At 35.1% G+C, this 115,343-nt stretch carries 96 protein-coding genes and 1 pseudogene (2 of these 97 running past the window's edge); 26 read left to right on the top strand and 71 right to left on the bottom strand.

The window, feature by feature from the left end; genetic code table 11:
- The 13 genes in view from AO058_RS10860 to AO058_RS10800 are tightly spaced (at most 57 nt apart) and all read right to left on the bottom strand, a layout consistent with a single transcriptional unit that may run on beyond the window.
- Window positions 1-406: the beginning of a GumC family protein gene (locus AO058_RS10860; RefSeq protein WP_075326578.1), read on the bottom strand. 1,997 nt of this gene lie to the left of the window's left edge; 406 of the gene's 2,403 nt are visible here — the first part of the coding sequence; the start codon lies at window positions 404-406; the stop codon falls past the left edge of the window.
- Entirely contained in the window at window positions 407-1,192 is a 786-nt protein-coding gene (locus tag AO058_RS10855) for a polysaccharide biosynthesis/export family protein (protein ID WP_075326577.1), read from the bottom strand. It abuts the gene before it with no gap.
- A 10-nt stretch (window positions 1,193-1,202) separates the two neighbouring features.
- Entirely contained in the window at window positions 1,203-3,179 is a 1,977-nt protein-coding gene (locus tag AO058_RS10850; RefSeq protein ID WP_075326576.1) for a polysaccharide biosynthesis protein, read from the bottom strand.
- Between the two features lie 7 nt (window positions 3,180-3,186).
- A complete protein-coding gene (locus AO058_RS10845; RefSeq protein WP_075326575.1) occupies window positions 3,187-4,347 on the bottom strand; it encodes a DegT/DnrJ/EryC1/StrS family aminotransferase in 1,161 nt (386 codons plus the stop codon).
- A complete protein-coding gene (locus AO058_RS10840) occupies window positions 4,340-4,942 on the bottom strand; it encodes an acetyltransferase (protein WP_075327950.1) in 603 nt (200 codons plus the stop codon). Before AO058_RS10840 ends, AO058_RS10845 begins: the two co-directional genes overlap by 8 nt.
- A gap of 1 nt (window position 4,943) precedes the next feature.
- Window positions 4,944-5,549, bottom strand: a complete 606-nt coding sequence (locus AO058_RS10835; RefSeq protein ID WP_075326574.1) for a sugar transferase — start codon at window positions 5,547-5,549, stop codon at window positions 4,944-4,946.
- Window positions 5,550-5,595: 46 nt separating this feature from the next.
- Window positions 5,596-6,762 (bottom strand): glycosyltransferase family 4 protein, encoded by a 1,167-nt coding sequence (locus AO058_RS10830; RefSeq protein WP_075326573.1) that lies wholly within the window; start codon window positions 6,760-6,762, stop codon window positions 5,596-5,598.
- Window positions 6,763-6,819: 57 nt separating this feature from the next.
- Entirely contained in the window at window positions 6,820-7,986 is a 1,167-nt protein-coding gene (locus AO058_RS10825) for a glycosyltransferase family 4 protein (RefSeq protein ID WP_075326572.1), read from the bottom strand.
- A gap of 2 nt (window positions 7,987-7,988) precedes the next feature.
- The gene (locus AO058_RS10820; protein ID WP_156858141.1) at window positions 7,989-8,711 is read right to left on the bottom strand and encodes a glycosyltransferase family 29 protein; all 723 of its coding nucleotides are present in this window, start codon (window positions 8,709-8,711) and stop codon (window positions 7,989-7,991) included.
- A complete protein-coding gene (locus AO058_RS10815; RefSeq protein WP_075326570.1) occupies window positions 8,708-9,331 on the bottom strand; it encodes an HAD family hydrolase in 624 nt (207 codons plus the stop codon). Before AO058_RS10815 ends, AO058_RS10820 begins: the two co-directional genes overlap by 4 nt.
- Window positions 9,312-9,998, bottom strand: coding sequence for an acylneuraminate cytidylyltransferase family protein (locus AO058_RS10810; protein WP_075326569.1), 687 nt, complete (start codon window positions 9,996-9,998; stop codon window positions 9,312-9,314). Before AO058_RS10810 ends, AO058_RS10815 begins: the two co-directional genes overlap by 20 nt.
- The gene (locus AO058_RS10805) at window positions 9,995-11,533 is read right to left on the bottom strand and encodes an aldolase catalytic domain-containing protein (protein WP_075326568.1); all 1,539 of its coding nucleotides are present in this window, start codon (window positions 11,531-11,533) and stop codon (window positions 9,995-9,997) included. Before AO058_RS10805 ends, AO058_RS10810 begins: the two co-directional genes overlap by 4 nt.
- Before the next feature lies 1 nt (window position 11,534).
- Window positions 11,535-13,358, bottom strand: a complete 1,824-nt coding sequence (locus AO058_RS10800) for an ABC transporter ATP-binding protein (RefSeq protein WP_156858140.1) — start codon at window positions 13,356-13,358, stop codon at window positions 11,535-11,537.
- Between the two features lie 63 nt (window positions 13,359-13,421).
- On the opposite strand from AO058_RS10800, the gene AO058_RS10795 reads away from it, so the two are divergent.
- Entirely contained in the window at window positions 13,422-14,381 is a 960-nt protein-coding gene (locus AO058_RS10795; protein ID WP_075326566.1) for a glycosyltransferase, read from the top strand.
- Here AO058_RS10795 and AO058_RS10790 read toward each other — a convergent pair.
- From AO058_RS10790 to AO058_RS10645, 30 genes are all read right to left on the bottom strand, one after another.
- On the bottom strand, window positions 14,361-15,323 hold the full coding sequence (locus AO058_RS10790) for a polysaccharide deacetylase family protein (RefSeq protein ID WP_075326565.1): 963 nt from the start codon (window positions 15,321-15,323) through the stop codon (window positions 14,361-14,363). The genes AO058_RS10795 and AO058_RS10790 overlap by 21 nt on opposite strands.
- Window positions 15,324-15,411: 88 nt before the next feature.
- Window positions 15,412-16,530 (bottom strand): hypothetical protein, encoded by a 1,119-nt coding sequence (locus AO058_RS10785; RefSeq protein WP_232228827.1) that lies wholly within the window; start codon window positions 16,528-16,530, stop codon window positions 15,412-15,414.
- 99 nt (window positions 16,531-16,629) lie between these two features.
- Window positions 16,630-17,565: a GNAT family N-acetyltransferase gene (locus tag AO058_RS10780; RefSeq protein ID WP_075326563.1), complete on the bottom strand. Its 936-nt coding sequence runs from the start codon at window positions 17,563-17,565 to the stop codon at window positions 16,630-16,632.
- A gap of 175 nt (window positions 17,566-17,740) precedes the next feature.
- On the bottom strand, window positions 17,741-18,580 hold the full coding sequence (locus tag AO058_RS10775) for a glycosyltransferase family 2 protein (RefSeq protein ID WP_075326562.1): 840 nt from the start codon (window positions 18,578-18,580) through the stop codon (window positions 17,741-17,743).
- A gap of 171 nt (window positions 18,581-18,751) precedes the next feature.
- Window positions 18,752-19,861 (bottom strand): glycosyltransferase, encoded by a 1,110-nt coding sequence (locus AO058_RS10770; RefSeq protein ID WP_075326561.1) that lies wholly within the window; start codon window positions 19,859-19,861, stop codon window positions 18,752-18,754.
- A gap of 2 nt (window positions 19,862-19,863) precedes the next feature.
- A complete protein-coding gene (locus AO058_RS10765) occupies window positions 19,864-20,619 on the bottom strand; it encodes a Stf0 family sulfotransferase (protein ID WP_075326560.1) in 756 nt (251 codons plus the stop codon).
- A gap of 84 nt (window positions 20,620-20,703) precedes the next feature.
- Window positions 20,704-22,755 (bottom strand): glycosyltransferase family 4 protein, encoded by a 2,052-nt coding sequence (locus AO058_RS18545; RefSeq protein ID WP_198036107.1) that lies wholly within the window; start codon window positions 22,753-22,755, stop codon window positions 20,704-20,706.
- Window positions 22,752-23,909 carry a glycosyltransferase family 4 protein gene (locus AO058_RS10755; RefSeq protein WP_075326558.1) on the bottom strand — a complete coding sequence of 386 codons (1,158 nt, stop codon included), beginning with the start codon at window positions 23,907-23,909 and terminating at the stop codon, window positions 22,752-22,754. The genes AO058_RS18545 and AO058_RS10755 overlap by 4 nt, the downstream gene beginning before the upstream one ends.
- 1 nt (window position 23,910) lies before the next feature.
- Window positions 23,911-24,795: a glycosyltransferase family 2 protein gene (locus tag AO058_RS10750; RefSeq protein ID WP_075326557.1), complete on the bottom strand. Its 885-nt coding sequence runs from the start codon at window positions 24,793-24,795 to the stop codon at window positions 23,911-23,913.
- A 16-nt stretch (window positions 24,796-24,811) separates the two neighbouring features.
- Window positions 24,812-25,651: a glycosyltransferase family 2 protein gene (locus AO058_RS10745; RefSeq protein WP_075326556.1), complete on the bottom strand. Its 840-nt coding sequence runs from the start codon at window positions 25,649-25,651 to the stop codon at window positions 24,812-24,814.
- Complete coding sequence (locus AO058_RS10740) at window positions 25,648-26,472, bottom strand: polysaccharide pyruvyl transferase family protein (RefSeq protein WP_075326555.1); 825 nt, start codon at window positions 26,470-26,472, stop codon at window positions 25,648-25,650. The genes AO058_RS10745 and AO058_RS10740 overlap by 4 nt, the downstream gene beginning before the upstream one ends.
- Window positions 26,462-27,913, bottom strand: coding sequence for a lipopolysaccharide biosynthesis protein (locus AO058_RS10735; protein WP_075326554.1), 1,452 nt, complete (start codon window positions 27,911-27,913; stop codon window positions 26,462-26,464). Before AO058_RS10735 ends, AO058_RS10740 begins: the two co-directional genes overlap by 11 nt.
- The gene (locus tag AO058_RS10730) at window positions 27,910-28,821 is read right to left on the bottom strand and encodes a glycosyltransferase (RefSeq protein WP_075326553.1); all 912 of its coding nucleotides are present in this window, start codon (window positions 28,819-28,821) and stop codon (window positions 27,910-27,912) included. The genes AO058_RS10735 and AO058_RS10730 overlap by 4 nt, the downstream gene beginning before the upstream one ends.
- Complete coding sequence (locus AO058_RS10725) at window positions 28,808-29,554, bottom strand: dTDP-4-amino-4,6-dideoxyglucose formyltransferase (protein ID WP_075326552.1); 747 nt, start codon at window positions 29,552-29,554, stop codon at window positions 28,808-28,810. Before AO058_RS10725 ends, AO058_RS10730 begins: the two co-directional genes overlap by 14 nt.
- On the bottom strand, window positions 29,547-30,620 hold the full coding sequence (locus tag AO058_RS10720) for a DegT/DnrJ/EryC1/StrS family aminotransferase (RefSeq protein WP_075326551.1): 1,074 nt from the start codon (window positions 30,618-30,620) through the stop codon (window positions 29,547-29,549). The genes AO058_RS10725 and AO058_RS10720 overlap by 8 nt, the downstream gene beginning before the upstream one ends.
- Before the next feature lie 10 nt (window positions 30,621-30,630).
- The gene (rfbA, locus tag AO058_RS10715) at window positions 30,631-31,497 is read right to left on the bottom strand and encodes a glucose-1-phosphate thymidylyltransferase RfbA (protein ID WP_075326550.1); all 867 of its coding nucleotides are present in this window, start codon (window positions 31,495-31,497) and stop codon (window positions 30,631-30,633) included.
- A 30-nt stretch (window positions 31,498-31,527) separates the two neighbouring features.
- Window positions 31,528-32,574 carry a dTDP-glucose 4,6-dehydratase gene (gene rfbB, locus AO058_RS10710; protein ID WP_075326549.1) on the bottom strand — a complete coding sequence of 349 codons (1,047 nt, stop codon included), beginning with the start codon at window positions 32,572-32,574 and terminating at the stop codon, window positions 31,528-31,530.
- 10 nt (window positions 32,575-32,584) lie between these two features.
- On the bottom strand, window positions 32,585-33,589 hold the full coding sequence (locus tag AO058_RS10705) for an NAD-dependent epimerase (protein WP_075326548.1): 1,005 nt from the start codon (window positions 33,587-33,589) through the stop codon (window positions 32,585-32,587).
- Between the two features lie 9 nt (window positions 33,590-33,598).
- The gene (locus AO058_RS10700; RefSeq protein ID WP_075326546.1) at window positions 33,599-34,993 is read right to left on the bottom strand and encodes a UDP-glucose 6-dehydrogenase; all 1,395 of its coding nucleotides are present in this window, start codon (window positions 34,991-34,993) and stop codon (window positions 33,599-33,601) included.
- A gap of 100 nt (window positions 34,994-35,093) precedes the next feature.
- Window positions 35,094-36,380, bottom strand: a complete 1,287-nt coding sequence (locus AO058_RS10695; RefSeq protein ID WP_075326544.1) for a nucleotide sugar dehydrogenase — start codon at window positions 36,378-36,380, stop codon at window positions 35,094-35,096.
- 28 nt (window positions 36,381-36,408) lie between these two features.
- On the bottom strand, window positions 36,409-37,569 hold the full coding sequence (gene rffA, locus AO058_RS10690; protein WP_075326542.1) for a dTDP-4-amino-4,6-dideoxygalactose transaminase: 1,161 nt from the start codon (window positions 37,567-37,569) through the stop codon (window positions 36,409-36,411).
- Window positions 37,566-38,288, bottom strand: coding sequence for a GNAT family N-acetyltransferase (locus tag AO058_RS10685; protein WP_075326540.1), 723 nt, complete (start codon window positions 38,286-38,288; stop codon window positions 37,566-37,568). Before AO058_RS10685 ends, rffA begins: the two co-directional genes overlap by 4 nt.
- Window positions 38,289-38,312: 24 nt before the next feature.
- Window positions 38,313-39,305, bottom strand: a complete 993-nt coding sequence (locus tag AO058_RS10680) for an SDR family oxidoreductase (protein ID WP_075326538.1) — start codon at window positions 39,303-39,305, stop codon at window positions 38,313-38,315.
- A gap of 342 nt (window positions 39,306-39,647) precedes the next feature.
- Window positions 39,648-40,904 carry a sulfate adenylyltransferase subunit 1 gene (locus tag AO058_RS10675; protein WP_075326536.1) on the bottom strand — a complete coding sequence of 419 codons (1,257 nt, stop codon included), beginning with the start codon at window positions 40,902-40,904 and terminating at the stop codon, window positions 39,648-39,650.
- A 66-nt stretch (window positions 40,905-40,970) separates the two neighbouring features.
- Entirely contained in the window at window positions 40,971-41,876 is a 906-nt protein-coding gene (gene cysD, locus AO058_RS10670) for a sulfate adenylyltransferase subunit CysD (protein WP_075326534.1), read from the bottom strand.
- A 1-nt stretch (window position 41,877) separates the two neighbouring features.
- Entirely contained in the window at window positions 41,878-42,471 is a 594-nt protein-coding gene (cysC, locus tag AO058_RS10665; RefSeq protein WP_075327949.1) for an adenylyl-sulfate kinase, read from the bottom strand.
- Between the two features lie 135 nt (window positions 42,472-42,606).
- Window positions 42,607-43,431 (bottom strand): 3'(2'),5'-bisphosphate nucleotidase CysQ, encoded by an 825-nt coding sequence (gene cysQ, locus AO058_RS10660; protein ID WP_075326532.1) that lies wholly within the window; start codon window positions 43,429-43,431, stop codon window positions 42,607-42,609.
- A 284-nt stretch (window positions 43,432-43,715) separates the two neighbouring features.
- Window positions 43,716-44,588, bottom strand: coding sequence for a glucose-1-phosphate thymidylyltransferase RfbA (gene rfbA, locus AO058_RS10655; protein WP_075326530.1), 873 nt, complete (start codon window positions 44,586-44,588; stop codon window positions 43,716-43,718).
- Window positions 44,585-45,643, bottom strand: coding sequence for a dTDP-glucose 4,6-dehydratase (gene rfbB, locus AO058_RS10650; protein ID WP_075326528.1), 1,059 nt, complete (start codon window positions 45,641-45,643; stop codon window positions 44,585-44,587). Before rfbB (AO058_RS10650) ends, rfbA (AO058_RS10655) begins: the two co-directional genes overlap by 4 nt.
- A 118-nt stretch (window positions 45,644-45,761) precedes the next feature.
- A complete protein-coding gene (locus AO058_RS10645; RefSeq protein ID WP_075326526.1) occupies window positions 45,762-46,769 on the bottom strand; it encodes a LacI family DNA-binding transcriptional regulator in 1,008 nt (335 codons plus the stop codon).
- A 229-nt stretch (window positions 46,770-46,998) separates the two neighbouring features.
- Between AO058_RS10645 and AO058_RS18540 the strand changes: the two genes are divergently transcribed.
- The 4 genes from AO058_RS18540 (at window position 46,999) to AO058_RS10630 (ending at window position 49,110) form a co-directional block, all read left to right on the top strand.
- A complete protein-coding gene (locus AO058_RS18540; protein WP_198036106.1) occupies window positions 46,999-47,148 on the top strand; it encodes a hypothetical protein in 150 nt (49 codons plus the stop codon).
- Window positions 47,149-47,307: 159 nt separating this feature from the next.
- Window positions 47,308-47,628 carry a phosphoribosylpyrophosphate synthetase gene (locus AO058_RS10640; RefSeq protein ID WP_075326524.1) on the top strand — a complete coding sequence of 107 codons (321 nt, stop codon included), beginning with the start codon at window positions 47,308-47,310 and terminating at the stop codon, window positions 47,626-47,628.
- Window positions 47,629-47,726: 98 nt separating this feature from the next.
- Window positions 47,727-48,221 (top strand): Dps family protein, encoded by a 495-nt coding sequence (locus AO058_RS10635; RefSeq protein ID WP_075326522.1) that lies wholly within the window; start codon window positions 47,727-47,729, stop codon window positions 48,219-48,221.
- A gap of 7 nt (window positions 48,222-48,228) precedes the next feature.
- Window positions 48,229-49,110 carry a mechanosensitive ion channel family protein gene (locus AO058_RS10630; protein WP_075326520.1) on the top strand — a complete coding sequence of 294 codons (882 nt, stop codon included), beginning with the start codon at window positions 48,229-48,231 and terminating at the stop codon, window positions 49,108-49,110.
- A gap of 97 nt (window positions 49,111-49,207) precedes the next feature.
- Here the strand turns inward: AO058_RS10630 and AO058_RS10625 are convergent, their stop codons facing one another.
- On the bottom strand, window positions 49,208-49,888 hold the full coding sequence (locus AO058_RS10625) for a sulfotransferase (RefSeq protein ID WP_075326518.1): 681 nt from the start codon (window positions 49,886-49,888) through the stop codon (window positions 49,208-49,210).
- Window positions 49,889-49,928: 40 nt separating this feature from the next.
- The gene (locus AO058_RS10620) at window positions 49,929-53,648 is read right to left on the bottom strand and encodes a metallophosphoesterase (RefSeq protein WP_075326516.1); all 3,720 of its coding nucleotides are present in this window, start codon (window positions 53,646-53,648) and stop codon (window positions 49,929-49,931) included.
- Window positions 53,649-53,702: 54 nt separating this feature from the next.
- Between AO058_RS10620 and AO058_RS10615 the strand changes: the two genes are divergently transcribed.
- Window positions 53,703-54,887 carry a Pycsar system effector family protein gene (locus tag AO058_RS10615; protein ID WP_075326514.1) on the top strand — a complete coding sequence of 395 codons (1,185 nt, stop codon included), beginning with the start codon at window positions 53,703-53,705 and terminating at the stop codon, window positions 54,885-54,887.
- Here AO058_RS10615 and AO058_RS10610 read toward each other — a convergent pair.
- Window positions 54,879-57,248, bottom strand: coding sequence for a GAF domain-containing protein (locus tag AO058_RS10610; RefSeq protein ID WP_075326512.1), 2,370 nt, complete (start codon window positions 57,246-57,248; stop codon window positions 54,879-54,881). The genes AO058_RS10615 and AO058_RS10610 overlap by 9 nt on opposite strands.
- Before the next feature lie 138 nt (window positions 57,249-57,386).
- Between AO058_RS10610 and AO058_RS10605 the strand changes: the two genes are divergently transcribed.
- Window positions 57,387-58,508: a TlpA disulfide reductase family protein gene (locus AO058_RS10605; RefSeq protein ID WP_075326510.1), complete on the top strand. Its 1,122-nt coding sequence runs from the start codon at window positions 57,387-57,389 to the stop codon at window positions 58,506-58,508.
- Window positions 58,509-58,578: 70 nt separating this feature from the next.
- Here AO058_RS10605 and AO058_RS10600 read toward each other — a convergent pair whose 3' ends face one another.
- Together AO058_RS10600 and AO058_RS10595 are read right to left on the bottom strand one after the other, a co-directional pair.
- On the bottom strand, window positions 58,579-59,268 hold the full coding sequence (locus AO058_RS10600) for an SIMPL domain-containing protein (protein ID WP_075326508.1): 690 nt from the start codon (window positions 59,266-59,268) through the stop codon (window positions 58,579-58,581).
- 46 nt (window positions 59,269-59,314) lie between these two features.
- Complete coding sequence (locus tag AO058_RS10595) at window positions 59,315-59,962, bottom strand: rhomboid family intramembrane serine protease (RefSeq protein ID WP_075326506.1); 648 nt, start codon at window positions 59,960-59,962, stop codon at window positions 59,315-59,317.
- Between the two features lie 52 nt (window positions 59,963-60,014).
- Between AO058_RS10595 and AO058_RS10590 the strand changes: the two genes are divergently transcribed.
- Complete coding sequence (locus AO058_RS10590; RefSeq protein WP_075326504.1) at window positions 60,015-60,917, top strand: lysophospholipid acyltransferase family protein; 903 nt, start codon at window positions 60,015-60,017, stop codon at window positions 60,915-60,917.
- Here AO058_RS10590 and glmM read toward each other — a convergent pair.
- Entirely contained in the window at window positions 60,914-62,299 is a 1,386-nt protein-coding gene (gene glmM, locus AO058_RS10585) for a phosphoglucosamine mutase (protein WP_075326502.1), read from the bottom strand. The two genes, AO058_RS10590 and glmM, sit on opposite strands and share 4 nt — an antisense overlap.
- A gap of 188 nt (window positions 62,300-62,487) precedes the next feature.
- Here glmM and AO058_RS10580 point away from each other — a divergent pair, with 188 nt between their 5' ends.
- On the top strand, window positions 62,488-63,069 hold the full coding sequence (locus tag AO058_RS10580) for an acyl carrier protein phosphodiesterase (protein WP_075326500.1): 582 nt from the start codon (window positions 62,488-62,490) through the stop codon (window positions 63,067-63,069).
- Window positions 63,070-63,122: 53 nt separating this feature from the next.
- Here AO058_RS10580 and AO058_RS10575 read toward each other — a convergent pair whose 3' ends face one another.
- The 8 genes from AO058_RS10575 to AO058_RS10535 all read right to left on the bottom strand — a co-directional run bounded on the left by AO058_RS10575 (window position 63,123) and on the right by AO058_RS10535 (window position 76,585).
- The gene (locus AO058_RS10575) at window positions 63,123-64,793 is read right to left on the bottom strand and encodes a hypothetical protein (protein ID WP_075326498.1); all 1,671 of its coding nucleotides are present in this window, start codon (window positions 64,791-64,793) and stop codon (window positions 63,123-63,125) included.
- Between the two features lie 93 nt (window positions 64,794-64,886).
- On the bottom strand, window positions 64,887-66,341 hold the full coding sequence (locus AO058_RS10570) for a hypothetical protein (protein WP_075326496.1): 1,455 nt from the start codon (window positions 66,339-66,341) through the stop codon (window positions 64,887-64,889).
- 593 nt (window positions 66,342-66,934) lie between these two features.
- Window positions 66,935-67,963 carry a M12 family metallopeptidase gene (locus AO058_RS10565; protein WP_075326494.1) on the bottom strand — a complete coding sequence of 343 codons (1,029 nt, stop codon included), beginning with the start codon at window positions 67,961-67,963 and terminating at the stop codon, window positions 66,935-66,937.
- Window positions 67,964-68,367: 404 nt separating this feature from the next.
- On the bottom strand, window positions 68,368-69,660 hold the full coding sequence (gene ltrA / locus AO058_RS10560) for a group II intron reverse transcriptase/maturase (protein ID WP_075326492.1): 1,293 nt from the start codon (window positions 69,658-69,660) through the stop codon (window positions 68,368-68,370).
- A gap of 866 nt (window positions 69,661-70,526) precedes the next feature.
- A complete protein-coding gene (locus tag AO058_RS10550; protein WP_075326490.1) occupies window positions 70,527-72,161 on the bottom strand; it encodes a thrombospondin type 3 repeat-containing protein in 1,635 nt (544 codons plus the stop codon).
- An 84-nt stretch (window positions 72,162-72,245) separates the two neighbouring features.
- Entirely contained in the window at window positions 72,246-73,919 is a 1,674-nt protein-coding gene (locus tag AO058_RS10545) for a hypothetical protein (RefSeq protein WP_075326488.1), read from the bottom strand.
- 63 nt (window positions 73,920-73,982) lie between these two features.
- The gene (locus AO058_RS10540) at window positions 73,983-75,332 is read right to left on the bottom strand and encodes a hypothetical protein (RefSeq protein WP_143083607.1); all 1,350 of its coding nucleotides are present in this window, start codon (window positions 75,330-75,332) and stop codon (window positions 73,983-73,985) included.
- A 236-nt stretch (window positions 75,333-75,568) separates the two neighbouring features.
- Window positions 75,569-76,585, bottom strand: coding sequence for a helix-turn-helix transcriptional regulator (locus AO058_RS10535; RefSeq protein ID WP_075326485.1), 1,017 nt, complete (start codon window positions 76,583-76,585; stop codon window positions 75,569-75,571).
- Window positions 76,586-77,084: 499 nt separating this feature from the next.
- On the opposite strand from AO058_RS10535, the gene uvrA reads away from it, so the two are divergent.
- The 4 genes from uvrA (at window position 77,085) to AO058_RS10515 (ending at window position 86,116) form a co-directional block, all read left to right on the top strand.
- Window positions 77,085-79,916: an excinuclease ABC subunit UvrA gene (uvrA, locus tag AO058_RS10530; RefSeq protein ID WP_075326483.1), complete on the top strand. Its 2,832-nt coding sequence runs from the start codon at window positions 77,085-77,087 to the stop codon at window positions 79,914-79,916.
- 16 nt (window positions 79,917-79,932) lie between these two features.
- Window positions 79,933-80,622 carry a TIGR00730 family Rossman fold protein gene (locus AO058_RS10525; protein WP_075326482.1) on the top strand — a complete coding sequence of 230 codons (690 nt, stop codon included), beginning with the start codon at window positions 79,933-79,935 and terminating at the stop codon, window positions 80,620-80,622.
- A 73-nt stretch (window positions 80,623-80,695) separates the two neighbouring features.
- Window positions 80,696-83,509, top strand: a complete 2,814-nt coding sequence (locus tag AO058_RS10520; protein ID WP_075326480.1) for a metalloprotease — start codon at window positions 80,696-80,698, stop codon at window positions 83,507-83,509.
- 204 nt (window positions 83,510-83,713) lie between these two features.
- Window positions 83,714-86,116, top strand: a complete 2,403-nt coding sequence (locus tag AO058_RS10515) for an alpha-ketoacid dehydrogenase subunit alpha/beta (RefSeq protein ID WP_075326478.1) — start codon at window positions 83,714-83,716, stop codon at window positions 86,114-86,116.
- Window positions 86,117-86,210: 94 nt separating this feature from the next.
- On the opposite strand, the gene AO058_RS10510 is transcribed toward AO058_RS10515, so the two are convergent.
- The 4 genes from AO058_RS10510 to AO058_RS10495 form a co-directional block, all read right to left on the bottom strand.
- Entirely contained in the window at window positions 86,211-86,750 is a 540-nt protein-coding gene (locus AO058_RS10510) for a hypothetical protein (RefSeq protein ID WP_075326477.1), read from the bottom strand.
- Window positions 86,751-86,847: 97 nt separating this feature from the next.
- Window positions 86,848-88,392 (bottom strand): PH domain-containing protein, encoded by a 1,545-nt coding sequence (locus AO058_RS10505; RefSeq protein WP_156858139.1) that lies wholly within the window; start codon window positions 88,390-88,392, stop codon window positions 86,848-86,850.
- Window positions 88,361-88,888, bottom strand: a complete 528-nt coding sequence (locus tag AO058_RS10500) for a PH domain-containing protein (RefSeq protein WP_075326473.1) — start codon at window positions 88,886-88,888, stop codon at window positions 88,361-88,363. Before AO058_RS10500 ends, AO058_RS10505 begins: the two co-directional genes overlap by 32 nt.
- A complete protein-coding gene (locus tag AO058_RS10495; protein WP_075326471.1) occupies window positions 88,876-89,715 on the bottom strand; it encodes a 1,4-dihydroxy-2-naphthoyl-CoA synthase in 840 nt (279 codons plus the stop codon). Before AO058_RS10495 ends, AO058_RS10500 begins: the two co-directional genes overlap by 13 nt.
- A 106-nt stretch (window positions 89,716-89,821) precedes the next feature.
- Between AO058_RS10495 and AO058_RS10490 the strand changes: the two genes are divergently transcribed.
- Entirely contained in the window at window positions 89,822-90,313 is a 492-nt protein-coding gene (locus AO058_RS10490) for a hypothetical protein (protein ID WP_075326470.1), read from the top strand.
- Here the strand turns inward: AO058_RS10490 and AO058_RS10485 are convergent.
- From AO058_RS10485 to AO058_RS18940, 7 genes and pseudogenes are all read right to left on the bottom strand, one after another.
- Window positions 90,310-91,146 (bottom strand): CvfB family protein, encoded by an 837-nt coding sequence (locus tag AO058_RS10485; protein WP_075326468.1) that lies wholly within the window; start codon window positions 91,144-91,146, stop codon window positions 90,310-90,312. The genes AO058_RS10490 and AO058_RS10485 overlap by 4 nt on opposite strands.
- 113 nt (window positions 91,147-91,259) lie before the next feature.
- Window positions 91,260-91,604, bottom strand: a complete 345-nt coding sequence (locus tag AO058_RS10480) for a DUF2853 family protein (protein ID WP_075326466.1) — start codon at window positions 91,602-91,604, stop codon at window positions 91,260-91,262.
- Between the two features lie 67 nt (window positions 91,605-91,671).
- Window positions 91,672-93,405 (bottom strand): 2-succinyl-5-enolpyruvyl-6-hydroxy-3-cyclohexene-1-carboxylic-acid synthase, encoded by a 1,734-nt coding sequence (menD, locus tag AO058_RS10475; RefSeq protein ID WP_075327948.1) that lies wholly within the window; start codon window positions 93,403-93,405, stop codon window positions 91,672-91,674.
- A gap of 208 nt (window positions 93,406-93,613) precedes the next feature.
- A complete protein-coding gene (locus AO058_RS10470) occupies window positions 93,614-94,759 on the bottom strand; it encodes a chorismate-binding protein (RefSeq protein WP_075326464.1) in 1,146 nt (381 codons plus the stop codon).
- Between the two features lie 3 nt (window positions 94,760-94,762).
- Window positions 94,763-95,182: a PaaI family thioesterase gene (locus tag AO058_RS10465; RefSeq protein ID WP_075326462.1), complete on the bottom strand. Its 420-nt coding sequence runs from the start codon at window positions 95,180-95,182 to the stop codon at window positions 94,763-94,765.
- Window positions 95,183-95,407: 225 nt separating this feature from the next.
- Window positions 95,408-96,939: pseudogene (locus AO058_RS10460) on the bottom strand (IS1182 family transposase).
- Between the two features lie 89 nt (window positions 96,940-97,028).
- Window positions 97,029-98,939: a thrombospondin type 3 repeat-containing protein gene (locus AO058_RS18940; protein ID WP_075326460.1), complete on the bottom strand. Its 1,911-nt coding sequence runs from the start codon at window positions 98,937-98,939 to the stop codon at window positions 97,029-97,031.
- Between the two features lie 189 nt (window positions 98,940-99,128).
- On the opposite strand from AO058_RS18940, the gene AO058_RS10450 reads away from it, so the two are divergent.
- Together AO058_RS10450 and AO058_RS10445 are read left to right on the top strand one after the other, a co-directional pair.
- Window positions 99,129-99,764, top strand: coding sequence for an alpha/beta hydrolase (locus tag AO058_RS10450; protein ID WP_075326458.1), 636 nt, complete (start codon window positions 99,129-99,131; stop codon window positions 99,762-99,764).
- Window positions 99,765-99,848: 84 nt separating this feature from the next.
- Window positions 99,849-101,120 (top strand): NRAMP family divalent metal transporter, encoded by a 1,272-nt coding sequence (locus AO058_RS10445; protein ID WP_075326457.1) that lies wholly within the window; start codon window positions 99,849-99,851, stop codon window positions 101,118-101,120.
- A 148-nt stretch (window positions 101,121-101,268) separates the two neighbouring features.
- On the opposite strand, the gene dnaK is transcribed toward AO058_RS10445, so the two are convergent.
- Window positions 101,269-103,197 (bottom strand): molecular chaperone DnaK, encoded by a 1,929-nt coding sequence (gene dnaK / locus AO058_RS10440; RefSeq protein ID WP_075326455.1) that lies wholly within the window; start codon window positions 103,195-103,197, stop codon window positions 101,269-101,271.
- 219 nt (window positions 103,198-103,416) lie between these two features.
- Between dnaK and AO058_RS10435 the strand changes: the two genes are divergently transcribed.
- From AO058_RS10435 to AO058_RS10425, 3 genes are all read left to right on the top strand, one after another.
- On the top strand, window positions 103,417-104,850 hold the full coding sequence (locus tag AO058_RS10435) for an L-serine ammonia-lyase (RefSeq protein ID WP_075326453.1): 1,434 nt from the start codon (window positions 103,417-103,419) through the stop codon (window positions 104,848-104,850).
- A 204-nt stretch (window positions 104,851-105,054) separates the two neighbouring features.
- Entirely contained in the window at window positions 105,055-105,678 is a 624-nt protein-coding gene (locus tag AO058_RS10430; RefSeq protein WP_075326451.1) for a CPBP family glutamic-type intramembrane protease, read from the top strand.
- A 76-nt stretch (window positions 105,679-105,754) separates the two neighbouring features.
- Window positions 105,755-106,786, top strand: a complete 1,032-nt coding sequence (locus AO058_RS10425; RefSeq protein WP_075326449.1) for a formylglycine-generating enzyme family protein — start codon at window positions 105,755-105,757, stop codon at window positions 106,784-106,786.
- Here the strand turns inward: AO058_RS10425 and AO058_RS10420 are convergent, their stop codons facing one another.
- Window positions 106,787-107,242: a nuclear transport factor 2 family protein gene (locus AO058_RS10420; RefSeq protein ID WP_075327947.1), complete on the bottom strand. Its 456-nt coding sequence runs from the start codon at window positions 107,240-107,242 to the stop codon at window positions 106,787-106,789.
- Window positions 107,243-107,304: 62 nt separating this feature from the next.
- On the opposite strand from AO058_RS10420, the gene AO058_RS10415 reads away from it, so the two are divergent.
- The 4 genes from AO058_RS10415 to AO058_RS10400 are packed head-to-tail and all read left to right on the top strand — an operon-like array spanning window position 107,305 to window position 110,805.
- The gene (locus AO058_RS10415; protein ID WP_075326447.1) at window positions 107,305-108,435 is read left to right on the top strand and encodes a glycoside hydrolase family 18 protein; all 1,131 of its coding nucleotides are present in this window, start codon (window positions 107,305-107,307) and stop codon (window positions 108,433-108,435) included.
- A 60-nt stretch (window positions 108,436-108,495) separates the two neighbouring features.
- Entirely contained in the window at window positions 108,496-109,314 is an 819-nt protein-coding gene (panB, locus tag AO058_RS10410) for a 3-methyl-2-oxobutanoate hydroxymethyltransferase (RefSeq protein WP_075326445.1), read from the top strand.
- A 51-nt stretch (window positions 109,315-109,365) separates the two neighbouring features.
- On the top strand, window positions 109,366-110,064 hold the full coding sequence (locus AO058_RS10405) for an RluA family pseudouridine synthase (RefSeq protein ID WP_075326443.1): 699 nt from the start codon (window positions 109,366-109,368) through the stop codon (window positions 110,062-110,064).
- An 18-nt stretch (window positions 110,065-110,082) separates the two neighbouring features.
- On the top strand, window positions 110,083-110,805 hold the full coding sequence (locus AO058_RS10400) for an energy transducer TonB (RefSeq protein ID WP_075326441.1): 723 nt from the start codon (window positions 110,083-110,085) through the stop codon (window positions 110,803-110,805).
- Here AO058_RS10400 and AO058_RS10395 read toward each other — a convergent pair whose 3' ends face one another.
- The gene (locus AO058_RS10395) at window positions 110,806-112,350 is read right to left on the bottom strand and encodes a hypothetical protein (protein ID WP_075326439.1); all 1,545 of its coding nucleotides are present in this window, start codon (window positions 112,348-112,350) and stop codon (window positions 110,806-110,808) included.
- A gap of 147 nt (window positions 112,351-112,497) precedes the next feature.
- On the opposite strand from AO058_RS10395, the gene AO058_RS10390 reads away from it, so the two are divergent.
- The 3 genes in view from AO058_RS10390 to leuD are tightly spaced (at most 46 nt apart) and all read left to right on the top strand, a layout consistent with a single transcriptional unit that may run on beyond the window.
- Window positions 112,498-113,670 carry a 2-isopropylmalate synthase gene (locus tag AO058_RS10390; protein WP_075326437.1) on the top strand — a complete coding sequence of 391 codons (1,173 nt, stop codon included), beginning with the start codon at window positions 112,498-112,500 and terminating at the stop codon, window positions 113,668-113,670.
- Window positions 113,671-113,716: 46 nt separating this feature from the next.
- Window positions 113,717-115,099: a 3-isopropylmalate dehydratase large subunit gene (leuC, locus tag AO058_RS10385; protein WP_075326435.1), complete on the top strand. Its 1,383-nt coding sequence runs from the start codon at window positions 113,717-113,719 to the stop codon at window positions 115,097-115,099.
- Window positions 115,100-115,343, top strand: partial view of a 3-isopropylmalate dehydratase small subunit gene (leuD, locus tag AO058_RS10380; RefSeq protein WP_075326433.1) — the 5' portion only. The gene runs 371 nt beyond the window's last position; only the first 244 of its 615 coding nucleotides appear in the window; the start codon lies at window positions 115,100-115,102; its stop codon lies off the right edge, out of view.

Raw genomic sequence — 115,343 nt, 5'->3', positions numbered from 1 at the left:
ATTCTATAAGAACAGGGCTGGATTTATAAGCTTCTACAGTGATTACATTTCCCTCTATAAAATAGCTGATGTTATGACCTAATTCCTCAACTACGCTTTCTACAAGTTGTTTAGACTTAAGTTTTTCAATATGATTTTGAATTCCGTCATCTTCTAAAGAAAAAATAGCCCCACCACCAGACGGGGTAGCATTCATTGCATTTTTTTCCTGATCGTCTACGATCATCATCGTAGCCTGGGTACTATATTTTGGGATTGTATATCTATTATATAAATAGGCCAATAATCCACCAATCAGAAAACCTAAAAGAATCCATTTCCAATAAGTTAAATACTTATAAATCTCTGCTTTTAGATCAAAACTCGATTCTTCCTTCTCTTCGGTGAAGTCGTTTAGTTCTTCCATTTACAGATTATTGATTAAAAGATAAAGACTAATAATAGTAGTTCCTACTGAAATTATACCCTGGTAGCTGGTAAAAAATCCAGCTGATTTAACAGCTCTATAAGTTGGTTCTACATACACCAGGTCGTTCTGTTTAAGATAAAAGAATGGACTATCAAACAAATCAGATTCCGTCATATCAATATGTCCAACAGTTTTAATACCATTTACTTCGCGAATAATCTTAATATTCTCTCGCCTACCGTTATAGGTAATATCCCCGCTCATGGCAATCAGTTCGGGCATAGTAATACGTCCATCGGTAATTTGAACTCTGCCGGGAGAACCAACTTCTCCTAACACTGTTACACTAAAATTGACGATTCTAACATCTACGACGGGATCCCTTACATATTCTGAAATCTGATCTTCCAATTTCTGCTGAATTGCTGTTCGGGTTAAGCCTTCTACTTCTACGGTTCCGAGGACAGGAAAATTAATAGTTCCTTGCGGGCTAACTAAATAACCCGTTAAAGAGAGATTTTGGCCACCGCCACCACCGCCGCTGCCTTGTCCTTGCTGATTCATACGAAACGGTTCTACTATCTCTTCATTCACAGAAGATGAAGAAACATTGATACGTAAAACATCGTTTGCTTCAATTCGTGGTTCGTAATCCAACAGGTTTTCTTTACCCTCGAGACTTTCTGATCCATGAAAATACACCACGTCATCTTTAGTGGCACAACTTGAAATTATAATACTCGAAATAAGAAACAATCCAAGTTTCCTAATTGATTTAAACATTCAATTATATTTATTTACTTATTACTTCTTCTTTATTATCCAGGCTTTCAAACATAGAATTGTTGCTCTTAAACTCCGGTATAAGGGTTTTTAATTTCTTTACCATTTTATCAGCTTTTAAGGTATTGGCCGATTTAATAATGCTTTCAATTCTTTCATTAATGTGTTCATAATCCCTTACAACTTCCTGCCCTATCATAATCTTTTTATGATGTGTGGGAAGTGTCTTGCATTCATCGTTCAGCAATTCTTCATAAAGTTTCTCCCCCGGCCTTAAACCGGTAATCTTAACTTTAATATTTTTATTAGGATCATAACCCGCAAGTTTAATCATTTTTATGGCTAAATCCATAATTTTTACCGGTTCTCCCATATCAAAAATAAAGATCTCTCCTCCTTTTCCCATAGCACCTGCTTCTAAAACCAATTGACAGGCCTCGGGAATGGTCATAAAATATCTTATAATATCTGGATGGGTTATAGTTACCGGGCCACCTTTTTCAATCTGTTTTTTAAATAATGGAACTACTGAACCATTGGAACCTAAAACATTTCCGAAACGAGTGGTAATAAATTTTGTTGTGCCAGGATTTCCTTTTATTCGGGAGTGATAAAGTGACTGCACATACATTTCAGCAGCTCTTTTAGATGCTCCCATAACATTACTCGGATTCACGGCTTTATCCGTTGAAACCATTACAAAATGAGAAACCTGGTATTTTAAAGAAAGATCGGCAAGATTTTTTGTTCCCTGTATGTTTACAAAAACTGCCTCGTGAGGATTCTCCTCCATCAACGGAACATGCTTATACGCCGCCGCATGATAAACTACATCTATTCCCTGGTTTTGAAACATTAATTCAAGGCGTTTAAAATTGCCTACATCACAAATAATAAATTTGCATTTAAGCTTAGGAAATTTCGCCTGAATTTCGAGACTTAAGGAATGTAAGGGCGTTTCAGCCTGGTCTAGAATTATTAATTTCTTAGGGTTATATTTTGCAACCTGCCTTACAATTTCACTTCCTATAGAACCAGCTCCCCCGGTTACCAAAATTGTTTTACCGGTTAATTGCTCAATTTTATTTTCCGGATTAAGTCTTATGGGTTCCCGCTCTAAAAGATCTTCAATTTGTAAAGATTTCACTTTTTTCGCGATTGGTTGGTTATCTTCCCCCCAGGTAGAAACAATTGGCGCATTAAAGACTTTAATATTGTGCTCTAAACAATCTTCTACAAAATTGAATTTTTCTTCAGCCGTAAAACTATTTTCAGAAAGAATTATAGCATCTGCATTAACCGATTCTACTGCTTTATGAATTTTAGCTGAATAGTTAATTACCGGTTTATCAAGTAGCCTAATGCTTTTATTATGCTTTTCGTTAGTTAAAAAACCAACTATTTTAAATCTTCTCGGAATTTCAATATCCAGGGCTCCGGCAATGGAAATTGCATTTTCATCGGCCCCGAGGATCACGCCATTCAATATATCCTCATCCCGGCTCACCAATTTAAAATATTCATAGATCTGTTTTACCCCCAATCTAAAAAGGAAAAGCAAAGAGAATGAAATACATAAATTAATTAATAAGCCTCCAACTAAAAACACCTTCTGACCGACGATGAAAAAAGTAACGTAATTAATAATCAATAACGTGATAAACGAACTAATTGTGGCTAATAGTAATTTTAGTGCATCTATATTGGAAGAATACCTAATAATTCCCGCATACGTCTTAAATACATAAAAATAGAAAGTATGGACACCAATTACGATAAATGCTTTATCATAAAAACTAAGCATTGTATAGTAATTTGGAGTAAGATCTACTATAATTAAAACAGTAAACAATGTAGAAATAGCAACTAAGGAAAGATCTATTAAATATACTGCCCATCTTGGCAGGTATTTAATATTTCTTAAATCCAGGGCATTATCGGTACCCGATAAAATATTTCTTAGTGCCTTATTAATTTTATTGCCCATAATTCTATTAACTTCTGTTACTAAAACAGGATAAAATTCCAGATTTAATTCGGTTTCGTTCTTCCTCGGTTAAATTGGAACCCGATGGTAAACAGAGTCCGTCTTTAAATAATTGCTCTGCAACCCCTGTTCCATAAAAAGCAGCATCTTCAAATACCGGTTGCATATGCATTGGTTTCCAGAGAGGTCTGCTTTCAATATTTAGTTTTTCGAGGTGTAAACGCAAATCTTCCCTACTTATTCCACCCGACTTATTTTCATCAATAGTGATCACACTTAGCCAATGATTGGCGAAATAATCTTTATTAGGAGCCTCAAAAACCTTAACTCCCTCTATTTCAGAAAACAAATCTACATAAAAATCGTGCATTTGTCTCCGTGCACTTACCCGGCTATCTATAACCTGCATTTGGCCACGACCTATTCCCGCAGAAATATTACTCAACCTATAATTATATCCAATTTCACTATGCTGATAATGTGGTGCAGCATCTCTAGCCTGGGTGGCTAAAAATACCGCTTTCTCCTTAGCAGTTTGAGATTTCGTAATCAGGGCTCCACCACCGGAAGTAGTGATAATTTTATTTCCATTAAATGAAAGAATTGCACATTCTGCAAACGTTCCACATTTCCCACCCTTATAGGTGCTGCCCAAAGCTTCAGCAGCATCTTCTATTACAGTAATATCAAATTCCCGTGCTATTTCATTTATTTTTTCAACTTGATAAGGCATTCCGTATAAATGTACGGCAATTATTGCTTTTGGTTTTTTTCCTTTTGAAATTCTATCCTCAATAGCTATTCTAAGTTGATTTGGACAAAGGTTTAAAGTTTCTTCTTCACTATCAATAAAGATGGGAGTAGCTCCCAAATATGCAATAGGATTAGCGGAAGCAGCAAATGTCATGCTCTGGCAAAGCACTTCGTCTCCGGCTTTGACGCCTATCATAATTAAAGCAAGATGTAATGCCGCTGTTCCAGAACTTAAAGCGGCCACGGCACCTTCTTTCCCAGATTCTTTAAAAAGGTAATTCTTTATATCCTCTTCAAAACCATTTACATTGGGGCCTAAAGGTGCTACCCAATTTTGTTCAAAAGCTTCATTGACGAATTTTTGCTCATTTCCGCCCATGTGTGGAGATGATAACCAAATTTTATCTTTATTCATTTAAGTATTTTATTATTTTTCCAGGATTGCCAACAACCACAGCAAAGTCTGGCACGTCCTCAATGATTACTGCTCCGGCACCAATAGATGCCCATTTTCCTATTCTCACACCCGGAATAATTGAGGCACCAGTTCCTACCTGTGTTCCTTCTCCCACACTAACATTTCCAGTTAATACCGCATTTGGAGCTATATGTACAAAGTTCTCCAGGTGCACGTCGTGTTCAACAACCGCACCAGAGTTGATAATGCAATGTTCGCCAATTTTTGTACCTGCATTAATTATAGCTCCCGGCATGACAACAGTGCCCTTACCCAGCTCGATAATTTTAGAAATTATGGCTGAAGAATGACTTACCGCTTCAGCTATTAAACCTGTATATCTGCGCGCGACTTGTTTTCTAATTATGTTATTACCAATAGCCAAAACTGAAGGAGTTTTAAGCTGATGTTCACTAGGCTCATGTGTCACTTTAAAACCGAGAAATTCTGTAATTTCTGTATTGTCATCAAAAACTGAATCAACCTGAATATTCCTACTACTCAGGATATCAAAAACAACCTTTCCGTGACCGCTGGCTCCGTAAATATTCATTTTAATTTTTTCCATTAAAAGCTTCCGTAGTCGCCATATTGGCGGTATTTATTCCTTCAGAAATAATTACTTTCTTAATTGTTTTAAAGATAATGCTAACATCTAAACCAAAAGATAAGTTTTCTACATACCACACATCATATTCAAACTTTTTAGTCCAGCTTATTGCATTTCTACCATTAACCTGGGCCCAACCAGTAATTCCGGGTTTTACCTCGTGCCGTTTTTTTTGCCTTTCGGAATATAATGGCAAATACTGAGGCAATAACGGCCGGGGACCAATTAAACTCATATCTCCCTTTAAAACATTAATTAACTGTGGAATTTCATCTATAGATGTTTTTCTTACAAATTTACCTACGCCGGTTAATCTTTTATCATCGGGCAACAGATTTCCATTTCTATCCTTTTCATCTGTCATGGTTTTAAACTTGATAATACTGAAAATACGTTCATTTTTACCCGGTCTTTTTTGAAAAAAGAAGGGCTTCCCCCGATTCGCCAAAGCTAATAAAACTATAATTGGAATTAATAACGGACTAAGCACTAATAATGCCGCAAAAGCAATAAAAAAATCAAGTAAATTTTTAAAAAAGAGCCTGTACATAGGTGTATTTAGGAATTGATACTGCAAAAAATTGGCCTGGCCAAAATTAAGATTTTATATACGCCCGTTCTAAGCTTTTGTATTCCTTTAACAGTATTTGCCAAAATTCCTTTCGCTCGTAATATTTACAAATTTCATCACGGGCATTTGAAGATAATCTTTCGGTATAATTTTTATTTTCTACAAATAACTTCATAGCAGTAATTAAGGCTGAAGTATCTTTAACAGGAATAATCACTCCGTTAATTCCTTCAACGATAATTTCGTTACAACCATTAATATTACTCACTATTGCCGGAAGGTTCATAGCTCCAGCCTGCATTACCACATTAGGAAAGCCTTCCCGATAACTGGGAAATGTCAATGCGTTTGAGACAGCTAAATAAGGCCGAACATCTTCCTGGAAACCGGTAGTGAATATCTTTTCGTGTAGTTCAATAGTTTTGAAAGTTTCTTCTTTTAAAGGATCCAGTTCTTTTTCAAAAGGTCCCACTAAAAGCAGTGAAATATTTTGATTTTCCCGTTGTAACCTATTAAAAGCTTCTACTAGTTCGTTAATTCCTTTTTCACTAACTAATCTTCCAATAAAAATAAAGACGAAATCATCATGAGGAATCCCAAGTGATTCTCTTTTATTTTTTTTCTGGGTTGCATCAAATTGAAAAGGATCAAAATACCTGGTGTCAATTCCGTTGGAACTTCCTTTTCCCAGCACTCTTAGTTTATCTTCTGTAGCAAAACCTTCTTTTAAAATAATATCTTTTAAGCCCCTGGAATTTGGATAAACTTTCGTCGCTAATTTATAGGTGAAATTCTCAACCTGGTCTAATATTTTTCGTTTTGCGCCGGTAGTTTCCATAAGCGGTAGTCCTGCTACCGTATGTAAGCGCAAAGGAACTCCAGCTAATTTAGCGGCCAACATTCCAACAATCCCCGCCTTTGGTGTGTGCGTATGAACAATTTCCGGCTTTTCCTTCTTAAAAAAATTGTACAATTTCCAAACCGCATTAATATCTTGTACTGGGGTAATGGCCCTTGTCATTTCAACCCAAAAGGTCTTTACCTGATTTTTTTTTCCATATCTTTCCAGACGTTCTTTTTCAGCTGCAACCGCGGTTACCTCATAATATTGGTTCATATAGGTGAGTTGACCTTCAAGGAGTTTTTCAAGGGAAAGAGGAATTGTGGTTATGCGGATGAGTTTTTTGGGCATAAATTTAGTTTTTGGAAATGCAAAAGTAATATTTACTATTTATTAAAACTCTAATAACTAATTGCCTTCTTGAATTCCCTGTATGCTGTTAAAAATTCTTTCTGCATATTTATGCCAGGTAAAATTATTTTCAACTTTTTTTATTAAGTCCTGTTTATTACTTAAACGAATTCTCAAGGCTTTATTACTCATCATCTCCTCCATTTTTGATTTTAGAGAATCTTCTTTAGCCATAGTAATTAATAAATCTTTACCATCTTTAAAAGAATTACGAATAGATGGAATGTTAGGCGCAATTACAGGTAAACCGGCAGAGAGATATTCAAAAATTTTTAAAGGATTCATATAAGGATTTGCATAATGATGAACGGCTACATCAAAACAATTAATATGCTCATTAATATCCTTATGATCCAACCAACCCGACATACTAACTTTATCCTTTAATCCCAACTGATCTATACTTTGCCTTATTTTTTGAAATGCAGGTCCATCCCCAATTATTATAAGATATAAATTATCATAAATCCCCAGTAAATCATAAAAAGAATTTATCAAAATTTCCATTTTTTTATGATGATCTAATGTCCCTATATAACCAAAAATAAACGCATCTTCTGGGTATCCTAAATTTGCACGTAATACTTTTTTAGTAGAAATGGGATAAAATTTTGCAACATTGGTTCCGTTATGGATAACCAAATTTTTATCTCGGTCATAGCCTAATCCCATTATATTTTTTCTTGAATAATCAGAAATAAAAATATTAAGATCACTTTTTTGATAAGCTTTATGTTGAAGTTGAAGAAAATATCTTTTAAAAGCAATATTTTTATAGCTTTCATCAAAAGGAGATCCATTGATCTGAGCACAGATAATAAGATTGGGGAATTTTTTTTTTAAGTAACCTATCTGGAGAAAATTGGAATCAATTCGTATTAGAACCACATCCGGTTTAAATTCTTCAATTTTTTTAATCAAAGATTTTAAATAAAATCGGTTTCTTCGAAAAAATGATAATGTTTGTAAAATGCCTAAAGATCTTAGATCCTCCCTGAAAGTATGCAACACATTTTGGTCAACTGCTGATCTTTCATGTTCTTCCGGGAATAGCTCAATAGCTTCAACAGCAGTAAACTTCTTTAAATGTTTATGCAATTCTATGGATTGAATGCTACCACCGTGTTTTGCAAAATATGATGTAGTATAAAAAAGTATTCGCATAATTATTCTATAAGTTTTTCCAATCGAGAATCCAGAATTATTCTACGATTTTTAGATCTTTGTAACAACATCTTAAAAATTTCAAATTCTTTGTCAGGATGGTGAATCCCTTGTTTTTTAATATGTTCTTCATTTGCTTTTTTATCTCTAAATTCATCCCGATATCCTGGTACATAAGGACTTTTAAAAAAGGTAAAACCAGTTAAATATAATTCTTTAAAGTCTGAATTTAACACACTATAAATAGCCGAAAATCCCACGGTGGGCTGAAAGCCTACCAAATCTTTTATTATTTTCTTATACAATACAGGTGGAAATACATATGTTTTCTTAAGCTTCAAATGTCTCTTATAAAAATTAAGATGTGTTCTTAAACCTTTAAAATCTGAATTTGGATGTATTATTTTTTTCACACCCAAATCTTCAAATTCGCCAAAATTTATTGGGCCTCCTCCGCTATAACTATTTTCATAAAAACTATGATATAAATAAGTGAATTTAGAGCCTAAATAATCTGACTTTTCTTTCTCCCAAACCAATGCTGCTTTATTTATTCTAATTACAATATCAAAAGAATCAATAAAATCGCCATTTTTTTCATCAAAAACTGAATCAGCAGCTCCTACTATGGCAATACGTTTATTCTTAAAATTCTTTTTAATGCTAAAAACCCTTATGGATAATAACATTAAAATAACTGCATAAAAAGAATTTAGTAGCTTCAAGAAAATGAAATTATATAATTTTTTCCCACACCCTTTAGAAATCTATTATTATAACCAAAGAAATCAATTTTATTTGCTTCAGCTGCCTCCAAATCATTTTTAGAATCTCCAATTAAGCAAAGCTCTTTTGGAGTATAATTAAACTTTTGAATCAAATTTCCTATCAGTTTAATTTTTGGGGTTGGAGACCCTTCTATGGTTTTAAAATACTGAAAGATATTTAATTGATTACATAAATACCTTAACTCGTTTCCATCTGACCCAGAAACAATATGCATGGTAAAACTATGCTGGTTTTTCTTAATGTAATTTACAGTTTCTGAAATTAAATTTTCTCTTTCACATAGTTTCTTCCTCATTATTTCAGAATAACTATTTGCAAGTCTACTCAATTGTTCTTCGCTTAATGATTCATCTCTAACTTCTTCAAAGAAATATCGAAATTTCACATAACGCGATAATCCCCCATTTTCGTTATGAAAAACCAAAAGTTTCTTAACCTCATTATCTGGATATTTCTCCAGGACTTTTTTAAATCCGTATTCCCTTATAGGCATAGAGTCTAAAATAACACCGTCAAAATCCCATAATATTACCGATTTATTTATAAAATCTATCATATATTGCTTCTGCTATCTTAAAATCATCTATATAATCTATATCATGGGAAACGATTTTATTCTGAGTGTGCAAAACTGGTTTGGAACCAATTCTATTCCCATTTTTATAATTTTTACGTGAAGTTAAAAATATTGCATTATTTATTTCAAACCAATCAGACAAATCTTGAGTTCTTGGCCAGGATAATTTCGAGTTATTATTTAAAATTTCACCTGATTTCTTATCAAGAAGAAATTCTTTATAATCTCTCCCACTTACTAATGAATCATAGTTTTCCTTCAGTCCCTCTTCATATAATTGAATCGCTTTTATATAATCCTTAGGGCCGCAAAATGGTGAAGTTACATGGGTCCATAAAATTGAATTCCCTGAGCATACCTCGCCAGCATGTAATATTAGTTCTTTTAATGGCGTATCAGACTGTGATAAGATATTTGATCTCTCAATTATTTTGAAGTTTTGGAATTTTCCTTTATAACTATTACTTATTTTATAGCACTCCTCATCATTAGTGGAAACCACGATCTCAAATTCGTCTGATAGATTTAGGATTTGATTTAATTTAAAACCTAACAACCCACCTCTAACGCCTGCAAAATCACGAGTATTTTTATTAATAACTCGTTCACTCCCACTTCTTACCGGGATGAAAAATGAATATTTCATTGAAAAAAAGAATAAATAGAAGATTTCTTAACATCATAATCAGAAGGGGTTATCGCAATAATCTGAAAATTTTCTTTCTGATAATGATTAAAAACTGTCTTATTTTCTTCGAATAATTCTTGTTGAGCCTTATTAAACAAATTACCATAACCATCATAACCAATTAGGTAAATTCTTTTAGCCTTGAAACCTTTCGCTACTTTTATGCAAAATTCTGTTACTGAGCCTGGAAAATAATTGTTTTCTTTTTTAGACAATTTAAAAACTTTAAGACCCTCTAAATCTTTAAAAAATTCAAACGAAGGTGGTCCTACGAGAGAATGGTTTTTAATTTCTTCTATAGATAAATGATCTTTAAGGCGTTGTAATTCCTTTCCCGGAATTAAATGAATCTGTGGATTTTTTAAATGCCTGAATATTTTTGAATTTTTTGAACTGGCAAAAATTATAGGAACCTCGGGCTCTTTTTTTAAAAAATTATAAATAGCAGTCTTATGAACTTCTGCTGACTTTCCACCTCCAATTATTAAAACTTTAGAAGAACACGTAGTAGGCTTAAACACTTCTATCATAGACTTTTTATCAACATGAGCAGTATCTAAGGTAACTTTCGGTACAATATCATTTAATGAAAAATATCTTTTGTTAACCTGTTCTATTACCTTATCTTGAGGAAGCGAGAAACTGCCGGAAACCATATATGCCAGGTTGGTGCCCCAATTGTACTTTGGTTTTACTCTAAGAAAGGCATCTACTGTTTTATTTAAAATATCAAAATCTATTTCCATTATACCTCGTTGGTACAGAACAGTTAGGAGCAATTCTGTCTTCAAATTACCGGCTCCCCTACCCATTCCATCTATAGTAGTATCGATTATATTCACCCCACAATTAATAGCTTCTAATGTGTTAGCAAGTGCCATTTCGAGATTATTATGACCATGAAAACCAAGAGGAATAGTTAGTTCTGATTTTAGATACTTAAAAATATTTTTTATATCCTGAGGGAACAGTGCTCCATAGGAATCAACGATATAAAAATAATTACAGTTTCTATTCAGTAATTCAAGTTGCTGTTGTTCTGGAAAGTTAGCATCCCATTTACTGGCATACATTAAATTAAAAGCGACCCGAAAACCAAGTTTTTTCACCTCTTCTGCCAATTTTATGCCCCTTAGAAAGTTCTGGGGAGCCACGGCTAGCCGAATTAATTTAATTTTATCTATGCAGGGTGCTAAAAGAACTTCAGCTTCATGTGCCCGAACATCCTTTTCATTTAAAATTATTGCAAGATCTTTTTTAGTCTGATTTTTTATTCTTTCAATTACGAAATCTGGCAGGTAAAAATGCCCACCGGCATAATTGTCTTTTGCTGGTGATTTATACCCTATTTCAATAATATCTATTGGTAGTTCGTTCATCGCAGAAAGATAATTATCTACCATGGTTTCATCAAAATCCCAATTAGTATAATAGCCTCCATCCCGCAGGGTACAATCCAGAATTGCTAGCTTATTAGTTGATTGTTTTGTCATTTTATAATTCCTGTAATTCAACCATTTTCCTAAATGACTTTGAAGATTCTAATAACTCATCGTAGCTTCCTGTAGCTTGAATTTCACCATCTTCTAACAAAATGATCATATCGGCTTTTTTTACGGTAGTTAAGCGATGCGCTATTGTAATAAATGTATAGTTTCCTTTTAAATCCTCAATATTCTTTTGAATTTCAAATTCTGTTTGTGTATCAAGAGAAGAGGTCGCTTCATCCATTAATAAGATTTCAGCGTTTTTATAAAGTTCCCGGGCAATAGATATTCTTTGCTTTTGCCCCCCACTTATGTTTACTCCATTCACTCCCAAAAGCGTTTCTTCTTTTTCGGGTAAACCTGAAATAAAATCGTATATATTAGCCTGTTTTACTGCTTGATAAAACCTAATAAGATTCGATTCATTTTTCTCTTCCCAAAAACTTACATTATTAAATAGAGTATCATTAAAAATTGTAGCATCTTGAACTATATACCCTAATAAGTTTCTATAAGATCTATGATCAATTTCTTTAAAATTAATATCATCTACATAGAAATCACCCTTAAGAGGAATCAATAATCCAGTCAAAATATTCATTAATGTGGTTTTGCCTGAACCACTGGATCCTACTATAGCAACACTACTATTCTTTTCTATATTAATGGAAATATTCTTTAAAGTCTGGTCCTGGTTAATTTTATAACTAAAACTAACATTTTTTAAAGTTAAACCATGCTTCAGTTTTTTAATTATTTTATCGCCCCCATAACTTTCCTGATCTTTTTGCAATAATTGATCAAAGCTTTGTAAATTCTCAAGACTACCTGAATTTCCTAAAAATAAATTCCACTGTTGCTGGGAAGCCATAAAAAAAGAAAAAGCTCTGTAAATCAAAATTAAGTTTAGTAAGACACTTGTAATTTCCTGATAAAAGAATTGAATGTATAAGAGAATAGCACCAAAAATCACGAGTATAATCAAAGGTTCTTTTACTCCCATAAGAACTGCATCTACCGCCCCTAATCGTTTTTGAACCTTTTCCATTTTTACAATGCTCAACTTTAATTTATCCACATATGAGTTGATTAATCCAGTGGCTTTTAAATATTTAAACAGATTTATATTTTCTATTAATAACTTATGGTAGTAACTAGTTTCCAAAACAAGTTTTTTAGAAAAATATTTGGTGCGCCTATATAGAAATTTGGAAAAAAGACTTATAAACAGACCTCCTAACACAACCAATAGGGTAAATTTCCAATCAACACCCATCGATAAAAAGAAATAGGCCAGGACTAAAACAAAGAAATTGATGGTTTTAAAATAAAATTTATAAGCCACGCTTATCCTGGCAACATCGCTTCCAAGGGTATTTTGCACCCTCCCTGTATCAAGACTTACAAAAGACGGATATCTATAATTACTAAAAAGAGAGATGCTATTAAACCTTATTTTTCGCATCATCTTTTGCTGCCATAGTACTCCGAGGTATGCATCCAAAAACTTTACCATTCCTTTTAAACTGAATAATAAAAAAATAATTATAAATACAATTAAGAATTTTGGCTCTAAACCTAACCAATCAAAAAATAATTTATCTAAGAAATGGCTTCCAGGTATTTCAGTTTCTTCCTTTTCACTAAATACTATTTGCAACAGAGGAATAAAAAGGGCAAGCCCTAATCCATCTAAGAAACCAGTCAAAAAACTTAAAAAAAAACTTAAAAATACTCTCCATTTAAGATAAGAATAAAAAAATAGTAGGTAGCTAAATTGTTTTCTGAAAAATTGCTTAAACAGCATACTAATGTGAAATTGTTCAAACAAAGGTATAATTTTATACTATCTTTACTTGCTGATAAATTTAGTTTATTACGAATAAATAGTTTAATGAACTTTTCTCAATTTAAGAATCTCTTTGAAAAAAAAGAAGTTTCTGAATATCCCAATAAAATCCAGCAATCTCCATTAGTGAGTATCTGCATCCAAACTTATAACCAGGCCTCTTTCATAGAAAAAAGCCTAGATGCTATTCTTTGCCAGAAAACTCATTTTAAATATGAGCTGCTACTTGGTGATGACGATTCATCAGATGGGACAAGGGAAATATGCATTGCCTATGCTGAAAAATATCCTGAAAAAATTAGATTATTTTTACACCACAGAGAGAATAATATTAATATTGCTTCTAAGCCCACAGGAATTTTTAATTCATTATATAACCTTTTTTCCAGTAGAGGGAAATTCATAGCTTATTGTGATGGGGATGATGTTTGGACCGATGAATATAAACTTCAAAAGCAGGTTAATTATTTACTTGCTAATTCTAAAACCAGTTTTACTTACCATGAAGTGAAATTAATAGATGAAAATGGCCAATATATTCCCAAGAAAAAAGATATAGAAATAAGTGAAAGGGATTTTACATCTGCTGAATTAGAACACGCACTTATTCAGCCTCCTATATCTACGTGGTGTTTTAGAAACTTAATAAAAAACATACCTCTGGAGTTTACTAAAACCTTTAATGGGGATAATTTTTGGGTAAGTTTATTAGGAAATTATGGCGACGGAAAATATCTTTCAGATATAAAGCCCAGTCTTTACAGAATACACTCGCGAGCAATGTGGAGCACGATTGAAAAACCAATTCAACTGAAATCCAAATTTAACACCTATAGGTACTTATCAAAATATTATAAACGTAAAAAGAATAAAGAATTAGCTATATATTTTCACTCCCGGTCAAATAATTATGCAAAAATGGTGCTTAATTACTATATTGAACGAAGAAGAATTACTGAGCTTTTGAAATTTTTAAGCTTTTACCTAAAAACCCTTTGGCTTTAATTCGTTCATATTTAAAGATTGCATATTATATTTATTTTTTAGTTTCTTATAAAAACCAAGTATACCCTCCAGTTCTCTTATATTCTTAGCAGGACTATCCCCAAAGTTATGAGGGTGCCACCACAAGTGATAATGTTCTTCATGTTGAGCAGCATATTCCATTTCCCTATAAATTCTTTGTAATTTTAAGCTGTCAAGAAACTTTTTACCAGAATATGGCCTCAACAATCTACTTGCTTTTTGCCCAGTAATCTGGGAAGAAAATCTGTGAATTTCGGAAGACTTATAAGTTTTATCCTGAAGACCAAAATAAGCATCTCCAGTTCTGAAAATTTTTTGAATTAGACTGTCCTTTTGAGTATTCTGCCAATACCAATTGTCAGGATTCGTTCTAACCACATTTAGTCCTGATTTTTCGCAAATTTCGAGATACGCTGAATTATACTGGTTTCTAGGAAATACCAAAGATTTTAATTCAATTTCCAGATTAGAAGCCAATTTGGTAGCTTTCTCTAAATCTGCTTTGAAAGCCAAAGAATCCTGGCCAGGCTCAAGGCAGTAATAATGTGAATAAGTATGGGTGCCAATTTCCTGGCCTTTGGTGTTTTTAATACTTTTGATTAAATCGGGTGCAAAACAAAGCTTTTCTGTCTTCTTTGATTGAATTGATTTTCCAAATCTATATGGAGATAGTTTTTCATTATTATAGTTAGGTAGGTACTCTGGGATATTGGCATTCCATTCGTCCCAATTATTATTAAAAAGCATTCCTACCGTAGCCCAGGTAGAGTGAACATCATACTTATCAAAAAGCTGAAGCAGGGAAGGAATTAATTGTCGGGTATTTTCAAAATAATCTATTTTTTCATTATAAGCCACCTTATCAAAAACTCCCCACAACAATTCAAAATCTAAAGAAATCACTAAAGATCCATTTTCCATAACTTCTTAATATTTAAAACTCTAAATCACAAATTAATAATTTCACAACCACAGAAGATGTTCATATCCTCGAAATTAGTAAGGTTCATTAAGTTTTTACAACAGCATCAAACTCCAATTTTCTTTTTAACATAGCTTTTCTTCTTTTTTTCAACTTAATAAGCCTATCATATTTTTTTTGTGCTAAATAATAATAAATTACAAAAAAAAGGAAATACATAACCATGGACTTCTGCCTCATTATAATCCCGAGGTTTGACATTACAAAAGTTAAAGCAAAAGAAGAAAGAAAGAATACAACTAAACTCATTTTTACCGACATAGGTGAATTCTTAATAAAGGAAATAAAATCTTTTTTGAGAATTTTGATAAATAGCAATAAATAAAGGAGATTCTCAACCGAAACAATTAAGCCTAAAACTCCCGGTGCATCAAAAAATAAGGGTCTAAACCAAAATGTAAAAAGCTTTAAAGGTAACGGATAATCTGATATGGCTACTCCAGAACCCGATTCACTAAGACCCTGCGAACGATCTTCAGAAAAATCTTCAAAATCTGACACAAGATTTTCCGATTCTTCCAGGCCCGCCATTCCTAAAATTTGATCCTGAACCAGAATTAATCCACCAATCATTCCTACATAAATAAGTAGTTTCTTCCCAAAGGAAATTTTCTCTTTTCCCGTCATATACCCTAAAACTGTTCCGGCTGCTACAAACAAGAATACGTGAGGTCTAATAAAATAAATTATTACTGATCCTAATATGAGGGTTACAAGCCTGGACTTTGGGTTCTTTAGAGCATACGCAAACATCATCAAGCCTAAAAAAATTGGAGCACCCTTACCTAACGACGCCGTCCAAAAGTGCATATTAGGCAAAAAAAGTGTTAGAACTAGAAGATCAAAATTTTTAAAAACCTTAATCTTAATTGGTATATTTTCCCTAAAGAACATATAGGCGTAAACAAATCCCAAATATCCCAGCCAGGCAAAAAGTACCATCATCATCTCATAAGAAAAACCAAGAAAATTGATAAATGGCCAGGAAATGAAATCAATAAAGGTCGTACTCGTACCAAAATAATAGAACCAGTCATCATTCATTTGAGGTCTCCCATAGTAGGCTTTGGAATCAGAAGGATTAAAAGCAGCATAGGTATAGTAAACTCCAAAGAAAAATAAATGATATAAAAAAAGAGAATTCATCAATTTCTTTGAAAACCATTTATGTTTCTTTGAAAAAGAGTTAAATAATCCCTGATTTATAGCAAATAAAAATAATATTAAAACTAATCCTCCTATCATCTAAAACAATTCAAGATCTCCTAAACTGTAACCCCAATTCTCTATTCTATAAACCTTAGGGTCAATGCTAGAACTCTCTAAATTTTTAAAAGTTAAAACCGGTCCAAATTTACCGGAAACTTTTAATTTAAAAATGCTTGGGTCCCACGGATAATTTAAACTAATAAAATGCACTCCATATTCTTTAGCCCACTTTTTAATTAAGGATTTACAGGTTTTTTTATATTGGGGATCAACAAGTATTAATTCTGAAATACGCAATTCTTTAAATTTTTTATGCTGTTTTACATAAGCAGCTATAAAATAATTTTCAGTCGTTTCTATTCTATACTCTTGTAATGGATTATTTATATAACGCCATTCAAGATAATCCTTTGTTTTTGGAGTATATAAATTTGAAGAATCTTCTAACTTACTATTCCACACGCTTAACAATTTCAAACTAAGATCTGTAGTTTGTTTAGGATAATGCTGAACAGAAATTGAATTCCAAAAAAAAGGGATTATAGGAATAATTTGCGTATTTAATTTATCAATTTCTTTCCATCCCATCTTAAGATAACCAGGCTTACTTTGCTGATTAGGTGTGTTAAACACAAAATGATCCCCTCTTTCTTTTCCCAGTTCTAAAGCTTTTAAGGTAAGCTTTTTGAAAATTCCCTTCCCCTGGTGTGCAGGGTGAGTAGCGGTATCTACCGCTCTAAATGCTGAAAAAATATTCTCCCCCTGTTGCCACCGCCATCGCATAAAGGCACGGACTCCAATTATATTATCCTTTTCTTCAGCTAACAAAACCAGTGATTCTCCAAATGGGTTTTCAACATGCTTAAATCTCCAAATATCCTGGTTTTTTTTTGAAGAAGTTTCTCCCAAACTGGCTTTTAAAACTTCTAAAATCTCCGGTATATCTGAGTGATTAGCTTCCCTTATTTTCATATTCACCAAATTCTTAATTTTCTTTATTTTCTTCTTCTCACTTCTAAGGTAATCTCACGCAGTTCAATATCCAGAGTTGCAAAAGAACTGGCAAAGTTAAGCCATTCTATGCTGTTAGCAAGAGTTTTAAAATATATTAAGATTATTTGTAGATAACGGAAATTAAAAATCAAGATTATTTAACAGTTGGTCCCGGTTCTATTGTTTTTCCAAGTTTTTTAAAAACTCCATGAAAAGTTCCCAGCATAAAAAGCTTTGTTTTTTCTAATTTATTATCCTCTTGGAGAAGAATCCCACCTAAAAGTAAAAGCCAAAATTTAAAAGCTTTATATACTCTTTGAACTAAATTCAAATAAGTTCTTCTTACATATAATCTGATATAAATATTATTTCGGGATTCATAATAATATCGCCATGGAGCCCGGGAATTTTTTCCTCTAGAAGCAAAATGCACTCCTTTGGCTGCTGCAATCCAGCTAGATTGAAATTTATGAACTTCATTAATGCGATGTTTTAAATACTCGGTATCCTCACCCCAAAAAAATAACTCTTTTTTTGGAAGCCCCACTTGATTTACTATGTTAATTGGAATTAACAAGCCAGACCAGGCCGGATCCAATCTTGTTTTAAAGTCCTTATCCCTAACGTAAGGGTAAACCACGGTCTGTTTTGAACCTTTCGCTAATAAGGTCTCTAGACAAGTGTATGCAGGAAAGAAATCATCATCCATTAACCATAAATAATCAATATTTTTCTTCGCTGCAAAATATTTAATCCCATAATAGAAGCCCCCGGCAGGTCCTGAATTCTCTTCTAATCGTAAATTTGTAATGTTTTTATTACTGCTCAAAAAATCTGAAGTTCCGTCATTGGATGCATTATCTACTACCAATATTTCATCTGCTAAAACAGATTGATTTAAAATTTTGCAAATTGCAATTTTTAAAAGTGTAATTCGGTTAAAGGTTAGGATCACCACTCCTACTCTCTTTCTTTGATTTATTAAGTCTTGCATTTGAACAAAAATCTTTCTTACCTGTTAGCAAGTAAAATACCCCGGGTCAAGCCCCGAGAAGCATTATTGGAAAATATATCTTGATTTCGAGCAAGCCCAAGATCATTTAAATCTCAATCATCAAATATAAAGTTAGTTTTCAGGGTAGATTACTCTACTAAATCAAACCACTTAAACATTTACTGTTTCAGAATAATAAGCTTCCAATTCATCAACCATTCTTTTTAAGCTAAAGGCTTCAACCACTCTTTTTCTGGCCGCAAGTTTATATTTAGTCAGCTCTTTTGGTTGGTCTATGAGACGCTGACTTAAATAAGAAAGCTCCTCCCATTTATCTACCGGACAAATCAATCCATCTTCAATATCTCTAATAACTTCTTTAATTCCCCCGGCATCGGTAGAAACCACCGCACATTCCATACTCATTGCTTCTAACAGGGCTATAGGTAAACCCTCAAAGGAAGAAGACATCATAAAAATATCGAAGGCTTCAAAGTAAGGCTTTACATTTGTTTGTAAACCCGGGAAGAATACCACTCCTTCCAATCCTAAACTTTTCCACTCTTTTTTTATTTCTTCTGCTAATGGGCCCGCTCCAACGATAATTCCATAGATATTTTCATTTTTCTGTCTCAATTCATAAATTACCTTTAACCACTCTACAAGACGTTTTTGAAAACGAAATACCGCTACATTTCCTATTACCACAGCATCTTCCGGAATACCAAAATCTTTCCTTATTGAAGATTCTTGTCCAGGTTTAAATGAATCTGTATTTACGCCGTTTAATAGCGTTTGGACAGGAATAGTAGGATTAATATTTTTCTGGATAGAAGCAGTCACATCATTAGAGACCCCGAATGCCATACTCTGAGAATTAAAACTGAATTTATTGATAGTTTTTGTAGCTATATGATATCTTTCCTGCATATTATGTTCAGTATATAATACAGGGATACCTGTTTTTTTAAAAACCAATCTTCCTACAAAACCAGCCCAGGGAAGATGGCAATGGATAAGCTTAATATCATGTTTTTTACAATATGAAATAATTTTTTTATACTGAAGCATTAAACGGATGTTATCATTAGCTTCTAAACAAGTGACCTTACCTCCGGCAGATTGTAAAGTCTCTACCATTTGATCCTTCCAGGGTAGAAAATAAATATAATGGAATTCAAACTTTTCTTTGTCATGAATCTTAAGGGTTTCTGGTAAAAGCATTTCGGCACCGCCCCTACCCAGAGATTTTATAATATGAAGAATTTTAGTTTTTTTCATTTTCAATTATTACTTTTTTGGGGTTGGGAATTTTCAAATAAATAATGCCATTTAGTTTCCTTAAAATATCTTTTTAATTCTTCATAATTCTCTATCAAATCTTCCAGAGATTCTTTGTTCTGCTTCTCCATATCAGACGAGACATCATGAGGTTCTAAATGCATAACATTAAAAACTTCATTAATCGTTCCCTGTTTATCTTTAACCAAATCTTCATAAAAAATTTCAATATAAGGATGGTTTTCGTAATTTTCGGAAACCTCTTTCCAGTAATCAGTAACTAAGGAAAAATATGATTCACAATCTTCTGGATCTATATTAATCACTTTATTATGCTTTTTCTCTTCCAAATTTTTCGTAGCCTCATTCTCTTTCCAAATCCCGGTTTTATAACCTATTTGTAAGGAGAGGTATGATGCCAATACATTATTTCGTTTTAAATGAATAATTAAAATATCCTGATCATTTTTTATATTATCCCAAATACTTTTATCCTGATGGTCCGGGGGTTGATTGTATAATAATTTGAAACCAATATATTTATTTTTTTTACTTCTTCGGGAGAAGATTTGGTTCCAAATCTTCAAGGTAGTCTGGCCTTGTATATTTTTATACTTCTCCCCTTCGCAGGTAATCTCTGGATGGGAATTTAAAAGGCTAACTAACCAATTAGATCCGGTTCTAGGTGCGGCTATAATTATAAATTTTTTATAATTACGGCTTCCAAAATAATATTGAATAAGTCTATATAATCCCAAAAATGTTAGATTAAATTAGTTTTTAATATTTTAAATTCTCCTTTAAGAAAGAACCCAAGATGTTTAAAAGAAAAGCTTTATAAGTTAAATTAACTCCTTATATCCTTTTAAAAACAACTCCTTAATATCTGTATTTTTATAATTTTCATTTACTTTAATTCGGGCATTCTCAATCATTAAACTTGTCTGTTCAGGGTCATTTTTAACCTCTCTTACCGCATTATAAAAACTGTTTTCATCACCAAAGTTAACGAGCTTTCCCGTTACATTATTCTCAAGTACCTCAGAAATCCCACCCACATCATAAGCAATTACAGGAGTTGAATTGTACATGGCCTCTAAAATAACTCCGGGTAATCCCTCAATCAAACTGGGTAATAATAATGCATCAGCATAGCTCAGAAAACGTTGAGGATCTTCAATATCTCCCCAAAAATCTACATTGTTTTTAATCCCCATTCTATCAACGGTATTTTTAATATTAGCCAGCATTGGGCCACCACCGACTAAATTTAAGTGAACATTCCTGTCTTGACATAAAATTTTTTTAAATATTCTTAATAAGCCAATATGATTTTTCTCTTTAGTAAATGAACCAATATGAATTAGGTTAAATATTTCTTTATTTTTGAAAGGGGAATTAGAAATCGTACGATCTATTTTAGGTTTTTCTTCTATTCCTACGGGTATTACTATACTTTTATTTTTAGTGAAAGAAAATAAGGAATTAAGGTCTGTTAAGGAAGCATTTGCCTGGATTATGTCCGGTTGGAAAGATTGGATGATAGCTGAAAGTTTTCTCCATCCATAAGGATCAAAAGTCCTTCTAAGTTTATTCCGTTTAAGCGATTCAATTTCTCCTGAAAACGGAAGCCTGGCTTCTCCTTCATAAATACTCACTAACTTTACTACATGTCCGGAATTTTGTAGGTGAGTACTTAATTGTGAGGCAAAAACCTCTGCACCCCGAAACTGTTTTTTTTGAATAATTTGAAGTATTCTAAGTTTTTTATGCTTATAACCAGACTTACCTGATAAACGCGAATAAAGATTTTCAAATTTCCTTGCATTTTTTACCGGATTAAATTCATTTTCAATCAGCTTAAAAGCATTTTCTCCCATTCGTGTATTTAACGTAGTGTCATTTACAAGAATGATGAGATGCTTTTTAAATACATCCTTATCAAAATTATTAATTATAAAACCAGTTTTACCATTAATTAAAACTTCCGGTACGCCCCCTACATTGGTGGCAACGCTAGGAACTTTTTGACTCGCAGCTTCAAGAATTACACCAGGAACACCTTCAATTTTACTAACTAAAGTAAAACAATCTGCCTGGGATAATAATTCGGGAATATCCTTCCGAAAACCTAATAAAAATACAGTCTTTTCAAGGTTCTGTTCTGTTATTTTGGTTTTAATTGAATGAAAGGTTACACCAGCCCCAACGCACACTAATTTTATCTCTGGATTTTCCTTTTTAAGGTCAGAAAATATATCTAAAAGAAAAATATGGTTTTTTTCCGGACTAAAATTCCCGATATGCATGACAATTTTGTCGCTATCCTTTAATTTTAATTCGTTTCTAAGTCTAAACCAAATCTGTGATGATTTAACTTCCTTAATAGGAATTCCACGCCTTATAACAGAGGTCTTTTCTGCAGGATAATTGAAGGTTTTAATTAGATCGTGAATAGATTCTGAACCTACAGAGGTTACATGCGCTACTCTTTTAAATAAAAATTTATAGATAGAAAGTTTAAAAGGACTATCAATCCATTCGCTTATCGTGCTGATATTTCGATAGGTTATTGGGATCTTGTTGGTGAAATATGAAGCAGCTACCATATATTTTAAGGTATCAGAACCATTACATTGCACTACATCGGGCTGCTCAGTTTTGATAAGTTTTATGATAGCTCTTACCAACTTGGTAGAAAGAATACCTGATTTATTCTCTATTAAATCGATATTTGTTGCTCCTTTTACCTCAAGGACATCAGAATCATTTTTATATAGACCCGCAAAAATTATTTCGTGACCAAATCCAATTAATTCAGCACTTAGATTGGCGGCAAAAACTTCGGCTCCCCTGTATTGCCTTTTAGTTACTAATTGGAGAATTTTCATCATCTATAACCTAAAATGTTTCCATATTCTCTTTCATAAATATTACAAATTTCTTGAATTTGAAAGTTCTCCAAAGCATATTTGTAACCGTGCTCTAATTTTTCTGTTAGTAAAAATTTATTATCCCGCGCATAATTAATTTTTTGGCATAAATCATCTATGTCCCCCTTTTTATAAATTAGAGCTGTATCTTCATTTACACATTCTAAATTTTCTGGAATGTTCGACGCTATTATAGGTGTTTTAGAAAATATTGCCTCAATTAAAGAGCCTGGCAAACCCTCGTAATACGATGGGAAAACGAAATAATCTGCTATATTCAACAGATCGGATATATCATCTCTTCGCCCCAGAAATTGAATATGATTAGAGATTCCTAGGTGTTTTGCCAAATCTTTTAAGTTTTTCATATTTGGTCCCGAACCGGCTATCGCAAGGGAATCTAAATTTTTTGTACTTTTTATATAAATTGCGAAAGCTTTAATCAAATCACTTTGACCTTTTTGGGGTATTAATCTGCCTACATTTAAAAATATTCTTTCAGCATCTGGAAATAATTCCTTTTTTAATTTATCATTTTTTTTATAATAAAAAGATTTTGGGTTTCTTCCACGATAAATTACCTTAATTCTATCTTTCTTTAAAAATATTGCTCTAGAGGTGGTGTTTTTGATCGTCAAGGAGTTTGAAAAAAAACTATCGACAAGGTGTGCGCTTATAAAATCTTTAATTTGAGTCTTAAAAAGCTTTAAGGCTCTTAAGGGTCTTAAAGTTTTATATCGCTGCAAGCTATAAGTGTTATTTACTAGACTATTAATAAGTTTAAATGAATTTCCTCTTTTTTTAAGTTTTCTAGAGATCAAACAAGATGTCAATAATGTTGCATGCACAATACAGGGCTCTATTCTATTAATATGAACCTGAATTTGATTTAATAAATCACTCTTTTTAATACTTTTTTTTTGATTTAAAGTAATTACTTCAATATTCTTTTTTTCAAATTCCTTTAATAAAGAATTCCCTTTATACAAGGTTAAAAATACTGGTTTGTATTTTTTGAACCTCTGCGTAATCTCAAGAAGACTTTTTTCGGCACCCCCTATTTCTAATGAATCAATAATAAATAAAACAATAGGTTTTTTTTCTACATCTTTCATTTTAGCTCGATAATTTTTTATGGAACTTTCTGGCCACTTTGTTTGGGAATATTTTAAACAATATATAGAGAATAGTCGGTTTAATTCCATCAAATCTAATTTTAGTATATGCCGTTTTGGCCAAGTCAAAGTCTTTGTCATATAATGAAAGCCAAAGCAATTTATAATACCATTTGTACCTTAATAGCTCATTTTTAAGTATTGTCTCTTTATTTTTTTTAATAATTATATCATATGATTTTTTCTTTTCTGAAAAGTCCGATCTAACACTTCCAGGTTGGGTATTTATATAAAGTAAAATTTCTTCTAATACAGTATATTCGAATTTTTTCCGGAGCCTAATTAAAAAATCTGTATCTACCGCAGTCCTTAATCTTTCATCAAATCTTAAATCGGAAAAACATTTTCTCTTAATAAGGAAACCTCTCCCAATTCCCACATGTAATTCATAAAGGAATTGATCTGGCAGGGTTTTGGTCTTAGGTATCCATATAGAATCAGAATAGCTACCATCTATGGCAACGGTTCTTGTACCGGACCAAAGAAAATCAGCCTCATCATTTTCAGCTAATTTATCCAAAGCTTTTTCTAAATAAACCGGTAAATATTCATCATCACTATCTAAAAATGCAATATAATCACCTTGAGATGCATTCACACCAACATTTCTTGCAACAGCGTTTCCTCCATTTTCTTTGCATGCAATAAACTTTATTCTATCATCCTTAAACGATTCTACTATTTCTTTAGTATTATCATTTGATGCGTCATCAACTACTATATATTCCCAGTTTTCAAAAGTTTGATTAAGTACACTTTCTATAGCCTTGGAAATTAAGTGCCCTCTGTTATAAGTAGGTGTGATTATACTAATTGTAGGAGTCATATACATTAAATTTGGATCAAAATATTAAATAGCGAAAAAACTTTAAATATGCTTTAAGATTTGTAAAATTATTATTAATCGCCTTAGCCTGCCAGTAGAGAGACTCTTTTTTTTTATCCAATTGAAATGCATTAAATGCAATAGTCTCAGCAAATGAAAAAGGATAATTGTAATTTGTTTCTTGCAATTGTTTATATTTTTTATATAAATAAATATAGGTTTGTATAATTTTATTTTTTCTGAGTGTATTTTTCACCTCACTGTCATTATAATTATATTTAAATGTCAAAAAATCACCCCGAACAACCTGTAGCTCTTTTTTTTTGCAAAAATTGGTCAACCTAATAAATAATTCCCAGTTTTCAGAATATGAAAGATTTTTGTCATATCCTCCAACAGTATTAAAAAGATCTTTGGAAACAATATAAGAACCAACTAAATTATTTAATTTAAAATTTTGAAATAACACTCCTTTATTTCTAGGTTTAATCACAATATTTGGTGAATGAATATAACTACCGCTTGCAATCCCTACATTTTTATTATCCTTTAAAATTTGAATAAAATCAGCAATGGTATTTTCAAAAAATTCATCGTCAGCATCTAAAAATATTAAATAGTCTCCTTTAGTTTTAGTTACACCAAAATTTCTAGCAGCAGTTACGCCCTGGTTAGCTTGATAATAATATTTTAACCTTTGATCGTTATAACGACGTATAACATCCCTGGTATTATCGGTACTTCCATCATCGATTATAACTAATTCCCAGTCGACAGAGGCCTGGTTTAAAACCGAGTCTATTGTTTTCTCAATAGATTTCCCAGAATTATATGCAGCTATAACAATTGAAATCATAGTTTTATTTTTTTAAAAGCTTCATTTAATCCAGCTTTTAGCTTTGAAAGATCTGGCAGAATAGCCTCTTTTTCAAGAACATCTATAGAAAGGGGTTTTGAGGTTAATATTACAGGAGACACTTGCATTCCAAGGCTATTAAAATAATCATTGAATTTGAAATTACCTCCACCGATTTCATCGCTAAATTTTACCCATACTGAAGGAATGCCATATGCTTGGGAAATAATTACACCATGAAGTGAACTAGAAATTGTGAATTCACAGGATTTTATATTCCTAACAAACTCCTCCATATCTGAAAATACATCAATAAATTGAACATTTTTTTCAGCTTTATACTTTTCTACTACATTCAGATCTTTATCTACATAATGAGGTATTAACCCCATTTTTTTTTCTTGCTGTACTTCCAAATCAAAATAATTGGGTAAAAGAATTGCCGGATCTCCATAAACCTCCGGAACTTCGACACCCAATTCATTTAGTTTTTTCCGAGTCAAAGGTCCCCTACAAGCATAAACTTTTTCTGGCTTAACCGGCATGGAAGATTTTTCATTCCTAAAACCAGACCCAAGAACGTGTAAGTTTTTTACGCCTGAATTATCTAATACACTACCAATAAAAGAATAAACTGGAATAATTCCGGTATTCAATGATTCTTTTATATTAGTTGTTTTTTTATTAAAAATCTTTTCAAATAAAAAAGGATTAAGGGCATCTCCAATATTTTTTGAAGTAACATTATTTTCCGACCATTTGACCAAACACTTCTCATTACTGGAAAGCATCTTTATTTGAGTTATAATTCTATTTATCATTTCTTTTTTTATAAAGTTTATGAAGTGATATTAATTCCTGTTTGTTAATTAAAAATGTAAATATGAATATTAAAGTAGCTAAGCAAATTAATTTTAAAAAGCTCTCATAAATCAGGTTTAAGCTTAAAAGATCAAATAAAAAGTAACAAATTAATATAGCTATTAAAGATGGCAATAAACCTTTAAAAAACTCTTTCAGGACTTTAACAGAGGATAGATCTAGCCACTTTTCCAAAACGATCAAATTCATAATTGCCCCAATAATTCTCGAAACCAAAACAGCTATGGCCGCTCCTATAATCCCATAGTATTTAACACCGATGAAAATCAGAGGTAAATAAAATACCAATACCTTTATTAATTGTACTTTAAATTCAAGACCAGGAAGGTTATTTGCTCTTAATAAACTAGGAAAAGATGCTGTTATTATTTGAACAATAACTGATAATGAAATTATTCGGATTATAATTAAACTTTCAGCCCACTTTTCACCAAATAGAAACAATAAAAAATTAGGGTCATAAAATAGAATACTCATTATTGGCACTATAACCAAGGAATTAAAAAATACACTTTTTGTATAAATACTAAACTGTTTGATCTTATCATCTTGATATTGAGAATAGATTGGGAATAGTACTGAATTAATAACCGAATTTATTTGTGCTCTTATAGCATCCGTTAGTATAAAAGCAAAAGAATAAAGTCCTAATTCTACTTTTCCAATAAATTTCCCTATTAATAAATAATCTCCCTGAGAAGCAAACTGAGATACTAAACCGGAAAACGTTGTAAAAACTCCAAACCCGAATAGATCTTTAAAATGTTGCTTTTTCCAAATTAATCTTGGCTTCCACCCAGTAGCTATAAAATACTGTGGCATTGCAATTATAAAATGCGCTACAGAATTAAAAACCAAGGACCAAACTCCAAATCCCAGATATGCGAGCAGTAGCGCTAATAATCCAGAAAAAATACTACTTGAATTGTTGATGATCGCTAATCTCTTAAAATCTAAAGCCCTTGTAAGTTGAGCCCGATGAACTAAGTTTATAGGACTCGCAAGAACACCAATACTCAATACAGGAATAATACTTTTTAAAATTTCTTCTTCGTAAAACCAGCCTGCAAAAGGCGCTACGACAAAGGCAATGATAAGGTAGATTATAACTGACCAAATAGTACCAGTCCAGAATGCTGTTTGAAAATAATCCTCAGATAAATCTTCCTTTTTTCTTTGAATAAGTGCTACACCAAAACCTAAATCATTAAAAATTTTTATAAAGCTAGTAAACACAACGGCCATACCAATAATACCAAAATCCTCAGGAAAAAGTAATCGAGCAAGAAAAAGTTTGATTATAAAACTAAATGATCTTTGAACAATAGCCTGCAGAGACGTCCAAAAAATTCCAGAAAAAATCTTTTTCCCGGTACTCATTTAAAATTTTTATTTAATGTATTTTTAAAAAATCTCAAATAATCTTTAAAATTCATATCCTTAAAGAGTTGCCCTCTGCGTTTTCCAATTAATTCTTTACTGTATCTAGTTAAAATACGCTGACTATAATTCGAGATGACAGTCTCTATTTCCTTATTACGTTTTTGGGATGTATAGCTTGCAAAGTCTTTAAGTAAATCTATATTATTAAAGTCAACCTCTATTCGCTTTTCCTTATTAATTGAAATACTGGTAAAAACCCCACCATCGTGTATCCTATAAGCAGCTGTAGTTTGGTTTAAAAAATAGAATTTGCCCTTCTCTGCTAATAGCAGAGCTAAAGCCCTATCAGCCGATCGTACTTTAAATATAAAGTTTGGAAAACTAATAAGGTTATTTTTGAATACTAAAGTTGGAGTTGGATAGAAACCACCACCCCGTTTAAGTACATTTTTAAAATTATAGGTTTCTGGTATAATAGATTTTATATATAAATCTGAAGTCTTAACTTGTCCTTTAATTATAATAGCATTCGTAAAACAAGCTGAAAATTGAGAATTAGCATTCAAAAAATCAACCTGCTTTTTTAATTTCAAAGGGTCTATCCAAAAATCATCTCCTTCACAAATTGCTATATAATTTCCTTGGCAAAGCCTAATTGAGTCAAACCAGTTTTTGGCGACACCAAGGTTAACAGGTCGATCAATAAATTTAATTAAATTTGGATATTTTAATTGATATGATCGACATATCTCTGGGGTATAATCAGTTGAATTATCATCGCTGATAAGAATTTCGTAATCAATCCCCTTTTGATTAATAATTGATTCTATGCATTCTGCTATATAATTTTCGTGGTTGTAAGTAATTATACAAACAGTTATTTGTATAATGTTAGTTTTTGTCATCTATTTCTAGGTTTAGACTCACATATACTTTCTTACCCGTTTCTTTATCAAAGAAATAAGCATTCTTATAATCCCCGTGAGTTAATGCTCGAAGATGATCGATTACATCTCCATACGTAGTTTTTTTACTTAAATCTAACTCCAAAAGTTTTTCGAAGTCAGATTTCAGGTACAAACGACCATTTTTTTCAGGTCTTTTTGATTGATATGAATTATTAATTATACTAGATAAATTCTTTTTGATAATATTTAATTCCCCTTCTAAAACTTTATTATAAATATCCAAGGAAGTATCCCATTTATCTTTGGAAATTAAAACTCGATCAATTATTTTACCATGATCCAATTGATTGTCAATTTCATGTATAGTGGCACCTATCTGTAAATCATGAATGATAGCAAAAACCTGTGGATACCAACCTCTATTAATAGGGTTATATCCAGGATGAATATTTATGCATTTTATGTAATCCACAATAGTTGGTGGAAAAAATTGCTTACAATGCAAAGAAAATATAAGATCAAATTTTGATTTAATATAATCAATATCTTGAGAACTTTTTAAATTTAAAGTTCTCAAATTTGATGTTTTCAATTCATTAAAATCGTCTAAATTAGAAAAAGGGCTTATTCCAAAAAAATAGTTACCTTCATAATCTATCGAATTAAGAATTTCTTCAAATTTCTGGGATAAATAGAAGTTATCCGAAATGATTAAAATTTCTTTAAACATTTTTATTTATTATTGATATTATTTTGGTTAATTTATCATCGCCCAAACTGTAGTATACTGGCAAGCAAAGAACTGTGTTAGCTATATTCTCCGAAATCGGCATAGGTTCATTTTTGACATAATTCAATGTATTTAAAGATGGGTAAAAATATCTTCTAGGGAAGATATTTTCTTTATTTAATATTTCTTTAACTTTTAAAAGTTTTTTTTCGCTTGGAAAAATTATTGGATAATAGCTATAATTCCATAGGGTATTTTTCCTAATTAGTAACCTTCTAATCTGAGAAAAATTTAGATTGTAATTATAGAATGTAATAATACGCTTCCTTTCTTCAATTATTTTTGTTAAATATGGTAGTACACTGATACCCATAGCAGCCTGTAATTCACTCATTTTAGCATTTATTCCTACTCCATGAAAATCTTCTGGCCCATTATGACCGAAATTATGGCTATAAAATAATTCATGATTTAATTTCTCATCATTGCAGAACATAGCGCCACCTTCTCCGGTATGAAACAATTTTGTGGCGTGAAAACTACATGTACTAATATCTCCATAATTAAATATACTTTTCTCTCTATACTTAACTCCATAGGAGTGTGCAGCATCATAAATAACTTTCAATTTATATTTCTGGGCTATTTTTTCTATTTCATCTACATTACATGGGTTTCCAAAAACATGAGTAGCAAGAATAGCTTTAGTTTTTGATGTAATGGCAGACTCGATTTTTCTTTCATCAATAGTTAAATATTCAGGATGAATATCCACGAAAACAGGAGTGCAATTTTCCCAAATAATGGCCGACGTTGTAGCTACATAACTAAATGGAGTTGTTATCACCTCTCCTCCCTTAGCCAAAATTTTTAGAGCAATTTGAATGGGCAAGGTTCCGTTGGCAGTTAAAGTTATATTTGGCACTTCTAATTTGTTTTTCAAGCTACCCTCCAACTCCTTTACCAATTCTCCACGATTGGTAAGCCATTCATTATCCCAGATTCTTTTAAGTTGATTTTGGTACTCCTCCAAAGGAGGAAAGAAAGTTTTAGTTACTGGAATCATCAAATTTGGATTATAAGTTCTCAATTAAGTCTTTCAAATATATTCCGTAAGATGATTTTCCGTATTTATCCAACATACTAATCAATTCATTCTTACCAACAAATTTTCTTTCAAATGCTACCTCCTCAATACAACCAATCATTGTACTTTGCCTATTTTGCAGCACCCTTATAAACTCCGTGGCATCATCTAAAGATTCTACAGTACCGGTATCAAACCAGCTCATTCCACGGGTCATTACTCCAACTTCGAGCTCGCCTGCTTCCAGGTACATTTGATTGATGCTGGAAATTTCTTTTTCGCCCCTCCCCGATGGCTTTACTTTTTTTGCGTATTCCACCACTTTATTGTCATAGAAATAAAGACCAGGAACAGCATATTTAGATTTTGGAGTTTCAGGTTTTTCTTCAATACTTATAGCTTTATTATTCTTATCAAATTCCACTACGCCATAGCGATGAGGATCCTTAACAGGGTAGGCAAAAATTGAAGCGCCGTTAATATTCACCTTACTCCTTAATAGACTTCCAAGCCCATTACCATGAAAAATATTATCTCCCAGCGCCAAAGCAACCTTATCATCTCCTATAAAATCCTTTCCAATAATAAAGGCTTCAGCCAATCCGTTAGGTTCTTTCTGAACGGCATACTCAAAATTACAGCCTACCTGAGAACCATCCCCCAATAATCTTTTAAAAGACTCCTGATCATTTGGCGTAGTAATAAAAAGAATATCTTTTATTCCTGCCAACATTAAGACAGATAATGGATAATAGACCATTGGCTTATCATAAACCGGTAATAATTGTTTACTAACGGCTATGGTAATTGGATATAAACGTGTTCCACTTCCTCCTGCTAATATGATTCCCTTCATTTCTTCTCGAATTTTACTGATTCAAACGAATTAACGCTTATATTGTTTTTGATAATAGTCTTTATACGCACCATTGGTAACATTCTTAAGCCAGCCTTTATTATTTAAATACCAGTCGATAGTTTTTTCAAGACCCTCCTCGAAAGTTACCGAAGGCTTCCATCCAAGTTCTTTATTAATCTTACCAGCATCTATAGCATAGCGCTTATCATGACCTGGCCTATCTTTTACATAAGTGATCAATTTGGCTGAATCTCCATTATTTCTATCCAACTTCTTATCCATTATTTTGCAAAGCAAATGAATAAGATCAATATTTTGCCATTCGTTAAACCCTCCAATATTGTAGGTTTCATTATTTTCTCCACAGTGAAAAGCAAGATCTATAGCCTCGGCATGATCTTTAACAAAAAGCCAGTCCCTTGTATATTTACCATCTCCATAAACAGGAAGGGATTTATTATTTACAATATTATTGATAAATAATGGGATTAGCTTCTCTGGGAATTGATTGGGTCCGTAATTATTTGAACAATTGGAAATAACATAAGGCAAGCCATAAGTTTCTCCATACGCTCTCACAAAGTGATCACTGCTTGCTTTTGAAGCAGAATAAGGTGAGTTGGGATCGTAGGCAGTTGTTTCGGTAAACAAACCAGTTTCTCCCAGCGTACCGTAAACTTCATCTGTACTAATATGATAAAATAGCTTATCCTGAAAATTACCTTTCCAATTTTTTAAGGCAGCATTCATCAGGTTCATAGTGCCAATCACATTGGTTTTCACAAAAACCAAAGGATCAGAAATAGAACGATCTACATGAGATTCAGCAGCAAGGTGTATTACTTTGCTAAAATTATATTTTTCAAATAAATCTTCAACTTCTTCTATATTATTGATATCTGCCTTAAGGAAAGTATAATTTTCTTTGGATTCAATATCCTTTAAATTTTCCAGATTCCCGGCATAGGTTAAGGCATCCAAATTAAATATCTCATAATCTGGATATTTGTTTAAAAATAAACGAACCACGTGGGATCCTATAAAACCAGCACCTCCAGTAATTAAAATTTTCATATTACCAATTTTATTTATAGTATTTCTTATACCAGTTTACAAACTGTTCTATGCCTTGGGATATATTGGTATTTGGTTTATATTCAAAACTGCTTTTTAGAGATTCCACATCTGCCCAGGTTCTTTCCACATCTCCGGGTTGCATAGGCAACATTTCCTTCTGTGCAGATTTCCCCAGTTGCCGTTCTATCTCTTCAATAAACGCTAACAGGTTTACCGGTTTACTATTCCCAATATTATATAGGGAATATCCTTTACTATTCTTCGCGTCTACAATCTTCGCTACTCCAGCAACAATATCATCTATATAGGTAAAATCCCTTTCCTGGTTACCATTGTTAAACACCTTTATTGGTTTATCATTTATTATGGCATCTGTAAATAGAAACATCGCCATATCTGGTCTACCCCAGGGACCATAGACTGTGAAAAACCTTAATCCTGTAGTTGAAAATCCGTACAGGTGACTGTAGGTATGAGCCATTAACTCATTGCTTTTTTTTGTGGCAGCATATAAGCTAATAGGATGATCTACATTATCGTCTGTAGAAAATGGCACCTTTTTATTCTGTCCATACACACTGGAACTACTGGCATAGATCAAATGCTTTACATCATGTTGCCTGCAACATTCCAGTAAATTTGCAAAGCCTACCAAATTACTATCGATATACGCCTCCGGGTTCTCTATACTATATCGAACACCTGCTTGTGCCGCAAGGTTTACTACCTTTTCAAACTGATAGTAGGAGAATAGTTTCGGTAGATTATCCCGATCTTCCAGGTTTAATCTTATGAATTCTAAATTTTCAAATTTGCTGCTCTTACAGGTTTTATTGAATTTTATTACATCCTTTTTTGATACCCCTAACTCATTTAACCGGTCATACTTTAATTGAGGATCATAATAATCATTAATATTATCCAACCCAACCACCATATGGCCAGCCTCTGCCAACATCTTTGTAAGATGAAAACCAATAAATCCCGCCGCTCCGGTTACTAAAACTCTCATAGTTATCTTTTAACTCCCTATTGCATAAAATTCAAATCCTATCACTTCCTTGGTCTTTCTCTCCAGCAATCTTCTACCATCAAAAAGAAAAGCTGGTTTTAGCATCTCATCATATATTTTTTGCCAGTCCAGTTCCTTAAATTCATCCCACTCGGTTAAAACTGCTACCGCATGTGATTCTTTCGTAGCTTCGTATGGCGTATTTACCACTGTCACCCTTGCTCTATTCTCTTCAGATGAACGGGTGTTTAAATAATTCAGGTCGGCATAGATCTGCTCTGTCCTCACCTTAGGATCATAAACCACAATTTCTGCCTGTTCATTCAACAAATAGTCTGACACGTAAATGGCTGCAGATTCCCTGGTATCATTTGTGTCTTTTTTAAAAGCCCAACCCAGGATAGCTATCTTTTTACCTGAAACCGTATTAAACAAAGTTTGCACTATCTTAGCCGCAAACCTCCTTTTTTGGTGATCATTCATAATAATTACCTGCTCCCAGTAATCGGCTACCTCATTTAATCCAAAAGATTTTGAAATATAAACCAGGTTTAAAATATCTTTTTGAAAACAAGAGCCTCCAAAACCTACAGAAGATTTGAGAAATTTTGATCCTATTCTGGAATCCATTCCAACGGCTTTAGAAACTTCATTTACATCTGCCCCGGTTTTCTCACACAATTCACTCATTGCGTTTATACTGGAAACTCTTTGTGCTAAAAAAGCATTGGCCGTTAGTTTTGATAACTCTGAAGACCATACGTTAGTAGTTAACAAGCGTTCCCGCGGTACCCAATGTGCATAAACATCAACCAAAGCTTCCACAGCTTCTTTTCCTTCAGTCGTATCGATATCTCCACCTATAAGCACCCTATCTGGATTCATAAGGTCATCAACCGCAGTTCCTTCTGCTAAAAATTCAGGATTGGAGAGAATTTGATAATTAACACCATTTCCGGTGTTATCAAGAATATTCTTTAAAGCTTCTGCAGTACGAACAGGTAAGGTAGATTTTTCAACAACAATTTTATCGGTCTTAGAGACCCTGGCGATTTTACGGGCACAAAGTTCGATATATTTAAGATCAGCTGCCATTCCCTTTCCAATTCCGTAGGTTTTGGTAGGAGTATTTACTGAAATAAAGATCATATCAGCTTTATCAATAGCTGCATCTACATCGGTAGAAAAAAATAAATTTCTACCACGAGCTTCTTCAACCACTGCCGATAATCCGGGTTCATAAATTGGAATATTTTCTACATTCTCATCATTCCAGGCTTTTATCCTTTCTTCGTTAATATCGACTACAGTTACATTTATTTCAGGACATTTCTGAGCGATCACCGCCATTGTTGGCCCTCCTACATAACCTGCACCTATACAGCAAATATTTTTTATCTTCATATTAAATTGACTTTGACACCCTCCTTTACAAGATTATCTATACATTATACTAGTGGCCATAACATTGTCTCAGGCTCTAATTCGATTAAACTATAGTTTTTTAAAGTTTCTTATCACACCTATCCCCAAGTACGCCCTTTACATCATAAACAACAGTATTTCCATTCTTTAATTGGTCAAGGTCCATTTCCAAAAATTCTTTATGAGCCACCGCCAAAACAACGGCATCATATTTTTCTTTTGGAAGCTCTTTTACAGTTTTAAGTCGGTACTCATGTTTTACTTCTTCCGGGTTAGCAAGCGGATCGTAAATAGTAACATTCGTACCATACTCATTGAGATTTTTAATTACATCTACAACCTTAGTATTCCTTACATCAGGGCAATTCTCTTTAAAGGTGATTCCCAAGACAAGGATATTTGCTCCCTTCACCTTCTGATCATTTTGCAACATCAATTTAACTACTTCTGAAGCGACATATTGTCCCATAGAATCGTTCATCCTCCTACCGGCAAGAATAATTTCAGGATGATAACCAATTTCCTGTGCTTTTTGAGCAAGATAGTAAGGATCTACCCCGATACAATGTCCACCAACAAGACCGGGTTTAAATGGAAGAAAATTCCATTTTGTTCCTGCAGCTTCCAAAACATCCTGGGTATCTATCCCCATCATATTGAATATCTTCGCCAGTTCGTTAACAAAAGCGATATTGATATCCCTTTGTGAGTTCTCAATTACTTTAGCAGCTTCAGCAACTTTGATAGTAGGTGCTAAATGTGTTCCAGCAGTGATTACATCAGCATAAAGTTCATTAACCTTTTTTCCAATCTCTGGAGTTGAACCAGCGGTAACTTTTAAAATCTTATCTACAGTATGCTCCTTATCACCCGGATTGATTCTTTCCGGCGAATACCCTACAAAGAAATCTTCGTTAAAGGTAAGTCCGCTATGTTTTTCCAGCACAGGTACGCATTCGTCTTCAGTAACCCCAGGATAAACTGTAGATTCGTAAATAACAACATCTCCCTTTTTAAGGACCTTAGCGACGGCTTCGCTACTTTTATATAGCGGAGTAAGATCTGGTCTGTTATTTTTATCTACTGGAGTAGGAACGGTAATTATATAGTAACTACAATCTGCTATATCTTCAAGTTCTGCCGAACAATACAAACCATTTTCCTTTTCTAAATCTTCCTTTTTAACCAATGCAGACTGAAGCACATCGTCTTCCACCTCAAGGGTAGAATCATGACCAGTCATTAGCTCTTCAACTCTGGCTTTATTGATATCAAAACCAACTACCGGATATTTAGTAGCAAATAATCTTGCCAATGGCAGTCCTACGTATCCTAAACCTATTACAGCTATCTTTTTATTGTCCATTCTTCAGTGTTATAAATACTAAATTATTTTATTTATGCAGTTCTTCTTTGTTAATGTAATCTTTTAAAATTTTCTCGGCGGTTGTGACTATAAAATCAACTTCTACTTGAGTTAAGTTGGGGTAAAGAGGCAAGCGAACTAAACGGCTAGCTAAATCTTCGGTGAATGGCAAATCATTTTCTGTATATCCCATCTTTAAACCCATTTTAGATGAATGGAGTGGAATATAACTGGTATAAGCAGCAATTCCCTCTTTTCCCATCCTATCTATAAATACTTTCCTTTTTTGATTTGAATTAAAAATCAACCAGAAACAGTGGTAATTAGTTTCTTTATAATCTTCAAGGTGTTGAAGTAAAAAGAAACCCTTTTCCTCATACTTTTTTAATCTCTCCTGATAAATATCGTATATTTTTTTTCGCTTCTGTTTAATCTCTTCTTCCTGTTCTAATTGAGCTAATAGCATTGCAGCTAAAATATCAGATAAAAGATAACTTGATCCTTTTTCTATCCACGAATATTTACTTTGAAGTCCATTAACAACCTTAGAACGATCTGTACCTTTTTCGGCCATATATTCTGCGCGTTCACGCCATTCTGGCTTATTCACCACTATAGCACCACCTTCCCCACAACTGAAATTCTTTGTATCATGAAAACTGTAACAAGCTATATGAGCCCTCTTCCCGCTTATATGTCCTTTATATAATGAACCATAGGATTGGGCACAATCCTGCATTACTGTTAAATTATATTTTTCTGCGATTATCATTATTTCATCAATATCACAAGGAACGCCAGCATAATCAATAGGGATTATCATTTTGGTCCTGGGAGTAATCAACTTTTCAATTCGAGCAACATCAATATTCATGTCGGAAGCCCTAACTTCACAAAATACCGGTTTAGCTCCAAAAATAACCATCGCATTAGCCGTCGAACTAAATGTAAACGAAGGCATTATCACTTCGTCACCTGGTTGGATATTTGCAATTAAAGCACCCATTTCTAAAGCCGCTGTACAAGAAGGTGTTAGAAAAACGCCTCTTAATCCATATTTTTGAAAAATAAGATCCTTTACCCGATTATTGAAATGATAGTTGCCGGCATGAGAACCCGAAGCTATGGCATCAGATATATAGGAGATTTCATTTCCAGTAATATACGGTAAATTAAAAGGTATCATCATATTAGATTAGCAGGTTTTCTCCATAAATGATTAATAACGGAACCTCTTTCACATTTAATACCAAAACGCTCATAAACTTTTAAAGCTTTTAAATTTTTAGCCTGGGTACTACTCTTTAAAATTGAACACTTCTTTTCCAGCAAATAAGATTCAATAGCTTCCATTAACATAAAAGATATCCCCTTACCTTCACTTTTAGACTCCACCCCCATAAGAGGTATTACACCTGTTCCATTATTTTCATTAATCTTCACAGTAGCGAAACCTTTAATTTTATTATTCTCTTCGTAAACTAACACAGTATCAGCGCCAATACCATTGACTGATTTATCTAACCAAATATCATATAGCTCATAAACTTTAGCCGTTGTGATATTATCATCAAAATAAAACCTACTTCGTCGTGCTATACGCTTCACTAAATTCCTCATCTCTATAGTTGCCCTAGACTGATTGAAAAATTTCACCTTCGGATGAAAGTTTTTTTTCAATTTCAATTCTTTTGAAAGTTCTACAACCTCATCAATTTTAAGAATAGAATAAAATTCTGATTCGGAAGGATCAAAAGGTGAATTAAAATAGATCAATTCCACATTAAAATGGTAAAGCTCTGATATTAATTCTTTATAATATTTTTGAGAAATATTTGAGCTTATTCTAGCAACCTTAAATCCAAAAAACTCAGAGTCCCAATCTAATATTTCAAAATCCTTCACCATAATGTACAATAGGCAAATTCAATATTAAAGATTCTCCCAATACCAGGATACTGCTTCTCTTAAACCTTCATCAATTCGATGACTTGGATCATATCCCAATAATTCTTTTGCTTTTTCTACCGAAGCTAAAGAATGTGGAATATCCCCCGCTCTATTAGGACCGTGTTTCACCTCCACCTTTGCTATTTCAGGATCAAATTTAGATAGGTGTTTTTTTAATAAGTGGGTTAATTCTACTAAGTTAGTTCTATCCCCCACTGCTGTGTTATATATTTGATTCACCGCATCTTCGTTTTTAGATGTCAGCGCCCTTAAATTCATCTGAATTACATTATCGATATATGTAAAATCTCGCGAGTATGTGCCGTCCCCATTAATCACCGGACTTTCACGTTTCATAAACTGCATTACGAATTTTGGAATAACAGCGGCATAAGCTCCGTTTGGATCCTGTTTCCTTCCGAAAACATTAAAATACCTTAATCCTATAGTATCTAATTTATAGGCATCCTGAAATATATCCGCATAGAGCTCATTTACATATTTGGTAATTGCATAAGGAGAAAGTGGTTTTCCAATTTCGTCTTCTACTTTAGGTAGTTTTTCTGAATCTCCATACGTAGAAGAACTTGCAGCATAAACAAATCTTTTTACACCGGCATCTCTAGCAGCCACCAGCATATTTAAAAATCCGGAAATATTAACTTCATTACTGATAATAGGATCGGCCAAAGACCGCGGTACAGAACCTAAGGCTGCTTCGTGTAATACATAATCTACATTTTCACACGCCTTATGACAAGTTTCCAGGTTACGAATATCCCCTTCAATTAATTGAAAATTCTTGTGATTTTCGAAGGCATCAAGATTATGCCTGTGACCGGTAGCAAAATTATCCAGGCAAACAACTTTAGCATTTAAATTTATCAGGGTTTCACATAGGTTTGAACCTATAAAACCCGCCCCACCAGTCACTAATATTTTTTTATCTTCTAATCTTTGCTGAAATTCAGTCATTTGAAAAATTAAATTACCTTTTTATCGGCCGCAAAGATAGAATTTCTTTATGAGGCTATTGCTAAAGAAACCTTAAAGCTTTAAAAACGTTAAAAATGTTGTTAATATTAGCAACCTGAATCTTTTTAAGGTTGGCAGCTCCAGCATATTTTTTTCAATTTTCAGAAGTATATTATCGAAGACTCCTGTTTTTTTATCAATTGCATAAAAATCGTCAGTTCAGACTGCACTCTTCGCAATTTATAAGAAAAGATTGATGATTCACGGCCCTTCAACTTTCAGTAAATCAAAGTACTAGTGAAATTTTTTAAAAAATATAAGAGTGAACTGTTTACGGAAACTTTAAACAACCATGCCAGCCGCAACGGTTTCATTAGTGTTTTCATCTATTAAAATAATACTTCCTGTATTTCGGTTTTCACGATAAGTATCTAACATCATCCGTCTCGTGGTCCTTATTTTAACTCTGGCAATATCGTTCATAGCCAGGTCCTGATCGGTCTTATCCCTTTCAAAAGTATTGATGTCCATTTTATATACCACCACTTTGATTAGTGCACGCTCTTCGTGAGAGGTGTGCACTATTGTATATTTCGCCCTGGGTTTAGCAGGCTCATTATTCAACCAGCATAGCATGACATCAAATTCCTGTTCCATTTCGGGCTGATTGTTTTTCCGTACAATCATATTTCCTCTGCTTACATCTATATCATCTTCCAGGGTCATTGAAATACTCATGGGTGCATAAGCCTCCTGAACTTCATGCTCCCCGGCATTAATAGATTTGATTTTTGATTGAAAACCTGAAGGCAATACGGCCACTTCATCTCCTACCCGGTAAATTCCGCTAGCGATTCGCCCGGCATACCCGCGGTAATCCCGGAATTCTTCATTTTGAGGTCTTAAAACAGTTTGTACAGCAAAACGAGCGTCTATTTTATTTATATCACTGCTTATATGAAGGTTTTCCAGCGTGCTTAGCAAAGTACCTTCCTGGTACCAGTCCATATTTTTTGAGCGGTTTACCACATTATCTCCCAATAGGGCACTAATAGGAATAAAACGAACATCTTTCATCAAAAGTTTGGAAGAAAATTCTTCAAACTGTCCTATAATTTTATTATATACCTCTTCTGAATAATCTACCAGGTCCATTTTATTGATGCATACAATAAGATGCGGAATATTCAATAAGGAGGCGATAAATGAATGTCGCTTGGTTTGTTCTATTACTCCGTGGCGGGCATCTATTAAAATAACCGCGGCATTAGCCGTAGATGCACCAGTAACCATATTTCTTGTATACTGAATATGCCCGGGAGTATCCGCAATAATAAATTTGCGCTTGGGTGTGGTGAAATAACGGTAGGCTACATCTATGGTTATGCCCTGTTCCCTTTCGTCTCTTAGGCCGTCTGTAAACAGCGCCATATCAATACCATCGTGTCCTTTTTTTGCGCTTGTCGCCGTTATTGAATCAAGTTGATCTTCAAAGATCGACTTGGAATCATATAAAAGTCTACCTATTAAAGTACTTTTTCCATCATCTACACTACCGGCAGTTGTAAATCTTAAAAGTTGATTGTTATTTATTTCCATGTTTCATTTTCTTTGTCTTACAACGAAGCGATCTTTATTCTTTTCTCTTTAAGCGCAACGGTCTATTTAAAAATATCCTTGTTTTTTTCTATCCTCCATTGCAGTTTCAGAACGTTTGTCATCTGAACGATCGCCACGCTCCGTTTTGCGCATTGCTGAAACTTCAAGTACAATTTTTTCAAGGGTGTCGGCATCAGATTCTATTCCACCGGTGATAGTAATATCTCCCAGGGTTCTAAACCTGATTTTCTTCTTTTCGATTTTTTCTCCTTCATCCAGCTTTAAATATTCTGAAACAGGAATCCAGGAATTATTTCTAAAAACAACTTCTCGTTCGTGAGCAAAATATAAAGAAGGAATCCTTATATTCTCTCTTTTAATATAGTTCCAAACATCCATTTCAGTCCAGTTACTTATAGGAAAAGCCCTAAAATGCTCTCCTTCAAAATGCTTTCCATTTAGCAGGTTCCAAAGTTCAGGTCGCTGGTTTTTAGGATCCCACTGTCCAAAATCGTCACGATGACTAAAGAAACGTTCTTTGGCCCGCGCTTTTTCTTCATCCCTTCTTCCTCCGCCAATAGCACAGTCTACTTTATTTTCTTCAATAGCGTCAAGTAAAGTGGTAATTTGAAGGGAGTTTCGGGTAGCATTTTTACCCTTCTCCTCGACTACTCTACCTTGGTCTATAGAATCCTGAACAGAACCCACAATTAATTTTACGCCAAGTTTTTCAACTAAATCGTTTCGAAACTGAATGGTTTCCGGAAAATTATGCCCTGTATCTACATGCATTAATGCAAATGGAATTTTACTGGGATAAAAAGCTTTTTTTGCTAAGTGGGTCACTAAAATTGAATCTTTTCCTCCTGAAAATAAGATTACAGGATTCTCAAACTGTGCCCAAACCTCTCTTAGTATATAGATGGCTTCTGACTCTAACTCGTCTAAATAATTTAAATAATATTTGCTCATTTTACTTTAATTCAAGTTTCTTTTGAAGCAGTTTCAAAATTCTGTTGGCTGCTTCTTCCAGATTTTCCCTTTCAGTATTTATTTCAATATCAGGATTTAAAGGATTTTCATAAGGGGAATCAATACCTGTAAAATTTTTAATTTCTCCCGCTCTTGCCTTTTTATACAATCCCTTTACATCTCGCTTTTCACAAGTTTCTAAACTTGTATTTACAAAAACCTCGATAAAATCATCCTTTCCAATAATCTCTTTCACCATATCCCTATTAGTTTTTTTCGGACTAATAAAGGAAGCCAGCACCACAGAGCCGGAATTAACCAAAATCTTGGCTACTTCAGCTGCCACCCTAAGATTTTCTTCCCTTTCTTTATTGCTAAAATTCAGTTCTTTATTTAATCCTTTTCTTAGATTATCTCCATCTAAAATAAAAGTATTAACTTTTGCTTCATAAAGTAGTTTCTCCAACATATTCGCCAGGGTAGATTTTCCCGAACCTGATAAGCCTGTAAACCAAACTACAAACGAAGTATGGTTATTTAGTTTATTACGCTCTTTTCTACCCAGGGAAAAATTAAATGTTTGGATATTGCTCATATTATCTTTTCTAAATTTTAAACAGAAAAAACCATCAGATTTCGCCGCTGATTTTACACTAAATATCTTGTGAAGATAATATAAACACATATCCATTACAATTTCCAAATAACCTGCATTGTTTAATTAAATTTCTTAGGCTAGATTTGAAACTACAAAGGAATTATTCAACAATACTTTTCTATTATAAACCATTTCTTTCCCCGTTTGTTTATCGATCACTTTTAACCCAACAGCTTTGCAAATAGCGTGACCGGCAGCCGTATCCCATTCCATAGTTGGTCCTAACCTTGGATAAATATCTATAAGTCCTTCGGCCATCAGGCAAAATTTAAGAGAACTTCCTTTCGGAATCACATTAACCTGCTGCTCATATTTTTCTTTGATCGATTCAATGAAACTAAGCGTCTCTTTATTAATATGAGATCTACTTCCTGCCACATTAATAGTTTTTTCAACAAAACCTGGAGAGATTTCCTGGGCCTTATTTATCAAACCTTCAATTTCGTTTTCATTATTAATAAGAATCTTAAAAGACTTACCTTCCTTAACATTCCCATAATAAAGCTCTTTACTTACAGGAATATAGATCACCCCAAAAACCGGCAGGTTATTCTCCACAAGGGCAATATTCACTGTAAACTCACCGCTCTTTTTTATAAATTCTTTGGTACCGTCTAATGGATCTACTATCCAGCATTTATTCCATTTTTTTCTTTCAGAAAAAGCAATCTCCTCATTTTCTTCACCGATTATAGGTATCCCGGTAGGTTGTAAATAATTATTTATTATATCATTAGCCGATTTATCAGCGAGTGTCACTGGTGAATCATCATCTTTAAGCTCCACATGAAAATCACCATTTTCGTAAACTCTCATTATTTCTAAGCCCGCATTTACAGCGGCTTTTATTGCCACAAGGAAATCCTGTGAAACATTATTTTGAACTTTGTTATTCATACATTTACTAATTGGCAATACTGTAATTACTTCGCAAATATAATATTTCCCATAAGTCTATCGAATTAATAGGGTTTTAAATATTGAAATTTTTAAAATTCTAATTCAAGGCTTATTTTCTTTGTAAAATACAATAGAATAAAAGATTTAACTAAGTAAAAATCAGAATACCTTAATTGGAAGGAGCAAATCAATAGACTTCCGAGAGACTGAGTGAAGATTTTAAAGGTTTTCTTACAAAAAAAACCAATAGTGCAGGGTAAATCAATATGGCATATACTAGCTCATCTTACCAAATTCAATAAATATTTCCCGTATTCACTTTTCTCAAGCTCCACCGCCAGTTTTTGTAATTGAGCTTTATCTAGATACTTTTTTCTGAAAGCAATTTCCTCAGGACAGGCAATTTTTAAACCCTGTCTTTTTTCGATGGTTTGTACAAAATTAGAAGCTTCTAACATAGAATCATGGGTACCGGTATCTAGCCAGGCGTAACCACGGCCTATAATTTCTACCTTTAATTCTTTTTGATCTAAATATGCCTGGTTGATACTCGTGATTTCCAACTCTCCCCTCTCGCTTGGCTCACATTTTTTGGCGATTTCAATAACTGAATTAGGATAAAAGTAGAGTCCGGTTACCGCAAAATGACTTTTGGGTTTTTCCGGTTTTTCTTCGAGGCTTAGTGCATTCCCCGTTTCATCAAAATCTACTACTCCATATCTTTTTGGATCATTTACATAATATCCAAATACAGTAGCCTGGCCGGATTCTTTACAGTTTCTAACCGCATTCTCCAGTAAACCGCTAAATCCCTGCCCGTAAAAAATGTTATCTCCTAAAACAAGGCATACGTCCTCACTTCCTATAAAATTCTCTCCAATAATAAAAGCTTCAGCTAAACCATTTGGCTTTGGTTGTTCCTCGTAAGACAAATCAAGCCCCCAGGCTTCTCCATCTCCCAGTAGTTTTTGAAAATCAGGAAGATCTTCGGGAGTGGAAATAATAAGGATTTCTCTTATACCCGCCAGCATTAAAACAGACAACGGATAATAAATCATTGGTTTATCATAAACCGCCAGCAATTGTTTTGAAACACTTTTGGTAAGTGGATATAAGCGTGAACCGGTTCCCCCGGCTAGAATAATTCCTTTCATAAATACTGCTCTTTATAATACTCCTTATAACTTCCCGAAACAACGGCTTCTATCCATTTGCGATTATTTAAATACCAATTTACTGTTTTCATTAACCCCTCCTCAAAAGTAACTGAAGGCTTCCACCCCAGTTCCTTATTAATTTTACTGGCATCAATTGCATAACGTTTATCGTGGCCCGGGCGGTCTTTTATAAAAGTGATTAAGGCTTCAGATGCTCCTTTTCTTCTATTCAGTTTTTCATCCATGATTTCACATAGCAACTTTATTAAATCAATATTTTGCCATTCGTTAAATCCGCCGATATTATAGGTTTCTTTATTTTTGCCTTCGTGAAATAATAAATCTATCGCTTTGGCGTGATCTATAACATACAACCAATCTCGCGTGTACTTTCCGTCTCCGTAAACCGGCAATGACTTATTCTCAATAATATTATTGATGAATAATGGGATAAGTTTCTCGGGAAATTGATTTGGCCCGTAATTATTGGAACAATTAGAAATTACATAAGGTAAATTATATGTTTCTCCATAGGCTCTCACAAAATGATCTGAAGCCGCTTTGGAAGCAGAATACGGGGAATTTGGAGCATATGAGGTTTCTTCCGTAAAGAGCCCTGTTTCTCCTAAGGTACCGTATACTTCATCGGTACTAATATGATAAAATAATTTATCTTCCAGCTTTTCTTTCCAGATCCCTAAGGCGGCTTCCATTAAATTTAGAGTGCCGGTAACATTGGTTTCTACGAATATTTTCGGATTGGAAATTGACCGGTCTACGTGAGATTCTGCTGCAAGATGAATTACACTATCAAATTTATATTCCTTAAAAAGCGATTTTACTTTATCAGCATCAGTAATATCAGCTTTTAGAAAATGATAATTTTCGGCACTCTCAATATCTTTAATATTTTCGAGATTGCCGGCATAGGTTAAAGCATCTAAATTAAATATCTGATAATTAGGATATTTATTTACAAAAAGACGAACTACATGAGAGCCTATAAAACCGGCACCACCGGTAATAAGAATATTTCTTTTCAAAGATTTCATTTAAAAAATATAGATTTTTCCTCAAAGATAGTTTTTCTAAGCACTTTTAAAACTGTCTTTCACCCTGTTTTTGACAATAAAACTTCGAAGATTGGAATCAATTATTATCGAAGAAAGCCTAAAAATCTGTAGATTCTAAATGAATTAATTTAGTATTAATGGTTTTATTTATTGGTTGTTTCCCGGCAATACGATTTTCAATCCTATTCACTAATAAATCTACCGCTTGCTCTCCTATTTCTTCCGGAAATTGCTCTACATAACTTATAGAGGGTGTTAAAAAACGCGCTACATCAGCATTTAAAAATCCAATTACTTTTAAATCTTTTGGGATACTAATTTTATTCTCATAAGCCAATCTATAGACCATCATAGTACTCACAAAATCTGTACATAAAATTGCCTCTACCTTATCTTCAACCAGAAGTTTCTGTGTTTTTTCCCTTAAAGAATCAGGTTTTGAAGAATTCGCAATATAAAAATCATCATGGTTTTTAAGAGCATTTCGGTACCCGGTGATTCTTAGTTTCCCCACACCTAAATGATGTATTGAAGTAGCAATTCCTATTTTCTTAATTCCCCGGGATTGAAGGATACGTGTTGCTTCTTCCAAACTATATTCATCGTCTATACCAATTTTATCTACCTGCAGATCCAGGTTAATCCTATCGTATAAAACCACCGGAATATCATAATCTACAAGATTAAAAAGATGATCGTACTCCTTTTTACGTTGTGTTTCTTCTGAAATGGCTATAAGCACCCCATCTACAAATCCCGAGGTTAGCATTTCTGCAATTTGCTGTTCCCTTTCCAGCTTTTCATTAGAGATATAGGTAATCACCTGTAATCCACTTTTCTGGGCCCTGGCCTCAATACCTAATAGTACATTGGCAAAAAATGTATTTGAAATATTGGGAATAATCACTCCTATAGTTCCGCTTTTACTGCTTTTTAAATTTACCGCCACAGGATTGGGTCGATAATTATGAAGTTTAGCAAGTTCCTTAACACGTTCTGCTGTTTTAGGGCTAATTTCAGGGCTGTCGTGCAAAGCTTTAGAAACCGTAGAAACTGAAACATTAAGTAATTTTGCCAGTTCCTTTAAAGTGATTTTATTTTTCATTTTGCTGAATTCTTAATAATGGAACGCTTTTCCTTTATATTATTTTAGCGAAATCGCTAATTTGCAAATATCCAATAAATTCGTGAGTTAAGAAACCCCTACTTCACAAAAGTTTTTTTGAAAGATAAAAAGGTTTTTAAAAATATTATAAATGTAGATAGAAATCTTACTAACCAGATTCAAAATTGCTTCCTATTTATAAATTTGTTCTTAATTTAAATTTTTATTTATGAAATTCCGTAAATCTTACTGGCTTTACATAATTGCGGCTATTATCACCATTGTAGGCCTGATCACCGGTTGGTATTTTTTTCTTCTATTGGTGTTTCCTTTAGGGTTTTTCAACTTCGGAAATAATAAAAATGAAGAAGATAATTGATAGCTGGTAAATCTCTGACACCGGAAATTAATATTCCCGCTGAAGCCTTTAAAAATAAGGCTTCATAAGGAGTTAAACTTATCCTAAACAGCATTTTTAATTTGCATATGAGGGCCTGTAAACGTAATTTAACATTATTAATCAATCAAACAATTTAAGATGAAAGATTACGGAACGCTTTCCCAGGCGATAAACAAATTAAAATTAGAAGAGGGTTATGAACACGATTTCAACCTTCTTGACGAAGAAATAGAGCTTAAATCGAAAGACGAAACTTTTGGAGTAGAAGATTTTGACGTAGATAAGGTTTTACGTTTTGAAGGAATGAGTAATCCTGACGATAATGCCATTCTTTACGCCATAACTACCTCTAAAGGTTACAAAGGAGTTTTAGTTGACGGCTATGGAATTTCCAGCGGCCAGGTCTCAAAAGAAATGATCGCAAAGCTTGATTTAAAAGATAACCGCCCTATTAATTAAGCCTCGTTAAACTTCTATTAAATCAGTCTTTTTTATTGGCTGATCCTTCAAACTATTATATTTTTGTATTGAATTTTTAAAAACCATAAATTAAAACTATGAGCTATTTAGGACTCGATAAAGAGAAAACAAGTAAAACTGTAGAGGAATTAAATGTTCTTCTTGCAGATTATCATTTATACTATCAAAAACTTCGCAATTTTCACTGGAATGTAATTGGGAAAAACTTTTTCGATTTACACGAGAAATTTGAAGAATTATACGATGATGCTAAATTGAAAGTAGATGAAATTGCTGAACGTATTCTTACTTTAAGATATACACCAATCAGTAATTTAACCGATTATCTTGAAGCATCTAACCTAAAAGAATCTAAAGCAGATTTAACCGATTATGAAATGATCGAGACCCTGCTTAAAGATCACGGGACTTTACTTAAGCAAATGCGCTCTGTTGTAGAAACTGCAGATAAAGCAGGTGATGAAGGTACTATAGATTTAATTGGTGCTTACATTAGAGAGTTAGAAAAAACAAGCTGGATGTTAGATGCCTGGAAAATGAAAACTACAGACTCTCATAAGTCCAGCAAATAATTAAAGATTGGAAGACGAATTTAACCTTAGAGAATCCCTAGAAGGGATCACCGCAAAGTTAGTAAGTTGGCTTGATGCCTTAATTTTAAATCTACCCAACTTCTTACTTGCAATCCTGGTTTTTATAATATTTATTTTCCTGGCTAAATATACCGGCCAGTTATTAAGTAAACTACTGGGAAAACGGGTTAAACAAGATTCTATAAGACAAATAACCGTTAAGGTGAGCAAGGCAATTGTGATCCTTATCGGTTTTTTTATTGCCCTTGGCATTTTAGACCTTAATAAAGTGCTTACTTCGGTGCTAGCCGGTGCAGGGGTTGTTGGTTTAGCTATAGGTTTAGCGCTACAGGGAACCTTAAACAATACATTTTCGGGAATTATTTTAAGTTTTTTACCCGAACTTCAAATTGGCGATTGGATAGAAACTAATAATTATGCCGGGGAAGTAACCGAAATAAACCTTAGAAATATAGTTGTAAAACAAGCCGATAACAATTACGTAGTTATTCCCAATTCTAAAATTGTGGAAGAACCTTTTAAAAATTTCTCTAGGACCAACCGCTCTCGCGTAATGCTAAATTGCGGCGTAGGCTACTCTTCTAACCTGGAAAAAGTAAAAGAAATGACGATTGAAACGATCTCTAAACATTTCCCTTCTCGTGGAAATGAGCAGGTAGAATTTATGTTCACTGAATTTGGAGATAGCTCCATTAACTTTGTAGTTCGCTTTTGGACTGATGTTAAGAAAAACCGGGACATTTTAGTTGCCCGAGACATTGCTATTATTGAAATTAAGAAAACTTTTGACAAGAATGGTATCAATATTCCATTCCCTATTAGAACTATCGATTTCTCTAATACTTTAAATATGAAGAAACCGGATTAAGATTGGAAGTTATTTTATTTAATTGAGTCTAAAAACGATTAAAGTAAAGTAGAACTTATATAAAATCCATTCGATTTCGACTTAAATTATTATTCAATTAGATACTCTTGGTTTTGTTCTTCCATGGAAATTCTGTTGACTCAAGCTTCTCAATTTCCAAGAAATTGCATAGCCTTCTGTATGCCCCCTTTTCAGCAACATTTAAAATCAAGAGATCATTTGGTCTATGCCGAAAATATTCTATAACTTCTTTATTATGGTTTTCATAAAATTTAAAAAAATCCTCTCTACTATAAAGATTTGATTTAGGTGTATTAAAAATAAGATTAAAAGAACGCCAGACACCTCCTTTATAATTGTATTTAGCTAATTTAAGATCCCTCTCTGTAGGTAAATTTCCGTTTCTCCCCCAAAGATTTGCGTGGGATTTGGTTATGGAGTTGTACCATTGCTCGGTATTATCTCTTATTGTTAGAATATATTTGCTTCTGGGGAAGGCTTGATCTAAAGCCACGTATGTATAAGGTAAACTAAATGGAATATCTTGAAAAAACTGGGCTGAATAACAATACTTGACTATTTTATGAAAATTACGCTGGGCCCAGGCTGGTAATAGGCTTTCTGCTCTTGATTGGTTTCCCACACTATAACCTAACTCCTTCATTGCTGATTTTAGAGAAGTTGTGCCGGTTTTATTTGCGCCTATGCAGAAAATCTTTTTTTTATTATAAGCTTTTATATACTGTTTACCAGCATATAATTTCCTTTTAATACTCATTAGTTTTGCAAATTTTAACTTTCAATTTTTTAATCAAGAATTAAAACTGGAATCCAAAGCCGAAAGCAAATCGGTAGCCATCGTCACTTCTAAAGAGGCTAAAGGTTCCATTAACAGCGTCTGCACTGTTTACCCAGAAACCAACTCCATAACTGTCGTGCCATTGATTACTGTCTTCAAAATCGGCCCAAACCCTACCTAAATCATAGCCTCCAAAAACTCCAATTTGTAAAGGTAAAAACCTGGTGGTAAATTGATCAAAACCATATCTAAGGTCTGCACCGGTTGCAAAAGCACTTTTCCCGGCAAAACGTTGTAATCGATATCCTCTTAATCCACTCTCACCACCTAAATGCGCTGCCTGATAGAATTCATAATCGTCACCCATATTTAAATGCGCCTGAACTCTTGTTTTTAAAACCAGTTTGCGGTTTGTGGTAAGCGCATTATAAAAGCCCCAGTATGGTTTAAAATATCCATAAACCTGATCGGGATCTGCAGTATTCATTTGGCCACCCAAATTAAGTTCAAATTTCATCCCTCTACTCGGGTTTAAGTTATTATCATAACTTTCGTAACGATATAAAGCATCTAATCCCGCAAAATATTTTCTGTCGAAGAACTCTGGATCATCGGTTTCAAAATCTTCAGTAATAAATCTTCCTTCTGTATCTTCAACTTTATTTCCTTCAAAAGTGGCCATATATCTAAATAAGCTACCAAAAGGTGTTTTATTTTCAAATCCTGCCTTTACCCCAAATCGACTTATTTTTACACGGTTGTAGTCAAAATCTAATTCATCATCAAAATTCGGCGTTTGATTTCCGAAACCAAAAAAGTTCCTGGCAAAATTGGGACTCGTATAATTGGCACCAACTATTAGATTATAATTTCCAAGAATATGAGCAAATTCACCTTCATAATAAAGATCAAAACCTTGGGTTGCAAAATAATAACCACCGCCAAAGGTATGTTGGGCGGTAAATGGGTTTCGTTTAAAAGCATTAATAGTATTTACAACTTCAAGTCCAATTTTAAAACCATCATCGGGGTTAAATCCAAAACCGGGTAAAATAGCTCCCGTGGTAAAATTCTTTTTATCCTTGTCGTAAGTATTTATTTCATAATCATCGGTAAACCTAAACTTTGCGCCACCGCCTTCTTCAATGGTATTTGGTTTAGATTTATGATCGTAAATTTTAAGTCGGTTGTTATTATTTATAGTATAAATATCATTATTCTGGCCGCCAATAATCCTTAAGAAAATATAGTTATCACCTTCGCCATCTACCTGAATTTTATCATCATCATCCAGGGCGTATAACCAAATCTCGTCAGTATCTTTTTTATTATAAACTTTATCACTCAAAACATCAGCTCTTTCACCACCTTTATTTCTACTAATCTTAATACGGGTTTTTCCATCCTTCATTCGGGTAACATCAACAAAATCGTCTTTATCTGTGCCCGTAACAATCGCCAAATCGGCAAAGTGATCGTAATAACGCATCGCAATATCTACAATATTATCCCGTCTCGCTTTTACCTTTTTGATTAGTTCTTTGGTAGTATCATCGTACGTTTCAGGCGGAAGTTTTGCAAAAGCTTCTTCAATAACCGCATCGGTCATATTTTCCTGAATATATTCAGCTTGCTCTCTCCAGGTTTCTTTCCCTACATTCTGAAGCAGGGAACGGTCTAGACCTGTAGCAGAAACATTAAACCATTCTACATTATTAATATCTTCACCGTAAACCGCAAATTGCGAAGCAAAGCCGGTTAAAGCTCTTAACGTGCCAAAAAAGGCACCATCAAAATTAGAAAATACCTGGTCTCTATCTCTGGGAATTGGCTTGAATATACGGTTTCCCTCCTCATCTTCAATTTCAGCCCAGCGCCATTGATCCTGGTGTCTATCCCAATCGCCAATAAGCATATCAAATATCCTGGCTTTTACATAGGCCGGTTCGTCTAAAGAGTATTTTTCATCCCGACGCAACCGATCAAACATCCCAGCGGTACTTTGAATATCGTGATTTGGAGACCCAAAACTCTCGGCACCCAACCAGTGATCTTCAGGACGCTCCTCTATCATATAAATTGCGTCTCCATGTTCTTCGTTATATTTCCCTAATCTAGGTTGCTTAGGTAAATAATAAATTTCGGGATTTGTATGGTGTACTCCAATAGCATCAGCCATAGTAGGGATAGCCAAAAATGCATATGGATGCGCCGCGGTATAAAAATCTGAAATTATATCCTCGGCTACTGTATTTTCTAACTGGGTCTCAATAGGCGTATTTTTAAAGGCAACCGTTTGCAAGAACTGAACAGCCTTCTTTTTTATTCTTCTAAAGTTATATTCCCTATCCAGACTATCTTTCATTCTAATAGAAATAGTTTGGTGACCACCACCGGCTCTCATAGGCGTTAAACCTCCGTAAAGGGTTTCCAAATCTGCGACTTCTAAAGTAATATCTGTACCGTAGAGTTCTCGATATCTCTCTCCCCAAACCGTTCTGTGAACAGAGCCTTTATCGGTTTCATTCTCCGGATAAACCGAGGTGGTTACTGTGTCATCAAATTCTTTCGGAAATTCAGAAATATCAAACTCTTGAGGTGCTTCAAATATTTCTTTCTGAAATAACAGTTTTGGTTTATTCTCTTCATTTCCATAAAAACTAACCCAGGATGAACCGTCCTTAAACACATCATAAACTGCAAAACCCTGTTCAGGATAAGCAAAAACCCCATCGTTACTTAAAGTTGCGTAAGTTGCTTTTGAAGTTGAACCCGAAACAATTTGTTTAATCTTTCCATGTTCTATATACTGTAAAGAGTGTTCATGGCCACTCACAAATATTAACCTGTCAGACTTTTGGCCAAGGGTTTCCAGACGTTTAACTAAAGATTTATAACGTTCGTTTTGAGCATCCTGGATTGAAACACCACCCGTGGTTCTAATTAAAGTAGCCAAAGAACCTAAAATTGGTATAGGAATTTTCTTTTGTGAAGGATAAATGTGCCGATTAAAATTATACTGCCCCCCGTGAATTCCATTGGTGAATAAAGGATGGTGAAGCGCTACAATAATATTCTTATTCTGGCTTTTTTTGAATTCTGTTTCTATTTCAAGAAATAGTGCCTCGCGGGTTTTGATTTCGGCACAATCGTCATTTATCGTTGGGCTTTTATCCCAGTCTTCAAGATACCATTGAGAATCTATAACTATTAGGGTAATTTCGTCCCCAATATCCATAATTTCCAGGCCACAACCTGCTTTTGGGCTCCATATTAGGTCTTCTCCAAACTTCTCTTTTAAATACTTCTCTTCTCTTTCCAGCCCATCAATACGCTCATTATACCAATCGTGGTTACCGGGAATAAAGAGTACATTCCCATCATAATCTTCAATAGCGTCTAATTGGGCATCTATTCTATACTCTGCAGCTTCTCTATCCGGGTGGCCTTCTTCAGGCATTCCGTCAGGATAAATATTATCTCCCAGGAAAATGGTATAATTATCTGATTGTTTTACAGAATCTAGATAGCTTTTAAAAGCAATAAGACCTTTAGAGCTTCCACCAATTGGCGAGTAACCACCGTCTCCTAATAAATAAAAAGACTTTTCAATTTCTTTATTTTGAGGATATCCAAAATTGGAAGTAGGTTCTCCTTCGCGGTATTTAGGATCTGATGAAACACACGAAAAAATCACTAACAGGGCGGTTAGTGACATAAAGAAGTTAGTTTTTTTCATAAATGGTATTGAACATTTTTTGTACTTTGGCGAAACAAAAACAAGCTAAAATATATGAATAATCTCATTGAGAAAGCAGATGATTTTGTTTTAAATCTTTTCAAGGAAAAATTACCGAACACGTATATATACCATAATTACAAGCATACAGAACGGGTGGTTAAAAGTACTAAAGAATTAATTGCCAATTCTGAAATTAATGTTAAACAAGAAGAGGCGTTGTTGCTTGCAGCCTGGTTACACGATACCGGCTACACCCGAACTTTTAAGGGTCATGAAGATGAAAGTATAAAAATTGCAGAAGATTTTTTAAAACAGAACAATGCCACACCAGAGCTCATTGAAGATGTTCTAAATTATATAAATGCCACAAAATTTGAATCTAAACCTGAAACTCTCCCCGAGAAAATTATAAGGGATGCGGACTCGTCTCATTTTGCTAAAGAGTATTTTGAAGAAACCAGCGAACTGCTAAGGCAGGAATTAGAACTTCATAATATTAAGAATTTTACTACCGGTGAATGGATACAGGAGAACATACGAATGTTCACTGAAAAGCATCAATTTTATACCGATTATGCTATTGAAGAATGGGGCCCAAAAAAGGAAGAAAATCTCCTGGAGCTCATTGCCGATAAGAATAAGCAAGAAAAGAAATTAAAGAAAGAAGAAGCTAAAGCGCGTATGAAGGCGCGTTATAAAAATGATAATCCTGAAAGAAGTATCCAAACACTTTTTAGGGTAACGCTTAGAAACCACATAAAATTGAGTGATATTGCCGATACTAAAGCCAACATCTTACTTTCGGTAAATGCGATAATTATTTCCCTGGCGCTTGCTAATATGATTCCCAAATTAGACGCGGCCAGTAATAAACACCTACTTATTCCAACCTTAATCCTTATTTTGTTTAGTGTGGCATCAATAATACTTTCGGTACTATCTACCCGGCCTCAGGTAACCAGTGGAGAATTCACCAAAGAACAGGTTAAAAACAGGGAAGTAAACCTTCTTTTCTTTGGAAATAGCCATAAAATGCCATTTGAGCAGTTTAAATGGGGTATGAAGGAAATTATTAAAGATAAAGATTATGTCTACGAATCTTTAATGTTAGACCTGCACCTACTGGGTAAAGTCTTACATAGAAAGTATAAAATTCTAAGAATAACTTATACTGTATTTATGATAGGGATTATCGTTTCGGTAATCGCTTTTGTGGGCGCTTTTTACCTAATGTAATTCTTCCATTAAATTTTCATAAGTAATCGTTCTATCGGGTTCATTGCTATCTGGCGTATATAAAACATTTATCCTAATAGCTTTGAGCCCTACTACTCCCTGTACATCTTCAAGCTCAAGTAGTTCCAGGTCTTCACCCAAATAATTCTTGGTTTGCAAGTATTTTATATACCTTAAATATTCCTTTTCATCGCCTCGCTGGCTATATACAATTGCAATTTTTCCTTTTTGGGTAATGCGCTCTTCGGTTCCTTTTATAAAAGATTTATCTATTCGTTTTTTAATAATTTCATAGCGTGCATTGTAGGTGCCATCTACATCAAATTTCTTTTCATCCATCCTGTATCTAATAGACATTGTCGAGTTATAAACCAGGATTAATGAAGCGGCATCAAGCTTAATTGGTGTGGTTTGTTGCAACTGATAAAATCGGTTTTCCATTTCGCACATAGTGCTCAATTGCCACAGCCTAAGATTATATAAATACACCTTATTAAAAGGCCTTTCTTTTACCATAGAAGCGCCAATATAAATATTGTGGTCTACTCCATCAGTTTTATAACGTTCAAAATAATGCGGATAAATCTTTTGCGCAGCAATTTGTTTTCTGTCTAAAAATCGTGACATGGTGCGATTAATTTGCTGCACGGTTTCATCGTAATTTTTTCGATGATCATAAATTATTCCTGTTTCAGGATTAAGTTGATTTTGATATTCTTCAACCGCTTTTTTCAATTCAGAAGATTGCTTACTTAAATGGCTCATAATAGGATTTACTTCCTTCTGAAGCAAATTAAAAACCTTTTGTTCACTGGAAGCATTCAGGCTACTTTCCAGCTCGTCCATAAAGTCTGAAATTCTAAATTTAACCTGTTCATAAATAGGAAGTTCCTCTATTTTGTAAGCTTTATCTATTATAGACTGAATAATTTTTAATTGATGAAGCAAATCTTTTTGAATGGCATCATTTCGCGCATCAGAAGAAGCCACCACGTCTATTTGGCCATATAAAGGATAAATATCTTTAAAAACAATGTCTTTAAAGGAAGCCAATCCATCATCATCATAATCTCTAATATATTTTTTGGCTTCTTTTTCAAAAACCCAAAGCACACTTGGGTGTATAGAAGTACATTCACTTTGGATCACAGCTTTTACCCTATTTTCAAAATCACTGCGATTTCTATCTACCGCAGTAGCTATATAAGGGAGAATTTCATCTAATTTAATGGTATTAATACTATTAAGCTGGTTCTTTTTCTTCGCCACCAACTCCAGGATTCCCAGCAATCGATTATTTTTAACTACCGGGGCTAGAATACAACTTTTTACGTCGCCTTCTTTTAATCTTCTGGAAAGGATATTATTTTTCGTTTTTTTAGCATACTCATCTACGTTGGCAATGCTAAAAAAACTGTGATTTTTAAAAATATTATTAAAACCTTCTTCGCAAACGCCTTTCTTACATTCACTTACCAATTCATCATTTAAAATATAACTGTTGGCTTCTTTATATTCCATCTTTTCGAACATTTCGTCCTGCGGATTATAAACGGTAAAACCTACCCGAAGATCAGGGATTTTGTAGATAGACCTAAAAATCTCCTCTAATTTCTGAAGTTCATCTTTTTCTGAAGATTTTTCAAAAAGTAAAGCAGTTTTCAATTCAGATATTGCATCATCCATCGTAACATCGGTAAGATTTACGATGGTAAAACCTTTAAACACCCAACTATTAGGCGGAAATTTTTTACGCCATAAATCTATATCCTCAACATTTTGCAGCAGTTCATCTACATCTTCATCTGTAATTTTCTTTGCATTTTCTTTGGGATAGATATCAATAAAATCTCCGTTTAATGCAATACGGTATCGCCTGGTTATACCTTGTTTATCCGGGATATCAAAATATAGGGGGCGGGAATAGTCTATTTTATACCCGTAGTAATCGTTTAAAATGTTAATGCATTCCTGCACATATACACTTTTGTTATCCAGGTTTCTTATTTCAAGTTCAAAATCGTCTGGAGTATCCTCCATTATTTTCTTTAATCGCTTAGATCTATTAAACAGGAAATTTTGAAATGGAATAGAAGCCGCTTTAATTTCGTTATTGGTAAGTACATTTGGAAAAAGATCGTCCAACAATACCCTTACCGGCTCTCTGTAATTTTTTAACTCTTCAAAATCTTTAATACCTTCGGTTAATGCAGGGAAAGCCTCCACATGCTCAAGAATACTTTTTATATAATTCCGGGAAATCTCATTTTCTTCAAACTCGAGCTGTTTTTTATACTGCTCAACAACTTTATGAAAACTAATTTGAATCTCAAAAGGTAAATTTTGTTTCTGTTCTTTCATAAATAAGTAATATCTGTTAAAATTACATATTCCGCAAGGCTTACAAATTTACAGAGTTTAAATTAACAATTTTTTATAAAATTTGGAAGGTATTGCCATGACAGATGCTTATTTTTGCTATAAAATAAACCAATTTTTATGCGTAAAATTATAGTTATGCTGGCGGTTGCAACCGTATTTGCCTCTTGCCAGGAAGATAAAGGATATTTTATTTCTGGAAGCGCTCCAGAAATGGAAAACGGAAAGATGATTTATGTTTCTGAAATTGACGAAAACACCAATCGTCCCAAAAGAATTGATTCTACCTCTCTGGAAAATGGCGAATTTGAATTAGATCTTGAAGATCCAGAAACTCCAAATTTAAGCTTTCTTGAATTTCAAGGTATACAGGGCAATGTTATATTTATTGCTGAAAATGAAAAAATAAACTTCAAAGTTTATAAAGATAGCATAAGAGCTTCTGAAGTAAATGGAGGAAAAGAGAACCGTTTATTATATGAGTATTTAGGACATATTAAAAATACTACTGAAAAGGTCAATAAAGGGCGGAAAGAAATGCAGAAGGCTTTCCAGGAACAAGACAGTACTAAACTTGCAACCTTACAGGAAACTGAAACTGAAATTATAGATAACGACAAGGTTTATAAGAAAAAGGTGGTTCAGGAAAATCCCGATTCATTTGTTTCAATAATGGTGATTAGCGATATGCTTAGAATGAAATCGTACCCAACAAATGAAATAAAAGAAATGTTTGATGGCCTTTCTGAAGAAATTCAAAATACTGCCATTGGGAAACAAATTGGTCAAAATCTTGAAAAAGAAAGTAAAGTTGCGGTTGGTAGCAAAGCTCCTAATTTCACAGCTCCAACTCCAGATGGGGACGAACTTTCTTTAAAAGACGCGATGGGAAAAGTAACGGTAATAGATTTTTGGGCGGCCTGGTGTAAACCCTGCCGTGTAGAAAATCCTAACCTTGTAAGAACTTATAATAAATACAAAGACGATGGTCTTAGTGTTATTGGTGTTTCTTTAGATCGTCCTGGCCAAAAAGACCGTTGGATAAAAGCTATTGAAGAAGATGGATTGCCGTGGCACCAGGTTTCTAATCTTCAGTTCTGGCAGGATCCTGTTGCTCAACTTTATGGGATTAAAGCAATTCCCGCAGCTTTTGTTTTAGATGAAGAAGGTACTATAGTTGCCCGTGACCTTAGAGGTGACGATTTAGATAATAAAATTGGAGAATTACTTAACAAAGGATAATATTTTCAGTTTTCAACACATAAAAAAAGCGCCGTAGTGGCGCTTTTTTTATTTAGCAGTTATTGAGATTCTATTCCATAAGTAACTGAAAAGAAACATCTACATCTATGCTTATTTCCATTTCACCGGGTGCCATAGTTTCCTGGTTAGAAGCTTCATCTGCAGAACCTTTTATTCTCATAGCACCATAAACCGGCTGGTAATTATTACTACTCCCCTCACTAATCTTATAAGCTTTTCCTACGGTTTGGCCCAAAGGTTTTGCAAGTGCTTCAGCTTTCTCCTTAGCATTTAATACCGCTTTTCTTCTGGCTTCAGCCTTATGTTTTTCAATCTCTGAAGATTCAAATTCAATACCATTAATTCCGTTAAGGCCATTTTCCAGCAAACCTTTCATTATAGATTCATATTTGCTAATATCTTCCAAAGTAATTGAAATTGCCTGGTTGGCTACATACGTATAGGTTTTATCGTTGTAATTATAGCGCTTATTTAAATTGATATAATTAGTATTGATATTTTTTTCGGCAATTCCTTCAGATTTTAAGTATTTAATCACTTTATTCACCACTTCATCATTTTGAGATTTTACTGAAGTAGCACTTTGGCCTTCGTGTTCAATTTGGGATTTTATAGTCACCTTATCGGGTGCTACTTTTACAACTCCTTCTCCGGTGACGTGAATTCCGGGATTTGTATCATTTTGAGCTTGCATTCCAAAGCCGGTAATTACGGCCATAAGTAAGATTATTTTTTTCATAGGTGATTTATTATGTTAAAAGGGCTAATACAATAAGAGTACCAAATTAGATTTTTCCCATTTTTTGCATCACAAATAAGAAAACAATGGGAAGCGCAAGCAATAATACCATTAATAAATGTTCTTCAAAAACCCAACTGGCTAGCAAAAGAGTTAATAAATATCCGCCTACAGCACCGCCAAAATGGGCATCGTGACCAATATTACCAACCTGGCGCTTCATCCCGTAAATGGTATAAAACAAATAGCCTATTCCAAAAATATATGCCGGGATGGGAATAATGAAAAATAAGCCCAACATCATATCTGGCCTTAAGAGAATGGCTGAATACAAGACGCCCATCACCGCGCCACTTGCGCCAACAGCCGTATAATGCATATCTTTTTTATGAAAATAATATGAAAGCAAATTCCCTAAAACCAAACTGGCAAGGTAAACAATTATAAAACCTACTGTTCCCAGAAAAAAGATAACCGAATTGGCGAAAAAATACAAGGTTAGCATATTCACCAAAAGGTGTGTAGTATTTACATGCAAAAATCCTGAAGTAAGAATTTGATATTTAGCGCCGCGATTAATATCGGCAATATTAAATTTATATTTCTGAAAAAAAGAATCGTCTTTAAATCCTTTGAATGAAACCAACACATTTACACCAATAATTATAAGGGTAACCAGGTTTAATTCTCCCATAGTAGCTTTAGTTTAGTGCCAAATATACCATATATTTGCTGAAAATTATTTTATGCAGGCTGTAGTTTTTTGGTTGGCTTACCCGCTACTTTGGCTAATTTCTATTCTTCCTTTTCCTCTTTTCTACCTGGTTTCAGATGTGGTTTACTTTATTGTTTATTACCTGATAGGATACCGTAAAAAAACAGTAACCAATAATTTAAAACTTGTTTTTCCTGAAAAATCTACTGAAGAAATTATTAAAATAAGAAAGAAATTCTATTCCCATATGTGTGATATGTTTCTGGAAATGATAAAAAGTATTTCTATCTCTGAAGAGGAATTAAAAAAACGATTTATTTACACCAATCTTGAAGAGCTTAGGCGAATAGAAAAACTAGACAAAAGTATTATGCTTATGTGTGGGCACTATGCCAGTTTTGAGTGGCTTTTTGCGCTACAACTGCACGATCTTAAACACAGCGCATTTGGCATTTATAAAAAAATTAGAAATCCCGGTTTTGACAAACTAATTAATGATATAAGAAGACGGTTTGGCGCCGAACTAATACAAAATTCCAAAGCAAGTTTGCGAATAGCAAATAATCAAAAAGAAGGTATTCGGGGGGCTTATGCTATGATAGCCGATCAATCTCCCAGAACATCCAGTTATAAATTTTGGACAGATTTTATGGGGAAAAAAGTTCCTTTTTATACAGGTTCTGAAAGAATAGCTACAGAATTTGATATGGTGGTACTATATCTCCATGTAGAAAAAGTAAAAAGAGGCCATTATAAGGCCTCTTTAATTAATATTTCTGATAATCCTGCTGAAACCAAAAACAATCAAATAACCTTAGATTACATTCAGCATTTGGAAAAACAAATTCGGGAAAAACCAGAATTCTATCTCTGGACGCACAAGCGCTGGAAACATGTGGGAAAAGAAATTCCCGAAAATGCTGTTGTTCGCTAAGCTATAATTTTCTCGATTTCTTTAATCATATCCTCAGCTAGTGCATCAGCTTTCGCCTGAGATTTTGCTTCGGTATAAATTCTTATAATCGGCTCGGTATTCGATTTTCTTAAATGCACCCAGTTTTCTGGGAAATCTATTTTTACTCCGTCTACGGTTGAAACTTCTTCATTTTTATACTTTTCTTCCATAGTCTTTAAAATACTGTCCACATCAATTTCTGGTGTCAACTGAATTTTATTTTTGCTCATAAAATAAGCGGTATATTCTTTTCGCAATTCAGAAACACTTATATTTTTTTCGGCTAAATGGGTTAAAAACAATCCAACTCCCACAAGGCTATCACGGCCGTAATGAGATTCAGGATAGATAATTCCACCATTTCCTTCCCCGCCAATTACTGCATTGGAATCTTTCATTAGTTTAACAACGTTCACTTCTCCCACGGCACTGGCTTTATATTCCCCACCGTGTTTTTTAGTCACATCGCTAAGCGCCCGGGACGATGATAAATTACTTACGGTATTCCCCGGTGTTTTAGATAAAACATAATCGGCACAAGCTACCAACGTATACTCTTCGCCAAACATTTCGCCATTTTCATCTATAAAAGCAAGCCTGTCTACATCTGGATCTACTACAATTCCAAAATCGGCTTTTTCTTTTTTTACCAATTCACAAATATCGGTAAGGTGTTCTTTTAAAGGCTCTGGATTATGCGGGAAATGCCCGTTTGGCTCACAATAAAGTTCTATTACCTCAACACCCATTTTCTTTAAAAGTTGTGGGATAACAATTCCTCCACTAGAATTCACTCCATCAACTACCACTTTAAAACAGGCCTTTTTAATTTTTTTGGCATCCACAAGTTTAAGTTTCAACACCTCTTCTATATGGATATCCATATAATTATCTTTCCGGGTGATGGAACCAAGATCATCAACTTCAGAAAAATTAAAATTATCCTGCTCGGCATATTCCAGAATTTTAGCACCCTCTACCCCATCCAAAAATTCTCCTTTACTATTTAATAATTTAAGGGCGTTCCATTGTTTGGGATTATGGCTTGCTGTTAAGATAATTCCACCGTCTGCATTTTCTAAAGGCACGGCTATTTCTACGGTTGGCGTTGTTGAAAGGTCAATATCTATCACGTCTATTCCTAAACCGGTAAGAGTATTCATTGTTAAATCCTGCACCATTTTCCCTGAGATCCTGGCGTCCCGACCTACAACTACTTTTAATTTTTTATCTTTTGAATTATTCTTTAGCCAGGTTCCGTAAGCAGCGGCGAATTTTACGGTATCTATAGGAGTTAGATTATCTCCGGTTCTTCCGCCTATTGTACCACGTATTCCTGAAATTGATTTTATTAAACTCATAAGTTTATTTTATATTAAATGTTTTTAATAGTGAACCAGCCAGGGGCGAGCTCAAAGTGTTTTATTTCTAGATATATAAATCTCTATTATCGAGTAAAATTTTAACAAATATACAAGGCATAGACAGGTAGCGCCAAAACTTAACAAAAATTAAACAGGAAACTACGGGATTTACGTAACTTTCAAAGATGAATTTCTTAGCACACATATATCTTTCGGGCGATAACGCGCAATTAAAAATCGGTAATTTTATTGCAGATTCGGTGAAAGGAAAACAGTATTTAGATTTTCCAGTCGAAATTCAAAAAGGAATAGTACTCCATCGTGCTATAGATACTTTTACTGACACTCACCCAATTGTAAGTAAAAGTGTAGAGCGTTTATTTGATCGATACGGCCATTACAGTAGGGTTATTGTAGATATATTATATGATCATTTTCTAGCCGCAAACTGGGTAGAATATTCTGAGATTCCGTTAAAAGAGTATACCGAAGATTTTTATAAACTTTTGAAGGATAATTATGAAGTTTTACCAAAGCCGGTACAAAAATTTCTTCCCTATATGGTGGCCGATAACTGGCTTTACAACTACCGAGAAATAGAAGGAATAGAAAAAATTCTTTTTCAAATGAACCGAAGAATTAAATATCGCGCTAAAATGCACCTTGCAGTAGAAGAACTCAGAGAGTTTTATGAAGAATTTGAAAATGAATTTAGAATGTTTTTTGAAGAGTTAAGGACTTATGTAAAATCTGAAATTAACACATAGAAAAAGAAGAGCCCGAGTTGGGCTCTTCAGTTTTAAGATTACAATTTATTAAATTAATTTGAAGGATTAATGTTTGCAGCATTAATTCCATTTAATGTCATTGGATCATTTGATAAAACAATATCATCCATAGCGAAATCGTTGCCAGAGTTATCATCTTCACGATCTCTAATTCTAATTAACATTGATCCATCATTCGCAGCAGTCAGAATAAATCCAATGGTGCTCCAATTTCCATCAGCGTCTTTAGCTAAAGAACTAATTTCAAAATCCCCCGCAGTCGTTGCAGATTCTGGGGTACCAGAACGGTAACGAACCCTTAGTCTTGCGTTGTTTACATCAGGTGCACTAATATCTTTTACCCTCATTTTAAGGAAATAAGTATCGCCTTCACACAATTCTGGAGTTTCCATAGTATAAATTACTCTATCTGAGACATCTGGAGAGCCATCAAAAACAATCATATTTCCATCGTCTCCATCTTGACCAGCACCTACGAATTGATCGTAGTATTTACTTGGATCATTTGTAATTAAGTAACCACCGAATGGCGCAGTTGCTCCTGGAGAATCAGCCGCCGTGTAATCGCCATCACTATTGGTATCTACATCAATATAATCGGTTTGTAAATCAGTTAGGTCTACAACTCCGGTACCGAAATCTTGTGCCCAATCGGTAACTACTCTACTTAGAAGACAAGGATCTGAATCCTCTCCACAGTATTCACCACCTTGTCTAAAGTGCCAGTATTTCTGCTTACCATCAATTTCGAAGGCTTCATCTTTAGTGTCTTCATCTGAGAAGTCTCCCCTTCTAATTAAAGTTTCAATACCTTCATCGTCTATGGTGTAAATTTCACCGTAGAACCAGGTTTCCCCATCGCGATCTGGTAAAGGAATACATAAAGGATCTGCTTGGACAACTTCACCAGTATTTTCTCCATTATTAAAATCATTGGTAGCATTTACTAGTGCAGTGGCATCTGTAAATTCAATATCCCCTTCACCTGGCAAAGCAGGATATTCCCACACTTTAACTCTAAAATGAGAAGGTTTGTGTCGACCAGTTTCTTCATCACATTCATTTCCAAAAATACAGATGTAAGTTAAAGGTACTTCTTCAAAATCAAAGAATAAGTAACCATATTCCTGAACATCCTGTTCATCATAACATAATACTTCAACTTCCTGATAATGTTTAGTTCCAACATTTAATGTAAATTGTTGGGGAAGAGGTGATTCTACAAAATTGTAAAAGTTAGCAGGTCCGTATTGATTATCGCTACGAGGGGCCATAAATATTAGATCATTATTATCATTATATACAGCAAAATATTCTAGGGTATAATCTCCCTGCTCTAGTTCGAGATCTTCTGCCTCAAAAGTTAAATAATTATCAGCTCCATCACCGTCGCTATCAACAGAAACCGGAATCACGGGGATATCAATATAACCTCCACTCACCCAATCTCCCAAGTCGTCTTTAACACCAACTCGTACATATTCAGGATCTGAATTTTCAAAGCAGCCTTCTACAGGTGCATCCACGGCTTGTTTAGAATCTACTTTCCTAGTAAAATCACTAAGCATTCCTGTAAAAGATAGAGCTACCATCTCTTCTCCAGCTGGTCCATCGGGACTGTCTGGATTGTCTTCCTTACTACAGGAAGTCATTACCATCGCTAAAAGAGCGACGTAAGCCAAATAAACTTTAAAGTTTTTCATAATAAAAAATTTAGATTAATTAATAAAAGGTTTGATTAATAAGCCTGTAAAAAGAACCACCCAATGACAGGCCTATGAGTTTAATATTTAAATTTATTCTATTTCGCATATTGATTGATTATCTACGTTAATTGCTGAAATCACTTCAAAAAGACCATTTCCAAAAAGCTGGCCCGGATAAAATGGTTCTGAACAACTTGTATGTAGATTATATGATGTATCCGAAATTGTAAACTCCAATTCTGTCCATACTGAAGGAATAGGATGTCCTCCATTTGTTGCCTCCCCTGGCAACAGTATTTCTTCATTTTTATTTACAACTCCGTTAAATATTACGTAAGGAGAGTCTGGACCGTTATGAGTTACCACCAAATTAATTGCATCGTCACCTAAATATTTAACCGTTAGCTCCTTTATTTTCCCACCCTCATCGTTATCACAAGGTACACAGTCTTTCGGTTCTTCCGGATCCTGGGGTTCTTCTTCACATTCTCCTTCATTATCGGTTAAATCATCTAATAAATCGAAATTATCTGCTTCATCGCAACAAGCTTCCCTAAAATGGTAATAATAATGTTGCTGTTCTTCCTGGTATATGTTTGTTAGATCTTCAGCATTAAAACTTCCTTCCCTTATTAAGATTTCTGTTTCATCCTCTACGATCCATATTTTTGCATAATATTCTTCTATTTCGGGAAGTGGAAAACAGAGTGCATCAGCATAATAATGGGTGCCGTTTTCATCACTAAAGGTCTTTCTTTCATTTTGGGCCACAACAAGTAGGTCAGCCTCATTAGAGTCTTTCCATACTTTCATTTTAAATTGCGCAGGCATATGTTTTTGATCTTTATCACATACATTGCCGTAAGTACATAGGTAAATTAAATTAGTTGTATTAAAATCGAAGAATAGATAACCAAAGGCAAAAGCATAGTGCTCTTCATAACATAATACTTCTACCGGTTGGTAATATTTTACCCCGGGACGTATCTTAACTTGTATTGGTAATGGATTATCTACGAAATTGTGATATTGAATACTTTGGGTATAATCTAAATCTCCATCAGGAATCCTGGGAGCCATATAAATAATGTCAGCCTCATCATTGCCGGCTGCAGTGGCTACCGCAAAATACTCTATGCTATACTCTCCTTCTTCAAGTTCCAGATCTGCTGACTCCTGGGTAAACCAGGCATCCAAATTCCCATCATTATCCAAATCGGTTCCGTTTGGATTAACTTGAATTTCAATCTTATGCTGGTGAGAATTTTTATACCAAACCCACTTACCACTTTCATCCTTTACCTTAATAACAACTCTAACAAACAGAGGATTCTCATTTGAACATTGTGGAATATCATAAGAATCAGAGGAAGTTTGTTTATTTAACTGGTTACGGTTGGCCAGGTCGCTTAGTACACTTCCAAAAGAAAGTTTTCCTACAGCATGAGATTCTTCTAATTCCTTACCTACTTCTTCCTTTGTACAGGAAACAACACAAAACAATATTAGAATTATTCCCAGGCTAAAACGTATAATTTTTTTCATTGCCTAAATAGTTTAATTATTCAACCTGAACCAAATCAGGTATATTTCAATACACAGTGTAGGGGTAAATTGAGTGGGGGGAATTTTCAGGCTGGTAGGATATTGCCTTTAAATCTTAACACTAATTTATGATGAGGAATGAAACTAGTGTATGGGGAAAACCCTGTAAGATTAACCAAATTCAATTCAAGTAATTATTAGTCTTTTTCCTACAGAGATATAAAAAACTGAAAAGATCAACTAACATTTTTGCAAAATCTAAAAGAAAACCCAGATGAAATACCATTAATCTCGATAAACTTAAATTATTTATATTCTCCCGGAAAACGCAGAAAATCAAAACATTAAATAAACATTCTTAAAATGCTCATCGAACATTTGAAACAACAGGAAATTGTGCACGACTTAATTCATAAAAATAAAATAAATAAATTGTAGGCTTTCAATTTGATTTACATTGATTCTAATAATTGTGGAATTTAACCACAAAGGGTGTGGAAATTAAATCTACAGTTTAGAGGCCATAAAATTTTAGAAATAAAAAACCCGGAGGTTTTCCCCCGGGTTTTTATTGATGGCTGATTTCTTTCTAATTATACAAAAAACCAGTAACCATATTTAATTTCTACTTCTTTCCAGCCCCATTTAGAATTATAATACCATCTATCATAATTTCTGAGTACCGTTAATCCGTTAAGAGTATAATATTCTCCATTTAAATATTTGGGTTCTGACCCATCATCTGTATACATACTTTTAATGCCAGAAATATCTCCTGAAGAAAGTGCGGAACGTTGCACCTGGTAAGTGTTACCATTTGTCCTGGTTATAGTGGGCTCTCCATTCTTAGAAAAAGAATAAGCGCCATACATCATTATAGACTCAAAATCCAGGCTTGTGGTATATTCATCACCATCAAAACCACTGGCTTCGTAAGTATGAAAATTATGCTCTGTACCGCTTCTCACATTATCCAGGTGTACCGTAATATAATTATTCCTATCTACACGGCTTTGTTCGTGCCAAAGTCCTACGGCATGACCAATTTCGTGAATGGTATTCCCGGTGCTACAGTAATCAGACAGTGTTATATTCTGTCTACCGCCAATCATCCCTACATAGGAAGAACAGCCGGAGCCGGTAGTAAAGTATATGTAGTTAGATTGTCCTGACCTTTCAACAAACTTTAACGGGGTATTATTCTCCCAGTGACGTATTGCATCGTGAACCCTGTTTTTATCGGGTAGACTGGAATTTATAGAATAATAAACGGTATTATCTGGCCACATTCCCGAAGTACGCCCTGTACTCTTTTCCTGCGGAATAGCCTCTTTGTTTTTATAAACAATAGATTGTGGGGATTTGCTTGATTGACCTTTAGGAATCAAAATATCACCCTGGTAAACATAATCATCACCATGGTCTTCTACGGGCATTTTTTGACCGGCATAATAAATTTGGGAAACAGGGCCCAGATCATTAGGAAAGGCCATTTCTGATTGTTGATCTGAGATTTCTTCTGGTTTGAGTCGCGTTTCTGCTTCTTGATTTTCTGAAATTGGATCTTTACTACATGCCAGAATCGCTAGAACAGGTAGTAACAAAAATTTGCTTTTTTTCATAAGTAGGGTTTACTTTTTTTTATGATTTAATTAATATAAATTTCATTCTGGATTTACAAAGGTCATTCCAAAAAAAAACCGGCTTTTACAACTCTAAAATTTTAATAGTCAGATTCCTACAAGGATGAAGATTTTTCCGTTTTAAACAATTTGGGGAATTTTTAAAACTTAATAAAAATACTTTTCCATCTCTTCCTAAAGGACTGTTTTTGCTATTATTTCAGTCAGTTTTTAATTAAAATTGAACTGCAGATTCTCAGAAACTTTTGGCCAACATACAGACTTATTTCCACTCTGTTAATTTTTTTAACAATCAAGTAGGATGAAGATAATAAATATTTGAGCATTTATTATCTTCATCCCTCTTCCAGAACCGTGCATACGGGTCTCGTACACGGCTCATGTTAAATCTTATTCAGTACTGTTTGATAGTACTGATGCAAAGTGTTCCCTTCAACTGTGTCCATTGCGTACAACCCTAATTCTGTGAAGTACTTATTGGGCAGGGCATAGTGTATTAAATTGGTGGAGGAGTTTCTCCATCGGGTTACCGATATCTTAAGAAAATTCCCCTTATAGCCCATACGCCTTAGTTGTCGGTGAAGAGGTTTCCAGCTTTTCCAGCTTTTCATCACCATCATTCGTAACCTTCTCCTGATCCAGCTTAAAAGATCCTGGAACAGCTTTTTGGTCAAGCCTATTCGGAAGTAATTGGCAAAACCCCTTAATAGCGGGTTCAGTTCTTTAATATAGAAAGCTATACTTTGCCCTTTAGTTCTAGGGGTTAGTAATTTTACTTTCTTTTTGAACCTCTTGATGCTTTTGTGGGATACCACTACTCCATAGGGCTTTATCACCACACCTAAATAGTGGATGCCTTCTTCAAGGTCTGTCAGACTGCTCTTGTTTTTATTCACTTCTAACCCAAGCTCTTTTTCCAGATAACTCGTGGCTTTAGCCATGTATTTTCCAGCTTGAGCTTTGGTTGGTGCAAACAACAGCACGTCATCAGCAAACCTCACCATTCGTATGCCTGAATTTTTCATATGCTGGTCGAATGCGTCCAGATAGATATTCATCAGAAGCGGTGAGATAATTCCCCCTTGTGGACTCCCCTTCTTTGTAGGTGTGAAGCGCGCTCCATCAAGTGCGCCGGATTCTAAAAAGCTCCCTATCAGTTTAAGTATCTTTCCATCGCTTACCCGTTTGCCCACGCTTTGCACTATCAGCCGATGGTCTAGAGTATCAAAACATTTGGATAAATCCATGTCTGCTACATGATCCAGACCATAGTACCGACTAAAGCGCTCTGCTTTGGCAATGGCATGATGAGCACTTCGTTTAGGACGATACCCATAACTGGAGGGATGGAATTCGGGATCGAAGATAGGTTGCAACACATTAAGCAGCGATTGTTGTACAATGCGGTCTTTGATGGTTGGGATACCCAATCCTCTCTTGCTCCCGTCTGGTTTATCGATATAGGCTCGCCTTACCGGCTGTGGCCTATATCTCCCCTCTTTCAGTTCCCTGGAGAGTTGGCACAAATTCTCCTCTAAAGCTGAACTAAAATCAGCTATACTTTGGTTATCCACTCCCTTGGCTCTGGAACCTTTGTTTTTCCTTACCTCACGGTAGGCTTGTTCCAGCCTAGGTAATGCATATACCTTGTCTATAAGACTGTACCATTTTCGCATAATGAAACTTTCTCTTCTTTGCAGTACGGTTTATTTCTTTAGGCAGAATTAGACAGATTGTTTGTTCATAAGGTATACTGTTGTCTTTAGCACTGTGGCAATCTATAACAGTAAAAGAAAATCTTACTACTCAATACTCGCGCGGATTAACAGCCAGAGTTAGCTCGTCACTCCTCTTTGCTGCAATTCCTCAGAATGTTTCAATTCCGATTGTCTTCGCTTATGGCTAATTCCTTTAAAGAACTTCCTGTACTTAATTTAACTTCGTCCCTTCGCATCCGCCACAGTTAATCTGTGACAGTCATTGCAACCGATTATGCGATTCTTGTGCAATGTCATTTGGGTTTTCTCCTCCACACTGTCACCAGTGCTTCTCAGGCCTAAATTTTCTCACTACTACGGACTCATCTGCCACCTGATTTTCCATAACAAATCCTTGTCTCTCGACTTGTTTCTGCTTAGCCTCAAAAGGCGAATAATCAGGCTTCCCCCGTTAAGCAAACATTCCTGTTAGTGAAGCCATCCGTTTTAACATATATTGCTATTCGGATTTTGGGCATCGGCACTTTTTGCAACCTTACCCCCAATATATGCCAGAATCGGTTCGATTTCTCTATGTTCCACTAACTTGCTAGGTCTTCCTTCACACCCCACCGTTGCCAGTGACGCACTTGACTTTACATTGCTCTTCCCTCCGATCAGGTGAGCGGGCTTTCTTTCAAGCCTCGGAATTGTTTGCATGCAGGGCAAACAAAAAGCTGTGCGAAAATTTCGCACAGCCTCTTTTGTAATCTTCAAGAGTGAGGATTACAAAAACCCAGTGAATTAGTCACCCCCCGGTTATAAATTTACTGGGTAATTTTATTCTAGGTATCAGATCTTGTACAAACGTTAGCAGAAAAACGAACATAGACAGTTCCAGAGAAATCTCCTGTAACTTCTATATCCACATCAGCTTCATTGGTATCCTCTGGTGCCGTAAGATCATCTTCATATACACATGTAATTGCGTCACCCAATTCATCTACAATTTCCAACCTATAATCTTTCAGATAAAAACTGGTATTTGTATTTATAAGTAACATATCTCCGTCAGCATCAAAAGAAATCAAGCCTAATGCTACGGTTGTATTATTACCTATGAAAATTGGTAATGGTTCTGAATCTGTTATTGCTATCCACTCGGTAAGATCAGTTACATCAGTTCCGGCTACGTAAACTCTTTCACAGTCGCCAGCTGATGGTAAAGTAGGACACTCTGCAACTGAATCACCACATGTTGGATCGGGATCTCTTACACACCCAGGATTCTCATTTTCATTTAAGATTTCGTCTCCATCAATGTCTGAATCACAAACGTCTCCTATTCCATCTTCATCCAGATCGGCTTGATCTGTATTGGGAGTAGCTGGGCAATTATCCTGTCCATTAGGTATTGTATCATTATCACAATCAGCAGCAGGATCTTGAGGATCACACTCTTCTCCATTCCCATTTCCTGGATCATCATCCTCATCACAGAATAGGATATGGAAATAATCAATAGTGCCATCTTCACGAACACTCTCCATTATTTGTGACCAGGTAAGATTAAGAACAATTTCTTCCTCAGCAGGAGTTGGATAATTTCCTTCCCAATTTGATAAAGTTGCAATTATTCTTATATATTCTGTAGTACTGGTTTCATCAAACATAGGCGCTGGAACTGCGAAGCAGAAAGGATCAGCATAATAATCACCGGTATCTTCATCAAATCCATAGCTATCTTCTGGTAGATCCATGCTTGTATACAAAGTTCTATCTTCGTCTCCACCGGTATATATAACCTCAAGGCTGTAATTGGCAGTATAGTGTCTTCCATCATCATCACAATAGTTTGCAAAAATACACACTTCGTGAAGTACCTCAGGTACCAGATCAAAGAATTGGTAACCATATAAATTTACCTCACGGTCATCAAAACACAGCACTTCAATATCAACATATTTTTTTGAACCTGCTCTTATTGGAAAGTTATATGGAAGACCCTGATTCACAAAAGCTCCATATTCACTGGTAGTTGCCGGTGCAGCCCAAATAACGGTAGATCCTGCATCATCTGGATCACCATCATATACCAGGAAGGTAGTGACTGAAACCGTAGCTGTTTTATCATCAGCATTTGCTACAGGAATTTTTAAATCTTCGTCATAATCAGTGAAAAAGCTTCCATCTTCGCTTAAAATAGGAACATTTACATTAATAACACCTTCCAGGTCTGTACCTGCATTATGTGTTAATTCTATATGCGCATAGGCTGGAGCGTCAGATGAACAGTCGGGAATACTTTGCTTGACCGCTGCACGGTTTACAAAGTCATTAAGGGTTGCCCCCAGACTTAATTCAGCAAAACTCTCTGAACCTGGATCGTTGTTTAAGGTTCCTTCCTCATCTTTTGTACACGAGGTAAAAAAGAGGGAAAAAACGGCCACAATGGCCAGATATTTTCTTAGAAGTATCATAATTAAAGTTTTTGGATTAAATATTTAGAATGGTTAATAAACTACCAGAAGGTTTCATACCCTCCTGGTAGTTGGCTTTTCATTTTAATAACAAGCTACGGCATGAACAATAATATAGAAGTCATTACTATAGTCTCTTGTCCAGGTATAGGTAAGAGTATTTGCATCCACTTCATCATTAAGGTTATATTGCCCGGGTGCAAAAACATCATTTCCTGATGGTGCAACTTCACTTAAATTAATATGAAGCTCACTTAAGCTTACTCCGGGTTCCAGTGTGATTTCCAGAGTAATATCATCACCATTAACAGAGATCTCCGCTGTAGCAATATGTTCTCCTTTGGAAGTATTATTCTGTGCAGCACCTGCCCAAATATCGAGAGTATTACTACTTCCATCTATACCTGTTTGGTAGTGTTCTGCCCAACCCCATCGATTAGCATTTGCTAAGGTATTAAGAGCTGTATCTCCTTCCATATAGGCGGTTTCGCAGGTATCCCCACCTTCTTCAGGACATCCATTATTAGATTCTGGACCTGCCTGGTAAGGACATTCATCTTCACAATCATTTAATCCATCACTATCAGCATCTCCAGCACAATCATCAATAGGACAACCACCATCTAATGGATCACCGGCTTCTTCTGGACATTGATCACACCCATCTGGAATACCATCTTCATCCATGTCTTCATCATCATCATAGCCTTCACATAAATCATCTTCATTAGGTACGCAGTCACCATCGGTATCCTCTTCAGTTATTGGACAATCAAGTATAGGGTCATCTCCACAGTTAAAGAAAATATGTTCATAATCTATAGTGTCATTATCACCAAAATATGATTGTACATCGTTCCAGCTTAAATAGATGATTTCAGGGTCTTCAGCACCAGGTGTTCCGTAATTGTCAGACCAACTAGCCAAAGTAACGGTTACTCTTAAGTATGCCTCAGTGTCTAACTCGTCATACATAGGAGCCGGAATTGCTAAACATAGTGGTTCAGCATACCAGTCACCCGAATTATCATCTTCGGTATTTCCGGTTTCAGGAGATCTATTGGTATATAAGTTAATATCATCCTCTCCTTCTCTTATATAATCTATATCAATATTATAATTTGCAGTATAATGTTTACCATTATCGGTACAGTAGTTAGCAAATACACAGAACTCGTATAATTCTATTGGAATAAGATCAAAGAATTGGTATCCATATAGATTTACATCTCTATCGTCAAAACATAAGACTTCAACATCCAAATATTTTTTAGATCCTGCTCTTAAATCAAAATTGATAGGTAAAGCATCATTCACAAAGTTCTTATATTCACCTTCGTCAGTTGGTGCTACCCATATGGGTGAAACACCTTCTCCTGGTTCTTCAGCATACACCATAAAAGTGGTAAGGCTTACTGCGGTTGTAGTTTCGTTAGCCGGAATTGGAATTTCCAGATCTTCTTCGTAATCAGTGAAATAAGTGTCACCATCAAAGAGAATAGGTACAACTACATCTTCAGTTCCCAATTCGTGGGTAAGTACTATCCAGGCATACATTGGTGTATCATCAGAACATTCCGGGATTTCATCTGAAATAGCCTGACGATTATCATTCACAAGATCATTCAAAATAGCACCTATAGAGATACTACCCATTTCCTCGTTTACAGAGGGCTCATTGGTCTCTTCTTTACTACAGGACGAAAATAACATCCCCGTAGCCACGAAAATGGCCAGCATTAATTTTAAATTCTTCATTGTTTCTATGTTTTAAAAGGAATTAAAAAGGTGTCCCAAAAACTGGGACACCTTATAAGAGTTTTAGTACTCTTCAAATTCTCCACAAGCTAGTGGTGTCATATCAGACTCATGTAACACAGCTGTTCTATTAGCTAGATTAGCAGCTGCTACCTGAGCAGGAGTTAAAGTAAAAGTCCTGGTGTAGAATAAGTTTCCAGCTCCGTCAGCTACAGGCCATACATCTCCTGTATAATCAAGATCCCAAATTGGCGAACCAAAAGCATCACAACTTGCATTTTCATGGATATGTTGTGGTACATCTCCTGGAATAAGTTCAGTAGCTGCTGTAGTAGCAGTTAATTGATTCCCCTGTAACTTCAGGTATGCAAATCCTACAGCATTTGAATCACCTAAATTCTTTAAACAGGCTTTGTAACGTTTAGCTTCTGTTCTTGGGTCATCAAATGGTGGAGGGTTATCGCCACCACATCCATAATTAAAGTGGTAATAATCCATTGTTGAATCGTCGTCTTCACTATAAAACATTCTAATTTCTTCATCAGTGATAGGACCAGCAAGAATTACTTCTCCTGCATCGTCTGAACTATACTCATCGGTATTATCTAATGTAATTTCAAAATAGTAAGTATCAGTTTCAGCGGTATCAGGTAACCAGAAACATAATGGATCTGAATAATAGTCACCTGTAGTGTCATCTTCATCTACAGTATTAGATTCAGTGTAAATTGGATCTCCAACTGCTTCTGAGCCCATCCATACATTAACTGTATAACCGGCTACGTAGTGTCTACCATCTTCTGAAGGACAGAAGTTTCCGAATAAACAGAATTTAATCAGCGGAATTGGTACAAGGTCAAAGAATTGATATCCGTATAAGTTTACTTCTCTATCATCGAAACATAAAACTTCTACATCAACATATTTCTTTGAGCCGGCTCTAAGTTCAAAATTAATTGGAAGCGGATCGTTTACAAAGTTTTCATACTCACTATCTTCTTTTGGAGTAACCCAAATTGGCAATGTACTTTCACCCGGTTCTTCGGAGTACACCCAGAAATCTGTTACACTAACAGAAGTAGTAGTTTCTCCGGCAGGGATTGGAATTGCCAGATCTTCATCATAATCTGTAAAATAAGTAGTTCCATCAAAATTTACAGGAACAACTACGTCTTCTTCGCCCAAATCATGGGTTAGAATAACTCTTACATACATGGGAGCATCATCGGAACATTCAGGAATAGACTGTTTTAGTAATCCCTGTCTATCCAGGTCGTTTAAAACTGCTCCCAGGGAAATGCTCGCCATTTCTCCATCGGTTCCCACATTGTTTGTGGGTTCATCTTTACTACAAGATGCAAATAACATCGCGATAATAACGACGCTTGAAAGGTAATTTTTTAGGTTTTTCATAACACTAAAGTTTTGGTTAATAAATATTTAGAATGGTTAAAACAATATATATAAATATGACTCTGTAAAGAGCATCTTGATATATCAATACTACTTGTTGGGGGGCTCAAAAAAAATAGGCTGAGGTAAATACTAGTGAAGTGGGGTGACTAGTAATTCATATGATAAATGTAGTCTAATTCTTTCCTATCATGCTATAGGGGTTTTCTCCCCTATTTTACCGAAAAGTCTAATTTTTAGACTTTTTGATAATCTATAAGCTTATGATTTATCGCATATATTATGCTCTCCAGGATAGTATCAGAGTTGGTTCTCTTTATAATATTAGAACGATGTTTTTCTATTGTTTTTGGGGAGATAAACAACGCTTCAGATATATCTTTGGTTTTATAGCCTTTAATAAGTAATTCAATAATTTCCTTCTCTCTATTAGTGAATTTAAAATCGGTGAGCTGGCTATTTTGTTTGAAGCAATTTTCTACTTCTTCAGAAGCAGTGCCTATTCGGTCATTAATCACTTCGCTTTCTTCCATAAGATCAATAAACATGACAAATTGATGCCCAAAATTCCTGTTTAACTTAGAAAAATTAATACGGGCATTTCTCACCTTATCATTCCTTAATAGTAAGGCAGTCTTAGTGGCTGCCTTTATATGTTTACCGCGGGCAAAATTTCTTAAACTATCTTTAACCTTTTGTACATTTTCGCATTTCACGAAATCGGTAAGTTTTAAACCCTTTTTCTCTTTCACATCAAAACTTTGCTTAAAAGCATCGTTCATCGCTACAATTTCATTTTGATCCAGTAGCACTACCGGTTGGGAAATAATATTAAACATTCCCATAAAAGCGTCTTTCCAATAATTGGAAAGTGAACGGTTGCTATATACCAGTTTTACAATCTTCCCGCAAAGTGCCTCTATAGTAGGAGAGTATATAAACTCATCTACTACTTTTCTAAATCTACTTTCAGCTTCGGCCCTATATCGTTCTTCGGCATAAACAACCAGCCAGGCTTTAGTAAGAAAATGATTTGATTTAAAATTGGCGATATTCTTAAAATTCCTACCCGATCTAAAGGAAGAATAATCTAATAAGATTATATCGGGTAATAAATTAAGTGCCATGTTAAAGCCAGTATGCAAAGAGTTTGCGTGAGCTACTTCAAATTGCATACTAACACCCTCCTGAACACAGTCTACCATACTTTGTTTGTTGGTTATAAGCAACAACTGCTTTTTTTCTGTTATCATAATACATCAATTTTGCGGCTATTTAGCCAGTTAGTAAAAACTGTGGAGTAGGTCCACAAAAAATTAAATTGATAGATTTAAAACATAACAATAGAAGGGTCTGGATGTTTTAAATCTTACGTGGGGGGGGTTAAAAATAACGGGGCAAAACTGATGGGGCTAAAAACTACCTACTTGTAGGTTTAATACTTTTCTGGGGGGATGAAAAAAAATTTCATGAAGATTTGGTATCTCAAATATAGGGGATTAACCTTATTTTATGCAAAAAAATAAAGTAATATTATACTGACAATCAACAGAATAAACAAAGGATAAAAGGAGCATTATAGCCGATAAATTTTATGTTTCTAAAAATTTGTTTTTTCACCACCTTAACCACGCTAAAATTTTATTGCTAATTCCTCTTTAAAAAACTTTAAACCATAATTAACACTCCCAGAAACTTCCTTTCTTTTTAGTTAGCAACACTTTAAGTACCTTTGCCCCCTTGATAAAAAATATGGCTAAAACCGAAGAATTTATAGAGGTATTAGGGGCTCGCGTCCATAATCTTAAAAATATAGATGTTAATATTCCCAGAGAGAAACTGGTTGTGATTACCGGTCTTTCGGGATCCGGGAAGTCTTCCCTGGCTTTTGATACGATTTATGCCGAAGGCCAGCGGCGGTATATTGAAACCTTCTCTGCTTATGCCCGCCAATTTTTGGGTGGTCTGGAGCGTCCCGATGTAGATAAAATTGAAGGTCTCTCCCCTGTTATTGCTATAGAACAAAAAACCACCAGTAAAAATCCGCGAAGTACGGTTGGGACTATTACAGAGATTTACGATTTCCTACGCTTACTCTACGCGCGTGCCGGTGAAGCTTATAGTTATAAGACCGGGGAGAAAATGGTTAGCTATACCGATAGCCAAATAAAAGATCTTATTTTAAAAGATTTTAAAGGGAAAAAAGTAAGTGTTTTGGCTCCCGTGGTGAAATCCAGAAAAGGGCATTACCGTGAATTATTTGAGCAAATAGCCAAGCAGGGATTTCTTAAAGCAAGGGTAAATGGTGAAGTTAGGGACCTGGTAAAAGGAATGAAACTGGACCGGTACAAAACCCACGATATAGAGATTGTAATAGATCGCTTAAAAATTGATGATAAGACCGATGCACAAAAGCGCCTGGACGAAAGTATAAAAACCGCGATGTATCATGGTAGTGATACGCTAATTATTTTAGACCAGGAAACTGAAAATGTTCGGTATTTTAGCAGGAATTTAATGTGCCCCACAACGGGAATTTCTTATCCTAATCCTGAGCCCAATACTTTTTCCTTTAATTCGCCTAAAGGTGCCTGCCCAAGCTGTAACGGGATTGGCACTTTATACCAGGTGAATATTGATAAAATTATTCCAGATAATTCTAAGTCGATCAAAAATGGAGCACTGGCTCCTCACGGTCCGCAAAAAAAGAACTGGGTTTTTTCTCAGCTGGAATTAATTGCTGAGCGCTGGGACTTTAAACTTACGGATCCTGTTTCTAAAATACCAGATGCCGCAATGAAGTTTATACTTTACGGGGGCAAAGAGACTTTTACCAAAGAATCTAAAAGCCTTGGTGTAAACCGGGAGTTTAAGATTAATTTTGAAGGCGTAGCAACTTTTATTGAAACTACTTTTAATAATAACGATTCTACTTCTTTAAGACGCTGGGCCAAAGAATATATGGATAAAGTTGAATGTCCCGTTTGTGAAGGCAGTCGACTCAAAAAAGAATCGCTTTATTTTAGAATTAACGATAAAAATATAGCCGAACTTTCTTTAATGGATATTGAAGATTTGGCTAAATGGTTTGTTGGGTTAGAGAAAAAGCTAAGCGAAAAACAAAACAAAATTGCTGCTGAAGTTATTAAAGAAATTAGAACGAGAATTGGTTTTCTGGTAGACGTTGGGCTTACCTATCTTTCCCTTAACCGCGGTTCTAAATCGCTTTCTGGCGGAGAAGCACAAAGAATTAGACTGGCTACACAAATTGGTTCCCAATTAGTAGGTGTTCTTTATATTTTAGATGAACCTAGTATTGGTTTACATCAGCGTGATAACGAAAAACTTATTAATTCACTTATTTCTCTAAGGGATATTGGCAATTCTGTGATTGTGGTAGAACACGATAAAGATATGATAGAACGCGCCGATTATGTGATTGATATTGGGCCCAGAGCCGGAAAACACGGTGGTGAAATTATAAGTGAAGGCCCGCCTTCAGAATTATTAAAACACGATACGCTTACTGCTTCCTATCTAAACGGAACCAAAGAAATTTCAGTTCCTAAAGAAAGAAGAAAGGGAAATGGAAAGCATATAGAACTAAAAGGAGCAACCGGAAACAACCTTAAAAATGTTTCTATTAAAATTCCTTTAGGGCAAATGATTGCGGTTACGGGAGTTTCGGGAAGTGGAAAATCTACGCTTATCAACGAGACGCTTTATCCTATTATGAATGCCCATTATTTTAATGGCGTAAAAGAACCAAAACCATATAAAAGCATTAAAGGTCTTGATAATGCCGATAAAGTAATTGATATTAACCAGACACCAATTGGTAGAACTCCAAGATCTAACCCAGCTACGTATACTGGCGTATTTTCAGAAATTAGGAGTCTTTTTGCAAAAACCCCCGAGTCGCTAATTCGTGGTTATAAACCCGGAAGATTTAGCTTTAACGTAAAAGGCGGCAGATGCGAAACTTGTAGAGGTGGTGGATTACGTGTTATTGAAATGAATTTCCTTCCGGACGTTTACGTAGAATGTGAAACCTGCCAGGGAAAACGCTTCAATCGAGAAACTCTGGAAATTAGGTACAAGGGAAAGTCGATTGCTGATGTTTTAGAAATGACCATCAATGATGCAACCACTTTCTTCGAACCAATTCCCAAAATATATAGAAAATTAAAAACCATAAAAGATGTTGGTTTAGGGTATATCACGCTTGGCCAACAAAGTACCACGCTATCTGGAGGGGAGGCCCAGCGAATTAAACTTGCTACAGAACTTTCAAAACGTGATACAGGAAATACTTTTTATATTTTAGACGAGCCAACCACCGGTTTGCACTTCGAAGATATTCGGGTATTAATGGATGTTTTAAACGAATTAACAAATAAAGGAAACACCGTACTTATTATAGAACATAATATGGATGTAATAAAAATGGCCGATTATATAATTGATATTGGTCCCGAAGGCGGAAAAAATGGCGGAAAAGTTATCGCTAAAGGCACCCCAGAAGAAGTGGCCAAATCAAAAAAGAGTTATACTGCCGGTTTCCTTAAAAAAGAATTACACTAACTATATTAATTATAATATGAATAAAAATCTTAAAAATAAAGCCTGGAACGAAATTAAAACAAACGATTCATGGGCCATATTTAAAATAATGGGCGAATTTGTAAATGGCTACGAAAAGCTAAGTCAAATTGGTCCCTGTGTTTCAATTTTTGGTTCAGCCAGAACCAAACCAGATCAAAAGTATTATAAACTAGCTGAAAAAATATCAAAAAAAATCGTTGAAAACGGCTACGGCGTAATTACCGGTGGTGGCCCGGGAATTATGGAAGCCGGTAATAAAGGTGCTCATCTTGGAGGCGGAACTTCTGTAGGATTAAATATAGATTTACCTTTCGAGCAACACGACAACCCATATATTGATAATGATAAAAGCCTGGATTTTGATTACTTTTTTGTTAGAAAAGTAATGTTTGTAAAATATTCACAGGGATTTGTAGTTATGCCGGGCGGTTTTGGAACTTTAGACGAACTTTTTGAAGCCATCACCCTTATTCAAACCCATAAAATAGATAAATTCCCTATTATTTTAGTAGGAAGGGATTTTTGGGGAGGTCTTGTAGACTGGGTTCAAAAAACACTTTTAGATACCTTTCAAAACATTAGCGCTCCAGATATGGATCTTGTTCAGGTTGTAGATACCGAAGATGAAGTTATTGAAATTCTAAACGAATTCTACGGGGAATATAATCTTAGCCCTAACTTTTAATCAAATCTTAAGAAGGGAAAAAAACTTTGATTATATTTAGCTCGAATTCTGTGTTACGTTAAATATATTCCCATTGAGATTTTATCTGTTTTATTTATTTTTTTTTGTGGGAATTGGATGGGGTTTTGCACAAAACTCCATCTCCTTACAAGCTCACTTAAACGATAGTACACATACTTTTACCATAGAGCAGGAATTGGTGTATACTAACTCCAGTAACGATACTCTTACCCAAATTTATCTTAACGATTGGGCAAATGCCTTTAGTGCAAAAGACACTCCCCTTGCAAAACGTTTTGCCGAAGAATTTGCGAGACGCTTCAGGTTTGCTAAAAATGAAGAGCGAGGTGCTACCTATATTAATAAACTCACCAATACCGAAGATGAAGCCTTAATTTGGGAACGCCCATACCTGGCCCAGGACCTTATTAGAGTTAAACTTTATAAACCTTTACTACCCGGTAATAGTATCACCATTAATTTAGATTACCAGGTAAGGATTCCTATAGATAAATTTACTCGTTACGGGGTAGATTCAAATAATAATTATAAACTCCGGTATTGGTATATTACTCCTGGCGTTTACAAAAACGGAAATTGGGAAGTTTACAGCCATAAAGATTTAGGCGATCAATATAATGCAATGCATGATGTTGAAATTACCCTTACCACTCCACCTAAATACTATGTAGGCTCGGCGCTGGATTTTGAAGGTGTTAGTACGAGTAATGGCTCAAAAACCGTAAAACTTTCAGGGAAAGATCAATTAGACACTAAATTATACCTAACCAACTCTTTCATTTTTGAGTCTATTAGAACCGAAGATCACGAAATATTTACAAATGTAGATGATGATGAACTTCAGCCTGAAATAAAAAGAATTTTATTAAATCGTATTTTAAAATACTATAACAAAAGACTTGGGGAATATCCTCATCAAAACATTTTTGTAACACGGGACGATTATTTAATAAGTCCTATTTATGGTTTAAACCAATTACCTGGCTTTATTCGTCCTTTTCCAGATGGTTTTCAATACGATATTAAGCAGTTTAAAACCATTACTAATTATTTGCTAAAAAATTCGGTGCACATTAATCCGCGGAAAGAACAATGGGTTCATGATGCCATCCTGGTTTCTTTAATGATAGATTATGTAAATGAGTATTATCCTAATATGAAACTTTTAGGAAACCTAAGTAATATTATTGGTATACGATGGTTTCACGCAGCAGACCTGGAATTTAACGACCAGTACCAGTTTCTTTATATGAATATGGCAAGAATGAATTTAGACCAACCGCTTAGAACCGCGCAGGATTCCCTGGTTAAATTCAATAAAAATATTGCTAATGCCTATAAAGCAGGAGTGGGCTTAAAATATCTTGAAGATTACCTGGAAAATGATAAAATAAAAGAAGCTGTTAAAGATTTCTACCAGGAAAATAATATGCGTCCCAGTACTGCAAAAGATTTTGAGCAGAGCTTAAAAAGCCATGCAACAAAAGATATTTCGTGGTTTTTCCAGGATTATGTAGACTCCAATAAAAAAATAGATTTTACCATTCAAAGACTAAATAAAACAAAAGATTCGCTGCGGGTAACCATTAAAAATAAAAGAAATACCAATTTTCCTATTTCTTTATATGGTTTAAAAGATGGAGAAGTAATCTTTAAAAAATGGGTAGATAATATAGATAAAACCAAAACAGTTGAAATCCCAAGGCAGGGTGTAGACAGGCTCGCATTAAATTACGAACAAAATATTCCGGAATTCAATCAACGGGATAATTATAAAGCGGTGACTAAACTCTTTAATAAACCGCTTCAGTTTAGATTACTTCAGGATATAGAAGACCCCCGGTATAACCAGTTGTTTTTTATGCCAGAATTTAATTATAACCTCTACGATGGTATTTCTATTGGGCCCAAATTGTATAATAAAACAGTACTTTCTAAAACCTTCAATTTTAATATTTCACCTAAATATGGTTTTAATAGTGAAACCATAGTTGGATCGGCCTCTTTTAGCAATACCCACCAGTTTGAAAATAAGGAACTCTACAAAATTTCTTACGGTATTGGAGGCACGCGCTATTCATATGGCTACGATCTCTTCTATGAAAAATATACTCCATTTTTAAGTTTTTCTTTTAGAGATAAATATTTACGGGATAATGAGCGTCAAAATCTGCTAATTAGAAATGTAAATGTAAGGCGGGATAGCGATCCTGATAAAACTTTAGACGAACCCAATTACAATGTTTTTAATATTAATTACAGGTACAGTAAGCCTCATTTAGTAGATTACTACAGTGCTTCTTTTGATTTTCAACTGGCTGAAAAATTCAGTAAAATTTCTATGAGCCTGGAATATCGAAAACTATTTAGAAATAATCGGCAAATAAATCTTCGCTTATTTACCGGTACATTTTTGTATAGCGATAATATGGAAACCGATTATTTTAGTTTTGCCTTAGATCGCCCTACAGATTATCTTTTTGATTATAATTACTACGGAAGAAGCCAGGGCTCCGGTCTATTCAGTCAGCAAATTATAGTGGCAGAAGGCGGGTTCAAATCTCAATTACAGCCTGAATATGCCAACCAATGGCTAACTACTTTAAATGCCAGTACTAACCTATACAAATGGTTTTTTATATATGGCGATGTAGGTTTGGTTAAAAATCAGCACCAAAATGCGCGGTTTTTATACGACTCTGGGGTACGCTTAAGTTTAGTAGACGATTATTTTGAAGTTTTCTTTCCTGTTTATTCCAATTTAGGCTGGGAAGTAGCCCAGGAAAATTACGATCAGAAAATAAGATTTATTGTTTCCTTAGATATAAATACATTAATTAGGTTATTTACCCGTCGCTGGTATTAACAAATATTTAAATGCTTAGGTAATTCTTAGCATTCTTCAATTCAATTACATATTAATCAGTATTTACTATTAAAACTGATATTTCATTTGAGTAAATACAATAAAAATCCTTTAAAATATACTTTTCTTAAAATATTTTGATTTTAATGAATTGTGTACAATCTAAGTTTTCGTTACATTTGTTATTATTCATAAATTACGTTCATGCAAAGCGAAACAAAAACTAAAGATTCAATTTCATTTGAAGATTTCAAGGCCGAGGTGCTGGCAGATTACAACATTGCCGTTACCAGCCGGGAATGCAGCCTCTTGGGAAGACGTGAAGTGCTTACCGGAAAGGCTAAATTCGGGATCTTTGGCGATGGAAAAGAAGTGCCACAGCTTGCAATGGCAAAGGCTTTTAAAAATGGTGATTTTAGGTCTGGTTACTATCGTGATCAAACTTTTATGATGGCCATTAATCAATTTAGCATAGAACAATTCTTTTCCGGTTTGTATGCCGATTCTAACCTGGAGAATGAACCAATGTCTGGCGGAAGACAAATGGGAGGACACTTTACCACCCACAGCCTTAATGAAGACGGTAGCTGGAAAAACCTGATGGAACAAAAAAACTCCAGTGCAGATATTTCTCCTACCGCCGGTCAAATGCCAAGACTTTTGGGACTCGCACAGGCTTCTAAAATATATAGAAACGTAGCAGGTATTCCATCTGAAAAATTTTCAGAAAATGGAAATGAAATTGCCTGGGGCACTATTGGAAACGCCAGTACCAGTGAAGGTCATTTTTGGGAAACCCTAAACGCTGCCGGCGTTATGCAGGTGCCTATGGTTTTAAGCGTATGGGACGACGAATATGGAATTTCGGTACACGCGAAACATCAAACTACAAAAGAAAACATATCTGAAATCGTAAAAGGTTTCCAAAGAAATGAAGATGAAAAAGGCTACGAAATAATCGTAGTGAATGGCTGGGATTATGTAGCGCTAATTGAAGCCTACGAAAAAGCCGAAAAAATAGCCAGAAAAGAACATTGCCCGGTACTTATTCACGTGGTAGAACTTACACAGCCGCAAGGGCATTCTACCTCTGGTTCTCACGAACGTTACAAAAATGAACAACGCCTTTCCTGGGAACGTGAATACGACTGTAATGTAAAGTTTAGAGAATGGATTCTTGAAAACAATATTAGCACAGATGAAGAGCTGCAAAATATTGAGAAAGAAATTAAGCGCAAAGTTAGAGAAGGCAAGAAAAAAGCCTGGAACAACTATTTACAGCCTACAAAAGAAAAGCAAAAAGAGTTACTCGCGGTACTATCTAAACTGGCAAAGAATACCGAAGAAAAAGAGAGTGTAGTTAAACTGGCAAAAGATCTTAACTCAAATAAAGAACCGCTTAAAAAAGATCTTGCAGTTGCTGCAAGAAAAACTTTAAGAGCTGTTAGAAAAGAAAATTCAGAAGAAAAATCCCAATTACTGGATTGGTTCACAGATTTTGAGAAAGATATGGCGAATGATTATAACAGTCATTTATATATCGAAAATAAAGGAGTTCTTTCTGAAGTTTTACCGGAATATGATGAGGATTCAGCTGAAGTTGATGGAAGAATTATTTTAAGAGATAACTTCGACCAGATTTTTGGTAATATTCCTGAAACATTAATTTTTGGTGAAGATGCGGGTGAAATTGGCGATGTAAACCAGGGACTGGAAGGTCTTCAAAAAAAATATGGAAAACTACGGGTAGCCGATGTTGGTATTCGCGAAGCCACTATTCTTGGCCAGGGCATAGGAATGGCAATGAGAGGTCTTAGACCAATTGCCGAAATTCAATACCTGGACTACGTGATGTACGCCTTACAGGGAATGAGTGATGATTTGGCAACCTTACAATACCGTACTAAAGGAAAACAAAAAGCTCCACTAATTATAAGAACTCGTGGTCACCGTTTAGAAGGAATTTGGCACAGTGGTTCACAAATGGGTGGAATTTTAAACCTGGTACGCGGTATGTATGTTTTAGTACCGAGAAATATGACTAAGGCTGCAGGTTTTTATAATACTTTACTGGAACAGGATACCCCTGCATTATTAGTAGAATGTTTAAACGGTTACCGTTTAAAAGAGAAAAAACCGAGTAACTTACCCGATCTTAGAACACCAATTGGTAAGGTTGAAACGGTAAGAGAAGGTAGTGATATCACTTTAATTTCTTATGGTTCTACTTTAAGAATAGTTTGCCAAACTGCTGAAGAATTAAGCGAATATGGAATTAATGCAGAAGTAATAGATGCACAGTCTCTACTACCTTTTGATTTAGATCACGACATTGTAAAAAGTGTAGAAAAAACCAACCGACTTCTAGTTATAGACGAGGATGTTCCGGGAGGAGCTTCAGCATTTATTTTAGATAAGGTTTTAAATGAACAAAACGCCTGGAGATACCTGGACAGTAAACCGCAAACCCTAACCGCTAAGGAACACCGCCCGGCTTACGGGACTGATGGTGATTATTTTAGTAAACCTTCAGCAGAAGATATTTTTGAAAAGGTTTATTCGATTTTTAATGAAGTAAACCCCGAGGAATATCCGGCGATACGATAAATCTTGTTAATTGTTTAAATGAGAATCCCCAGTCTAAAATTAGATTGGGGATTTTTGATTTTCTGATATTTCAGTTAGTAGGAGTTCTGGAAATTTACAGCCAATTAAATTCACTGATTCTAAAGCCCCTAAAACAATCATCTACACAGCCTGTTTCAACAAAACCACAATTGGAGATTATTCCGGCTTCATCTGTATTAAAATAAATCTCGTTATCTGCTTTATTAATATTTAAATAATCAGATAGACAGGTTTGATATAATTCATCTATGAGCAAAGGATCAAAACCTTCAGAATTACTACCAATTTCCTCACCGGTTTCTGTATAAGATTTAATTTCCACTTCTACCATTTCACCCTCGTCGCTATATGTCTGTTCATAATAAAGATATTCCCTTTTACTAATAATACCATCTTTTACCGATATGATTGTTCGGTTACCAAATCCGCTCCAGGAAATAAAACTAATTGTATAACTATAAGAATTTCCGTTAATATTCTTGAGCTCGCTCCACACCTTCTTACTTTCATTATAACTAACCCCGCTCTCACCAGTAATTGCACTATTATTATTTTCATTCTCAGAACAAGAAAAAAGCACTAGGAAAAAAAGGAAAAAATTTGAGATCTTCATACAGTATTTATTGAATGTCTTCATAAAAGATGCAAAAATGTGCTAAAGGTTGCGTAAAGTTTTATAAAAAAAAGGATTTTTATCACTTTTTACCTTCTCACATCCAGTGTTTCGAACTAACCTCTGCCTTATATAATACATAATTTACGTATTGAATTATACCAGTATTCACCGCATAAAACTTAAGATCACCACCTGCGGTATGAAAAACTACATTTACCAGGTTCTTTCTGCGGTACCAAATAGGCTGCTTTACACTTATAGATTGAATCTTAAATAATTCCAGGGTTTCTTCGGTTTTGTTCCAAAAGCCGGTTTTCTTCTGTAGAAATTCTTCGGTGATTATAAGTTTACGGGCTCTAAAAGCGAGTATTTGTAAAGTTAAAGCTGCGATAGTATATACTCCCGCTATTGCTAAAACAGCACCTAATTTTAGGTTTATAAAGTCTAAAAAATACCAGAAGGCAAGAAAAATAACTACCGGTAACATTGCCAGGGAAATTTTTCTGAATAATAATAATTTATCTGGTCTAAAGGTTGTGCTGAAACTAGATTTAGAAGATTCTGGATATAAAAAATATTTTATTTTTTCTACAATTTCTTTTCCAAGACCCGGAATCTTTATTTTATTCTTCCGTAGTTCATTTTCACTACTTGATAAAGAAATTTGGGCCTCATAAAGATTTAAACGCTCCTGGACCGGGTTTGTTTTAATTCGCATTAACTGAAGCCGTCTCGGTTGCAGGGAAACCTTGGTATTGGTTTTCAACCCCATCTCCACCTCCATTTTATCCCTATTCTGCTGAATAGTCAAACCATAATATTTGATAAAAACTTCAATAATCGTAATACTAATACTTAAAAGTAAAAGCAACACAAAAAGGATCGCTAAAAAACCGATAGATTGTAAAACCCCGGAAAACTGATCAAAATAAACCTCTACATCTTCTACCTGATCTTTAAAATAGGTATTTACCCTATTATAAATAGTCATTACAAAAGCAAAAACTAACGAAAGCCCGCGTAAATAATTCGTACTAATCCCAATTTTAAGGAGCGTGAGAAACCCTACTTTATGAGTCCAAAAAACCTCTTTGTTTTCCTCTGTTTTTTCAGATTCTTCTTCTAATGAAGTTTCTTCGGTTTTTTCAGCTTTCGCTTTTAATAAGATTTTTGAAAGTTTATTGGCATCTTCTTCAGAAACCGCTTTTATTTCAACTTCTTTAAGATTACTCCCGGCGGTTTCTATTACCAGGCTGTAAACCTTAATTATTCGTTGAAGAATAGAACGTTTAAAATAAACCTGCTGAATTTTATCAAAAGGAATCGCAGTATTTTCGGTAGAAAAAATCCCTTTTTCTAATACAAATTCCTCCCGCTTATAATCGATATAAAAAATAAATTTGCGATAGTACAGGTAGCTATAGATAAGGGCTAAGAACCCAATAAAAAGCAATGCAAGACCAATATAAATTAAAGTCGTTCTACTGGGGCCACTAACCAACAAATACGCGACCACCGCCCAGAAAGATCTAAATAATTTATAAATGCTGGAAATAAAAATAAGAAGAATACCGGCTATAGATTGGCGCTGGGGATTGCTGTAGGCTTCAGGATTCATCATTAGAAATCTTAACCGCAATAGCTTCTTTTAATTGCACAGCCATTTCGGGTTCTAAACCGGGAATAGAAATATCGCTTGCGCCTCCACCTGCAGTAAAAATATTAAGGCTGGAAATTCCTAAAAGCTTATCCCAAATTCCTCGTGAAATCGATGCGTGCTGCACTCGGTTAAATGGAATTACGGTGATTTTACTAAAAACAAACCCTCTTTTATAAATAATGTCTTTTTCCCTAATCGCATATCCCAAACTCTGAAGCAATTTATAATTATTCCAAAATCTAAATATAAAAGCGACTAATACAAAGCCAAAAATAATCCCCGACTGAGCATAATTTAGCTGAAAAAACCAAAACACTCCCAGTGCAATAGTCAGAACGAGCATAAAAATGCCCGTCTGAATATTCATTTTTATAAGATATTTAGACGAAACTGAAGAAAAAGCTACCTGCTCATATTGGGGCAGGGAAGCTAAATCTATTTGTTCGTTACTAAAGTCCTTGGCTACGGGATCCATTTTTTGTCAAAATTTGGTTTTCTTTTTTCCAGAAAAGCATCACGGCCTTCTTTAGCTTCATCTGTCATATAGGCAAGTCTGGTAACTTCTCCTGCAAAAACCTGTTGGCCCACCATTCCGTCATCGGTCATGTTCATGGCGAATTTCAGCATTTTAATGGAAGTTGGTGATTTTGCCATAATTTCCTGCGCCCATTCGTAAGCAGTATCTTCCAGCTCATCGTGCGGAATAACCGCATTCACCATTCCCATTTCGTAAGCTTCCTGTGCCGAATAATTTCTTCCGAGGAAAAAGATTTCCCGTGCCTTCTTCTGCCCTACCATTTTTGCTAAATAAGCTGAACCATAACCGGCATCAAAACTCGTTACATCGGCATCGGTTTGTTTAAAAATAGCGTGTTCTTTACTTGCAAGCGTTAAATCGCAAACTACGTGCAAACTATGCCCGCCACCTACTGCCCAGCCGGGAACTACACAAATTACAGCCTTTGGCATAAACCGGATTAGACGTTGTACTTCCAAAATATTCAATCTATGGTAGCCATCTTCACCTACATAACCCTGGTGCCCACGGGCTTTTTGATCGCCACCGCTACAAAATGCCCATTTCCCATCTTTAGTAGAAGGACCTTCGGCCGAAAGTAAAACGCAGCCAATTTCAGTATCTTCGTGTGCATTGTGAAAGGCATCTAAAAGTTCTGAGGTAGTTTTAGGTCTAAACGCATTGCGAACATCAGGTCGGTTAAAGGATATTCGCGCCACGCCACCCGATTTTTTATAAGTTATATCTTCGTATTCTTTTACAGTTTTCCAGTTGATTTCACTCATAGGTCTTTATTTTATTCAAAAATAAGCTTTTCAATTTATCTTAATATATTTGCGCTGCAAATAGATTTGCATTGTTTTTGCTATATTAAAGACAAAAGCCCTAAAAATGAAATTTCGCTTGCTATTTCTTAGTCTATTTTTATTCAACATAACTTCGGTTTCCGCCCAGGAATATTGGGATGTTGCCGATTTTGAAATTAGCAATTACAGTATAGAACCTTCCTGGAGTGACCTTAGTTTTGGACAACAATTCTTTAAAGGAGATTTTGATCTTCCCAGCGGCGAATTTTTAAATGTAGATGATGGAAAACGCGCCAGTGTAGATATGGTTGGTATTCTTGAAAGCCAACGAAATATGAAAAAACGTACTGTAGATATTGGCACTCCCTTACCTACAACAAATCAAAAGAAAAAAGCTTTTGAAATTTCTAATAATTACCGAATTAGGGATAATGACGAAGTTTACAATGATGCACTGAATTCGAATCCTTATTACCAAAATCAGCGAATTTATCAAAACGCACTTCACAGACAAACCCAGCGAAGAATGTTTTATGGTTCTCCATATTACTCACCCAGGGGCCGCTACTTTTACTAATCTTGTTTTAAGTAAAGGCCGTCGTCTTTAATATCTATTTTTCTTTGTTTATAAAGGTTTCCGGCAGCACGTTTAAAACTCTTTTTGCTAATGCCTAACTGACTGTGAATAGCTTCAGGAGAAGATTTATCGGTAAGGTTTAGATAACCTTCATTTTTCTTTAATTTATCAAGGATTAACTCAGCATTTGGTTCAATACTTCTATAACCCGGTCTTTGTAAACTCACATCAATTTTCCCATCGGGACGGGTTTTAGTGATAAATCCGCGCATTTCATCACCAACATTTATTTCCTGGAAAACATCGTCGTGATAGATCAAACCTAAATGCAACTGATTGATAATTACATTATAGCCTAAATCACTTTTATTACTAATTATAAGATCTACCTCTTCAAAAGGCTCTATGGTTAATTCTGAATTATCTAAAAAAGCATGTACTTTACTTGAAGCTACCAAACGATCAGTTTCTTCATCTAAATAGCAAAAAATAAGATACCGGCCACCTTTTTTCATTGGATATGCCTGTTCTTTAAACGGAACAAATAAATGTTTTTCCAGTCCCCAGTCTAAAAAAGCTCCAAATTCAGTGGTTTCTACACATTTTAAAAATGCGAATTCATCAAGCTTTACCAATGGCTCTATCGTTGTGGCAACTGGTCTTTCTTCGTGATCCAGGTAAACAAAAACCTCTATCTCTTCACCTATTTCAAAGGTTTCGGGTATATATTTATTTGGAAGTAAAACTTCATTTCCTTCAGCATCTGTTAAGAAAAGTCCCGGTTCGGTTTCTCTTACAATATTAAGCGTATGATTTTCGCCAATTCTAAGCATAATCTATATTTTGAAGTGCAAAGATACTTTATATTTTACGGCTTTTCTATAAAACAGGAAAATCCGTTTTTCCCCTTTGAAAAACGGATTTTATAAGTTTTAGACCATTTATTTTATTTAAAAACGCTTTCTTTTTTAAAGTGTTTTGTAAGTAAATAATAGACTACTGCACGATATTTATTTCTGTTAGATTTCCCATATTTTTCCATTACGGCATTTAAACCTACATCCAGTTTTTCGTCATCTTTAAGTCCTAATTTTTTAATAAGGAAGTTGCGTTTTACGGTTTCCATTTCAGATTCTGAAGAACTGGAAACAGTTTCTGCATCACTCCTAAAAATACTGGGGCCACAAGATTCGGTTACTTTTCTAAGCAAACCAACATCGGGTTCATCGCCCGTTTTGTCTTTTACATCCTGGATGTATTTACCTACTTTTTCATCGGTTTTTGTACTCATAATTAAGAATTTTGGTTTATTTTTCAACAAGTTACTTAAATGAGTGTTTATCTACCAATTTAAATTCTTAAGATTTCATAAAATTGAAGTATTCCAACAGTACTTCATCGTTAATTTTTCTTGGTGTAAAAATTTCCAGAATTTTGGGCTTATCTGAATTGCTGAAAAATCCAGTCAATTCCTTATTTATCTCTTCGGAAGTTTTAGCAACAGCATATTCAAAACCGTACATTTCGCTTAAAGATTTTGCCTGAAGCTGGTGGGTGGTTTCAAAATAAGTCTCAAAATTCTCTGTATTCTTATTTCCGGGGAGTATCCTAAAAATTCCGCCGCCGTTATTATTTAGAATAATTATCCTAAAATTCTTCGGAATATAATTATTCCACAGCGCATTGCTATCGTAGAAAAAACTCAAATCGCCTGCAATCATTAAGGTGGGCTCAGCATTTAAACAAGCAGCCCCAACTGCGGTAGAAATACTCCCATCTATCCCGCTGGTACCTCGATTGCAAAAAATACGCAAGCTTTCTTTCCATTTAAATAGTTGCGCATAACGAATCGTAGAACTGTTGCCAAGATGAACAATATAATTTTCGGGAATAGTTGGCACAATTTCCTGCATCGCTTTAAGATCTGAATACGGAATCTCATCCATATACTCCTCGTGCCGAACCTGGCGTTTGCTCTTAACTTGTTTCCAAAATCTACCATAATCACTTTCTACCTGTTTAGTTAACGGAAAGAAATGGGTGAAAAATGAATTTACGGTGGTTTCAAAATGTTTATTTAAGCAAAAAAATGTGTTATAGGCTTTTTTTGGATCAATATGCCAGTGTTGCTGTGGCTGGTTATTTCTTAAAAATGCTTTTATTTTTTTAGAAACAATCATTCCGCCAAAAGTTAGTAAAATTTCAGGCTGAAGCGTTTTGAATAATTCTTCCCTGTTTTCATCTTTCTCAATAGGACCAATAAGGGTATCAATTCTAGTAAAAAATTCGGGATGATTTAAATTGGAGGTAGTTTCCGTCAATACAATAACCGAATCATCTTTGGCCAGTTTTTCCAAATATTGCTGTTCAACAATATTGGGCTGTGTAACGCCTACGATCACCATTTTTCGCTTTGCTTTGTTCCAAAGTTCGGCATAACCGCCTAATTGACTTGCGGTATAGGTTCGTTCTTTAATTTCTGGCAAAATCTGGATAGGATTTACCTCAACATTTTCTACCAAATCGTACAAAGGCTCGTAAAATGGCACATTTATATGAACCGGCCCCTTCTCTTCTATCGCTTTATTTAGCGCCAAATTGACTTCCCGCTCATTATGTTTCTGCGATTCAAATTGTTTTTGCTGCAGCTTTTTATCGGTTGCTTCAGAATCTAAAACTAATTCTGAATGTAAATTAGCCGAATATAAAATATGGTTTTCAAATACGTTTTTTTGTCTAATTGTTTGTCCGTCGCCAATATCTATACGTTCAATAGGTCTATCTGCAGAAATAATCACTAAAGGAATATCACTATAAAAAGCTTCGGCAATTGCAGGATAATAATTTAACAATGCAGAGCCAGAGGTACAAACCAGCGCCACCGGTTTTTGTAATTGCTGCGCCATTCCTAACGCATAAAAAGCCGCACAGCGTTCATCTACAATACTGTAAGGTTTAATTTCGGGATGGTGGGTAAAACCTATGGTTAGAGGCGCATTTCTTGAACCTGGAGAAATCACCACGTGATTTATATTTTTAGCCACACAAAGGGCTACAATAGATCTGGCAACTGGTATTTTGGAGTATTTCACAAAGTTTATTTTGTAGAGTTGAATCCCAGACTTCACAGGTTTTAAAACCTTTGAAGTCTATAATTTTGATATAAGGTCAACCTGAACTTGTTTCAGGTTCTAAGCTAATTAAAAACCTAGCTTCTGAAACAAGTTCAGAATGACGACAGGCAATTTAATTTCACCCAAAATTACAATTTCAAAAACATTTTGGGAGTAGGTTTTGACCTTATTTAACAAGTACAGATTTTATGGTATGCGATTTATTTACGGTTTCCTGCCATTCATCTGCAGGACTGGAATCTTTGGTAATCCCACCACCAATAAATAACCTGGCTTTTCCACCTTCTAATTTCATGCAACGTAAATTCACAAAAAGGGAAGTTTGTTTCAGGATGCTGCCATAAGCTTGATTTTCCTGATTTCTACGATTGTTATTTCGCTTTACCTCATTTTTCATATTCAATTCTCCCAGAAAGCCTGAATAAAATTCGCGATCGTAAGCTTCATGCTCTAAAATAAATTGTTGCGCTTTTTTCTTCGGAAGTCCGCATACAGCCGGAGTTGGGTGTAAAGCAAAAATCAAGCTTTTAAGACTGGATTTTTCAGGATCTAACATTCCTGTAATATCGGTTTGTAAATGCAGCAAATTCCCAGCTTTGGAAGTATAGGGCTCAGATTTATGAATAATCCCCGAAACTTTATGTTTCAGATTCTCCAAAATCGAATCGGTAACAATTTGTTGTTCCTCAATTTCCTTTTCTTCCCAGTTTACAGATGAAGTTCCTTCAAAGGCCTGGGTTCCGGCCAGGGCCATAGTTTTAAATTTTTCACGTTCTACGTTTAAAAGAGTTTCTGGAGTGGCACCCAGCCAAATCCCGGTTTGAGGATGAAACCAGAAATACACAAAAGCAGTTTTATATTTTTTAAGTAAATTCTTAAAAATCTCCATCGCTTTAAGTTGGGTTTGCACGTCTTCCTTACGTGACAAAACCACCTTTTTAAATTCTCCTTTTTTTATGGCTTCAATTCCCTTTTCAACCAATTCTTCGTGTTTAATTCTGGCTTCGGAATTTGTATAAGCAGGGGGGAATTCCTGATTTTCCTTTTCTACTTCTTCAAAGCTTTCAGCCGAATATTCTGTAGTAATTATTTCGGCATTTTCTGAAGGGATTAAAATTGCGTTTTCAGTATTTTCAAAGGGAGCAAAAACAAATCCATTTTCGGTAAAATCGTCAGTTTTATAAGTTTCAGCTGAATCCTGAAGCAAAGCTTTGGTCAATTCGTTTTTAGATCCAGGGTTTCTATAGGCTACAAAAGGATTTCCGTTTTGAATTTGTTCTTCCAATTTTATAAAAAACTCTTCGTTGTTCATTTTCTATTTCTTTTTTGGCAATGCTATGGTAGTAAGTTTTACGATAGAAATCAGGTTATTGGCTTCGTCGGTAATTTTTATTTCGCACAACTGGGTTGTTCGGCCTTTATGAATAAAAGAAGCCCTGGCAAAAACAAAACCTTCAGCAATACTTTTTAAATGATTGGCAGAAATTTCAATACCGCGAATAAAAAACTCCTCGGTATCTAAAAAAACATAACTGGCCATACTTCCAACACTTTCAGCCAAAGCTACGCTGGCACCACCGTGCAACACGCCATCGGGTTGATGCACTTTTGGGGTAACCGGCATTTTGGCTATTAAATAATCTTCCCCAACTTCAGTAAATTCAATTTCCAGGGTTTCCATAAGCGTATTTTTACACACCTTTTTGGAAAGCTCCAGAATTTCTTCATTGGTCATCATTCAAATTATTGATTATATCGTAAAAGTACAAAACCCTGAAATAAAAATAAGCATTGAGAAAGACCTAAGATGCTAAAACAAATTTTTAATCTTTCATAAAAAAGAGGCCGTCTAAAAAGTATTTAGATGGCCTTTTTTATTGATAAAAGTTTTTGTGAGAGAAGTGCTTCTTCTTTTGTAGATATTCTTAATGATAAAAAAAGGCAAAGCAGCGCCCCCTTGCTATGCTATACTGAATTTTCTTAAGTTGTGCGCCATAGCAATTAACCCTATTTCAGTAGTTACTTTCTCCATTCCCCGAAGCATAAATCGCTTGAAGCCCATATTTTGCTTGATATTCCCAAAGACGGCTTCCACATCCCAGCACCGACGTTTACGATGTGCTATTCCCGCTTCACTTAATAGTAGGTTCCTGGCTTTTTCCTTGAGACGGATCAGGTTATGATTGCGCTCGATAATCCTGTTCCCTTTGGCTTTATGACAGCTGCCTCGCAAAGGGCATCCCTTGCAGTTGGCGGCCTGATACCGATGGATTTGCTGCTTAAAACCGGTAGTGGTTTCACTCTCATACCTTCTTACCTTCTTCATCGCCTGGCCCATAGGGCAGTAATATGTATCGGTTTCTTTATTGTAGAATAGGTTGTCCGGGTGGAATGGGTTTTCCCGATGCTTTTTATCGCGTTGTTCTTTATGGAAGTAGTTGTATTTCACATAAGCAGTAATTTCCTTTTCCTCTAAATCGGTATAATTCTCTTCACTGCCATAGCCGGCATCTGCGGTAAGGCTTTGAGGTGTTTGATCGTAGGAGCCTATATGATCTTGCAGGTGGTCTTTTAAGGTAGTGGTATCTGCGGTGGTTTGGGCTAAGGTATAATTGGTAATGAACTGGTTATTGGTGGAGGCCTGAAGGTTATACCCGGGTTTTAATTGCCCATTTTGCATATAATCATCTTTCATCCGCATAAAAGTAGCGTCGGGATCTGTCTTACTATAGCTGTTACGCTTGCCCAGAAGGGTTCCTGCTCCTGGTATTTCTTCAGGTTCCCAGGCCAGTTCTTCTTGGCATAGTTGAGCTTTTGTTTTACTTTTTTATCGACCTCCTTATCTTTTAATGCGTCATTAATGGCATCAATGGTTTTGGCTACTTCATCCGGATCGATAGCCTCAAAATCAGGCTCATTAGGAAGCAATTGTTCCTGGTCATAAACCTTTTCCACATAAGACCATAGTTCCCGAAGCTGTTTCTTAATACGCTCTTTACTGTTCTTGATAGATTTACCCCATACAAAAGTAAAGCGATTGGCATTGGCCTCTATCTTAGTGCCATCCACAAAGAGTTCCTTTAAAGATAATACACCCTGGTCAGCCAGTAAAAGAACCACCTGGTTGAAAATATTTTTAAACTTCCCTTTTAAGCGTTTTCCTCTAAAATCATTGATGGTATTATGATCAGGTTTACTTTGACCACTGAGCCACATAAAATGAATGTTCTCCAGAAGAGCCTGTTCTATCTTACGAGAGGAATACATATTGCGCAGGTACGCATAGATGATCACCTTAAGAAGCATCCGAGGATGGTAACTGGAAGTACCACCTCCTTTGTAACTTCGCTCCAGGTCAGCGATGTCGATTTGATCAATAATCGTATTGACGATTCTAACGGGATGATTTACAGGAACCAAATCATCATAACTGGGAGGTAAAAGACTTAACTGCGACTGGTTATAGGTCTTAAATACAACTTTAGCTTTCATTACATGAAAATAATAAAAACCTCAAAATAATCCAACAAGAAAGGCTGCCTTTTCAGACAGCCTCTTTTATTTAATTAAAGTTTTATTTATTAATATCCTGTAGACGAGGATTGATTAGATATACGTGTGGTTTTTGCTCTAATTTTCGATCTTGCTGCCTGCTTAAGTTCAGTTATTGGTGCTGTATCAATTTTTGCTACACCCCCAAGAACTAAAGTATTTGTAGTGTCATAGAACAGGGCAAAGTCACCATCTCCAGGTTCTATTACAGAAGCGCAGGCAATGGTTAGGTCTTCTATACCTGCCATAATAGGGTGATCTCTATTTGATGCTGAAGGTAATATGGTATAATCACAATCAACTCGTCCTCCACTATTGAATAAAACGGCGCCCATATTTGCAAGGAATTGATTTTCAACTTCAATATTTGCATAAAATGAATCATACTCACCAACAAAAATTATTCTTCCACCATCGGCCGCGAATTGCTTTAAAGTATTGATTTCATCTACCGTATATTGCGATGTTGGCATAACCAGCATCACTATTTTAACATCTGAAGGAATGCTTGTTAAAGAGCCTACCGTTGAAAAAATACTCTCTACGGTAAAACCTTCATCTTCAATAACAGATTCGGTGGTAGCCCATCCTGTTTCAGTACATTCGCCATTGCTGTAGCATCTTGCATTGCGCCCGCGATCTATCCAAACTACATCTCCACCGTTCCTTACTCCCGTAGTGGTATAATTAACGAGGTTTTGAACAAATCTCACATTATCGGGATCTTCCAGAGCGGTATTATCAAATATATTTATATCGTTTAATACAACTACATCTCTGCCGGGAACCCGGATACTTTCACATCCAACTTCATCTACTTCTACTCCGGGATCTGTATCTGGACATTCATCAATATCATTTGGTATGCCATCGCCATCATCATCTGATCCACTTTCACAGGCATCACCTACACCATTTTCATCTTCGTCTGCCTGGTCTGGGTTTGGTACATTTGGACAATTATCTTCGCTATTGGGAATTCCATCCTGATCGGAGTCTAATGGTTCGTCATCATCTCCACAACCAAAAAATAAATGCTCGTATTCTACATTATCATCCCCGTCAAAATTAGCCTGAATATTGGCTCTACTCAACGTACCATCAATAATTATCTCTGAAACTTCGCCATATACATCTGGCCATCCCTTAAGGGTAACCTCATAATATAGATATGGTTCTTCATCGTCGTAATCCTGTAAATTAGGTAAATCGAAACATAATGGATCTGCCCAGGGATCTTCACCTTCAGCAGATTTTGCATTTTCTACATCGGTATAAAGCGGAGTTCCACTATCATCTGTTCCTAACCAGATATCTACACTATACGCCGCGGTATAATGTCTTCCGGCTTCATTACAGTAATTTGCGAAGAAACAGAATTCAAATATTTCGGTGGGAATAAGATCAAAAAATAGATAACCATATTCATTCACAATTCTATCATCAAAACAAACCACCGTTACGTCTACATATTTTTTAACTCCACTACGAAGATTAATGTCTAAAGGTAAAGTGTTCTGTAATAAATCTCCAATTGCACCTCCTTTTGGTGCAAGCCAAATAAGACCTCCTTCAGAATTATACACGGCAAAATGATCTAAAGTATACGTTCCCGGTTCAAGTTCAAGTTCAGGACTATATTCAGTATAATTTTCATCAGAAACCAAATCAATTGCAAAAGGATCTCCAGAAGTACCTACGACTTCTTCTTCACCTCGCAATAAAATAATTTCTACATAGGAAGGGGTATCATCAGAACACGCTGGAAGCTCGGTAGCTTCCTGTTTATTTTGCTGGTTTCGTAGCAGATCATTAAGAATAGGACTAAAAGATAGCGTAGCTTTTTCTGAAACTTCCTGGACACCTTCCTCTTCACTACACGAAAAACAAATAACGCATAGGAGGAACGATAAGAATAATCTTCTTATAAAAATTTCCATAATAATTAGTATTAATTAGTTTTGTGAATACAAATTGCCGGGGTGAAATTTATTGCATTACATGAGGGTGTATTGCAATAAGAAAAGGTCACAGAGGGGTTAAGAATATTATCTTCGAAGATATTTCAAATTTAATGAGAAAATCTCGCTATTCCACTGAGGGTTTCCCATTAAAAATCACATAAAATAATGAGCACCGAAAAGCAGCTTTCTTACCAAATTACCAACACCTACAGCGTTTTAAACGATTTTACTGAAAAAACAAAAACAGTCTGGTTGGTTTGCCACGGAATTGGTTATTTAAGCAGGTATTTCTTAAGGCATTTTAATCATTTAAATGCAATAGAAAATTATGTGATTGCTCCACAGGCCCAGTCTAAATATTACCTCAACAACGAGTATAAACACGTAGGTGCCTCCTGGCTCACTAAAGAACAAACTGAAGCAGAAACTGAAAATGTACTCAATTATCTCGATGAAGTTTATAAAGCTGAAAATCTAAAAAATGCACCAAGATTAATAGTTTTAGGCTATTCCCAGGGCGTTTCAGTAGCAACAAGGTGGATTGCCAGGCGAAAAATTGAATGCCAAGAATTAATTATGCATTCGGGAAAAGTTCCTTCAGAATTAACTGCTGAAGATTTTGAATTTCTTAAGCAAACAAATTTCACTTTTATCTACGGAACTGAAGATGAATACCTCAAAAACGGAATAGTAAAAGTAGAAGAAGAACACCTGAAAGAGATATTTCCTCATAATCTTGAAATAAAAACCTATAAAGGTGGGCACGAAGTCAATACCAAAATTATTGCTGAATTTGCTTAAATTCGGTGGTATTCTATTCAACTCTTTAGCCAGAAACTGTCACTTCGCGTGCAATCGAGAAGTTAGCTATTTAATTATTTCTAAATGAAACAAAAAAATACTTCTTCTAAAACTTCCATCATAAAAAGTATTGGCCCCGGATTTTTACTAGCTGGAGCAGCCATTGGAGTTTCTCATTTAGTGCAGGCTACCAGAGCCGGTGCCGATTATGGATTTATTTTAATTTGGGTTTTGATAGTAGCCTGCATTTCAAAATATCCTTTTCTTGAATTTGGTCCCAGGTTTTCCGCCGGTACCGGAAATCATTTGATTACCGGATATAAAAAACTGGGTAAATTCCCATACTGGATTTATATACTGATTACACTGGGAAGTATGTTTATTATACAGGCTGCGGTGACTATTGTTACCGCCGGTTTAGCCGAGCGACTATTCAATTTTGGCTGGTCGCCTTTTCTTTGGAGTGGGATTATTCTTATTGCGTGTATCGCTTTACTTTTAATAGGAAAATATCCCGGCCTCGATAAAAGTATGAAGGTTATTGTAACTTTATTAACTCTCGCTACTCTTGCTGCCGTAATTATGGCTTTTGGTGCCGGTACAGTAAATGATGCGGTTTCTACCGAATCGCCTTCGCTTTGGACTACGGCCAGTTTAGGTTTTATAATCGCTTTTATGGGCTGGATGCCTATTCCTTTAGATGCTTCGGTTTGGCATTCCATCTGGACCAAAGAAAAGGCGGGTCAGAACAAACAGAAAATTTCAGTAAAAGGTGCTTTTGCCGATTTTAATGTAGGTTATCTTTCGGCTGCATTTATTGGTTTACTTTTCTTTTTGCTGGGCGTTTTAGTAATGTTTGGCAGCGGCACTTCGTTTTCCAGCAATAGCGTTGAATTCTCGAGCCAGTTGGTGGAACTTTACGGAAAAACCCTTGGGGAATGGAGTAAACCTTTGATCTCTGTAGCAGCTTTTGTTACTATGCTAAGTACCGTTCTAACAGTTACTGATGCTTATCCGAGAGTAATTTCTGAATTAAAAGATCCTGAAAAAGACAAACCTGAAGACAAAAAAGAAAAATGGAAAATTTACCGAATTTCCATTTTCATTATCCCGGTTCTTTCGCTTTCTATTTTGTATTTCCTCTCCGGTTCTTTTACCATTTTGGTAGATTTCGCCGCCGGACTTTCATTTCTATCTGCACCCTTTTTAGCCTGGTTTAATTATAAATTGGTTACAGGAAAGCAAATGCTTAAAAAACACCGCCCGGGAAAGAGTTATAGGATTTTCTGCTTAATATGTTTCGCTCTCTTAGTAGTTTTTAATTTTGTGTATTTGTATTATACATTTGCCCCCTAACCCCCAGAGGGGGAATATTCTCTCGTATCCTATCATTCTGAATGATAAAGCTTAAACTTCTTAAAACAAAAAAGCGCGACCCATTCAGGTCGCGCTTTTGATTTATTTAAGCCCTCCCCTTTCGGGGGAGGGTTGGGAGGGGGCTTTTTTATTTAACTTCCTCAAAATCTACATCTTCTACGTCGTCTCCGCTTTTAGAGTCTCCTCCAGCTTGCTGTCCGCCTTCAGCTCCGGTAGCACCTTGTTGTGGTCCTGCCTGGCCGCCTTGAGCTTCAGCTTGTGCTTTATACATTTCTTCAGAAGCTGTTTTCCAGGCTTCATTCAATTTGTCTAAAGCAGGAGTTATTTGATCAAGCTCTTTAGTTTCGTAAGCTTTCTTCAATTCTTCTAAAGCTTCTTCTACCGGCTTTTTCTTATCTTCAGAAATCTTATCGCCAAATTCTTTCAATTGCTTTTCAGTTTGGAAGATCATAGCATCAGCTTCGTTAAGCTTATCTACTTTTTCTTTGGCTTGCTTATCAGCATCAGCATTTGCTTCAGCTTCTTTCTTCATTTTCTCGATTTCTTCTTCTGTTAATCCTGAAGAAGCCTCGATACGGATATCCTGAGATTTTCCAGTTGCTTTATCGGTAGCGCTTACTTTAATGATACCATTGGCATCAATATCAAAAGTCACTTCAATTTGAGGAGTTCCTCTTGGCGCTGGTGGAATTCCGTCTAAGTGGAATCTACCAATTGTCTTATTATCTGCCGCCATTGGACGCTCACCCTGCAACACGTGAATTTCTACAGAAGGCTGGTTATCTGCCGCGGTAGAGAATGTCTGTGATTTCTTGGTTGGAATCGTAGTGTTAGATTCAATTAACTTAGTGTTAACTCCTCCCATAGTTTCAATACCTAAAGAAAGTGGAGTAACATCAAGTAACAATACATCTTTTACATCTCCGGTTAATACACCACCCTGGATAGCTGCACCAATTGCAACAACCTCATCTGGGTTTACACCTTTAGAAGGTTTTTTACCAAAGAATGCTTCTACTTCTTCCTGAATTTTAGGAATACGGGTAGAACCACCAACAAGAATTACCTCATCGATATCACTTTTTGAAAGACCTGCATCGCTAAGTGCTTTTTTAACAGGCTCCATAGAACGGGTTACCAGTTCTGAAGCTAACTGCTCAAATTTAGAACGGCTAATAGTTTCTACAAGGTGTTTTGGTCCGCTTGAAGTTGCCGTTACATAAGGTAAATTGATCTCAGTTTGACTTGAAGATGACAACTCAATTTTAGCTTTTTCAGCAGCCTCTTTTAAACGCTGAAGTGCCATTGGGTCTTTTCTTAAATCAATATCTTCAGCTTTTTGGAAAGTATCTGCAAGATAATCGATTAGAACTTCATCAAAATCATCACCACCAAGGTGCGTATCACCATTAGTAGACAATACTTCAAATACACCATCACCTAATTCAAGGATAGAGATATCAAATGTACCACCACCAAGGTCATAAACAGCGATTTTTTGATCCTGAGATTTTTTATCAAGTCCGTAAGCCAATGCTGCTGCAGTAGGCTCGTTTATAATACGGCTTACTTTTAAACCTGCGATCTCACCGGCTTCTTTTGTAGCCTGACGCTGAGAATCGTTAAAGTATGCAGGTACGGTAATTACCGCTTCTGTTACATCCTGTCCAAGATAATCTTCTGCGGTTTTCTTCATTTTTTGAAGTACCATTGCAGAAAGTTCCTGGGGAGTATATTTTCTTCCATCCACATCTACACGTGGAGTATCATTATCACCTTTTACTACTTTATAAGGAACTCTTCCTGCTTCTCTAGAAGATTCAGAATATTTGTTCCCCATAAAACGTTTAATAGACGAAATAGTTTTTTCTGGGTTAGTTACTGCCTGACGCTTAGCCGGGTCACCAACTTTTATTTCGCCACCTTCTACAAATGCGATTACAGAAGGTGTAGTTCTTTTTCCTTCGGCATTAGGTATTACCGTAGGCTCGTTACCTTCCATTACGGCAACGCAAGAGTTGGTAGTACCTAAGTCAATTCCAATTATTTTACTCATAACTTTATAGGTTGAATTTTATATTATTGATTTCAATTCTTCGAGGTGTTAAAATCAATCATTATGCCAGCAGAAAACTTATGACAGGTTGTCATTTTTTCCTAAAAGTACTTGCCAAATCTGCGCTTCCAAGATTACGAAATCGTTTTAATATTTCTTCAATTCATTCTACTTCATACTAACAAATCCTTATTTTTGCAGTAAAATAGGAGTTATACGATGCGAAAAATTGAATGTATTAGTGTTTTTGATATGTTGAAGGTGGGCGTAGGCCCTTCCAGTTCTCATACTTTAGGTCCCTGGCGGGCATCACAACGCTGGATTGCAGAATTAAAGCAAAAAGGCACTTTTGATGACGTAGAACAAATACATATAGATCTCTATGGTTCTCTATCCCTTACCGGAATAGGTCACGCTACAGATATTGCTACTGTTTTAGGACTTTGTGGTCACGATCCTGTAACTATGGATATTTCTATAATTGACAGTGAAATTCAAAAGATTAGGGAAACAAAAAAACTTCAATTTAACGGCGAAAAAGAAATCGATTTTAGCATTGCTGACGATGTAAAGTTTAACAAGAAATTCCTTGAGTTTCATCCCAACGGAATGACATTTCGGGCTAAACTGAAAAACGGTAAAAAAACCTCTTCTTCTTTTTATTCCATCGGTGGCGGTTTCGTTGTAAAAAAAGAGCGTAAAAACGCTAGTAATAAGATGAAAAGCTTTTTAGAATTTCCTTTTCCTATTGAAAAAGCTACAGAACTCCTCGCCTATTGCAAAGCTGAAAACAAACCTATTTCTGAAATAGTTCTTGAAAATGAAAAATCTCTTAGAACCGAAGAAGAAATAAATGCCGGCTTAAAACAAATTTGGGATGTGATGCTGGAATCTATGTTCATTGGCTGCCATACCGAAGGCACTCTTCCCGGCGGACTCAATGTGAAACGCCGTTCTTTTGAAATGCACCAGCGCCTTATTGGGGAAGAAAAATATGATTCGCCCGAAGATTGGATAACCGCTATTAGAAGAACTGAGGTAAAGTTCAGGCAAATTCTTAAATGGGTAAGCTGTTTTGCCATTAGCGTAAACGAGGTAAATGCATCTTTGGGTCGTGTGGTTACTGCACCAACAAATGGTAGTGCCGGCACCGTACCTTCAGTAATGATGTATTATATGGTGATAGAAAATCACGAAGCCACTTTTGAAGATATGAAACGCTTTATGCTGGTTGCCGGTGAAATTGGCAGTCTCTTTAAAAAAGGCGCCACGATTTCTGCCGCAATGGGCGGATGCCAGGCAGAGATTGGCGTATCCTCGGCAATGGCTGCCGGTGGATTAACAGAATTACTTGGCGGAACTCCGGAACAGGTATTAATGGCCGCAGAAATCGCTATGGAGCATCATCTTGGATTGACTTGCGATCCTATTGCAGGTTTAGTTCAGGTGCCGTGTATTGAAAGAAACGCAATGGGCGCCATAAAAGCCATCAATGCTGCTGAAATAGCCCTGGAAAGCGATGCTACTAAAGCAAAAGTTCCACTGGATAAAGTAATTGAAACAATGTGGGACACCGCAAAAGATATGAATTCTAAATATAAAGAAACCTCAGAAGGCGGACTCGCAGTTAAAGTGAATTTAAGCGATTGTTAATTACCCGTTCTCTGTTGTGGGTTATCAGTTTTGAGTTTTGCTATTCTGAATTTTGAATTATTTAAAAAACTCATTGGAATAATTCGTGAATTAGTCATTTAAAATATCTTACAGTATTAAATTGCAGCAATAATCAAATCTAAGTCTTTGCAATTCCTAAACATCCCACCAAAAGTCAGCAATCTTTTTCGCAATTACTGGTTCATGATTGGGACTTATTTTCTGTTTTTCTTTTTATTGGGATTTTTAAATACATTTTTACCAGAATTAGACCTCCAGAAATACCAGCAAACCGAATTATTCAATTTAATGGATGAGAGTCCGCTGGCATTTATTCTTATGGCGGTTATTATAGCGCCCCTTTTGGAAGAAAGTATGTTTAGAACCCTCATTAAGCCTTCTTTTACCGAAATCTACATTTTTATTTGTGCAGTACTTGCATTTATAGGCCTCGGTTTTATTCCGCAGGAAGCACATTCTTTACTTAAATATGGCCTGGTAATATTATCGGCTATTATCATTTTTCTGTTCTTGCAATCTCTTAAACCTTCAAGATTCCTTAGAATATTTCGTATAATGCTTTACCGAAATTATAAGTTTATATGGATACTAACCGCTGCTCTTTTTGGTTTGGTTCATATCTGGAATTATATTGAAGGCCGGCAATTTGACCTAATTTTATTCCTGTTAATTTTCCCGAGAATTATCGCCGGGTATTTCTTCGGAAAAATAAAAGTCGAAAACGGAAGCTTGCTTTGGCCCATTACAATGCACGCCATGAACAACGGGATTGTAGTATTCTTTTTGCTTCCAAAGCTTTTACAATAAATAAAACCAGCCTTAGCAGCTTCAATTAATTTTAAGTATTTACCACACTTGTTTATCTTTAGCCGAAAATCAATTAATGCGTTTCTCCTTTCTAAAATACTTCGTTCTCCTTTGTCTTTTCTGTTCATTTTTTAGTTGTAAAAATGAAGAAAATGAACCTACTAAATCTTCTGAAGAAAATATTCAGAAAACCGAAAAATCCTACCACGAAAAATATCTTGAAGAAATTGCCGAAATAAAACAAAGTGATTCAGTTTCAACCTCCGGAATGCTTAAGATTGAAGGAGGAGAATATATGATGGGTGGAAATTCGCAACAAGCCAGGCGAGATGAGTTTCCGCAGCATAAAGAAAAAATTGAAACAATTTGGGTAGATGAAACTGAGGTTACTAATGCTGAATTCAGAGAATTTGTAGAAGAAACCGGTTACGTTACTACCGCCGAACGTAGTTTTGAAATTAACGGCAAAACTTTCCCTCCCGGTGCCATGGTTTTTGATGCCGAAAATCCGCAGGCCTGGTGGAAATTTAAAGAAGGTGCCAACTGGAAACATCCGCAAGGTCCAGAAAGTTCTATTGAAAACAAAGAAAATCATCCTGTAGTACAGGTTTCCTGGTATGATGCTATGGCGTATGCAAAATGGGCCGGAAAACGTTTACCTACCGAAGCAGAATTTGAATATTTGGCCAGAGGTGGGAAAGAAAATCAAATTTACCATTGGGGAAACGATTTTGAGAAAGCAACCGCATTCGTGAATTTCCACCAGGGAGATTTTCCGGTTTCTAACGAGATAAAAGACAGTTTTGAAAAAACCGCCCCGGTAAAAAGTTTTCCTCCCAATTCTTTCGGACTCTACGAAATTTCTGGAAATGCCTGGGAATGGGTTTTAGATACTTATTATCCAAATGCGTATTCAAAATTAGAACAGCGCACAGATGGTTACTTTAAAGAATATTTTAATCCAGAACAACAAAAAGTAATTCGTGGAGGTTCTTTTTTATGCAGCGAATCTTATTGCACCGGATACCGGAATGCGGCAAGAATGAGCTCTACTCCCGAGAGCGGATTAGAACATTTAGGTTTTAGGTGTGTTAAAGATGTTGAATAGTTACTTACAGCCTTTTTTACTACGTGTATCTACCAAATAGATGATTTTCCATTCGCCTCTGGATTTCATGAGCTGGAAAGTATTTACCCCGCAATGACTTAATTCATCATTTACATAAAAAGAATAAGGAGTGCTTACATTGGCGATCATTCCGTTGACATTAATATCAAAATCGTGTAATTTTTCTTCAAATTTAGTTGAAGCAGGAATTGAAGCTATCGACTTTAAAAAATGTGAATATTCTGAAATAGATAAATCTGTATTCCCTTCATTATCTATAGCTACAGATTGCATTTTAATATCGGGATGTGCAAAACTTTTTAACCTCACAGAATCCTGAGCGTGAAAGGCTTGAAAGAAATTTTCAATTAAACTCTGAAGATTTTCTTTTTCGGTATTTTGGCTCCACCCAATTTGGCACAAAAGGAACAAACTAATTAATAATAACTTCTTCATAGAATTCATTTTATTTAAACGCTAATTTAGTATTTTAAAGTTTTTACGCTAATCCATCAATTATGAAAAGAATTACGATTATTTTCTGGTGTCTAAGTCTTTGTTTTTTCTTTAATAATCTTCACATGAAGGCCCAGGGAAAACAGGAAAAAAAGATTGTAGCATATATTATTAGTGATAATGTTAATGATAAATTTGATGAAATTTCTGCTGAAAAACTCACCCACATTAATTACGCATTCGCTAATATTAAAGATGGAAAAATTATAGAAGGAAATCCTGAAGATGTAGAACGATTAAAAAAAATAAACAGTTTAAAAGAAGAAAACCCCAATTTAAAAATCCTGATTTCGGTTGGGGGCTGGACCTGGTCTGGTGGATTTTCTGAAGCAGTGGCAACCAGAACTGACAGGGAGCGATTTGCCAATAGCGGAATTTCCTTTCTACAAAAACACAAAATTGATGGGATAGATTTAGACTGGGAATATCCCGGGTTACCAGGAGCGGGAAACCCTCATATGCCTGAGGACAAACAAAACTTCACCTCTATTTTAAAACTTTTTAGGAAGAAATTAGATTCCCTAGGCAAAATAGACCAGAGAAATTACTTACTAACCATAGCAACGGCTGCTACTCAGGAATATTTAGATAATGTAGAATTGGATAAAATTCATCCTTACCTGGATTTTATAAATATTATGAGTTACGATTACCAGGGTGGGTGGAACGATTCTACATCACACCATACAAACTTATATGTTTCAGAAACAGATCCTAAGGATTACAAACAGAGTACTCAAACAGCAGTGAAGGAACATTTGGCGGCTGGCGCTCCTTCAGAAAAAATTGTTGTGGGTATGGCTTTCTATGGCCGTGGATGGCACGAGACAGAAAATAAAAACTTCGGGTTACATCAAAAAGCTCTTGGGAATGCTTTCAGCATCAATTATAGAGATTTAAAAGATAGTATAGAAACTGGTAAATATAAACGCCATTGGGAGAAAGAAGCCAAAGCACCTTTTCTTTGGCGCGAAGCTACAGGAACATTTATCACTTATGATGACCCCCAATCAATAAAAGAAAAAGCCTGTTATATTTTAGATAATAATTTGGGTGGTGCGATGTTTTGGCAATATCACGGAGACGATGGTGAATTATTAAAAACGCTTTATGCTGAGCTTAAAAAACATTAAAACCAGCTTCTTACCTTAAAACCGCGTGTTTTTGTACTTTTACCATCCAAAATTGAAAATATGTCTGTAGCTAAGAAAGAATATAAAAGAGTCACTACCAAGTCTCTCGTAGATATGAAAAAAAATGGTGAGAAGATTGCGATGCTAACTTCTTACGATTACTCTATGGCGAAAATTGTAGATGGTGCTGGAATAGATGTAATTCTTGTGGGAGATTCTGCCAGTAATGTGATGGCAGGACACGAAACCACACTTCCTATTACTTTAGATCAAATGATTTATCACGCAACCAGCGTGGTAAGAGCTATAAATCGTGCCCTTGTTGTTGTAGATCTTCCCTTTGGAAGTTACCAGAGTGATCCAAAAGAAGCTTTGCGCTCTGCCATTAGAATTATGAAAGAAAGTGGCGGTCACGCTGTAAAACTTGAAGGCGGAAAAGAAATTAAAGAATCACTTAAACGTATACTGCACGCAGGAATTCCCGTAATGGGACATTTAGGCTTAACCCCGCAGTCTATCTATAAATTCGGGACTTATACCGTTAGAGCTAAAGAGGAAGCTGAAGCCGAAAAATTAAAATCGGATGCGATCTTATTGGAACGCCTGGGTTGTTTTGCCATAGTTTTAGAAAAAGTTCCGGCTAAGCTAGCTAAAGAAGTTGCCGAAAGTATAAGTATTCCTGTAATAGGAATTGGTGCCGGAAACGGTGTAGATGGCCAGGTGTTGGTAATTCATGATATGTTAGGGATGACCCACGAATTCAACCCCAGATTTTTAAGAAGATATGCTGATCTTCATACAGAAATGACCAAAGCTTTTGAAAATTATCGGGACGATGTAAAAAGCAAAAGTTTCCCATCTGATGATGAACAGTACTAGTTTGGTAAGCAGTGAATTGTTAAAGCCGGCAGTATAATTAAAATCTTCTTTTTGGAAAAAGTAATTTCAGATAAAAATAATCTCCAGGTTCTTTATGAAGACAATCACATTATTGTGGTTAATAAACGTCCCGGTGATATTGTGCAGGGCGATAAAACTGGCGATAAACCGCTAAGCGAGGTTGTAAAATCTTATATAAAGGAAAAATATAATAAACCCGGAAATGTTTATTTAGGCGTAGTTCACCGTTTAGACAGACCAACCAGCGGAATTGTTCTTTTCTCAAAAACATCTAAAGCCCTACCAAGACTTAACAAGCTTTTTCAGCAAAAAGAAGCGAAGAAAACTTACTGGGCAATTGTGAAAAATGTTCCCCCGAAAGATTCAGATACTTTAGTCCATTTTTTAAATAGAAACCCAAAACAAAACAAATCTTACGCGCATATTAAAGAAGTTCCCGAAAGCAAAAAAGCTATTCTGGAATATCGACTTTTAAAAAAATTAGATAACTATTTTCTGTTGGAAGTAGATTTGCATACCGGACGGCATCATCAAATAAGGAGCCAACTTTCGGCAATTGGCAGCCCGATTAAAGGCGATCTAAAATACGGTTTTGACCGAAGTAATAAAGATGCCAGTATTCATCTACATGCCAGGGAGCTAAAATTTATTCATCCCGTAAAGAAAGAAGAAATACACATTACTGCTCCTCCTCCCGATGAAGTACTTTGGAATAATTGTTTAAATTAAAACCCGCCTAAAATACTTATGAAAAACCTTTTCCTCAGCTTAATTCTTACTGTAATTTCATTTTCCGTATTTGCCCAGGATACTATCTATATGGATAATAATTACCAGGAATTGGATAAGAAAGAAAATGCTAAATATTTTAAAATTGTTACTCCTACTCCAGACAAAGACTATGAATTTTTAAGAACCACCTATTTCGTGGATGGAGCAAAAAAAGCTGAGCAATCTTATGATCTAAAAGATGAAAAGAAAATCTATGAAGGATTACATAAACATTATTATGAATCTGGAGAATTGTTTCATTCGATAGAATTTAAGAACGGAAAAATGCACGGAGAATTAGTTGCCTACTGGAAAAATGGGATCAAAAGGAGACATGATTATTTCAAACGAAATAAACTAAAAAAAGGTACGGTTTGGAATAAGGCTGGTGAAGAAATTGAATATTTCCACTTTGAGATTCCACCTGAATTTCCTGGAGGACAAAAAGCTCTACAAAAGTATCTAATAGAAAATATTAAAATACCTACTTATCATAATTCTATGCAGCGAGTAGTAATAAGATTTACTATTAATTGCGAAGGAAATACGACTGACATTAAAATAGTTGAAGAAGCCCCCGCTGAATATATGGTGGAAGCTTATAGAGTTGTAAAAGAAATGCCAAAATGGAAACCAGGGAAGCAATTTGGAGAGGTGGTAAATGTAAGTTATAGTCTTCCTCTCGTATTTCAGAAATAACTATCTGCTTACCAAAGCTACTTTTTCAGCAATAACATCAGCCACCGGTCTGTTTTCTATTTTACTCTCGAGCCAGGAAAGGATATCCAGGTATAAAAATGCCCTACGCTCATAGGGATGATCTTCAAAATCTTTTAATTTGGTATGCAGTTTCCTAAATTCATCTTTAATTTCAAGCGGAGAAACTTCTGGTAAATTTCTAAGAAAACGTATCATTTCTTTCTGCACCTCGTGCAAATCGTTCATTTTAATTAAAAATTTATAGGTAGATTTTACAAGGCGATCTAAGTGATAGTCCAGCCCGGCTTCGTAATGAGCCACCAAACTCAAGATACGGGCAAAACACATAAGGTCTTCCCGCATTTCAAGCGATTTATTATTAATAATCTTATTAAGAAATTCTATACATTTTTTATTGTTTCCATCTCCAAAATATAGACAGGCAATCTTATAGTAGAACACCATAATGTGATGCTCATCAATTCGGTCCTTATATTTTTTAATTCGTTTCTGGATTTTCTCTACCAATTCATCGCCATTCGCAAAGTTCCCCTGCATAAAACGTAAATTCAGCTTATTGGAGTATAGATAAAGAAAAGCCAGGGCTTTTATATTATCATCGTCAGGGATTTTGGCATCTTTCAGCATCCCTTCAAGATTCCTAAGGGTTTTCTCGAATAAATTGGTGTGATTCAGGTAAAATAACGATTCCAGTAAATAGTGATTCCCTTTTAAATAGGAAACCGGGTGAATAGGCACCAAATGTTTGTGTTCGTTAAAAAGATCTATCCATTTCATAGAATAGCGGTAGCAAGCCAGAAAATCCTGGGTGATAAAACTAAACCATAAATGAGCTTTATATAGCCACAATTTTTCCCTGAAACCTATATTCTTGATTTGATATTCAGGAAGATTTTGATAAAAATAATTTCTAATACTTTCAGCCTCTTCTTGGGTTCTGGCATATCCCATTTTTAGAAAAATAGCATATAACTGTAATGACAAATTTGAAAGTTTACTGGAAATTAAATTCAGATCACTCAAATCCCTGGTTTGCTGAATAAGGCTTTCGGCACGGTTTTCTATACTTCGGGTAATATATTGCGATTCTATTATTTTCTCCAGCTCCAGAATTTCATAAGCCAGATTTTTCTCTTCATATTCCAGCGCCTGGCCTTTAATTTTATCGAGCAATTTCAAACTTTGTTTGTAAAGACCTTTTCTATAAAGGATATAAGCAAAATCAAACTGTTCCCTAATTTGCACCGGTATGCTTTGATGAGCAGGATTCAGTCTAAGACTAATAAGGATTTGTTTATATAAATGTGCTTTTACATTAGATAATTGTTGCTTACTTATTTTAGTTTTTAGAAGAATTTCTTTCTCATTGTATTTTTTCATTTTAGTCATCACCTTAAATAAATTTAAAAATTTACTATCGGTATTCACACCAATTCTTCCAACATACAATGAAAATTGACGCTTTTCTGAAGGTGAAAGCGACTTAATCAAAGAAAATAAGTTATCAGTTAAATCATTAGTCATTGTAACAGAATAGTTCGTAATAAACTGATTTACAGTAGTATTACATTATATTTTTTAGTTTAATTATCGTAATGACCTTATAGGCAAAGGTCTTGAGTGTATAGATTAACAATACTTTAGTTAAAGATAAAGTAAAAAAAATCTCTTATGAGCACAGAAAAGGTAGAAATTTTTGACACGACGTTACGAGACGGAGAGCAAGTTCCAGGTTGTAAATTAAATACGGCCCAAAAACTTAAAATTGCTGCGCGCCTTGATGAGCTGGGAGTAGATGTTATTGAAGCAGGTTTTCCTGTTTCGAGTCCCGGCGATTTTCAATCGGTTTACGAAATCTCTAAGCTGGCAAAGAATGCCGCCGTTTGTGGACTCACCCGTGCTGTTAAAAAAGATATCGAAGTTGCTGCTGAAGCTTTAAAATATGCTAAAAAACCGCGTATTCATACCGGTATTGGAACATCAGATTCACATATTAAATATAAATTCAACTCTACCAGAGAAGAAATTATTGTGCGTGGTGTAGCCGCGGTTAAACACGCAAAGAATTTTGTAGACGATGTTGAATTTTATGCTGAAGATGCCGGAAGAACAGATAATGAATTTCTTGCCCGCGTTTGTACCGAAATGATCAAAGCCGGAGCAACTGTTCTTAATATCCCTGATACTACCGGATATTGCCTTCCTGATGAATACGGAAGAAAAATAAAATATTTAAAAGACAATGTAAAGGACATCGATAAAGTTAGAATTTCCTGCCATTGCCACAACGATTTAGGCCTTGCTACTGCAAATGCTATTGCAGGTGTGCAAAATGGAGCACGCCAAATAGAGTGCACTATTAACGGGATTGGTGAGCGTGCGGGGAATACCGCTTTAGAAGAGGTCGTCATGATCTTAAGACAACACCCAACTTTAAATTTAAATACAAATATAGACCCCAAATTCCTTTTTGATACTAGTTGTATGGTTTCCCGTGAAATGGGAATGTTTGTACAGCCAAACAAAGCGATTGTAGGTGCAAATGCCTTTGCACATAGCTCTGGAATTCACCAGGACGGGGTAATTAAAAACCGTGAAACTTACGAAATTATAGATCCTGCAGAAGTTGGAGTTACTGAATCCGCAATTGTTCTTACCGCCAGAAGCGGAAGAGCAGCTTTAGCTTACAAAGCCAAGAAAATGGGCTACAATTTAACCAAGCTTCAGTTAGATGAGGTTTATGCAGAATTCCTGAATTATGCTGATGCCAGAAGATGCGTGGAAGACCATGATATTCACGAAATTATGGAAATTTCAGAAAGAAAAATAAGAGCAATAGCCTAATAATTCTGTATAAAGTTGAATATAAACCAGGATTGAATTTATAAAAATGAAGAAAACTTTATTCGATAAAATTTGGGATGCACACGTGGTAGAATCTATACCCGATGGTCCCGATATTTTGTATATCGATAAACATTTAATACACGAAGTTACGAGTCCACAGGCTTTTAACGAGCTGAAAGAAAGAGATATTTCGGTATTTCGTCCAGATCAAATTGTGGCTACGGCGGATCATAATACCCCTACTGAAAATCAGCATTTACCGGTTAAAGATCTCTTGTCCAGAAAACAACTTAAAGAATTAACCCAAAATTGCGAAGAAAATAATATTACGCTTTACGGCCTCGGACATCCCTATAACGGGATTGTTCACGTAATGGCTCCCGAACTCGGCATTACCCAACCGGGAATGACTATGGTTTGTGGGGATAGCCACACCTCTACTCACGGTGCTTTTGGTACTATTGCCTTCGGAATTGGCACCAGCCAGGTTTCCCAGGTTTTTGCCAGCCAGTGTGTTTTGGTTCAAAAACCTAAGAAATTACGTGTAAATGTAAACGGAAAACTCAAAAAAGGGGTTTTACCTAAAGATGTGATCCTTTATATAATAAGCAAACTTGGGACAAATTCTGGTACAGGATATTTTTGCGAATATGCCGGAAATGTATTCGAAGAAATGTCTATGGAAGGCCGAATGACGGTTTGTAATATGAGTATTGAAATGGGAGCACGAGGAGGATTAATAGCTCCGGATGAAACTACATTTGAATATGTAAAAGGAAAAGAATTTGCACCGGAAGGTGAAGATTTTCAAGCTGCCCAAGCTTATTGGGAAACTTTAAAAACCGATGAAGACGCTGAGTTTGACCAGGAATATTCATTTGATGCAGAAGATATTGAACCGATGATCACCTACGGTACAAATCCAGGGATGGGCATAAAAATCACAGGTGCAATCCCGATGGAAGGTGGAAAAAGCGATGCTAAAGCTTTGGCCTATATGGGCTTTAAACCTGGAGAATCTTTATTAGATAAACCTATAAATTGGATTTTTATTGGTAGCTGTACTAACTCTAGAATTGAAGATTTTAGACAGGCAGCAGCGTATATAAAAGGTAAACAAAAAGCTGGAAATGTAAACGCTTTAATTGTACCGGGTTCACGACAGGTAGCAGCTCAAATTGAAGCGGAAGGTTTACGAGAAGTATTTGAAAATGCAGGTTTCACATTACGACAACCGGGATGTTCGGCTTGTTTAGCAATGAATGATGATAAAATTCCCGCAGGCGAATACTGTGTATCTACCAGTAACCGGAATTTTGAAGGAAGACAGGGACAGGGTTCCAGAACTATATTAGCAAGTCCGTTAACTGCGGCTGCAACTGCAGTTTCAGGAAAATTAACCGACTTTACAAAACACTTAAATTAAATGGAAAAGTTTATCACATTAACCGATACAGCGGTTCCTTTAGAAGTAGAAAACGTAGATACCGACCAGATTATTCCTGCAAGGTTCCTAAAAGCAACCGATAAAGCGGGGTTTGGAGAAAACCTTTTTCGGGATTGGCGTTTTGATAAAAATGATGAACCTAATCCGGAGTTTGCTTTAAATAAGTCTGAATATAAAGGTTCAATTTTAGTCGCAGGGGATAATTTTGGGTGCGGTTCCAGCC

Source organism: Salegentibacter sp. T436, assembly GCF_001932675.1.
GTDB classification, from domain to species: Bacteria; Bacteroidota; Bacteroidia; order Flavobacteriales; family Flavobacteriaceae; genus Salegentibacter; species Salegentibacter agarivorans.
Note: the sequence above shows the minus strand (reverse complement) of the source record. Positions and strands in the feature narration are given on the sequence as shown.

Bases quoted from the DNA above. Each gene is read 5' to 3' on its own strand.
- AO058_RS10485 (WP_075326468.1), bottom strand. From the start codon at position 91,146: ATGCTTAGAATTGGCGAAAATCATACGCTTAATATTGTAAGAGAAACC.
- AO058_RS10390 (WP_075326437.1), top strand. From the start codon at position 112,498: ATGAGCACAGAAAAGGTAGAAATTTTTGACACGACGTTACGAGACGGA.
- AO058_RS10540 (WP_143083607.1), bottom strand. From the start codon at position 75,332: ATGAAAAACCTAAAAAATTACCTTTCAAGCGTCGTTATTATCGCGATG.
- AO058_RS10755 (WP_075326558.1), bottom strand. From the start codon at position 23,909: ATGAAAGATGTAGAAAAAAAACCTATTGTTTTATTTATTATTGATTCA.
- cysD (WP_075326534.1), bottom strand. From the start codon at position 41,876: ATGAGCAAATATTATTTAAATTATTTAGACGAGTTAGAGTCAGAAGCC.
- AO058_RS10400 (WP_075326441.1), top strand. From the start codon at position 110,083: ATGAAAAACCTTTTCCTCAGCTTAATTCTTACTGTAATTTCATTTTCC.
- AO058_RS10785 (WP_232228827.1), bottom strand. From the start codon at position 16,530: ATGAATTCTCTTTTTTTATATCATTTATTTTTCTTTGGAGTTTACTAT.
- AO058_RS10640 (WP_075326524.1), top strand. From the start codon at position 47,308: ATGAAAGATTACGGAACGCTTTCCCAGGCGATAAACAAATTAAAATTA.
- AO058_RS10855 (WP_075326577.1), bottom strand. From the start codon at position 1,192: ATGTTTAAATCAATTAGGAAACTTGGATTGTTTCTTATTTCGAGTATT.
- AO058_RS10830 (WP_075326573.1), bottom strand. From the start codon at position 6,762: ATGCCCAAAAAACTCATCCGCATAACCACAATTCCTCTTTCCCTTGAA.
- AO058_RS10565 (WP_075326494.1), bottom strand. From the start codon at position 67,963: ATGAAAAAAAGCAAATTTTTGTTACTACCTGTTCTAGCGATTCTGGCA.
- AO058_RS10450 (WP_075326458.1), top strand. From the start codon at position 99,129: ATGAGCACCGAAAAGCAGCTTTCTTACCAAATTACCAACACCTACAGC.
- AO058_RS10545 (WP_075326488.1), bottom strand. From the start codon at position 73,919: ATGAAGAATTTAAAATTAATGCTGGCCATTTTCGTGGCTACGGGGATG.
- AO058_RS10535 (WP_075326485.1), bottom strand. From the start codon at position 76,585: ATGATAACAGAAAAAAAGCAGTTGTTGCTTATAACCAACAAACAAAGT.
- cysC (WP_075327949.1), bottom strand. From the start codon at position 42,471: ATGAGCAATATCCAAACATTTAATTTTTCCCTGGGTAGAAAAGAGCGT.
- AO058_RS10745 (WP_075326556.1), bottom strand. From the start codon at position 25,651: ATGATTTCAATTGTTATAGCTGCATATAATTCTGGGAAATCTATTGAG.
- AO058_RS10750 (WP_075326557.1), bottom strand. From the start codon at position 24,795: ATGACTCCTACAATTAGTATAATCACACCTACTTATAACAGAGGGCAC.
- AO058_RS10770 (WP_075326561.1), bottom strand. From the start codon at position 19,861: ATGAAAAAAACTAAAATTCTTCATATTATAAAATCTCTGGGTAGGGGC.
- AO058_RS10810 (WP_075326569.1), bottom strand. From the start codon at position 9,998: ATGAAATATTCATTTTTCATCCCGGTAAGAAGTGGGAGTGAACGAGTT.
- AO058_RS10720 (WP_075326551.1), bottom strand. From the start codon at position 30,620: ATGATTCCAGTAACTAAAACTTTCTTTCCTCCTTTGGAGGAGTACCAA.
- AO058_RS10470 (WP_075326464.1), bottom strand. From the start codon at position 94,759: ATGAACAACGAAGAGTTTTTTATAAAATTGGAAGAACAAATTCAAAAC.
- AO058_RS18545 (WP_198036107.1), bottom strand. From the start codon at position 22,755: ATGATGAAAATTCTCCAATTAGTAACTAAAAGGCAATACAGGGGAGCC.
- AO058_RS10635 (WP_075326522.1), top strand. From the start codon at position 47,727: ATGAGCTATTTAGGACTCGATAAAGAGAAAACAAGTAAAACTGTAGAG.
- AO058_RS10510 (WP_075326477.1), bottom strand. From the start codon at position 86,750: ATGAAGATCTCAAATTTTTTCCTTTTTTTCCTAGTGCTTTTTTCTTGT.
- panB (WP_075326445.1), top strand. From the start codon at position 108,496: ATGTCTGTAGCTAAGAAAGAATATAAAAGAGTCACTACCAAGTCTCTC.
- AO058_RS10490 (WP_075326470.1), top strand. From the start codon at position 89,822: ATGAAATTTCGCTTGCTATTTCTTAGTCTATTTTTATTCAACATAACT.
- AO058_RS10835 (WP_075326574.1), bottom strand. From the start codon at position 5,549: ATGTACAGGCTCTTTTTTAAAAATTTACTTGATTTTTTTATTGCTTTT.
- rfbB (WP_075326549.1), bottom strand. From the start codon at position 32,574: ATGAAAATTTTAATTACTGGAGGTGCTGGTTTTATAGGATCCCACGTG.
- AO058_RS10430 (WP_075326451.1), top strand. From the start codon at position 105,055: ATGATTGGGACTTATTTTCTGTTTTTCTTTTTATTGGGATTTTTAAAT.
- AO058_RS10420 (WP_075327947.1), bottom strand. From the start codon at position 107,242: ATGAAGAAGTTATTATTAATTAGTTTGTTCCTTTTGTGCCAAATTGGG.
- AO058_RS10685 (WP_075326540.1), bottom strand. From the start codon at position 38,288: ATGGTGAAGGATTTTGAAATATTAGATTGGGACTCTGAGTTTTTTGGA.
- AO058_RS10705 (WP_075326548.1), bottom strand. From the start codon at position 33,589: ATGAGAGTTTTAGTAACCGGAGCGGCGGGATTTATTGGTTTTCATCTT.
- AO058_RS10395 (WP_075326439.1), bottom strand. From the start codon at position 112,350: ATGACTAATGATTTAACTGATAACTTATTTTCTTTGATTAAGTCGCTT.
- AO058_RS10570 (WP_075326496.1), bottom strand. From the start codon at position 66,341: ATGAAAAAAATTATACGTTTTAGCCTGGGAATAATTCTAATATTGTTT.
- AO058_RS10620 (WP_075326516.1), bottom strand. From the start codon at position 53,648: ATGAAAAAAACTAACTTCTTTATGTCACTAACCGCCCTGTTAGTGATT.
- AO058_RS10795 (WP_075326566.1), top strand. From the start codon at position 13,422: ATGAACTTTTCTCAATTTAAGAATCTCTTTGAAAAAAAAGAAGTTTCT.
- AO058_RS10515 (WP_075326478.1), top strand. From the start codon at position 83,714: ATGCAAAGCGAAACAAAAACTAAAGATTCAATTTCATTTGAAGATTTC.
- AO058_RS18540 (WP_198036106.1), top strand. From the start codon at position 46,999: ATGAAATTCCGTAAATCTTACTGGCTTTACATAATTGCGGCTATTATC.
- AO058_RS10580 (WP_075326500.1), top strand. From the start codon at position 62,488: ATGAATTTCTTAGCACACATATATCTTTCGGGCGATAACGCGCAATTA.
- AO058_RS10425 (WP_075326449.1), top strand. From the start codon at position 105,755: ATGCGTTTCTCCTTTCTAAAATACTTCGTTCTCCTTTGTCTTTTCTGT.
- dnaK (WP_075326455.1), bottom strand. From the start codon at position 103,197: ATGAGTAAAATAATTGGAATTGACTTAGGTACTACCAACTCTTGCGTT.
- AO058_RS10625 (WP_075326518.1), bottom strand. From the start codon at position 49,888: ATGAGTATTAAAAGGAAATTATATGCTGGTAAACAGTATATAAAAGCT.
- AO058_RS10845 (WP_075326575.1), bottom strand. From the start codon at position 4,347: ATGAATAAAGATAAAATTTGGTTATCATCTCCACACATGGGCGGAAAT.
- AO058_RS10595 (WP_075326506.1), bottom strand. From the start codon at position 59,962: ATGGGAGAATTAAACCTGGTTACCCTTATAATTATTGGTGTAAATGTG.
- AO058_RS10730 (WP_075326553.1), bottom strand. From the start codon at position 28,821: ATGACAAAAACTAACATTATACAAATAACTGTTTGTATAATTACTTAC.
- AO058_RS18940 (WP_075326460.1), bottom strand. From the start codon at position 98,939: ATGGAAATTTTTATAAGAAGATTATTCTTATCGTTCCTCCTATGCGTT.
- AO058_RS10605 (WP_075326510.1), top strand. From the start codon at position 57,387: ATGCGTAAAATTATAGTTATGCTGGCGGTTGCAACCGTATTTGCCTCT.
- AO058_RS10550 (WP_075326490.1), bottom strand. From the start codon at position 72,161: ATGATACTTCTAAGAAAATATCTGGCCATTGTGGCCGTTTTTTCCCTC.
- glmM (WP_075326502.1), bottom strand. From the start codon at position 62,299: ATGAGTTTAATAAAATCAATTTCAGGAATACGTGGTACAATAGGCGGA.
- AO058_RS10495 (WP_075326471.1), bottom strand. From the start codon at position 89,715: ATGAGTGAAATCAACTGGAAAACTGTAAAAGAATACGAAGATATAACT.
- AO058_RS10775 (WP_075326562.1), bottom strand. From the start codon at position 18,580: ATGCAAGACTTAATAAATCAAAGAAAGAGAGTAGGAGTGGTGATCCTA.
- AO058_RS10615 (WP_075326514.1), top strand. From the start codon at position 53,703: ATGAATAATCTCATTGAGAAAGCAGATGATTTTGTTTTAAATCTTTTC.
- leuC (WP_075326435.1), top strand. From the start codon at position 113,717: ATGAAGAAAACTTTATTCGATAAAATTTGGGATGCACACGTGGTAGAA.
- AO058_RS10735 (WP_075326554.1), bottom strand. From the start codon at position 27,913: ATGAGTACCGGGAAAAAGATTTTTTCTGGAATTTTTTGGACGTCTCTG.
- AO058_RS10435 (WP_075326453.1), top strand. From the start codon at position 103,417: ATGCGAAAAATTGAATGTATTAGTGTTTTTGATATGTTGAAGGTGGGC.
- AO058_RS10465 (WP_075326462.1), bottom strand. From the start codon at position 95,182: ATGACCAATGAAGAAATTCTGGAGCTTTCCAAAAAGGTGTGTAAAAAT.
- AO058_RS10590 (WP_075326504.1), top strand. From the start codon at position 60,015: ATGCAGGCTGTAGTTTTTTGGTTGGCTTACCCGCTACTTTGGCTAATT.
- ltrA (WP_075326492.1), bottom strand. From the start codon at position 69,660: ATGCGAAAATGGTACAGTCTTATAGACAAGGTATATGCATTACCTAGG.
- AO058_RS10695 (WP_075326544.1), bottom strand. From the start codon at position 36,380: ATGGACAATAAAAAGATAGCTGTAATAGGTTTAGGATACGTAGGACTG.
- AO058_RS10825 (WP_075326572.1), bottom strand. From the start codon at position 7,986: ATGCGAATACTTTTTTATACTACATCATATTTTGCAAAACACGGTGGT.
- AO058_RS10850 (WP_075326576.1), bottom strand. From the start codon at position 3,179: ATGGGCAATAAAATTAATAAGGCACTAAGAAATATTTTATCGGGTACC.
- AO058_RS10840 (WP_075327950.1), bottom strand. From the start codon at position 4,942: ATGAATATTTACGGAGCCAGCGGTCACGGAAAGGTTGTTTTTGATATC.
- AO058_RS10575 (WP_075326498.1), bottom strand. From the start codon at position 64,793: ATGAAAAACTTTAAAGTTTATTTGGCTTACGTCGCTCTTTTAGCGATG.
- AO058_RS10815 (WP_075326570.1), bottom strand. From the start codon at position 9,331: ATGATAGATTTTATAAATAAATCGGTAATATTATGGGATTTTGACGGT.
- AO058_RS10780 (WP_075326563.1), bottom strand. From the start codon at position 17,565: ATGAAAATAAGGGAAGCTAATCACTCAGATATACCGGAGATTTTAGAA.
- AO058_RS10600 (WP_075326508.1), bottom strand. From the start codon at position 59,268: ATGAAAAAAATAATCTTACTTATGGCCGTAATTACCGGCTTTGGAATG.
- AO058_RS10790 (WP_075326565.1), bottom strand. From the start codon at position 15,323: ATGGAAAATGGATCTTTAGTGATTTCTTTAGATTTTGAATTGTTGTGG.
- rffA (WP_075326542.1), bottom strand. From the start codon at position 37,569: ATGATGATACCTTTTAATTTACCGTATATTACTGGAAATGAAATCTCC.
- AO058_RS10645 (WP_075326526.1), bottom strand. From the start codon at position 46,769: ATGAAAAATAAAATCACTTTAAAGGAACTGGCAAAATTACTTAATGTT.
- AO058_RS10525 (WP_075326482.1), top strand. From the start codon at position 79,933: ATGAATAAAAATCTTAAAAATAAAGCCTGGAACGAAATTAAAACAAAC.
- AO058_RS10680 (WP_075326538.1), bottom strand. From the start codon at position 39,305: ATGACTGAATTTCAGCAAAGATTAGAAGATAAAAAAATATTAGTGACT.
- AO058_RS10805 (WP_075326568.1), bottom strand. From the start codon at position 11,533: ATGACAAAACAATCAACTAATAAGCTAGCAATTCTGGATTGTACCCTG.
- rfbA (WP_075326550.1), bottom strand. From the start codon at position 31,497: ATGAAGGGAATCATATTAGCAGGAGGAAGTGGAACACGTTTATATCCA.
- AO058_RS10675 (WP_075326536.1), bottom strand. From the start codon at position 40,904: ATGGAAATAAATAACAATCAACTTTTAAGATTTACAACTGCCGGTAGT.
- cysQ (WP_075326532.1), bottom strand. From the start codon at position 43,431: ATGAATAACAAAGTTCAAAATAATGTTTCACAGGATTTCCTTGTGGCA.
- AO058_RS10445 (WP_075326457.1), top strand. From the start codon at position 99,849: ATGAAACAAAAAAATACTTCTTCTAAAACTTCCATCATAAAAAGTATT.
- rfbA (WP_075326530.1), bottom strand. From the start codon at position 44,588: ATGAAAGGAATTATTCTAGCCGGGGGAACCGGTTCACGCTTATATCCA.
- uvrA (WP_075326483.1), top strand. From the start codon at position 77,085: ATGGCTAAAACCGAAGAATTTATAGAGGTATTAGGGGCTCGCGTCCAT.
- AO058_RS10480 (WP_075326466.1), bottom strand. From the start codon at position 91,604: ATGAGTACAAAAACCGATGAAAAAGTAGGTAAATACATCCAGGATGTA.
- AO058_RS10725 (WP_075326552.1), bottom strand. From the start codon at position 29,554: ATGTTTAAAGAAATTTTAATCATTTCGGATAACTTCTATTTATCCCAG.
- rfbB (WP_075326528.1), bottom strand. From the start codon at position 45,643: ATGAAATCTTTGAAAAGAAATATTCTTATTACCGGTGGTGCCGGTTTT.
- AO058_RS10740 (WP_075326555.1), bottom strand. From the start codon at position 26,472: ATGATAAATAGAATTATAACTCAAATAAAGATGCTTTCCAGTAATGAG.
- AO058_RS10500 (WP_075326473.1), bottom strand. From the start codon at position 88,888: ATGGATCCCGTAGCCAAGGACTTTAGTAACGAACAAATAGATTTAGCT.
- AO058_RS10610 (WP_075326512.1), bottom strand. From the start codon at position 57,248: ATGAAAGAACAGAAACAAAATTTACCTTTTGAGATTCAAATTAGTTTT.
- AO058_RS10700 (WP_075326546.1), bottom strand. From the start codon at position 34,993: ATGAAGATAAAAAATATTTGCTGTATAGGTGCAGGTTATGTAGGAGGG.
- AO058_RS10415 (WP_075326447.1), top strand. From the start codon at position 107,305: ATGAAAAGAATTACGATTATTTTCTGGTGTCTAAGTCTTTGTTTTTTC.